A 104,568-nucleotide genomic window follows, 5' to 3' on the forward strand; every position below is an offset into this window, starting at 1 on the left:
TAAGTACCGACACTCCCAGGCCTACATTTTTTCCCAAGGATGTACCGAAAATAGCACTTTGGCTTTCCGGAGCGCCTTCTACCCCTGCCCATTGGCTTCGAAGGCCCAAGGCAAATTCCAGGCCGTCGTTACTACCGGCATAGGCAGGGTTCACTACGTTCATATTATAGCGATAGAACGAGTACTGCGGGTCTTGTTGGGCATAAAGGCCTAGGGCCGCCAGAAGCACGCTAAAGATTGTTATTACTATTGTTTTCATTTTTTTTGGCTTGATTAGGTTAATAGTTGATGAATATCCAACCTCTCAACGGAGCTTCGCCATTGCCGAGGTCGATTATGTAGAGATAAGATCCGGAGGGCAGTTTCTCGTTCTTATTCTTAAAGAAACCCTGCCAATCGTTTCGATAGCTCTTTTGGGCAAATACCTCGTGACCGTAACGGTTGTAGATCCTTACGACATTGTTCGGATAGTTTTCGATGCCGGGCACCATCCATGAATCGTTAAGACCATCGTTGTTGGGCGTGAAGGCCTCCGCCGGAACCAGTACCGGTTCACTATCCTGTGGAAAATAATCCTCACTGTCCGGAACCCCGTCATTGTCATCGTCGTCGTCCCTATTGTCGGGAATACCGTCATTGTCATTATCGGCCGGGGTGTCTATCGGGTCGGTACTATCAGTTCCCGACTCGTTTTCCTGTTCGTCAGTATACCCATCCCCATCGTCATCGGTATCGGCATTGTCACCGGTACCATCGCCGTCGGTATCTTTTTGCTCTGTTTCGTCCAGTGGAAAATCGTCCGAGCCGTCCACCACTCCATCATTATCGTCATCCTCGTCCACATTGTCCCCAAGACCATCACCATCGGTATCGACATCCTCTTCACCGTCGTTGTCATCGTCGGTATCCTCATTGTCACCAATGCCATCGCCATCAATATCGGAATACTCATTTGGGTTATGGGGCAGGTCGTCTACATCATCGGGATACCCATCGTTGTCATCATCCGTATCGGTATTGTCGCCAACTCCATCACCATCGGTATCGGTATCTTCGTCGGGATCTAACGGGAAGTCGTCCTCACTGTCCGGGGTTCCGTCACCGTCATCGTCTGTGTCTGCATTGTCCCCAGTTCCGTCACCATCGGAATCGGTATCCTCATTTGGATCTAAAGGGAAGTCGTCCTCACTGTCCGGGGTTCCGTCACCGTCATCATCCGTATCGGCATTGTCACCTGTACCGTCACCATCGGTATCCGTATCCTCAGAATCATCTTTTGGGAAGTCGTCCTCACTGTCCGGGGTTCCGTCACCGTCATCATCCATATCGGCATTGTCACCCGTACCATCACCGTCCGTATCAGTATCTTCGGAATCATCTTTTGGGAAGTCATCTTCGGAATCAGGAGTACCGTCGTTATCATCATCTTCGTCGGCATTGTCTCCGGTTCCGTCACCATCGGTATCAGTATCTTCGTTTGGATCTAATGGGAAGTCGTCCTCTGCATCGGGGGTTCCGTCACCGTCATCATCATTATCAGCATTGTCCCCGGTTCCGTCACCATCGGTATCGGTATCCTCGTTTGGATCTAATGGGAAGTCATCTTCGGAGTCCGGAGTACCGTCACCGTCATCGTCGGTATCGGCATTGTCCCCGGTTCCGTCACCATCTGTATCGGTGTCCTCGTTTGGATTTAATGGGAAGCCGTCCTCATCATCCGGAGTTCCGTCACCGTCATCGTCTGAATCATCATCATTCGGGATTCCATCACCATCGGTATCCTGCGCCGTATTAATAGCTGCAGAATGCGTTGAGCTACTTACGGCATCATCACCATCTTTAACTTTGAAAGTGAATGAGGTATAGTTATCTCCGTATTCACCGGCTGAAGGTGTAAAAACCAATAGGATTACATCATCTATCATATCATTTGCCTGAACGGCAATACCATTGTATTCCAAAGTACCGTTTGAGGGTAGGGTCATCACTTGGATACCATTAAATGTATCTCCTGGGTCTACATCCGTGTAGGTGAAATCACCCGTTTTAAAGGTATAGGAAGCATCCTGAATGGTTTCCAGTGTAATATCCCCACCATCCGGCGCATCGTTTACATTGGTAATGTTCAATGTGACCGTAACGGTTTCCGAAAAGGAAACGGCATCTTCAAAATTATAGGTAAAGCTATCCATTGCGGATTCATCTCCGTCGTGGACATAGGTGAAGGTACCATCGGAATTAAGCGTAAATGAGCTTGCATTTTCAGGTCCATCGATTAAATAATACACCAAATCATCGCCATCCACTTCAATATCGTTTGTGGAAAGGTCTCCGTTCAAAGTTCCATTTTCATCCATTGTGAAGCTGTCGGCCACTGCGATAGGGTCATCATCAATTGGGATAATGGATATTGTTATGGAAGCGGTAACCTTGGTGCCGTTAACATCCAGCTCATAGGTTACGCTATCGGTACCATTTTCGTTCTCATTTGGCGTATAGACAACTTGGTTGCTGCCATTTACGGTTGCATTACCTTTTGTTCCCTGTGCCGTAATGGTAACGGTAGGGGTATTGTTGGTATCGTAAACATCATTATAAAGTACATCGATGGGGTCGGAAACGGTATCCTCATCCAAAATCACCAAATCGTCTTCTGCACTTACAACCAAGGTTATGTCGTAAGGACCAAAGGTTGCTGTGCCCGTATTGCCGGCATTGTCCCTGACCTCGGCATGGATATACCAACCTGTACCTCCAGTGTTGAAAGATGTGGTCTTGGACTGGCTGTTGCTCCATGAACTCCAAGCTGAATTATTTGTTGCAGGTGGAGTTGCACTTTGCACTCTAACAAAGCGTTGCACATCAAAACCACTTCCTCCATTCTCATCGGAGAAAACCAACTGAATGTCATCATCCGTTTCCAAACTCCCGCTGGAGGGAGTAGCAGTGATTGTTGGTGCGATATCATCATCAATAATGGTGAGTGTACGATAAAATGGTTCTGACCAAACACCTGTATCTGTCTGTGTCCTTAAGCTTATTATATAGTCTGCGGTTACATTATTGTAGGATGAAAAATCGGTCATAGGTGTACCTGCATTATAAATCTCCGTGTTGGTTGCATTTCCATCGGAATCGTAAGTACGTTGGGTCACAATCCATTCTTGTGTGGATAAAGTCCTTCCGTAAGGGTCTACTGAATTATCCTCAATCGCAATCGTCATGTCGCCAGAGTAGGTATTCAATTGATCAGGTAATATGTTGAACTGTGCAATGGGCAAATCGGTTTCACCTCCAGAACCTGCAGTTTTTTCCACATAGATACTTGAAGGACTACTCCAAGTTCCTTGATGATCTTGAACTCTGAGCATTACAAGGTATTCTCCGTCAGCTACGCTATTTTTATCGAACTGGCCATTTACCCAGTCGTTGGTAGATGCCGCATCCACGGATTTCCACTTCCACTCTGATTGGGCAATACCATCATTCGCTCCGCCATCTAGATCGTAAGAGGTGTTGTTGATAAAACCAGTATCGGCACTATATGTAAAACTGGCCACTGGTTTTCTATGGAAATATAGCGTGGTCGGAGCTGTTGGCATATCTTCAAAAGTGAAGGTATATCGACCTGTTTTCTCGTAGTACTCCGGTACATCCTCCAAATAGAGTCCATCCCAAGATACCTTGCCCGTGTTGTTGTCAAAATGGGTCTCATCATGGGTGATTTTCCATCGCCCCGAAGGATAACTGGCATTTGCTGTGTTGGATTTTAACTGTGAAGGATCTACATCGATCTCAACCGAGGTTCCAGCAATAAAATATTCCCCGGCGGTTACTGTTCCGAATTGATATTGTTCATAAATGTAATGGGACATATCATCTATCCAGGTGGACCAGCTTCCAGCATCTCGGTTTACAAAGATACCTTGATCATTGTTCTGTTGAATGAACCTGTCAAATTGGGCTTGGTTGGCATTGGTTCCCCAGCCGATGTAGTGGATATCCTCGTTGATGGTTCGCATCAATATTTCCGAAAGATCTTTGTCGTTGTCAAAATCTGCCACTTCAAGGTCGTCCAAGTTTACGTTAAAACGTAGGGCACTGTTTCTCCACTGCGGTTCGCGCAATACATCTTTAAAGGCACGTAGTTCCAATTTTTCAATATTGATATCCTTGAAATAGGCATTTTGCTGTTCATGGACATAGAAACCATAGCTACCTGAGGAAAAGGTATTATCGGTAATATCGAAGGCTTCGATCCAATCCGTGCCAGCATCGCCTCCGCCACCTCTTCTGGAGATGGTGATATCATCACCGGACATTTCAATTTTAAAATCGATTTCCTGTCCATTATAGAAAGCCGAGAACATATCGGCCCTAGCGGCATCCCAGCCATAGGTTGCCGTACCTGTTCTTCCACTATTAGTGTTCACTGCCAAAATGGTAGTTACACCGTTTTCCCTTTTGAGAATGGCTTCCGCAGGGTAACCATCACCCGGAGCATAGTTCATTAAGTTACCACAGGCTGTATGGTTGTCGATGATATAGGCGTAGAAATTATTGTTATCCACTTTTTTAAAGATGAATCCAACCTCGGCGTGGGTGTAAGGTGCACCGGAAAGACCAAAGGTCGCTGAAATGGTACCATCGGAAACATCTCCTGTAGGATCATACATGGCAACACCGTAGTTGCCGGAGTTCCTTGCGACAGGATCGGCCAGTATTTGGTTGGTATTGGAATCAAAGGAGAAATAGGAACCCGAGTAAGTTCCACCACCTGCACTACCTAGGTAGTTGTGTGAGTTTGGTGGTTCTGCCCCGTTAAAATCCATAACATTCCAGCTGTTGAAAATATCACTGGCATCCGCTTGATCAGAGGAAATAGAGCTTCTTTGAAAAGCTTCAACACGTAGTTTACCCAAAGGGATTCCCTTGGCGTACATGGCTTGCTCAAGATCGGTCTCAAATGTCGATAAATCTAAATTGGCAGACCCCACAGTCACCATTACGTCTACATTTGGACCTTGTTGGACTGTCATATCTACAGTTTGGGCCTTGAGGTTACCAAAAATTAGCAAAAATATGGTGAATGTAATTGTGGTTTGTAGTATTTGCTTCATAGTAGGTTGTGCTATTTAAATATTGAACTGCTAATGGGTTGGTTCATTGTCTTATAATCAAAACTGAAATTGGAATCAAATACCGATGTACAGTTTGTAGCAGTTGCAATGTTGAAATAGGACATAGCACTGATCTGCTTTATTAATGCCAATCCGTCCGCATTAGATCCCAGATTGCAGTCATAAACCAAAAGTTGAATGTTTGTACCTTGATAGACACCTTCTAACATAGAAAGTTCAAATTCTTGGTCGATCCTTTCTGAATCATATGCGATTCCACCCAATTGCAGTGCATTATTGCTTGTGTCTGCAAACAAATGAATGGTTTTTACTGTTGTGTTGTCTTCAAGGAAATGGCGCACCGTTTTCCACGGATTTTCTGAATGCCCCACTTCAATTACAGTTGTGCTTTGAGGCAATTGCTCTAGAACGATTGATTTCTGTGTATACTCAGAATCAATGACCACGACCTCATCGGTCTGTGCCCATGATATGCTAAAGACCATACAGAAAAAGAGCAGTGAACTCATTAATTTTTTTTGGTTGCTTTTTGTTTTCATTTAAGAGAGGGTTTGGATATATATGTTATTTTTATAGTTGTGTTCAGATTTGGAAAAGGACAAAAAAATCCCTGGCCGTTTATGAACAGCTTTTTTCTGTGAGCAGCACAAGACCGATCAGCAGTGAATAAAATTTTAGATTAATCGCGGATTTGGGAAATATTGCAGTTCTATGTCATAGGTAGGGAAGGTTAAATATTTTTTGAAACTCTTTTTTCGGTTTCTTACAATTCAAATTTGAATTCTTTCATTTTAAAACTTGAACTTCCTACAAACGGAAGGTATTTCTTGCTTATTATAAAAAATCGCTCGCGAAATTGACAATAATCAATTGGAATTGATTCTCTACAAAACTTAAAAGTGCAATTAGTTGTTTATCTTTAATTTAAATAAAGAAGCACAAATGATTTTTTTTTATAAAAAACTTCGACCGATTCGGATTTTTAGGAAAACGCATCCATATACCCCTTATTACATAGCTAATAACGGGAACTTGACAAATATCAATTTTGAGTTATTTCCTAAATGAGAAGGAGAGTGGCTAATATAAGCCAGAAGTAGACTGAGAAATTACAACTGATGGATTATCAATAATTTAAAAATAAAATTTGCCAATTACTCTTAGGCAGAAGATATTTCGTCGATTCTCAAAAAAATTCAATTGGGACTATACTTACTTAACAAACGGCTTAAGGTTTCAGGTCTCATGGATAGAAATGATGCAAGATATTTTTTGGGAATTCGTTCGGTAATTTGATTCTTACTATGCTCTATGAAATAATTAAGACGGTTGGCAGCATTGGGAATTCTAGCCAAGTAGACCCGATGTTCTGAAAGCATATAATACTCCTCCAACATAATTCTACCTATATGGTTCATTTCAGGAAAATGGTTGACGCAATATTGATAGTCTTGGTATTCTAAGTAATCACAATAAGTATCCTCAATACTCTGTATATACTCGTTCGCTACTTTATTTCTAAAAAACCCTGTTATCGAGGTAAAGACTTCATTCTCGCTATCGATCCATGTGGTTATTTCTGAGTCTCCACTTTTGAAAAAGCCTCGTACCATACCCTCTTTTAGAAAATATAAACGATTACACTTCTCCCCTGCCCTACAAATTATTTCATTCCTTTTAAAATGGCAACTTTGAATTTTTGAACTCAAAAAAGTTTTTAAATCTTTCCCCATAGGATAAATAGAGTTAAGGAAAATGATTATATATAAATTTCTTTCAGAAATTGGCTCTGTAGTCATGCTATTTTAATGAAATAAATATTGGAAGAACTAATTTTAAAGTAAATTGATTATATGCAGATGCACTCTCATAAAGATTTTTAGAATTGTAAGAAATGTCTTAAATTAAATCTCAAGAAGTCAAGATAAAAAGATTTTATTAATTTACCCTTGGCAGCGAACTGCTAAAAATTAAATCTCAAAGGTGGATAAAATTTTAGTGTATTTGGCAGATGACGATTTTGATGACCGCGAGCTTTTCGTTGACGCCTTGTCAGAATTGCCATTGTCTACCGAAATACTACAATTTTCAAATGGTATAGAGTTGATGGATTGTTTATTTACCAATAAAACTTTACCACACATAATATTTTTGGACTTATTTATGCCATACATGGATGGTTTCGATTGTTTACTGGATATTCGAAATTTTACCAAGTTTAAGAATATTAAAATAGTCGTTTATTCATCGGTATTTCAAGAAAGAGAAGTGCGACAGTTAAGGGAAGATGGGGCAAATGGCTACATTCAAAAACCTAACTCATATATTGTCTTAAAGAATTTAATCTATAAAGCGATTCACTCCCTATCCTCCCAACCCAATGAATCCTCTCATTTCGAAATCTTAATCTAATACCATAAAAATGAGAAAGTATTTTTCTATTGGTACTGTCCACAACGTATTCAACTCATATATAAAAGATTTCAAATCTTATATATCTTCAAATCTTAGAAATCAACCTCCAATAACCTCTCCGCCATTTATGTGTAACACTTGGCCAGTCATGTAACTACTATCTTGCGATGCCAAATAAACATATGCTGGTCCTACTTCCGCTGGCTGACCGGGTCTGCCCAATGGCACATCTTTACCAAAATTGGCTAGTTGGTCGCCCTCAAAGGTTGCAGGTATCAAAGGAGTCCAAATTGGCCCTGGGGCTATCGCATTTACCCTTACATTTTTATCGGCCAAAGATGTTGATAGACTTCTGGTAAATGAAACTATCGCTCCTTTTGTACTGGCATAATCAATAAGATGTTCAGATCCGCGATAAGCTGTTACTGAAGTAGTATTAATAATTGAATCCCCGCTTTTCAAATGTTCGAGAACCGCTTGAGTCATATAAAAATAAGAATAGATGTTAGTCTCAAATGTGGTTTTCATATTGTCGATTGATATATTGCGCAAATCTTTTTCGGGAAATTGCATGGCAGCATTGTTGACCAAGATATTGATTGAACCAAAATGCTCCAACGTTTGTTGAATTGCTTGATTACAGAATTCTTTCCTTTTAATATCACCTTGAATCAAGAGACATTCTGTTCCTTCCTCTTCAATTTCTTGTTGTGTCGCATGCGCATCAGTATCTTCATTTAGATAAACGATTGCTACTTTCGCCCCCTCTCGCGCGAAATGTAGAGCAACACTTTTGCCTATACCGCTATCACCTCCAGTAATCAAGGCCACCTTATCCTTTAATTTTCCGCAACCCTTATAGTCTTCACGAATGGACACTGGTTGTGGATGCATTTGCTTCTCAACACCCGGTTGACTTGACTGATGTTCACTTTTTTCTATAGTTATATTCTCCATTGTACATAGTTTTAGATTTATTTAAAACTAATGTTAGTATTGAGCTTTGATTAACGCAATTATGTTATTTGTTGACGCTATATCATTGGTATTTGGAAAAAATGATTGAATCAAGACATTCCTCTATAGCATCAAAAATTGTAGCGTCCCTTTACGAAATTTGAAAGTTCTCAAATTATTACACAACATGGAAACTAGGGAAATTCGGTGGTTCAGTACGGAGCCATTTAACAAGATAGAGACCACTTTTAATCGACTTTTTGCAGGCTCCATAATTGAAGAACCTGAGAGATTAGATACTTATCTCTATACTTCATGCAATGAAGTGAATATTAAGATTCGTGATGGGCAATTGGATATTAAAAAACGGACATCAGAACCCAAATCGCGAATTAAAATAGGCTCTAACGGTGGATATGCAGAAAAATGGATAAAATGGTCTATTGATAACCCTTTACATGTCCGTCCATCCGAACATTGGTATGAAGTCCGTAAGCAAAGGAAATTGGTGTTCTTGGATGAGCACAATAAGATTATGTCCTATAAAGAAGATGATAGTAAGCCCATTGGGCTTCAGATAGAACTTACCAATTTATGTGTTGACGAAAAAACATTTCATTCAATTGCGTTGGAATGGACCAGTAAAGAATATAATCAAAATGACGAAATACTTGAAAATTTATTAAAGGATTCCGAATTGAAATTACTTCAGTCGATGGGCTATCCGGAATATTTATCCACCATAGTAAACAAACCTTTAGCCCTTCTAGAATTTTAATGTTCCCGTTTTTCAAGTCTCTCAATCATGGATTTCATTTCTGCAATTTCCTTTCGTTGAGCTTCAATAATGTCGTCCGCCAATCTTTTGACCTCCGGATCAGTAATATTAGCCCTTTCACTTGTCAATATGGCTATGGAATGATGTGGAATCATCGCTTTCATCCATTTAACATCATTAATCGGTTTTTGATAGCGCACTAGGTACGTTGCTAGCCCCATGATTAATAGGCTCAAACCTACAATTAGGCTATTCTTCCGACGAGAAGGATACATATCTCTCATAAAGAAATACATAATTAATGACATTCCGGAAACACCAATTATTGTCATGTACATGCGTGTCCAGCTAAAGAACACGTGGCTAAGTTCATAGGTATTGAAATACATCGTGACATACATAGATATTCCAGAGCACACGAGCATCATCAAAAAATTTAAATATTTATCTAACTTCATAGTACTTGTTTTATGTGGAAAGACAATAAATCTAGAGAAAACATAAAATTTTAAATGATTCAAAAAAGGTAGAGTTTAATTCAATTTGAAGACACTGCCTAAAAATGGGGTTGTTTACCTCTAAGGAAAGAAGCAACAATTAAATTAAAATTAATTATCATCTTGAAATATTCGAAAAGCTACCTTTACTGGCTACAGTAATTTTTCTAATTCCTCCAAAGAATCCTCAAGATTAGACTTTTCGAATAGCATAGGGCTAAAGACATCCCCCACATCAAGAATCCTTTGTTGTATATCATTTAAGGTAAAATATTGCGCACTGTCAATATGTCCCAATTCTTCCAACAGAAAAGGGGTCGAAATTGGCGCCTTCGGTAGTGGTCTAATAGAGTAGGTAGAAGCAACTGTTTGACCCCGCCTGTTCTGAAGATAATCCAAATAAATTTTCCCATTTCTCTTTTTGATGGTACGTTGCAAAGTAGTTAATTCAGGTAATCTCTTTTCAACAACTATACAAATCAGTTTAATAAAATCACGTACCTCCTCATAGCTATATTCCGCCCCCATTGGAATATACACATGAATTCCTTTAGAACCAGATAGTTTATAATATGATTTTAGTTGTAATTCATTCAATAACTCAGCCAAAACTTTAGTAACTATAATAATGTCGCTGAATGATTTGGTTACTGGAGGGTCTAAATCAATAATGGCATAATCGGGTTTTTCTAGACTATATTTTCTGGAATTCCAAGGATTTATCTCGATGCACCCTAAGTTAGCCATGTAAAGTAATGTCGCTGCATTTTGACAAAGCAGATAATTAATTTCCCTATCACTTGATTTCGAATAGATATTCAAGCTTCCAGCCCATTCGGGTAAGAAATCAACGTCCTTCTGATAAAAGCCTTCATTTTCAATTCCTTCGGGAAATCTATGTAAACTTTGAGGCCTATCCTTTAGGTATGGAATTATATAATCGGAGATACTTAAATAGTAATCTATTAGATGGTATTTACTTTTTTTGGATTCCTTCCAAAGTATTTTGTCCAAATTTGAAATAGGTACTTTGAATCCATCAACATCGACGTACTCTTTTATACTGCCTCCTCTTGGAATTGGTTCATCCCGATTTATTAAAGAGTTATCGTGATCAATTGAATCTATAACGGGCTCTTCCCAATTCACCACTCTTTTAAAGACGGGTTGTCTCAAAAGGTTGTTTTTTGTCTTTTCTCTGAAATTGACTTCGCAAACCAACTTGGGACGAAGCCAAATCACTTTTTTTCCCTTTAATTTTATGGAGCTTTTAAATGGCGAATTTAATGTTTCAAACGAAGACATAATTCTTTTCAAATCATATTTCAGATCACTTCCAAAGCCCACACCGCAATTACCTATGTAAATAAGATTTCCATTAGCCTCTTTTTTCCCAAGTATTATTGAACTAAATGTCTCTCCTTGATCAGCAACAACATACCCACATATGATAGCGTCAATACTGTTACTTAACTTAATTTTCAACCAGTTCTCCGATCTTGTGCCTATCGCATAGTGGGAGTAAATTTCCTTTGCGATTATACCCTCCATTCCTGATTTTTTAGCCATCTCCAACAATGTCGTACCCATACCTTCAATATGGTCGCAAAATCTGGTAATGGATAAGTCTTCTAATACATTTGGAATTAAACTTTTTCGATCCAATAAAGGCAGATTGAGCATACTATGACCATTTAAATAGATCATATCAAATACATAATATCTCAAGATACCGCCGGAATCAGGGTAGTTATGCAATTCTCCGAATTGAGAAATCCCTTGTTCATTTAGTATAACAACCTCCCCATCCAAAATTACATCGTTATCCAGAGATTTAAGCTCATCAACCAGAATCGGAAATTTGCTATTATAACTAACGCCATTTCTCGACTGCAACAAAACACCCTTATCGGAAATATGGGCTATTAATCTATAACCATCCCATTTTAATTCATAAATCCAGTTGGGGTCATTAAAAACCTTATCTCTAACAGTTGCTAGCATGGGAGAAAGAATTAATCCTGGCCTTAGATTCTTGGGATAAGTAAAGTTTTCCGTACCATCTGTAAAGGACTCGGCATCATATAAACCATTAACGGCAAATTCATCCTTTTTTTTAATCATAAGCCATTGTTCTTTTCCAGATTTCCATCCAGTTCGAACCAATGAATAATTTCCCTTAATATTTTGCCCATTAAAGAACAATTTTAAATTTCCTTGTTTAAGGGAAATTGAAATTTCAGAGACGTTGTTCATTCCATCTACCGTGTAGATTCCAAAATCCCAAATCTCCATTTCTCCAGCACCGTAATTCCCTTTGGGAATAGTACCCTCAAAATTCAGATACGAGACCGGATGGTCTTCCGTCCGCACCGCTAATCGTTTATCAGCAGGATTCAAAGAAGGACCTTTCGGAATGGCCCAACTCTTCAGAACACCGTCTATTTCTAACCTTAAATCATAGTGTAATTTTCTAGAAGAATGTCTTTGTATAACAAATCGATTATTACCGCCAATTGGGGAAATTTTACCAATGGGTTCCGAAGTTGTTGAAAATTCTCGTTTACTATTATATTCGTCTAAGCTCACAGTCTAGGATGCCTTTTTCTTTCTTTTTTCCAAACTAGCTTTAAGTTGTGCCATTAAGTCTTTGGCTTCAGTAGGCTTCGACTCAAAAGTTTCCCGTTTTATTTGAGAACCTTTAGCTTTCGATTCAATTATCTTTAAAAGTTGCTCATTATACACATCCTTAAACTTCTTAAAATCGAATTTCTCAGTATACTGTTCTATTAATGAATGTGCCATATCTAGCTCTTTCTTACTTACTTTTAATTGTGGTAAATCGAGTTCATCAGTATTTCTAATCTCATCTTCAAATCGGATTACATGAAGAACCAATGCATCTTTGTAATTACCAATTAGAGAGAGATGTTCCTTCTGCCTCATAACGAATGTTGCCACACCTAGCTTTTTCTTATCCTTCAATGCTTTCCTTAACAAGGCATATGCCTTCTCACCTCCTTTTTGAGGCTGAATAAAATATGGTTTTTTAAATAGGACATCTGCCACTTCATTTTCCAATACAAATTGCTCAATATCAATAGTTTTACTTTTTTTCATATTGGCATTCTCAAAATCTTCCTTTTCTAAAATAATGTACTTATCATTCTTCTTATATCCTTTGACAATATCTTTCCATTCGACTTCTTTACCAGTTTTCTCATTAATGCGTTTGTAACGAATACGAGAGCCATCATGGCTATCTAACATATCGAGCTCCAAGGCACGCTCTTCCGACCCCGAATAAAGCTTAATTGGTATGGTAACTAGACCAAAATTTATAGAGCCATTCCAAATTGATCTCATGGAAATTAGATTAAATGAAGAATTTAATTTTTTTATATATTAAAAAGTAGTGTTCACTATTAACTCTTAGTATTCGATTGAAATATAATTCTAAAATAACTCTGTAATGAATTCAAAAAGAGACAATTTTAATCCGGTCAAAATGACTAAGAAAACATTGAAAAGATGGAATAGTTTACCAACCCAAATACCACATGGGCACCGATCAGCTGCATATAAAACGTTGAAAGCTTAGTGCCCTTAGGTTTGCCATAAGAGCTTATCATGGCACACCACCCTACCACACCGATTAAACCTGCCAATAATCCAAAGATACCTCCCATTAATAACGTCTTTGGCAATGTATGGCATAGATATAAAAAATGAAGTCCGAGTGACATGAAAAAACCTATTAGAAAATGAATTAACCATCCCCTATAGTTATTATCATTTAGCGATGTATTCCCATCGTGGTTATTTGAAAAGAGCCGATTAAGAAGATGAGCTTCATTTAGCTTCAACTCCACTAAGAATTCAAGGAGTTGGCTATAAAGAGTCATAATAGCGGTACCAGTAATTGCCGCTAACAGAGTAACAGTCAATTCCATAAGATATTATGAATTTTACAAAACAAAAATAAAGATGTTGATAAAAGAGAATTATTTCTATTGAGAATTAAATTGATTTAGAAAATATCAAATTACTAAAAATTCTTCTTATGATTCATAGGGAATATTTTGCAAATGCTAGATAGGGCATTGGTAATTTAGCGTAATTAATAAACATGATTAGCAAAGTCAATATTTGTACGGATACGATTACCTAGCCAATTGCAAGCCTTTTACTTTTAGAAGAAAATTGTAATCATGGCCTTATTCAATAGTCCAAAAAAACAAAATCTGATAATTATGAGCATTATAGCCCTTATAATATTAATAATTATTTCAATGACCTTAATGTCTTAAACTGATGAGCACTACTAAAACTTTTTAGGATGACGGAAACCATCGGTATTATGGCAGGAATCTTCACAACCATTGCTGCGATTCCTCAAATTGTGCGGGCCATAAAAAATAGAGGAGTAAAAGATGTTTCGCCCTTCATGTTTATAATATTGATAATTGGTGTTAGCCTATGGACTTGGTATGGTTTTTTAAAGAATGACCTACCGATAATAATTACGAATGGAATAAGTACTTTATTTAATGCAATTATGCTCCTTTTAATTATTAAATATAGAGATATAAAGTAATTAAAATGACTCTAGTTCGGACCTATATAATTTAAATTCATTCAAGTGCTCCCAAATTTCATTTACTAGTATTAATAGACAGAGAATAACACTTTGGACAGCATGAATAGACTCTGTAAGTAAATGAAATAGGGACATGTTAATGGGAATTCAGCTAATGCGATATTGAAAAAATCATTGTGAAACTTCAACTATTTTTTTCGTCGTCGTTCATTGCCAAAGGGTGGTCTTGCATTCCGAGTCCAACGATTTTAATAATATTTACAACCGTATTTTTAAGCATGAGAACTACCACGATGAGTGCACCACTCAATATGGCACTTACACCTAATGTAATGTAGTAAATGATGGTAAACCACTCCGGCGGTATGCTATCTGACTCGGTTATAGGCAAATTAAAAATCAAAAAAGAAAGTAATGAAACAATAAATATTACCGTATCAAGCTGAGCAATTTGCATCACATGCAAATAATGATCCTTTTTTAGCTTTGAATTACTGGTAGAGCTAAGTCCCAATAAAGTTAAAAGTAAGGCCAGTATACTAGCCGAGGCCAGGACGATTGTATTGCATAATACATTAAGTCCTGAGAGAGAATTCTTGATTAAAACTTTTGCCTCATACCCGCTCAGCTTACCTAATAAAAAAGTTCCACTCAATAAGAATAATATTGCAAAGACTCCTCCCCATATAGCCTTCTTGGTTGATGTTGAAATATACATGACATTTTGATTTAAAGAGCGGTACTCCTAACCGTACCGCCCTTTCAACATAGTGATAATTAACAGCTTACTAAGATTATTTTATTCTAAAATCTATTTTTCTTTAAGAGTCCAAATACGACCTACTTTTGCGCCGAGATAATTTATTGTATTAGAATATAACAAAACCTTTTCTGGCAGGGTAACAGAATTTGCTAGTATTGGGTCATCCCCGTTTGGTATTTCACTCATGGTTTTCGCTATTGTTTAACATAATTCACTGTATTCATGCAACACTTCAAGAATATTTATATTCTTACGTAAGGTCAAAATTCGATTTTTTATTAAAATTGATAGAGCAATCGGGAGGTTAGGGCTTTCGATTAAAGCGATATAATTATCCAAATTTTCCAAGTAATAATTGAGGCAATCGGAGATTATTTTTTCAGATTGTTTGGCGTGATAAGTTTTATGGACCCTATCAGTACTTGGTATATTTAAGTAAAAATCTCTTCCCAAAAAGCTCTCGATAATTGCTTTAAGTTCTCTGTTGTGCAATTTTAATTCATTCAACGATTTTAGAAAAAATGACTTGATTTTCGAGGAACTGAGCTTCATGTAAGCATTATGAATCAACTGTTCTAAAATCGAATTACTAACGACCACAACTCGAATCTTATCCTTTAAATCTAAATCCATCGAAACGACAGTATTATAAAATCAAATTTACATTGCACCTCAATATCCGATTAATTCAAATAATCAGAAAATTATCTTTTAAGGTTTTACATGTTTCCTAGAAAAATGTTTTAGAACCATATCTTAAGTTAATTTTCTATATCAAGAGGAACGTTTGAAAAACGAAGAAACCGCTGCCTAGCGATCAATCAACTACAACTTTAAAGTTCATGTAAACTGGGTTAAGGCCCGATATTACTAAATAATTGATCAATTCAGTCTACGAAAAGTTCACTAAATAAGTTCTCTCCGTGATATGTTTAACACGTATCAACATCTAAATTCCTCTAAGTCCGTGGGGAAGACTTTGAGCCCTTTATTCTCAAGCTTTAACTCCAAATTTTGTCTTGACTCTGAATAGAAGATTTCATCATCTATATGTATTAGTTCATTCTCGAAGGAAATATTTACTTTAGAAACTTTACAAAAAGTCGAGAAAAGACTTAAATCAGAATTACTGGTACTTCCATTTAATAATTTTTTTAAATAATCAACAAAAAAACTCCGTTGATCAATGGTGATCATCAATAAATCTAAAAATCCATCCCTTGTATTTCCCTCGGAGGGAATTGGGATTTGGGGGCCCAAAAAATGAATATTCATCACTTCGACTAACATAAAGTTTCCTTGGAATGTACCTGAATCTGTCACTATATTTAATTGAACACCCTCAAACCTCCCGACTAAATCGATTATAGATTGAAGGGCATAGTTAATTTTGTCCTTAGTTGTATGAAATTTTTCTGGGGCATTCTGCATTTCTTGGATTAGATGCGGGAAGATCCCCAAACCCATACCTTCAAAAAAATTTAATTTTGTAGCATGTCCATTTATAATCCCAAAGTCAAAATTGGTATCATTCTTATTTCTCTCTTGCAACCTATTTAGCCTCAGCGAATGATATATATTGTTAGCGGTACCAAGTGGCAGTATTTCAATTTCGGGTCTCTTATCTTTTTCAATTTCAAGAATTCTGTTCATTACTTTCGTTACTGTACCATCACCGCCTGCTATGAAAAGTTTAATACCAGGTTTAGGAGAAAATTTTCTCCATGCATCCTCATCCTTTGTAGAGGTATAGGTTACCGAATAATCATAGGACGTCATTAGATTTATAATGAATTTTTTGTTGTGCAATCCACAGCCCGCAGTAGGATTGTGCACAATTTGAGCATACTTCATTTTGAGCTGTCATTATATGTTTTACCCTATAAATTTCAGTTTATTATGCTTTTAATACTACCTCATTTAAAACAAAAATTTCTCCTTTCAAGTCAATTTTATGGAAGCATAAGGTTTTAATATTATGTATTTTACAATTGCAAAAATTCGATATAATGAAAATATTAGTAACAAATGATGATGGAATCTACAGTCCAGGAATCTTCAGTCTTGCTCAGGTAGCTGCTGAATTTGGCGAGGTGTTGGTGATGGCTCCGGATGTGGAACAATCATCCATGGGACAGGCCATTACTTCTGGCCGACCCATTACTTATAAAAAATCTCCAATCCATTTTGAAGGTATTGAGGCTTACCGAGTCGCGGGCACACCAGCTGACTGTGTAGCTTTAGGCTTGCATTTATTCGAAAGTATAGATTTAGTACTTTCAGGAATAAACATTGGCGCCAACTTAGGAAATTCAGCATGGCATTCAGGAACTTTATCTGCAGCCCGGCAAGCAGTACTTTTTGGAGTAAGGGGCATAGCGTTAAGTGTTTCAGTAGGGAACGATGAACCTGATTTTACTCTTTTAGAACCATTCGTTAAAAAGGCATTGAATGAGGTGATTACCGAAGAACATAAGTTATTAAATATTAATTTTCCGCAGCACCCCACTGGGGATATAGATTGGACCTCTCAATCAGTGAGACAATATGACGGAAGAATTTTGGCCAACGAGAATCCTATGGGAAAGGAGCACTTTTGGTTTACTGTTGTGCCAATAGAACCGGAAGAAAGAGATTCAGACAGGTGGGCGGTAAAGCATGGAAAGACGAGTATTACGCCGATGGTCTTAAATTTGACAGATCAAAATTACTTAAATAAAAAGCATGTTAAGAATAGCTAATTACAGTGCCTTAATTATTTCCCGTCATCGATGCCGCCCTCTCTTCTAAGCCATGTATGGCCCACAACACCTTTTCATGTAACTCATTCATTGAGGTAGGTTTTGTTAGAAAATATGAAGCTCCAGAAGTTATGACTTCCTCTTTGTCTGTAAGATTGGAAGAGGTGGTTAAAATTACCACGGGTATATGCTTATAGGCTGAATTACTTTTTAGAATTTTCAAACAGGATTTACCGTCCATTTTGGGCATATTCAAGTCCATAAAAATGATGTCTGGAACTATTGTACTATTTGAGTCTAAAAGCTCTAATGCCTCTTTTCCGTTGTTGGCCGTATAACAGGCAGCAGAGGGGTCAATTACTTCCATAACCTCGCAGAAGAAATCAAGATCATCCATATCATCGTCTACTAATAAGTATTTTGAAAATATCCCCATCATCTAAAATTTAATTATTTATTGTAATTTAAGCATTTCGTCGATTAAAAAATACCGTTTATCGAACAATCTATAACAAATTTGAAATTATATTGATTATAGGTTTTACGATTTATGATACAAATAACTAATTGATTAAAGTTTCTATAAATTTTGACCAACTAATTATACAATTGTTATTTGCCTGCGGTAGAATTTTAAGTTTAGATAAATCTAATGAAGACATTGATGATGATTATGGCAGCTATTTAAGTTAATTGTATGACATTGGAGCTCTTCAGAAAAGACGAAATACTCGTATTATATAAGTTCCATTAAGGAAATCGGGAATTCTAAAGATCGTGGGTTGGAACATACTCAGGTATGGAATATAGCAGGCCTGGAAAGTACTAACACAAATAACCTAACAAGTTTCTAATACACGAAAATACTCCATATGATTAGAAGATTAATATACGATCTAAAAGATGCTAAAGAATATTAGTAATAATTATCAAGCAAAATTCTACTAGCGATTACTACTTATGTCTTCAATACGGCAGCAATTTATCCGGGATTATTTAGGGCAAAGTAGAGCGCACATATAACATGGTTAAGGAAAATTCGACATTTGAGGTAAAGCATATTCCCTCCCTATTGAAGGAGACCTATATTGCGTGGAACAATGATAATCCGTTCCGGTTAAGCGCCGTTGTTGCCTATTATGCAATTCTTTCATTACCCGCGCTCTTAGTAATAATTGTTAATTTAGTCGGAACATTTACAAGTCCCGAATCTATACAAGACATTTTGACTAGTGAATTCTCCGAAGCATTGGGAAAGGATTCGGCCGAGGCTATTCAAGTTATGTTAGATGAAACTGAAAATAAAAAAAGGAATCTTATATCAACTATCATTGGATTAGGTACCTTAATTTTCGGGGCCACTGGAATGTTTTACCAACTGCAAATCTCACTTAATGATATCTGGCAAGTAGAACCCGATCCTAAAGCAAAATGGTGGAAACTAGTTTTCGACCGCGCTCGAAGTTTTGCATTTATATTAGTTATTGGATTTCTCTTATTAATTAGCTTTGTTGCTACAGCTGCATTGTCGGCTCTCAACGATTATATAAAGTCGAGTTTTCCAGATATGGTGCTCACTCTTGCACAGTTATTTGATATTCTTTTCTCGCTTGGAATTATAAGTCTCCTCTTTGCACTAATGTTCAAATTTCTTCCAGACGCTAAGGTAGAATGGAAAACTGTTTGGATTGGAGCTTTCATCACATCTATTCTATTCTTACTTGGTAAGTTAATACTCGGATATTATTTTGGACAAGCAAATCCTGGCTCTACTTATGGAGCTGCTGGAACTATTGTGCTTATTTTATTGTGGGTTTCTTACTCCTGTTTAATATTACTCTTTGGTGCAAAATTTACTTTCGTTTATGCCAATCGTTATGGCCAAGGCATCAGGCCAATGCCTCTGGCCCGTAAAAAGGCCTAAGCAATCAATAAATTCATCATTTCGCATGGTTTAATTAAGCCAAAAGCTTAGTACTATGTTCTATGGCAATTGAACTATCTTTAAAATAGAGTGTTTCGACTCCCATCGTTTCTATGTTAGATAAAGTTTTAACTGAATTAACCTTAGGTTTCAACCCAGTTTGTCTTAGGTAAACGATAGATATGTTTAAAGGGAACAATTTAACTATGCGTTCATAAATATAGGGATCCTGTTGAGTGTCGTCGCCAATTAAAATAAACTTCAATTCAGGATAGAATTCAATAATGTGCTTAATTTTATGAAACTTATGATCATGGTTACCGCCTCCACTTCGCAGAAAATCTAATAATCCCGTTTTCAATTTTTTCAATTTAAACACGGCTTTTGGAAACTCATTCAAGTCGGTAAATTCATTGATAAAATTATATAAGTTCCATTCACTACTGGAAACATAAAAAAAAGCATTAGATCCCATATTTTTCTTTCTTCCAGCATTGCTTAAAATTCGATAATGTTGTAAAACATCCGTAAAAATTTTCCGCCTATGAATATTTTGAGTCAATAAGACGTAAATCTTTTTAAATAAGCTTCTCGTATGGGAAATCAAAAAAGTATCGTCAATATCTGAAATTAGACCGTATTCTCCTGGATAAGGTTTAATAAATTCTACTTTCTCGGTAATTATCTTTCCTTCTATTTCAGCCTGTAATTCTGCCAAGTGCCATCCGGCAGATAAATTATAAGAATAGGGTATAGAAAAACGGAAATAACCATCCTTCAAGGTTTTAGTCTGTACCTCGATGCCATTGAGTTTTAATACAATGGAATGATTGGAAAAAGGCTGTAATTTAAACATTTTAAAGATCTCGACAGCATGTCTAATCTTCCGTCCCTGAAAATCATATCCAATTTCCGGCCGACTGTATAGATGTCCAAATATTATTATTTCTTGCTCATTGGCATATCCTTTATACGTTTGCAAAACAATGGCCATGTTCGCCTATAATTTATGCTTAAATTTAAATGTAGGTAATAAAATTACTACCTAAAAATTCACATGAAGAAAGTTTTGATGATTGTCAATCCAATATCTGGAAATATTGACAAGTTTCCCATAATTAAACAAGTTCAACATTTACTTCATCAAAAGGTCGAATTATGCATATTTACAACCTCAGGTGATGGAGATATTAGATTGCTGGAATTAAGGATTCAAGAATTTGGACCTGACCGGCTTCTGGTCGTAGGTGGTGATGGAACAATTAAATTAGCTGCTGAAGCGGGATATAAAAAAATGATGGAAATAGGTATATTACCTATGGGTTCTGCAAACGGATTAGCAACCGATTTAGACATTCCTAAATCTTTAGAACAAGCTTTGCAAGTGGCATTAGGAAAGAATTTAATGGCAGTAGACGTCATTGAAATTGCAGATAGCATAGGATTACATATAAGCGACATCGGAATTAATGCTGAATTAATTGCAAACTTTAGTCAAAATAAGATTCGAGGACATTTTGGATATTTTTTAAATACCATACCAACCTTACTTCGAACTAAGGCACCATATAAATTCTCAGTCTCTGCAAATAATAAAACTCTCCATTTCAAAGCCATTATGGTGGCAATTGCTAACAGTAAAAAATTTGGCACCGGCACAATAATAAATCCAGAAGGAAAAATAAATGATGGAGAAATAGAAATCATAATATTTAAAAAACTAGATATTGTCAACATTTTAAAAACTATAGGTGGTGAGGTTAAACTCAATTCTGATTTTGTAGAAATTATAAAAACCAAAGAGGTCACCATTAAGGCAGAGAGACCGGTTGATTTTCAAATAGATGGCGAGCACTTTGGACAAACATCAAATATATATGCATGTGTGAAACCTGGAGCAATTAAAATTGCCATACCCTAGCTGGTAAATTGATTTCAGAAAACGGTTGAAAGGACTTACTTCCGATTTTTTTTGTACAGGCTCCATTCGAAAAATAAGGGAAGGAAATCTAAGGATCAACCAAAAGTTGTTTAATTAATTAGAGAATGAAGGAAATAATATAGTGGCAATTATAATTATCAAGATTATAGAAACAACTATTACGGTGATGAGTGGAAATCTCGATTTGGTAGATTCCGTAGTCTGATTTCTAACTCCAATGTCATCTCGTTGTTTTGTTTCCATTGGGGCACTTTCACTGGCTTTACTGCTACTCTCTTTCATTTTTCTCATGACTTTCCGAATTATTTTCTATTGGTATTTTAATTAATTGGTTGCCTATAGATGAGCTTTAAGATACTCTATTAAATTTTGCTAGGTTTGAGAAAGAATTACTATACACCCTTACGAACAGAATCTAATTATCGAAGCGGTAAAAAGAATGAATTCAAATCCTATTATAACCGCAATAAACAGTTTATATAATTTTGAGGCATGCATATTCTGGGGGAAACTCATAATAAATGTGGAATTCGATTATAGTTCAAGTGGAAAGAAAAGATTTGCCGGGAACTCTACGCAGAATTCCCAGCTTTAGCATGTTATACCTTTCTTCCAGTTAGCAAATTGTAGATTAACAGGATGACGGCTATGACCAAAATGGCATGGATTATACCCCCAACATCGGGAAACATTGTAAAGCCCAATAACCATGCAATCACCAATATGACAATAATAGTCCAGATAGCACTTTTCATAATTTAAGAAGTTTTATTGATTAGATTTGCAATGTAAATAGCAATCTAAGTAAGCGTTGCCGCAAATAATTTAATTACGGACTTGTTTGATTTTCTCTATCCCAACTGGTCACCCAATAAGATTTTCGATAGATTTCCCACATGATAAACAAGGTATTAATCAGTATGGGTCCAATAATTACACCTACAATTCCCAGCAGGGGAATACCGATAATAACACCAATTAGGGTCTGTAAGGGATGTATATTGTCATAACTTTTTAAGAAAAGTATTCTTATCAAATTATCAATCGTTGAAATTACCAATAGACCGTATAAAAGAGTTGTCCATGCCAAAATCTCTTTACCCGAACCGAGCAAGAGTAGGAATAGCGGTACGAAACCCAATGACGAACCTATAAAAGGAACAATAGAGGCAAAACCTATAATTACCGACCAAAAAAATACATCACCCACCCCTATAAACATCAATCCGATAAAAGCTACGATACTTTGAGCCAATGCCGTTATCGGTATGGCCCAAAAATTCGAACGAATCTTTTTACGTGCTGGAATCATCACTCTTTTAATGTCCGCTTCCGAAAACGGAAGATACTTTTCCAATAAGTCCGAGGCATCGGATTTGGTCAATAATAAATAGTATAGCGTAAGTACCATCAGCAGCATACCGACTAACGCTACCAATAGATTTGCCATTATCACTTCTAAGCTACTTTCAAAAAAATTAGTAATCATGTCTTGACCTAGGTGCCATTCGAAATCCTCATCGACATACTTCTGGATAAGAAATACCAGTTTATCAAGAGCCGAGGAAATCTGTACCATACCCTTAACGGCTTTATCCATTCGCGTCCACAACATTCCAAACAGAAAAATCGGTGGTATAATAATCGACATAGTGGTTAGTATTGTTAAAACCCCTGCCGCCAGTTTAGGACGAAGGCCAATTTCAATAAGAGGTTCCATTTTTTCTTCCAAAAGAATATAAAACACAAACGCCGCTAAACAACCTGATATGAACGGTACCAGATGCCATCCTATCAAGATTCCTCCCAAAATAATGAGAGAAAGAAGGAACAACTGTTTCAGATAGGAACTTTCGAGTATGGGCATGGCCGAAATAGATTCAGCCTAAATTAAATAAAGGAGTAATATTAGAGATGCTTTTTAGTTTTAAATAGTATTGGATTAGATATAATTGTCCCACTATTCTATTTCACAGTATCTTTCTGCTACCATTGGTTATAATATTAGCAATAAAAATGCAAAATTAGTTATAGACCACAATCTGCAGTGAGCAATAATATGATATATCCCTTTTTTCAAAAAGTTTACATACAGTTGGTAAGATAATCAGTCATTGTTCAAGAGGAAGCGGTCCTTCGGAAGAGGTTTAAAACTATTACTAGTAGCGATTTTTAAGGTCTTACCTAACAGCGCAGTTAACTTCCCAAAACTTGAGGGCTTTGAAATATATCCGTGAGCTCCATTCATATAGGCATTTTCAATATCCGCTTCAGAAGTAGAGGTGGAATAGATTGCGACAAAAATCTTATCAAGACCTAATGAGTTACGTAGTTTTTTCAAAACTTCGATTCCAGAAATAACAGGCATGTTAAGATCCAGAAAAATCAAAGTGCTCACCGATTGGTCCAACCTGTCAAGCTTTTTTAAGAAGTCACTACCGTCTTCACAGAGAAGAAGCTCGGCCTGCAATTTCAGAGCATCGAAGGCCTCTGCAAATAATTCGCGGTCATCCGGATCATCATCCACCAAAATTATTCTTTGTTTCGCATTCATTTCGCTGGAGTAAGATTAACCTTATTAATAGCCTTGCAAGATAGCTATAATATCCGGATAAATAGTTCTAAATAAAATTTGTCTACAATCATCTAACTTTTTATGAATCAAACATATGATATCAAATTGATTAAAATCATTATTCCATAGGCAAATAAAGGGTGAAAGAAGCTCCATTTCCAACTTTACTGGAGGCCACAATCGCACCATTATGAGCCAGAACGATTTTTTTTACAATGGCTAACCCTATACCGGTACCTCCATACTTCGTCTTGTGATGTGATCTTTGGAAAACCTCAAAAATTTTATTTTCCATTCCAGATGGAAAACCTATCCCATTATCGGTGACCTGAATTTTTGCGTAGCTCAAATTTCTATTCAATTCCAGTTTATTTATTTCTCTCGAACTACATTTAAAATACGATACTTGAATTTTGGGAATTTCATTTTCTTTAGAAAACTTGAGGGAGTTACCGATAAGGTTATCAAAAACTTGCCGTAACTGAAATGGCACCCCAATAACTATCGGCAGTCTGTCGTATTTTACCTCGGCCTTTTTTATATCAATATACTCGGATCTATCTTCAATAATTTGATTCAGAATAGTATTTAAATCTACGGCTTCAAACTTGAAACTATTGTCATCGGCTCTGGAGAAGGCCAGCAAATCATCAATCAACGAACGCATTCGCTTGGCTGATTCTGTAATTTTATGAAAATATCCCTTTCCTTTATCTGATAGACTATCACCCTCCCGTTCCATGATTCGAGAGGTGAACATTTGAATTTTCCGTAAAGGCTCCTGTAGATCGTGACTAGAGACATATGCAAATGATTCTAATTCATCATTTGCTTTCTCTAATTGCTTAATTGATTTTTCTAAATCTGCATTAGCCTTGTTTAATAAATGAGTTCGTTGTTCTACCTGATTCTCTAATTCTTTTGAAAAATGAATTAATTTCTGCCTGGCATAGTATTCGTTAGATACATCTGTAACGGTTATCATAACTCCGGAAACCGAGCCATCGATTTCCCTCAAAGGCAGATATACATAATTCACGTAAAAGGTATTCTGCTGACCATTGATATTTACTATAGCTTGTGAATTATAATCACGGGTCGACTTACCAGTTCTTATTACGTCTTTTAAAATCTCAATATATTTCTGGCCCTCTAATTCTGGAAATACATCAATTAATCTTTTTCCCGCAATTTCCTTCCATGCCTTACCCCAAAAGTGACTAAGCATTTTATTATTGGCCATTTCGATTCGTAAATCGCTACCTCGAAATATGGCTTTTGCCACAGGAGATTGTAATACTAAATTTTTAAACTGTGTTTCTTTTTCCTTTAAATCATTCTGAGCTACTACATAATCAGTGACCTCGTTAGTAATTAGCATTATTTCCAGTAAATCATCGGATTCTCCATTTATTGGATGTAAAATAAAATTGAAATAGGCCTGTTCAATTTTACCATTTCTTTTTACTGGCATTAAAAACTCCTTACCGCGAACCGATTCTCGACTTTTAAATAATTCATTAAAAAGTGGACTTACCCTCTCCTCAATACCTGGAAATAAGCTGTAAAGTTTTTTTCCAACTAACTGATGGGGTTTTTTATTTATAAAATTTAAGAAAGTCGGATTAGCCATTTCCACAACTAATTGGGGCCCTTTAAACATAGCTATCCCGGTAGGAGCATTCCGTACTATATTTTCGAATCTTTCCTTTTCAGTTTTAATTTGGAGATTGGCATACCTAAGTTGCTCAGCGGCTTTTTCTTGTTCTGTTACATCTTGAAGTATACCATTGAATCGATAGGCTTCACCTGCCTCATTAAACCAGGAACGACCCAAGGCCCTAACTATCTTAATTTCTTTGGTGGTCTTGTTCTCTATTGAATATACAACATCATATTTTCCATCATTTTCTCCATTTAAAGCTTTCTGGATCTTACTTTCGACACGTTGCCTGTCTTGTGGTAGAATAGCATTCAAGGCAATTGGCAAATCAATTTCCATCTTATTAGATATGCCAAACCAATCCTTAAGCCTTTTATTCCCTTGAAACTTATGGGTTTTTGGGTTATAATCCCAAGTGCCAAGCTCAGCGGCATCAACCGAAAATTTTAATAAATCTTCGCTCTCTTCTAACCTTTTCAGGTTAAGGACAGCATTCGTTGTTTCGGAGCAAGTGACGAGTACACCATTGATTTTTTCGTCGTCACCCATTAAGGCACTATAGCTAAAGGTCCAATAGACATTTTCTATTCTACCATTTCGATTTATTGGAATCAATTGATTTTCTCTAAAAATGGGGTTACCGGTAGATAGCACCTCTCTAATCATTGGCTCTATAGTATGCCAAATTTCCGGCCAGGCGTTCTTGGCTTTTTCACCGATAATTGAAGGATGTTTACCTTCTGTACCTAGACTTGGTCGATATGCATCATTATAGAAGCAGTATAAATCACTTTCCCACCATATAAATTTTGGAAATGCAGATTTAAGCATATTGCTTAAGGAAATCTTTAAAGACAAAGGCCAAGTTTCAGGTTTCCCCAATTTATGAGTAGTCCAGTCTTTGGCAGCTATTAGAGTAGCCATTTCTCCCCCACCTTGAAGAAATGATGGGAGCATATCATGTTCCGTATGTGTCATCACATTTCCCTAAATACAAATTCTAAATTTCCCTGACCTTTCCCATTTATATTTAAAACATTTGTTATGCATAACTCCAACATAGATTTTAGCTGTTGAAATGAAGATGGTTTTTGCAAATATTGATTTGCTCCGGATTCAGATAACCTTTTGGCAATGCTGTCCACAATTATTGTAGAATAAACAATTACAGGAATATCTAGCAACCTCTTTTCTCTGCGAATTCTTAGTAGACAATCTGCACCATTTAAAACCGGCATGTTGAAATCCATAAATATGAGATGCGGAATTGGATGACCAGCCCCTAAATATTCGAATAAATCCAAACCATTTGCGAATGTATCAATTTCAGTTTGGAATGGGAGTTCACTTATGGCATCCTCGAAAAGGTCACGATCATCTTCATCATCATCAATCAGGAAAATTTTATATCTCATTAATTATATAAGAATAGCATGGTCAAACGATTGTACAATTTATAAATTTCTTTAAAGAAGCAAAAAGTCATTTATATCATTCTCACGAGAGGATGAAGAAATCAAATATTAGATTAAAACTTTTAATAATCTAAAATCCACTACTCAAATACTAGTTAAGCAACTGGTAATTTTCTAGCAACTAGACCTTAAGATTCATCCGGGTTGAAATGAATGTATGCAAGCAGAACTAAGAATATCAAGCGGGAATTTCTTTTCCGAATAGCGCTTGATACGCATCAACTTTTTTTTAAACTTTAACAAAATGAGATGAAGCTATTATATTTCTAAATCTATTCAGATTCAAAAATTAGTTAAAATAATTCAGTCTGCGAGAGCTCAGGATAGTCTACCTTATTTGTAATCTCAGCAACATTACCCTTATATGCCTTACCTCTTAGTCTGTCCACCGTATAAGCTTCCATTTCCTCATCCGGGTAAGGTCCAATGAGCTCGCTTATCGCTTTTTCTGCCAATTCTTCATCGTATTCACCTAACCACTTATCTTGAAGTTCATCGGGTAAGATTAATGGCATTCGCGGTTCTTCAGAAGCCGCAGGATTATTGTGGATTTTTTCCATCATTTCATTGGCCGTGGTCGTTACTATGGTAAAGGTACTTTGGGTCTCTCCACTTTCTTCATCCGTCCATTCACGCCAAAGACCTGCCAATACCATGGGTTGACTACCTTTTCTAAAAATGAAATGCGGGTATGTATTGTTATTGAAATGTCTATGTTCATAAAACCCATCAATTGGAATAAGACACCTTCTACTTTTGGCGGAAGACTTAAAGGATTTTAAATCAAATATAGTTTCACCCCTGGCATTCAAAGTTTTGTTCCACGCCCCATACAACTGTTTTTTATTCTTGACCCAGTAAGGTGCCAACCCCCATTGTGAAATGGTCGGTTCATAGGGATTTTCATTGGTGTATATCAATAATCTGGGATGCTTGAAACCAGTTACATGGTAATAAGGAAAATCGGCGACCTCCTTTATTCGCTCCTTAATATCCTTGAGCACTTCTTTATTACCTTCTCTATTGGCCCTTTTGAGCTGTGTATCTAAATGGACCCGAACATCGTAGCACATAACCTAATTTGTTTACTACAAGATAATCATTAGCTTTTGATTTCCTTTCGTTTAGCAGATTTAAGCTTAAAAAAGTCTTCGTACTTGGGCTCATCCGAACTTCGGGGATCCGGTTTAAGATGCAATTTTTTAGTCCATATGACATCCATACTGAAGTGGCCAAATTCTTCCGTAATTTTTCCATAACACGCATATATGCCCCTACCTAGAATTTGATATTTTTCCACAACACCTGGAAAATGTACAGCATCAAAATAGTCTCCCTCTTGATCAATAAAGGTGCTTAAACGCATTCTTTTCCCTTGGCTAGTCGTATGAAATCGCGTGTTCACCACATTGCCATAAAGTAACATTTCCTTCCCTGAGAATCCCGCCATATCCTTCGCTAATGCTTCGGAAAGCAATTTTTCGGATATCAAATCGAAATAATCACACAAGGGAAAACCCAACAATTCCATTTCGTCATAGGCATCCTCCAGCCATCCTTGATTAAACGACGGCAATACAAATTTTCTATGGTCAGGCCTGAATAATTGGGGATGGGCCGAGCGCTTACCTAGCGCATTCAATTTAAAGGCAGCCTCCCAAAGCAATTCAGGTTTACTTTTTCCAGTAAATCGAAATGCGCCAATACGTACCAAAATAGTTAGCTGTTCTAAGCTCACGGTTACACGATCCACAAAATCATCCAAGGACTCGAACCTACCGTAAAGTTGACGTTCGGTCAGCAGTCTTTGAACTAATAAGGTTTCAAGATTTTTCAAATACCCAAAACCGAGATAAATATTCTTACCCTTGATACAATTGGCATGATCACTGTGATTGATACAGGGGGCGTGAATGATACCCCCACACATTCGGGCCTCATGAATATAGTGTTCGCTACTATAAAAACCGCCGCCGTTATTAAGTACGGCTACCATAAACTCCAATGGAAAATAATGTTTAAGGTAAAGACTCTGATAGCTCTCTACTGCATAACTAGCCGAATGCCCTTTAGCAAAAGCATAACCCGCAAAACTCGAAATCTGCTCCCAAACTTCATTGATGATTTCCTCTGAATAACCTCTTTCCATGCAATTGGAACGGAATTTTAACTCGACCGCTTGAAATTCTTCCCTAGAACGAAACTTTCCGCTCATCCCCCTCCGCAATACATCGGCCTCCCCAAGATCCAAACCGGCAAATTCATGGGCTACTTTCAGAACATCTTCTTGATAGACCATAACACCATACGTCTCAGGCATAATCTGAGCCAATATTGGATGCGCTTCTTTACGTCGTTCGGGTTCACGATGTCTGCGGATGAACTCCGTTTTCATCCCTGAGGAAGAAACTCCAGGACGGATGACCGAACTGGCCGCTACCAAACTCAAATAGTCCCTTACCTTTAGTTTTTTCATCAAACCTCGCATGGCCGGAGACTCTACATAATAGACTCCAATAGCTTTACCTTGCGCTAACAGGTTATTCAAATTATCGTCTTTCTTAAACTTCTCAATTTGAGAAATGTCGATTTCAGGTAAATCTGGCCGGTTTTCCTTTACGATTTCAATCGCCTCCTTAATTTTTGCTAGGCCTCGTTGTCCCAATATATCAAACTTAAATATTCCAGCATCTTCAGCAATGATCATATCGAATTGTACGGTAGGAAATCCTTTTGGGGGCAAATCGGTGGCCGAATAAAAGTGTATAGGCCTCTCAAGAATAAGAATTCCTGCAGAATGAACGCTTAAATGATTGGGCATGCCTTGTATGAGCGAACCATATTTTAATACCAAGCGATGTATTTCCTCCATTTTAGACCTATTAAAACTCCCATCACTTAATTGATCGATATCACTTTTGGGGAGTCCGAAAACTTTTCCCAACTCCCTAACGGTAGCCCGATATTTAAAGGTATTGTAGGTTGCCAAAAGAGCTGCATTAGGGTGTTTTTTGAATATATAGTCAGTGATATCATCACGATCTTTCCAGCTAAAATCGATATCAAAGTCAGGAGGTGATGCCCTAAATGGGTTAATGAATCGTTCAAAATATAGGTCCAACTCAATGGGGTCAACATCGGTAATGCCGATGATATAGGCTACAATACTATTGGCGCCACTCCCCCGCCCAACATGAAAATAGCCCTTATTTTTTGCATAGGTAATGATATCGTGATTGATTAAAAAATAGGAAACAAAATCCATCTCCTGAATGACCTTTAACTCCCTTTGGAGCCGTGCCCTTACTTGATTATTGGCATCAGGGTAACGCGAAGGCAAGCCCTCTTGGCATAGGTTCTTTAGGGTATTAAAATCGCTTTCTTTTGACTTTCCAAAAACCTGTAAGTTTTGGGACACTCTTTTGGCTCCAAACTGAAAGTCTATAGAACATTGCGATAATAGACGCCGTGTATTTTCCCAAATACCGGGTATATGGGCGTATGTGTTCGATAGCTCCTCTAAAGGTAACATCCGTTCAGAGGGTCGTCCTTCCTCCGTAGTTTGTAATTTGCTTAGTAAGGTATTATTATCAATGGCACGAAGAAGACGGTGGGCGTTGAAATCACGCTTATTGCGAAATGTCACAGGTTGTTGTACCACCCATTTTTCAAAGGCCTCGCGATAGGGAGAAAAAGGTAGTCTTCTCAGATTTTCAATGGATATGCCTATATATTCATAAGTACGAAAAGTTGTTTTTTGCAATAGCATCAACTGTTCAAAAGGGTAGATGATAAAAACGTTCTCGAATTCTGGGGCTACTTCGGGTAGTGGCTTTGATTGATGTGAGTGAATGGATAAAAATGAATTAAGTTCCCTAAACCCATCATTGTTTTTGGCTATGCCCAGATACAATTGTTTCGCCCCATTTCTAAAATCAATCCCGACCATGGGTCTGATACCAAACTCAGGCGCTTTTCGAATAAAATTTAGACAAGCCGAGGTGTTATTGATATCGGTCAATACCAGTTCCTTCAATCCACAACCTTTCCCTAACTGGAGCAGATCCAATTCGGAGAAGGTTCCAAAGCGCAAGGAATAATATGTATGACAGTTAAGGTACATCTCTTATTGCGTTCTATGTGCCAAAACCATAGGTGGTTCACCATTAAAGGCATTATAAAATCTACCTATGGACTTTGCTCCCATCGAGGAAGCTCTCATGACAGTCTTTTCTCCGAATCTTCTTCGGATATGGTCCATTGCCCCGTATAGGTTGAGCATTTCCTCGGTATCATCAAAAAGATTGATTTGGTAGTTACCGGAAACCAAATCGCTCATTCGCACCCCCACCAAGCGCAGTAGCAACCGTCTTTGGTACAATTGTTCAAAAAGCTCCAATACTTTCGGAATCAGAATATGATCCGCACTGGTATAGGGTATTTTAACCTGTTTGGTATAGGTATTGAAATCAGCGTATCTAATCTTAATGGAAATACAGGAGGTCAACTTATCCCCGTTTCGTAAGGCAAAGCCTAAATTCTCGGCCATGGCCGTTAAAGTCGTTCGCAGCTTGACCATGTCCGTTGTATTCCAAAAGGTTCTTTCCGTTGATATGGACTTTCGTTCGTGATACTGTATCAATGGGGGTCTATCCATCCCATTGGCCCGACGCCATATCACCTGACCATTTTTGCCAAAGGCGCTGATCATCATTTCCTCGGGCATATCCTGAATAGTCTTCACCTTAAAGACACCCATGTTTTTAAGGGACTGAAATGTTTTTTCGCCTATGGAAGGTATTTTATGTACCGAAAGGGGGGCCAGGAACGATTTCTCCAAACCAAATTCTATCTTCATTTGGTTATTGGGTTTCGCCTCGTTGGTAGCCACTTTTGAGGTTATCTTATTCGAGGATAAGCCAAAAGAAATAGGCAGCCCCGTCTCCTTCATGATTCTATGCCGGAGTTCTGTTGCATATTTATAACAACCAAAGAATTTATCCATTCCTGATAAATCGGCATAGAACTCATCTACACTGGCCTTTTCAAATAAAGGAACCTGTTCTTTTATGATATCGGTGACTTCTTGAGAGAATTTGGTATACGTACTGGCATTTCCACGGATGACATATGCCTCTGGACAAAGTTGCTTGGCCAATTTCATGGCCATACCTGACCGCACGCCAAACTTTCGTGTTTCATAGCTACAGGCCGAGACAACACCACGATTGCCTGTACCACCTACTAACACAGGCCGCTTCAAGAGTTTGGAGTCCAATCGCCTTTCACAGGACACAAAAAAAGTATCTAAATCGAGATGTAGAATATTGCTTTCCATAGGACCGACAAAATTAACTACAATTTGTAGTCGCTATTGCTTATATTTGTAGTATTATGAATTTCATTTCAAAGAACATCCGTCATTTAAGAGATTTAAAAGGACTTTCCCAGGAGCAGTTGGCCGAAGAATTGGGCATTACCCGATCAAATTTGGGCTCTAAGGAAGAGGGTCGCTCTCAGCCCAATCTAGATTTACTGATTTCGATTTCTAATTACTTTCGGATTCCTGTAGACATTCTTATCAAAAAGGATTTAACGAAGGCCAAGGATTTTTCATTTATCGAATTGGGCAATCAAAGGGTATTGTTTCCCATTATGGTAGATTCCGAAAATGAAGATTTGATTGAGGTTGTACCAGTGAAAACTTCTGCCGGTTACTTAGCAGGATATGATGATCCCGAATATATAGAGCAATTGGCCAAAATTAAACTTCCTTTTCTACCCACCGGCAAGCACAGGGCCTTTCCCATAAAGGGCGATTCCATGTTACCTATGAAAGATGGTGCCTTTGTTATAGGAAAATTTGTGGAGAACAGAAGCGATATTGTAGATGGCAAAACCTATATCCTACTTACCTTAAACAACGGAATGGTTTACAAAAGGGTGTACAACCGGATTCATATGAACAACACACTACAATTAGTTTCTGATAATAGCGCCTATGAACCTTATGAAGTAGCTATAGACGAAGTTTTGGAACTATGGGAATTCACTTGTAGTATCAATACGCAGGAATATTCAGCAGAAGAACTAAAACTTAGCAGCATTGTTCAAATGTTCAACAGCTTAGGCGTTGAATTGGAAGCTTTGAAAAAGATGATTGGTTGAGCACTTGTGATTTAGATTACTATATGTGTGAACACTCCACCAAGGGAGAATCTACCATTATAAATCATGTTTGGAGGGAGGAATGGATAGAAGGTATTTCATTTTCTTCCAGAAAAGAATAGCCGTCACATTGGTAGGTCGACTTAAGTCCGCCAACAGCATTAAGTTTCTCTTGAACTGTTCAAATTCAGGAAGTCCCATTTTATCCTCATCAATAGGATAATAGGCCATACCCCAATCCGGGAAGTTTCGTTCGTTGATATCGTCCTTGCTGAATAAACTGACTTTAGTATGCCGAGAATCCTTTTTGATATTCTCGTAAAGTTCTTTTACCTTATCTTCAGGACCCTCCAATATCTGTATAAATCTTTGGGAATAATACATAAGGCAGCCGGTAATTCCATTTTCAGAATTGAACTGTCGAGCCGTTTTTAAAATGTTTTCGATATCCTCATTTGTAATAGTGGGATTAGCCTGGGACTCGTAAGTAAGTGTAAACATGTAGCAGAATTTGGGCTAAAATTACCTACCTATATTTATAAGAGTAGCCACACATGAATAAAATTGCAGCATAATTCAAGCATTAAATTATTTGAATTTGCTATAAGAAGATTTTATACTTCAGAAAATATCAGAGGATAGCACTTAATATGGCATTCCCGGCGCTTCAATATAATCTTTTCAGTCAAGGAAAAAAACTTCCAAAATGCTACTTTTTTTTTGACTGTTTTTTATAATTAGCATTCCCTAATTTAAGAATGGCATCCAGGGTACCTAATAACCCTAGAGAAACATTGGGTTCTATTTTTTTCTTTTTTTTTCGGTGGATGCCTTTCTTCTTCATCTACACATAAATTTTCAGCTGAATGCCATATGAAAGAGATCTTGCAAGAATAATCCTTAGCATATCGAGGGGGTTATCCGATTTTTTCATAAATGTAAAAAATACTTTAGAAGTATTATTGCAAGCCAAAGTTAAAGTATGATTTTCGTAGAGTTATTCAAAAAATGAGGTGCTGAATTCAAATAAGAAAAGGCCAGATGAATCTGACCTTCCATTAATCAGCTAAAAGATAAAATCCTCATATTAGGTCCAAGCTCCCCAGCGAAACCTAATAAATGCTACTCTTTTAGATAATTACTCATGTCCACTAAATTCAAAAGGTCAGAATTAACCTGACCTTTTGTGTGGGGATAATTTATACCTAAACCAGCTAATCTTTAAAACTGCACAGAATTAAATCACTAAATGCTAGAAAGGTTATAATGAAACGCCTCCTAACCTGCATTATTTTATGATTATTATCCTTTCTTTTAATCCAACCTCTGTAAAATTTTACCATAAATTTCACTGAAAGTTTCAGTAATGGTAAATTAATAATTATAATTAATCAACTTTTAAGCTCTATATCAAGAGATTATACTTAAATTCAACTAGATAGATGTTGTAGTAAAATATCCGAATTGATGATCATAACATCCATCTGTTTTGCTAATTCAACATCTCCTTTCTCATAATCACTTCCGATAAAAAGTATATCCAAATTGATATTTATTTGATTTTGGAGAATGGCACCGCGTACCTTTAATTCTTCTTTCGTCCAAGGGTCAAAATTTCCTGATAAAAAAATCTTTTTTCCATTTAGATAATTGTCCCTCATCACCTTATAAGTATAGATTTAGTAAACAACCTGTGGTCTCGCATAATAAACTATTGCAATATCGCCAAACTATGTTTTATAATCCTGTACTTTAAGGAGCCTTTACCACGACATTGCTTTTGGGCTGTGATTCCAAACTAAAAATAGAGATAGATAAAACATACAATTTGCCTTATAATCAATTATTTATGATAATATTTTTGCCCATAGGACTTTATTTTACTCTTGGCTATTTTCATATCGCGTTGTAACCGAATCATCAATAATTTTCGGAAGTACCAGATAACCAAGAGGGACAACAATGAACTTCCTATAGCATACCACTCCAAATAATTATCATCTACAATCCTATGATCTTTAAAAACAAAATATAGTTGTAAAAAGTAGCAGTAAAATGGAATGATTAGAATGATATTGAACCAACGAATGGCCAATGCTGTCAGTAGCAATAAAGGAGAAATAGTTTGAGATATCAACCAGATATAAAAAGAGAAATCCATCCCTATGGCTTCAAATTTCTGTAACATTCCAAACTGAATATCAAAATGTAAAAAAACCTTGTCCAAATAGAGCACTAATCCGGACAAGGCAACTAATATATAACTAACTAAGGATGAAATTCTAATTATCCCCGGGTCGTTTCTTTCCTTTGGAAAGATCAACGCTTTCAATTTGATAACTTGGATTTTTCTGATCATCTATGACTCCTTCTTCAATACTATCTGCTGTACATGAAGAAAAAAGAATCATCAAAAAAATTGTAAAAATTAAATTTTTCATAATCTACTAATTTATGGTTAAAAACCTGAAAATTAGAGATTTTACTTATTCTTTTTCTAAGTATTGAAAAGGCTTTATTAAAAAGTTGTTCAAACAAAGTTATCATTACGAAGGACAAATGGTGCGAGAACAACCCCATAAATTCTGGGGTTTTTCTATGTCCAATGGAATTCTATTGGAAATGATTAAATGGAGTTTGCAATGTAATCATATTCATTACAATCATTATTGGTGGATGTAGAGGTGTGCTACCGAGTTCAAAAAACACTTGGCTAAAGGCTACCATTTCCTAATTGGAATAAATTAAATCTATCTTTCGGTTACCTTTCTCTTCCCTAATGGCAATAGAAATTTTCTCATTTGAATTGGGAACAAACTTATTCAATACCAAAACAAATCTACTGGCTTGCCCTGAAAATAATACGCGCGGAAGCTTGTGGCTATATTGTATCTCTTTCGTTAATTTTTGAAAAGAAGCGCTTTTCTTTTTATTACCATTTATAATCGATACCCTAATATCGTTAATTTCAAAAGGTATATTGGAATTATTTGAGAACTCACAAACGAGATAAACGTCTGGTCCATTGTAGACAATTTTCTCCAACTGTAACTTAATTCCATTCATTCGGTTAATAGCTATTGATTGTTGGGCCAAACTCAATAAATATTCTGATGCGCGACCATAGTAAGTAGCATCTAAAGGTCCTTTGTCGTTTACGTCTCCATTTTTAATTAATGGGGAAATTCCTTCCTCATGCCCAATTCTTTCATTCTCTGTAAAAAAGTAATTCAACAAAGTTAATTCTTTAGAGTACTTTAAGTAATAGGAATACACACTACCATCCTTTGTAACCACCAATAAATTACTCAGGGGGCCCGGAAATGATTGGAGTGTACCAAAATATTGTTCTCTTTCACGATTATAGGTGAAGATAAAGCGAGAATGGCCAGTAATAGCCTGACGGATTGGACTTGGAAAAAAGAGCGTAAGTATTTGGTTCTCATTAGCGTAAAGTGTATCTAGTTCTTTTTGGGCAAACCCCTTACTTATCCAAAAAAAGACCATTGACAATAAAATATAATTTTTCATAGAATGATTTTAGTCATTATCGAGAAGGACCCAATAAAAATTGATAGTTATCTAGGACAAGTACTTTAATAGCCCGATGGTTTCGTTGAAATACTTTCTTCAAACTGTTAACTGGCGGGACACCAGCAATATTAAAATCATCAACCATATCACCTATAATCTCATTGGTAACCTCCTCCTTTATTTGATTTTCAACATAAATTCCCTCACTTCCATCCTGAAAGTCATAGGCCTTTAATTCGACGGAGCGATGATTAATCTTATTTATATCAACTATGACTCTATTAGGCTTAAAACTTATGAAACCATAAATGGGTGTATTTTTCTCTACGATTTCGCCGTCAATAATTGCATCTTTGACCAAGCGCATTTTCAGACGATAGTTTTTTCGAATTTTTTGGTTACCGTCTACTCGAACTATAATTTTTTCAGTGTCGTTTGATAATCCCTTCTCAACAAGGATCCTGGGATTAGAGGAGAAAAACAGTTGATGTTCTAGACCCAATTCTTGACCCGCTACATTAATATCTTTCGAATTATTGTTAGATGGTGTATTTTGAATCATAGTATCGTTGTTCTTTCTCAACAAAATACTGGAATTGGTATCCGTTGCTATTTTTCTTTCACTTTGGAATAGGCTTTGGTTATAAATACTATCTATAAGGCGATGCTTCTCGTATTGTATGTAGTCTGGATTGATGTAGCCCTTTTCATCTACCATATGTTCCGGATATAATGAAGGAACATTTTTTATGCGAGGTTCTTTTAATTCCTCAATAGCTTCTAATTTAGATTCATATTGTTTCTGTTCATCGACTAATTTAGGAGTCAAAACTTCAGTTGAATTGCTCATCTCTTTACCTTCATTCTTAACGTTGCTATAATAATAACCCCCTATGAACAACAACACTGTTGCTAATCCTAAGTAGAAGACCACTCGTTTCTTGTCCAATCTCATCATAACCTTATCTTTTTAGTTTTCATGACTACCTAGAATTAAGTTCTTCAGTGTAATTTTTTTCTAGTTTCCTCAGGGATTTCTCAAAAAACTCGGTGATTAACAACCCATGGGTATTGTTGGGAAAGTTTCTATCTACATGTATCAGCTTACCTGAGGTAATCAATTCATAGGCATCTGTAACCTTACCTCGATTTATTTCCAATACTATTCGGGTCCTAAAGGAATAAGGTTCCTCCTTCAAATCAATTTGAGATTCTATTCGACTCGTTTTTTGAACTAAGGAATATTGTAACAATCGATTATAGAATCCTTCCGCCTTTTTTTGACGGTATAGCTCATCTACCGAACTATTCCCTAACCATAGTGCCTTTTCCAGTTTTTGTTGGTAATTAGAAGCGTCCAGACCGTAGAAATAATTATGGAACAACTGTAAATGTGCCAGTGCCTCCACCTCCAAATTCTCTTTTTGAGAAACCATTTTCAAGGGAATAACATTCCCCTCCGTATTCACTACAAAAGCCCTGTCCACAGTCTCCTTATGTAACTTCAGGACCATTAAAATGGAAAAGATGCAGGTCGAGGACGCTCCTATCACGCAAGACAGAACAATGAATCGATTCAGCTTGAGAATATTATAAATGTTCCTAAAAGGTGTCTTCATATTATGCCGAGAATAGTTTAAGGGTAAAAGAAATTGCTTTGCGGTAGAGCTTGAATTTTATCAACACTATAAAACCTATGGTTGCCACATCTATCAAGGGCGCAAAAAATGCACTTCCCCAATCTGTCCCAAAAAGACGATTCCAAAAATGTTGAGTCATCTCATTATATAAATGGTTGATAAATACGTTGACCAAAAAGAAGGCTGGGACTAACATGTAGACTCCGGCATACAGTTTAAAAAAATGGTAGGCCATATTCCGAAACTTCTCAAAAACAGCCATGCTGATGACCAAGGGGAAAAATGCCTGTAGAATACCTAAAAGGAAAAATCGCTCTGCAAGAAAAATGGGGTAGATAAAAAGATCCAATAGCCATAAAATGACTCCCCCTATGAAAGCTAACATTTTCAAACCATACAAGGGAGTGACCAAGGCTTCATATAGAATGGCCATCGCTTTTTTGGCGGCCTCCAACGCGCCTACTTCCTGTTCCAGGTCTACCTCTTGTAACTGTAAAGGAAGAAGCGCAGGGGCCGTATTCCTATATTGGCCTTCTATTGCCACTAGAATACCGTCAAAAGTTTCTAAAACTTGGGAGGAGAATAGGACTAAGATCACTACCACAAAATTCTTTAAAAGTTCCTGAGGTGTTAGACCCCACGTTTGACCTTCAACAGAAACCATCCCCTCATTATATTTTTTGATAATATTTACCAAAAAGAATAGAATGGCCAGGGCCTTCATTCCTGTCATGGTATATTGGGCAAAGTCACTATTCTTAATCGTTTGGAAAACCGTATCGACATATTCCAATCCCATCCCTACCCTCTTTTAATAATGTGCTAGGCGATTGTTAATTATATCCTGCATTCTACGGAAGGATATGATATCCCTATATCTTTGCGTTTTGGCCTCTATCTCTATCACCATTTCTTTGGATTCCAACTCTTTTTTCTTTAAAATAGCTGTTCGTTCTCCATCGGACATTTTCAGGTTATCACTGGATAGAATTTGATCAATATATTCCAATGAGGCTACCGAATTATCAATAATGTCATTAAAGGATTTGGTCACCCTTTCTACCTCATTGGCTTTGATATAAGGGGAATTTAAAATTTCACGTAAATCCTTTTGAACCAGTTCGTAAAGGCGTTGGTTATTATTGTATAGTTCTTTTACTGCATTCAATTGTTTGATGACATCATTAACTTTTTCTAAATTTTCTTTTTGCTGTTTTAGGAAACTAACCGTTTTCATCAAATTGGAAGTTTGTTTGCCAGATTCAACTAATTGCTTTACCAAACTGATAAAGTTGGTATTATCGTAAACCGGCATGCCTTGACTCCGTGCCTTTTCTGAATTTAGCATGGTCACAAGTATTAAAGACAGGATGACCAATGGCCTTTTTATTTGTTTTTTTTTAATCGTTTTCATAGGATCTATGTTGAATGTCAATAAACTCTCGTATTGCTGATTCCATACTATTGGATTTTTGATAGAGTTTCATAATGGCCTCACTTTCCTTTCCATCGGTTAAATAAGCAGCATATACTTCGGGCGGTACTTCCAAACGATAGATATTGCTCTGTTTACCTATTTTGATAAATATCTCGGTATACTTTCGTTCCCCTGTCAAATGGTTCCGAATGGATTTCAATTGATTCAAATCATGGTTGGAGAGATGAAGCCTATTTTTCAATTCATCGTAACCCTTTTCATTTCGAAGGCTATAGATTACTTGAGTATTTTCAAGAATACTTGCAGACGTAGAATTAACAGGTAATTGATTGATGGATTGTAATATGATACCAATAGCACCATTTTGTTTACGGATGGCTTGATAGTAAAATTCAACGCTTTCCAAAACGTTTCCCAACTTGAGTTGTTTGGCAAATTCATCAAACAAAATAATACCTCGTTCCGACCTATTCCTCCAAATGGTGCGTTGGATGGCAGATTTGATGAGCTTCAGCATTACGGACAATATTTCCTTATTATCCTTTACTTCATCCAACTCAAAAATGATAAGCCGTTTGTCCTCAATTTTATAGGTCTGATCTTGTTCTATATGAAACAAGTAACTATAGATGCCCCCATTAACATATTCCGATAGGATGTGTAAAAAATCATAAACGCTAAAATGCATTTCTTTTATCGCTAACAAATCAAGAAGTGTTGTTTTTCGTTCATCAACAAATTGATATAAAGAAGCCAGAGAGTGCCCAGTAAGTACATTTTCATAATAGAAGAGCAAGACTTTCTTCATGGCTACCTCTTGTGCTTTTGAAACCGTATTTTGCGCCAATAGTTCCATTACAAACACTGACAGGTCTTCCAACCGTTCTGGGGTAAGGTCTGCCTGACCGGAGATGTAAAATGGATTAATTCCTAAATTTTTACCCTGTTCATACCGAAGAATAATGTGCTGTTCGGGATAAAGTTTAGCGAATTTAGTATAGGAACCTCCCAAATCGATAATAACCAGTCGAACGTTTTGCTCAAAGTACTGCCTAAGTATATTGTTTGCCAAAAACGACTTTCCTTCCCCAGTCGGGGCAAAAATGGCAAAGTTACGTGCCTTAATTCGAACCTTATTTTCATCCCAAACATCCTTTAATACGGGTACATTATACTGCCGCTCATTGAAAATGATTCCCTGTGGATCGGATAGATAATTAGTATGGTTGATAAATAGACAAAGTGCATGTTTTAGATCGGTGACATAGAGGTCCTCATTCGAAAAATTAGAGGCGTGGCAGGGATACGAATTAAGAAAGTAGTGCTTGCGGTGCTCCCCCTTCGGATAATAAGGAACGATGTCTAACTCTTTCAACTCTGCCTTAATATTAGAAGCAATTCGTTTAAGTTCTTCGGACTCGGCATGCCAGAAGATGATGTTCAGATGTCCCCTGATTATTCGCGAGGTGTCATCTTCATTGATACGGTCCATGATGCGTTGAACTTTCTTAAGGACCACTTTATTTTGAGTTCCAAAATTGGAGCTTTTGGTTAATTCTTCTATTTTCTTCTCCAAAAGTTTACGCCATTTTTGTTTGTCATCCAGGTATAGGACCTGGTTAACCATATGGTTTTCTTTAATGTCTAATCCCAAGCCATCGATAAAACCTTGGTGGAAAGTAAATTCGTCGGAGGTGAATTTTTCGTTTGTTTTCGAACTCTGAACAGGTCCCCCAAAACAACCCTCATTGTTGATAACCATCATATCGAAGTAATGCTCTCCTATTTCAATGCTTTTCTTACCCAAAACTATATCGGTATCTAAATCATGATTAAAACCATTGAAATACTCATTAGTCATCCCCATAAATTGGGACGTACTCATAGGTTTCAATAGTAGTTTTCGACTATTGTTAATAAAGGAGATAACATCATTCACTGCAGTTACGAATTCAGCTACTTGGAGGTCCATTTTTCTGTGCAACCCTTTTTCTGATTTTTTGAAAGGATTCACATATTTTGATGCCTTTAGGGTCTTGTCCAATGGCAATGAAAAGTAGAGGTAACTTCTATGCCCTAAATACCTACGCCCTATAAAATAATTCCTTGTTGCCTTCTCTAAAAAGGATTTATTGGGAAGATTGGAACCCTCATAACCCAGATTTTGATAAATATCTTGTTTATGTACAACGGTTCCTGGGGGTAGAGTTTTCAATGCTTGAAACCAAGTACTGTGCAGTTCATCAAAGTCAGATTCCGATAGGGAATACACCTCCGGTAATTGGGCTTCATAACATAGTAAAACATTGCCATTACTAGCAAAAACCATATGGTCTTGGATATCCAATATGGGGTGAGAAGATTGGAGATTAATTTTCTTCATAGCTACTAAGACCTATTTTTTTATTACTGATGGTTGGAGGAAATGGTTCGTGTTGCAGCGTCAGATTCGGTCGACTTACTAAATAGATCAGAATAGCGTAGAACAGAATGTTCCAAAAAACCAAGGATAGGATAATAATGAAACCAAACGAAAATATGATGGCCAGGAGGGACCCTATTACCGAAATCATCATTAGAGCAAAAGAGGATATCGGTAATCCGAATATGAGCGCACTTTTACGGATGTTTCTATATATCTCAAACTTCTTCATGTTATACGACTATACCGATGAGATAAGTGAAAATACCTACTACAGCCCCAGCAATCAGTACAAAAATTAGTACACGGGTGATACCCTTTTTGAGATCAGCGTTCTCTCCAAAAAAATGTCCGGCATTGAATAAAAAACCAACTAGAAATATGACTCCCAAGATGATGGGGAAAATAGTTCGAATGGTATCGGATATTTCGTTTACCGAATCCTCAATACCTCCAATCTGTGCCAAAAGAGCATGAGAAATTAATAATGATAGCAATACGGAAAAGTGCAATTTTTTCATATCCAAAATACTTAAGAGATTAAGAATTATTGACACGCTAAAATTACCAAATTAGGATATTAAAATATTGATTATCAGTTATTTGTGAATAAAATTTTTTAAAGTGATAATTCTTTAAAAAAGTAGATAAATGACCTTAAATAAAATGATAAATCAGCCATGCATGTTGATAAGTGGTAATCTGAAATTTACAAATGGGAAGGTATTAGGGAAATTATCCTAATTGACCGGGTTTCAATATGACCGTGAAGCTAATTAAATTGAAAAGTTAGTTCTCTCCAAATATTGAATGGGCAAAGCAGTTTTTGACACAGAGGCCGCGAAGTGTATAGCGCCTATTTTAGGGAATATCAATTGCGAGAAATCAAAAGTAAATCATGCCGGCCCTACTACAGAAAAGCCATTAAACTACAGGTTTCAATCAATCGCATTAGCATTTGACTTATTTTCTCTTATCAGAAGTCTTTTTGTTAAAGGCTACTAAGTTAAAGAGTTCACGCATTCGAGACCGCACGCGGCTGCCATAACGTTCTTCCAGCTCTTTTGCGTTTAAGTTGGTAGTAGCGTGTGTTTTGTAGTTTTGATTGATAAAGAGCTCGTGGCGTGAAAGCAAAATTTCCCCTAACACATTACATTGCTGCCCAAAATGCACTCCCAGGGGCTCAATTCCTAAATCATCAAAACAATAGAGTCTTTGGTCTCCGTAATCCCCGATGATTTTATAACCTAGATGGTTGAAGGCAAAAACAATATTTCGGCTAGGGATGACCGCATACGACCGCTGATGTGGAACAATGTGCTTCAACAATTTCATCAGGCTGGTTTTACCGCAGCCTACGGGGCCGGATAGTAGTATTCCTTTCCTGATATCAATATCCAACTGATGACAACGTTCTTTATCTTGGATAAAATAGAGGCATAATTTGTAAAGTATATCCCGGTCTTCTTTATAAATTTTAAAATCTTTACCGAACATCAATTGCCCTTTAGCATTGAGGTAATCCAAGATTTTTTCAAAATCATATCTAATTTCTTTGCCTTTAAAAACCCCCAATTGGTATTGTTTAACACCTTCAGTAATGATATGTGGCGCATTGAAGTTCATAAAGGCTCATCATAATTTTTTTCATCAGAAATTTTCAAGTGGTCTCTATAGGGAACACTGGGATAGTTCTTGCCGTAGTTTTTATTTTCGTCAGATTCTGAATTCCTTAAATTCTTTTTTTGGACCTTGTTTTTATTAGTTTCTATAGTTTGTATTTGTTTTATTATAGGTACCACTACTTGTCCAGTACTTGTCCCATTTTTGGTACAGTCTTGGTCCACAGCTTGTTCAGTGCTTGTACCAAATTCGAACATCTTAATGCGACTGCCTTTAAATGGATTGTGTGATGGGTAATAATTTAAATACTTCCAATAATTAAGCTCTTTGATACAACGATGATAGGTGGATTTGGAACCGATTTTGGAAATAGCCATAACTTCTTCACGATTGATGTAAAATTCCTGTTTAAAAAAATTATGGTTCCAAAGCTGAAATAACGCAACATACAGGCTGATATGAGTCGCATTCAACCTCTTATCTTTTGAAAAATGCTCAAATACCGCATTCAGATGGGTGATGTAATTAATTTCCCCCAAAATAATTTAGATATGGTTGTGAATTTTGTTTCGTTCTAATACTTGCATTATTTCATGATACTCATAATAGAGTACCCCTCCAATTTTAGTATAAGGTAAAGTGCCGTTAATACGTAAGTTCTGCAAGGTCCCTGGGGATATACCCAATAATTGCCGTACCTCGTTCGACCGGATCCATTTTTTTTCCATTTTACCCTGATTTTGAAACAATTGTTTAATTTCTTCCAAGAGGTTCATTTTAAATTCATACAGATCATCAGTAGTAACAATTCTTTCTCCCATAACATTTGATTTTAATAAAGAGACCAAAGGCAAAATTCAATTCTGCCATGGTCTCTTTTGAGATTTGACTTTCGTTTGGTAAAGATGTAAAAGGATTTTAATAATCTTTCCCAAGATATGTCCCACCTTGGGGAAGATTATTGTTTCACTGCTAATCGCTCAAATGCCTTTATTCAGGACACGATTTATACTATGACACCCTCTGAAAAGAAACTTTAGTCATTTATGATTGGAATTTGTCAAAAGCCCAAGTTGGCACCCAACTTGGGGTAGCGATTCATTCATTCATCCAAGGAATCCATACGATGTTGAAGAGCATCGATCAATTTCTCTAAAAACCGTGTTCTAGTGGTTTTTCGTGATCGAATTTCAATAAAGGTGTGGTAATAGTTGCCAAGGTCAATATTATAAAAATGTTCAAAATGAGAAGCCATTTCCTTTATGTCTACGGTACCACCATTAATCGATTGACTGGCATGAAGGGCGTATATAAGTTCTATAAGATCTGTTTTACTTCCAGTCCAGAATAATTTTGATGGTTTTTCCATTGCAATGGATTTTTGAGTTTCAAGGTTAATATTTAAATCATCAATCTCCTTTTTAAGGTATACAATGAGCATATCGTATGCCATTATGGTGGAAACAGTACCGTCATGGCACGTAGAAAATTGATCATCAATTAAAAAATGAAATGATTCCAGAGGTAGTCTTAGATCGCGGTTTCCCCTTATAAAATACTGTTCGTCCAATGACATGGCACCCCGTCGGTAATAATTATAAAATTCTAAGTTATCATTGAAAAAGGCTTGAAGCTTATCAATTTGATTTTGAAGGTATTTGATTTGTGCCGCGTCATTACCCCGAGGTCTCTTGCTTTCTAAATTAAATAACTTCACATAATAAATTAGCTTACTAAAGATTTGAGGTTTGATATGCTTAAAGAAATAGATCTCATCCTCAGGGGTGGCAAAAGGCTTGCCAGCTATTTCCTTTTGAAGTTGCCGAATGCTTTTCTCTACCAATACAATGCCTTTTTCGGCCTTGAAAAGAACATCTCCCTTCCCTCCTTCCAAGGCGTCCAAATGCGACTCAAAGACCGATAGCAACTTTAGGTATTTCATCCATCAACTCTTATTTTGTCCTTCCATAAGACCTAAAAATTCCAATTTATAATTATCACGAGTCTGTAAAAAAGCATAGACTTCATGAACCTGTGCGCCCAATTTTCTTTTTTCAAAGGACGCTGTCATACCAAAATCAATTTTATCCAAGTTCAAGGCCATGGCTCGTTTGATAGTCTGATAGAGTAGTTGACGGTAAAGGTGATAACTGGTAATGTAGCGATAATCCATTCCAACAAAGGCAGGGATATAATTACCCAGCGTGTTGATATAACAGAACATCACGCCAATTAAGGGCATTCCTGATTCGCTTTTCAATCGTAGTATTATAAATTCCCAATTAGGGTTGGAAGCCATTTGGTCCAACATACTTATGGGCAATGGAAAAGTATTTAAACCTAAATTATTTTTTTGAACATTGAGATAGAGCTTATACAAATGTTCCCGCTCCTCCGAGTTGACGTTCTGTAAAATTTCAATTTGGAATTCCGCCTCATAGGGTAAAATCTCTTTTCGAAAATGCCTTCTGTTTCTGGGCGAGAGTTGAGCAATATGACTTTCTGCGGTAATTCCTAACGGTAATGGCAGCGAACAGGTATCTGGCATTCTTATCTTCATATACCCTTGGTTAAAAAGGAAGCTCTGAAGGCGATTTTCTTTGCTAAAATCACGAAAAACCACCATTTGGGCCCCTGTATCACCTTCCATTTTTTCTATAGCTAGAATAAATAAGTGCAAGGCCTTTTTATATAGCGGATGCTTTTCATTTAAAAAAATATGCTTTCCCTCTGTAAATAAGGATCCCATTGAAAGCACTTTTGATGTCATGTAATATGGATTTCCTTTTCTTTTTGCCTCCAATTCCTGGGACACATTTTCTGGTGAAAGCATATCATCCTTCCATAAAGAAATAGTCATAAAGGTTAGAAGAACAGGAATACCCTCGGAATCCTGAATGATGATATATTGAAACTGCCAATTGTTTTCTATCGCCGAGTTATTCTTAAAGTTTTTCTCAAGCCATAACAGCCCATCCCAATTAAACAAACCGTTCCTACCCAAATTGGAATCCCATAATTCTTTATCAACCTTCTCAATAGTTTGGTACACCTTTACAAGTAATTTGCTGTCATTTTTAAAGCTTGGATTCGATGAGGAATGGATTCCAAAGGCTCTTTTAATTCTATCGGTGGATGTGACCGTTTCTTGCAAAACCTTCGGATAATGATGCTCTAAAGCTTCGGCCAAGGCTTTGATATCATCGAGCTGGTTATGTCGAGATATAGTAATACGGATACCTGTATTTTTAACGGGAACGGCTGGAAACATTCCCAAGTTCGTATAAAAACCGTCGTCCATTAAACGTCGAACCAATTTATATCCCGTTTCAGGCGCACCCGTGCCCACATAGAAAACGGGAGAGTTATTGTCGTCAATAATCACTACTTCCCTTAACTTCAATAAATCATTAAAATACTGGATACGAGTACTTAGTTCCTCTTGTAATTGATAAATTTCCTTGGAAAGATGGATTTTGGACGAAGCAATGGCCGCCCCTACTGCTGAGGGTTCTAACTGAGCCGAAAAAGTTAAAGGTCCACCAAAAGTCTTAATTTTTTGATATAGCTTTTCGTTTGGACATATGAGTACCGCTCCACTTGCTCCAAAGGTTTTGCTCAATGTACCAAATACCAAAACTTGATCGGACAATTCCTTTAACTGATCCAAAACGTATCCTGTTCCGTTTTTTCCAATCCAGCTCATCCCATGTACATCATCAAAATATAAATGCAATTGGGGATATTTTTTTGCCAATTCCATTAATTGAACTACTGGGGCATAATCACCAAACATCGAATAAATGCCATCGGCCATATACCAAATTTTTCTCCGTTTTATATGAAATTTGATTCTGTCTTCCAACATTTGTAAATGATTATGCCTAATCATATCCAAAGCGACCCCTTGTGACTTCAGCAGTCGGCATGCTGACTGAACGCTCCAGTGAACCTGATGATCTAGAATGATTGCGTCGTTCGTACCGACAATGCTCGGAATGACCCCAAGATGTCCCAAAGTGCTATTTTTAGTTACCACTATGGGATACCCATACATTTGATTCAAATGGAATTCCAACTGCTCATATAAAGGATGGGAAATGTAGGATTTGGATAAGGGGAACTGGGTGCCATAATTATCAATGGCCGCCATAGCTGCAGACTTCAAACGCTCGTCTTGTTCTAAACCAAGATATCCGGTCGTTCCGAAATGCATGAGCGATTTTCCTTTTACGGAGATATGTCTTCCCGTAAAATGATCTCCTTCAGCGTATAGATGCAAGACCCCTTCTCGAGAAGCGTTCGTCATCAGGTCGTGTACGGTGTCTAAAAAGTTATTGTGTCTGATTTTTGCCATGATATGATATGATTTATCATAAAATGTACTTTGAATCGTAGGAATAATTAGATACCACATATATATTAATCCTTTTAACGTATGTTTTAATCCTTCTTACGTATAAATTTCCCTTATATGTAGGGCTTTAAAGGTCTAATCAAAATTTTCAATCATCATATTTTTGTAATTTCAACTTTGATTACCAGTTTTCTAACCATGATGCGAATTTTTTTTGAAAATGAATATGCTGTTTATAGTGTCGAGAAAAATATAGTCCATATTGCCTATAAGCCCGGTATAGCTATTAACCGAACAGCTGCAATTCAAATCGTAAAGGACAGGATTGCCTTTCAAGAGGAACAATCCTATCCCATTTTATGCGATATTCGACAGCTGAGAAAAATAGATAAGCCGGCTCGAGATTATCTTGCCTTGGAAGGTTCAACCTTGGTGAAGGCATTGGCATTTATGATTGATTCCCCAGTAACGGACGCCATGATTCAATTTTACATTCGCACCAACCATTCTTCTATTCCAACCGCATCTTTTTACCAAAAGGAAAAAGCCATTGGATTTCTACAGCGATTTCTTAGCTTCCTAGTGTTACTGGGATTGTTTATTATTTAGATAGATTACGAAAATGTCTTTAAACTAAAAAAATGTCACCATATAGATCGGATAAAAGATTACAGGAAATTCAGCATATGCTTATGGAAATGGCCAGCGGAAATTTCTTTTATAGAGTGAGAACTTCTAGCGCAAATGACAATGTGGAAGCCTTGTCCATTGTTCTAAATATGCTTGCAGAAGAAATACAGGAATCCTTTTATCATCAAGGTTTTGTAAATAATCAAAATACAACCACCCATCTAATTCAGATGAGCTTTTTGCTGGATCAATCCGGAAGAATACAGATGGTTAATCAAAAGGCTTGCAGTGTGCTATCAAGGTTATGCAATACCATGGTACAGAAACCATTTGAAGATCTTCTTTGCGATAAATCCAAAGAAATTTGGAAGAACAAATGGAAAACCTTTTGTAAACGCAAGGTCTATGATACGATTATGGAGCTTAGATTTATCACCCATGAGAACCTCACCATTCCAAATCGATGTTACGTAACTTCATTTGTAAATCCCGATTCGGGGGATTTGAGCGTCCTAGTTAACGTCATTCAAACTACAATGGGAAAAAATACTGGTTTGGATAAAAAAGACTACCAACTCCCATCGAAAGGAAGCATGAAAGAACCTAAAAAGTCAAAGGTTCGGTTGAGTTATGATGATATTAGAAAAATTAGACAAGGAAAGGATATGATTCTTAATAACCTTGAAATGGACCCTCCCCATTTGAAGGATTTGGCTCATCAATTAGGGACCAATGAATTCAAGTTAAAATATGGTTTTAAGGAACTATATGGCACTACAGTGCACAAATTTTTGGTAAGGGAGCGTCTTCGCAAAGCAAAGACGATGGTGCAATATACTCAGTTACCGTTCAAAACTATCGGTAAAATGGTAGGCTTCAAAAGTTTCCCACATTTCTCTTGGGCATTTAAGGAAAGGTATGGGGATTCCCCCCGCTATTACCGGGCAAAAATGAAAAGGGAGGAAGTTACATAATCCCTCAGGGCTACATAAATATCCTTTTCAAGTAAATCAGTCTTCCGAAATTCACCATATCAATCCAAAAGATATGGGCACTAAACAAATTTCCCGAAAAGTTCTCTTACTAATAAGAGCCTTCTTTATTTTTCTTTTCACCTATACGGCGGTCAGTAAATTTATTTATCTAATGGAATTTGAAGCTCAATTGGTGCGATTTCCCCTACTCGCTCCCTATAATCACTTCATCTCCATTACAATTCCAGCGATTGAATTAACCATAGCCTGTTTATGGCTGTTTAGAGCAACTACGTATTTAGCTATCTATTCTAGCTTGGTATTGCTCTCTATATATACGGTTTACATCCTTTATGTTTTAGAATTTAGTAACTCCATTCCCTGTTCTTGCGGGGGTATCATCTCATCTTTGAGTTGGAAAGGGCACCTCTTAATGAATATGGGTTTCATACTTCAGTTAATCCTTGGCCTTTACCTCCTGAAGGTTTTGAATAAAAATAGACATAATTATCGTACTACGTAGTAATAGGGGAAGCCGAAAACCTTCAAGAGTAGGCATCATTATTTAATACACAAATCCATGAAAAATCGTTTTTTAAAACCCGTTCTTCCGGCATTTGCCATTTTATTAGCTATGGGACTCGCATTTGCTGATGCATCTCCTACGGCAGATAGAGAAGCTTATTACAAACCTCTCAATCAAGACTGGCAGCCGATTATGGTTGAAGAAGCTTGCTATCAAGGGGGAGATAACCAATGCTCTTACTTAGGGCATCAGTTGTACTCTTCACCCAGTTTTTCAAGCACTGCGTTGAGTAAACCATAAGCATTTGCTAATTGTAATAGAAAGGTGCCCCTAACAAAGGCACCTTTCTTCGCTAATTCAAATCAACTGCATTGAATTTGACAAATCTCGCTAATTAGGTTTTAAATTAAAATTACAAGATCCTATTGAGTGTATGAAGACATTTGGCCCAATGGCCCATTCGAACGGCTTTGGGATATTGGCGCATGTTTTTCTTTATCAAAGTTCGTAAATCCATCAATTCTTGCCATAAAAGACCTTTGGAGTAATCAGAAGCAATAAAAAATTGGCTTTCCATATTCATAAAGTCCCCCTCTTGCTCCAATAATATTTTTATAATATCAATGTAGGTCTTTTGAATAGCATCTCGTCTTCTATTACCGAGATTTAAAGTTTTGCTTTCGTAAAATAATCCTTTCTGCAATTTGGTAAGGAAGGAATGAAGGAATCCTCCATTTCCGCTTACCTCTTCCAAATATTCCAACCGTTTGAATCGATGGGCCGCTAACATTTCAACTAATAATTTCTGTTGTTCCTGTAAAACAATATCTGGAAAGGTTGAATAACTTACCTTCCTTAGAAAATCAGGGCTTGTTAACCATTTCGGCGGGTCAAAGGCCCACTTTAATAAGAAATCAAGCGCCTTGATTTGCTCTTCCCAAGGAATGGGTTCATACATCTGACCTGGCTGGTTCAGAGCTTTGTAATGAATCGCATATCCTCCGATGAGGGTGGAAAGGTGCTGCATGTGTTGGTAATATAGTTTTAGAGTTTTCCCATATAGGCGATTTAATTGACTATTATCCTTTTGATTTGCACATATGCCAGGTAATAGAGATACTACCCGTTCCAAATTTTTAAGTGCGAGTTCGGTACTTTTTATGGGATTATCGGTTTCGACCACCTCATTAGAGGAGGTGGGCCCAATAACTTCCATTTGATTGTTATTGAATCGGTACCATGGAACCGAATCCTGCCAACGAATCATGCGTTCCAATACCTGTTTTTCTTCTTGAGCGGTAGTACCCCATGGAAATTCTTTATAGGCCCATTGAATTTGGTATTTATCCGTGGGGCCCACGTGTCGTAGCAACAAAGATGGAGAAATGCTATCCGATGGCTGCGGAATATTGGAGGTACGCGTATAGTTCATGACACTTGGAGTATGTCTCATGGTGCGCAACCATTCCTCATCGTTCATTTTTTCCCAAGGATATTGGTATTCCCCAAAATTAGCATCGATGAGACCAAATACATGTCCCGCCTCATGGGCTGCTATCACTTGAAACAATTCGCCAATCAATTCATCGGGAAAGGGCAATTTTCTTGCTCTTGCATCCAATGGAGCTGCCCGAATAAAATAGTTTTCCATGACGGTACGTGCAGAAGCTCCCATAAAAATATCACCCCGAAGGATTTCACCGGATCTTTCATCTATCAGGTGGCCAATGGTTCCCCCAAAATCTTTATTTTCAGAACCTCTTATATATTTCTTTGGATTCCAGTACACCACATTGGAATGGATGCTGTGTGCTTCCCAATCATTGAGGCTGTCCATTTCCTTGACCACGATGGCATCTTTAAAACCAGCCTGTTCGAAAGCCGGCAACCATTCTTCAATTCCCGCTTTTATATAAGGTCTCCACTGGGGCGGCACCTTCGGGGATATGAGAAACGAGATGGGTTTTTTGGGTACACTCCATTTTTGATTCTTAAATTTCTTTTCCAATCGCCACCTGGTAATGTTCGCCACTCCGTTTTGCAAATTAAATGGCGACCCCATTTTACTTTCGTAATAGAACCCCATTCGATAATCGTATCCCCTAGCCTTCATCGGTATACCTAATTTAATGAGGCCGAAATAGATAGGGATTGAAAGTTTAGATTTCCTTCGCACCATACCCCTGCGCGTTTTAATGATGACTTCATCATCAAAATTCTTGGCATCCAATAAAAGGGATAGACTTGGTACGGGGCTTCCAAAATCGACGCCATAATTGGGCCATTCAATTTCTTGATTTAGAAAGAAATCGGTAGCATTGATCCAATGAGCGTCCCGTTCGGCCCCTTCCTTTTCTATAGGAAACCTTGCTAGCAAAGTATCTTCGAGGTATAAGCCTTCTTTAATGGGAATCATAATTCCCGAGGTAGAGCGAATCGATTGGCGCATCAGCAGAATCTCATCGCGGTGTTTGACCCAGACCACCTGCATATAACCACGTCTCATATCGTCATAGCACGTTAACAACATGGGCGCATTAAAAAGGGTTTCTGGAATTTTGAGGTACAACTGGTTCCCTTTAATTCTAGAGCTGATAAAAGAAGTTTCTTGACCCAAATTATCCATGGACGGATTATCCGTTGGGATTATTAAAGGACTTTGTGGATATCCCCACATATAAATCCATAACAAGGCGATCCATACACTATATTTCATCTCAATTTCAATTTTGGGTTTAGAACTCTCCTAACTGTATTAATGAAAGGATCTTGAAGCCTAAGAATTAACATCAATATCCCGGATTTTGTGGTAATAAATTCGGATTGAGTTCCAGTTCATTCTCAGGTATGGGGAGTAGGAGATCGGTATTTTTCCAGTTTGCCTTGATGTCTCCCAATACCTCTTCAGCCTTTTCCATTCTCTTCAAGTCCAGCCACCTGTGCCCTTGTTCCGTAAATAGTTCCATACGTCTTTCATGTAGTATGGCCTCCAAAACATCTTCTTGCGAGTGGGCTATGAGGTTGGATAATCCGGCTCTACTACGAACAAGGTTCACATCCGCTAAAGCGCCTTCCAACTCTCCCATCCGTGCCTTTGCTTCCGAACGTATAAGTACTTGTTCCGTCGATCGGAACAATACCGAATATTCAAACGATTCCAAGGCATTAATTCCTGCCTTGTATTTATAGGGATAATAGAGTGTTACGGTTGAGTCTTGGTCCGAAATGCTACGGGTCCAATATATCAGTCGTTGGTCACCCGGCTCAAATGCATTCATAAAATCATTGGACAGTGCATAGGTCTGGCTAGGAACTGCCTGAATAATCAATTGTTGGGCCTCCCTGGTGTTCTTAGGAAAATCATTATCTGCCTTTAGTTGCCAAATAGTTTCTTTGGAATCTTTTAGAAATACCTTGTTCAAATCGGATTCCATTGGAAATAGGTTGATTAATTCGGAAGAAATAGTTACCGCCCTTTCCCAATTTCCAATCCTTAAATAGTGACGTGCCAATAAAGCCTTAACGGTATATTCATCGGGATAAATTTTTTCAGTTGACACTGGCTCCATACTATTTAAAAGAAGAATGGATCGTTCCAAATCCTCCATAATTTGATTGTTTATAGAGTTTTGGTTCGAACGTGCGACATTATTATTATCCAAATAATTAGTAGTTTGCACCAATGGAACATCTCCATATAGGTTTACCAACAGAGTATACAGATAGGCTCTTACAAATAAAGCTTCCCCTTCAAAGCGATTTTTTTCCATGGAGGAAAGTTCCGTTGATGCCCGAACGCCCTGCACGATGTCATTCGTTGCGTAAATCAGTTGAAAGGCTTGTGACCACCAATCAGAAACGATACCATTGATAGGAAGCACATTATGCTGATAGAATTGGAGGTAGTCCGCTCCGAAACCATAATAATCCAATTCATCGGTGTAGATACCCATTACGGTGGTCATACCGTAGGTGCCTGAAGTCATTCCGCCCTCTCGCAAATTGTAGTAAAGATTGGCCAAAGCGGATTCGACAGTTGCCGCATCTTGAAAAACCGTTTCTGATACCAAGGTATTTTTAGGGGCATCTATTTCTACAAAGTCGGTACAACAACACAAAGTGCAAATCATTCCGATAAGATGAACTTTTCGAAGTTGATGGTAGTATTTGGGTAATGAACCATGAAAAAGTTTTTCCAATGGGTATTTCAATAAAAAATATTTCATAACTGTTTTTTTGATTAAAAACTGATTTTAAAACCTAGGGTCATCTGTCTAAGAGGTGGAAGACGGGTACTCGCGGGTTGTTCCGGATCGGGGCCATCATAGTTAGTCCAAGTCCAGAGATTTTGCCCTTGGAGGTATACTTGAAAATCCAAATCCGAATGAGCCGAGGGTACTCTATAATTGAGAGAAATATTCCTTAAACGAACGTATGACGCATCTGAAATCGCAGCATCGCTATCCCGTTGTAAAGCCCCTAAATCTTGGCCCCCCGCCAACCCCCCGGCCGACTTTTGAATGGGGGCATTATCCCCTGTTTGCGTCCATCTATCGTAGAGTGATTCAGGCGTATTTCCCTTAAACCCAGGTGTAGCAACAAATCGCAATGTATTATAGGCCATTTGTTTCTTAAATTGAAACAACATGTCCATCGACCAACTTCCAAAACTGATGGAGTTTCCTAAGCCACCATAATAAGTGGGTGCCAAGTCCTCAATCCATTGCCTGTCCTCTGTGCTAGTAATATCCGTGTCCCCATTATAATCCTCAAAAGTATATTCACCAGTTTGAGGATCGACACCAAGGGAGTGGTACAACTTAGCGATGGTTAATGGTTCGCCAACGACGTATCTATTAGAGAAGGTAGATGTTTCCAATCCCTCAAAAGACACTAATTTATTTCTAGGTACCGTCAGATTGAATGTTGTTTTCCAGTTAAGCTTATTTGATTGAATATTGATTGTTCGCAAATCAAACTCCCAACCGGTATTCTCCACTTCAGCATCAAAATTACCTGTCAACTCAGAGAAACCGGTAGTGGCCGCCAAGGGAATACCGATTAATTGATTGGATGATTTATTTTTATAATAAGAAGTATTTATAAATATCCGATCCTTCAACCAACCCAGTTCTAGTGCTACTTCCATTTTTCTATTGGCTTCCCAACCAAATAGGGGATTAAAAACCCCTGTTGGTTCCAATAGACTAATATTGTTATAGTTATTTCCAGTTACGCTGTAGGTATCCAGAAATCGATAGTCACCAATGTTATCACTACCCGTCGTACCATAGCTAGCTCTAATTTTACCGAAGCTCAAGGCAGCGTTTTCTTTGAAGAATCCCTCATTCGAAAATATCCAAGCTGCACCCAATGCCCCAAAATTGCCAAACTGCCTACCCGGTCCAAACCGTGAAGAACCGTCCCTTCTTCCAGTTAGATTAATAATATATTTATCCATAAATTCTAGATGAACCCTACCGAACAAGGCATTGTATTTGTATTCTCCATCAGTATCTGAAAATATTTCAATGGTCTCTGCCGCGGTCAGGTTATTAATCAGGCCGTCATTGGGATAACCGAGCCCTCGTTGTACCAATTGATTTGAAACTTCCTCTTGGAAGGTAGTCCCCACTAGTACATCCAACTCCCAAAGGTCCCACCCTTTTTTGTAGTTCAATTGTGGCTCCACAATCCATGATGTCCGCCTCGCATTATTTATGGTATGATTGGAATAATTTTGGGGAGTTACCCCCAAACCAGGATTTCGGGCGGAACTGGGCATCGATCGATAGGAATCTAACCGGTAATCGGAAAAGCCAATGTTGGATTGAAACTTTAAGTTGGTCGTTAATTTATAGGATACCAATGTATTAGCAAACAAGGTGTTGATTTCTGCATTGTAGGTTTCATCTAGCGATGCCAAGGGATTGTCCCAAGTATTGTTTTCCCAATTAATATTGCCTTCCTCATCATAAATTTTTGGTGCATTAGGCTCCAAAGTATAGGCCTTCGTAGAAAAATCAACTGTCGGCATGGTGTTGTTTTCATTGGTATATCCCAAAGAAAGGTTGATGCTGAATCGACGATTTTCGGACTGATGATTGACATTGCTGCGTATGTTAGCCTTTTGGTATTTGGAATCCCCTGGAAAAACGGTTGTTTCGTTCTGAAAGGAACTACTAATTAGAAATTGGGTCAGGTCATTCCCTCCGGACAATGAGAGCTTATAATTGTTGCGAAACGCTGTTCCTCCAATAAGTTCTTCTTGCCAATTGGTATAGCGTTCATTCTCCCATAATTTCACATCGGGCCAGAAAAAATCATAATTAGGGTCATTGAGTAAATCTCCATACCCGTCATTGGCAATTCCTTCTCTTCGTACTTCCAAATATTGATTGGTATTCATTAAATCTAAAAAATGCGAAACTTGGCCCATGGTGGTGCTTACATGTGCTTCAACACGAGTTTTGCCCGACTGGCCCTTTTTGGTGGTAATCAAAACCACTCCATTCGCTCCACGTGAGCCGTATATGGCAGTGGCATCTCCATCCTTGAGTACTTCAATACTTTCTATATCGTTGGGGTCAATAGCGTTTAAAGGGCTAATACTACCTCCCATAATTTGACCAGATACCCTAGATGCCCCCAGTGATTGCGAATTGAAGGGAACGCCATCCACAATAAAGAGAGGGTCACTTACTCCATTTAAAAAATTCCTTCCACGAATTTCGATGTTAAAACCCCCGCCGGGAAGCCCTGTGGTCTGTACAATATTTACGCCGGCCACATGACCCTGCATGGCAGCCAATGGATTATTCACTGGCTGCTTGTCAAAAATATTTGCTTTTACCTTGGCAATGCTACCTGTGCTTTTTTTATCCGATATGGTATAGTAACCAGCATTAAGAACCACTTCTTCCAAAGCAGTAACATCCTCTTCCATTTGTATTGAAATTTCATCCCTGCCATTGATTTGAATAATTTGAGTTTTATACCCTACCATTGAAAAAATGAGGACATCGTCCGCATTGGCTTCAATTTGGTATGTTCCATCCAAATCGGAAATGGCTCCTTTGTACTTGGATTCCACCACAATGTTCACCCCGGCAAGGGGTACTCCCGTGTATTGGGTCACGGTGCCAGTTATGGTGGCCTGTGGTGGATCCAAGATTTTACCCGCCCTAAGTAGGAAAGACAAAAAGGGCATTGATAAGATATAGAGTATCAAGAGCAAAGGTGTTTTGCCCTTTGAATTCAGAAATTTTGTCATAATTATCAGTTTGATGGATTTATGTGTTGGTTTTAGATGACCCCATAAATTTCTTCAGTACAAACTCGGTCGATATGCACAACGCAGCGTATCAACATAAGGTTGTATCTTACATGGGGCCATAAGTGTTTGGACAATAAGTCCCCTGCCCAAAACGCCTAAGCCTCTGGGTTTGGAATATTATCAAGATTCCGACTGTGAAATTGTGTTTGGGCGGTTTCCCAAAAATGTAAACGTCAGTTACGGGTGATATGAATTGAAAAACCGAACATTTGCAGCGTGCAACCCATAACTAGTGTCAAAAAGAAATCAAATGGGGTTTTTAGGCTTTTTTCTAAAGAGGATATCAAACACCGAATGGGAAGTTCCGAATACGGGACAGGCACAGGGTGTAAATCCTACATAAAAAAGTTGCCAGATCATTTCCATTTTAAAAAGTTTAGCGATGTCCGAAAGATTAACAGAAATCAGTCACAAAGAGGAAAGTTAAAACCGATACCAAAAAGGCGTGGAACTCAACTTATCGGTTTGTGGTACTGGTATACCCTGCAACAATAAGAGAGCCCACGCCCGGGTCGTGAGCCTACTGCTTATTGTCTTGTTGCATAAAAATTACCAGTTTTCAAACCAAGACTCTAAGCGAAAGCTTCCAATAAGTTCTAATAGAAGAATCGCAAATTATGTATTTATTAAGCAATATAATAAAATACTTTATTCGATACAAATTTGTATCGAATAAATGCAGCGTATTTCTCAATTTTTACTAAATGAGGAAATACAGCGATTCAGAAATAGAATTAATCAATATTCAAATTGGCTGTTTACTAAGATTGGCACGACTAAGAAAGGGGCTTTCTCAACTTGACTTAGGGCATCAGATAGACTCAAATTCAACATTAATAGGAAGAATTGAAAGAGCGGAAGGGAAAACAGGCTGGGAAAAGATATATATGTTAAGTAAGCAATTAGGGATAAACTTTAATGAGCTATTTGAATTAAAGGACAAGGAAGCTTTAATAGCAATCGTAAAAGAATCATTAAGATATGAAGATAAACTTACACAAGAGAAAAAAAAATATTATACCCTTCTAATCACCAGAATAGAATTAAAGTATAAACAACTTCCCTAACGTTCAAATTAAATTTCCCGATACTCGATATCCATCTATAAATTTGCAAAAGTCTGGTTCAACTCTTTTAAAGAGGCGATTCCTATAATTAGTATTGCAATAATTTTGACAAACGGACTTAGTAAAATTTCAATGACCAATCCATTAAAAAATCCATGATAAACGTCTTTATGCAACCGTTTTTTAACATTAGAACTATTCCCTCTACTTGATTTTTCACATTTCTCAATGTCTATTTCACAAAAGTTCGTAGTATTGCCGACCTTCAAATGAGCTTTAAATCCAATTCAATTATTACGTTTCCATAATCCCCTAATTTAAATCATTGAAATACCTTAAACCCCAAAACTCGTTATTCATCATTACGGGCGGCCCTGGTGTAGGCAAAACCACCCTTTTGGAAGAAATCAAGCGTAATGATATGATTGTTATTCCCGAGATTGCTAGGGCGCTAATCAAAGAACAACAGGATATCGACGGTGATGCCCTCCCATGGAAAAACAAGAATAATTATTTCCAAAAAATGTTCAATCGGTCCATCCAAAATTTTGAAATGGTCTGCAGTGATTTAAGAAATGATGTCCCTGTCTTTTTCGATCGTGGTTTTTTGGATGCACTATGTTATGCAGCATTGGAAGGCCTAGCTATTAGTTCAGAAATGAAATCCTATGCTGAACATTGGCGTTATAATAACCAAGTCTTCCTATTGCCTCCTTGGAAAGAAATCTATGGAACCGATACGCAAAGACACCAAGAATGGAATGAAGCCGTCTTTACTTATAACAAAATGATTCAAACCTATAGAGGGTATGGTTATGAACTATTGGAGGTTCCCAAGGCAACCCCCGTCGAAAGGGCCGATTTTGTGCTAGAACATATCCCTTATTTGATGAAATGAAACCCTACGGTTTAAAAACTTTGGTGGAGCCTCTTCTCCCCATGGGACTAAAAATATGATGTTGGGTGGCGGTAAAAAAATCCTTAAAGATTTTGTTGATCTTATGATGTTCGCTAGCGCCACGAATGCCCAAAAGTGGATATAACCTAATAATGGCCTCTGTAAGATTTTGTACGGAATAGGTAGCTTTGCGATGAATTTCTGTTATGTAAGACTCTGAAATGTTTGTATCGTTTCCTATCCAACTTTCAATGGTATCCGCATCGGAGCGCATATCTTTATAAGCCTTGGTTAGGGTAGCTTTCAGTAACTTGAGCTGCTCAAGAGAACCTAGTATGATATGAGCCTCCTCTAAAAAGTGTTCTGCCAGGCCTAAATAATTGGCCCATAATGTCAAATCGGCAAAGACAGAAAAAGGAATTTTAAAAATAGGATTGGGATGATACACTTTATTGTATACAAAACTTTGGCTCCTTTCCACATATTGGGAATGAACCTGAAAGGAATGGGTGGCCGTGGCTCGTAGTCCCATTGTATTCCAATCCTTGATAATCTCTACTTGTTCCTTTTTCAATATAAAGGATTGTATTTTGGATTGTCCATCCTCGGTTCGTAATTCCTTACCATTCTCCAGTATCTTGGCGTTTAACGTAAAGTGGGTAAGGTAGGGTGCTCCGGTAGCATATTTCCATATCCCAGATATAAGGTATCCTCCTTCCCACCTTTCGGCCGTGCCACCTATAGCTCCGCTTCCTCCAAAAACGGGTAATGGACTTCCTAAAAAAATTTCATCAGCTTTCTCCTTTTCAAGGTTACCCACGAAATAGTTCGCCCCACTGCACAAGGTAACGGTCCATCCCAGGCTACCTTCCCATTTGGCCAAAGTGCGAAGAATTTCCAATCCATCACTCAAGGATGATTGCAATCCACCGTACTCCGTTGGCACCCAAAGGTTCCAAAGATTTTTATGGGCTATCCATTGGAGCAGTTTGGGGTGCAGCTCATCACCGCCCAACCATTCTTTACTAGGCTTTTGCATAGGTATCTTTCTTTTTCAGATGTAGGATTCGCTTCCACTTGAGATATCCCGAAACAGCCACCAAGAATAAGAAGGCGGTAAGGCTGGCATACACATATAATTCCTTATACAATAAAAGGGGAATGGAAATTAGGTTACTTAGATTTAAGTATATCCAATTCTCAATTTTTCGTTTGGCCATGAGCCACATACCTGCCCAGGCAAAGGCACAGACCATCGCGTCCCAATAGGGTACATCGGAGTCTGTATGTGCTCCAAGCCAATAAGCCATTAAGATGAAGCAACCTAATACAATCCCAAGCGCAATCCCTTGCTCTTTTCCATTAGCAATCGAAATTGGCGCTTCTTCTTTATGGCTTCCCTTTTTCCAAAAAAACCACCCATAAATACTCATGACCAGATAATAGAGGTTCAATAGCACATCGGCATATAATCGCGATTGGTAATGTACCCCGATGCTGATGATAATGGCTACCATACCAAATAGATAGTTGTGAATATTATTCTGTCGGGCCAAGAGCACTTGGGCAACACCAAAAACTGTCCCAACCCATTGCCAAAAAAGTAAATGTGCTATGAATTCCATTCCTATTTTCTAGTAAATATGATTACTATGGGGTACCCAGAATGGACCATAAGCCGACTGGCCTTTTCAATTCCCTACGCCAGCATGATCTGGATCAGGTGTGAAGTAGTGCACTTCCGGGTATCATCTCAGCCCTGTACAGGACACCCCATGTTCGGTAAAGGTAGTCAAACCAAAAGTTTCAGATGAGTAGAAGCCTATTCAAACAAGCGACTTGTGATGGCATCAACAATATTATATCCAATTGTTGCTACCCATCTATTGAAACATAGACCTCACCTCTCTATGAACTTTCAGATAATGAGCATCCAAATCTTTTTCGGAAATGGCAAGCGGCTTGGGTAAACCTCGACTTATATCCGGCTTGTAAAATCGCACCAATCGATCCTTACCATCGGCAAACACCACAAATTCGCCTTGTCTTAATCTAAAGAATACCTCTGCCCTACGTTTGGAAACCTCCCGCTCCCCTTCCGTAATGCGTCTTTCCAAACTCCAACCCGAACTTTTACTCACACTCCGAGTGGGTTTTTTAACTAGTTCAAAAAAGCGTTCGTAGTATCGCGCCGTATCCGGGTCGTTCACTTTGCCGAAAAACTGGTATGAAAGATTGGATAGTATGGCCTTGCTGGCCTTTTCACCGTACATCATGTCATTTTGGACCTTATCCTGAAGGACATACATACTGACAATATTATAACTTCTTAAGGTGGCCGGAATTCGATGCATATTCAACAACCTAAGGGTTGAAGCTTCCTCTAATAACATAAATGAAGGTTGCCTGTTTCGCTGGCTCATCTGTTTGGATATGGTGTGGGCGATGGTGGCGATTACTGGGGATAAGGAAGCGTCCTTCTGTGGATTATTGACCAATGCGACCACCGACAGGTTCTTTGGATGATTGATGTCCAATGGAAGCTCGTCAGCCGAGAGTACCAAAAAGATTTTCCGCGTGCTGATTTTTTTAATAGCATTGGCCAAAGTACTCATGACCCCTGCCGTTTGCCGTTCCGACCCCACCCCGCTTAAAAAGGCATCTGCCATGGCACGGGACGTTAAGTTATCTCGCAGAAACTTAATGAGGCTTTTAGTGCCCAACTGTTGATAAAGCGCCATTACATGGGGAAGGGTACAAAAATCGGGATAATCTGTTTTTAGCCGCCAAATAAGACCACTGATCAAACCCTCAGCAGCATCCTGAAAGAACCGAGAGGTGCTGTTCTCATTAGAGCCTTGTTTCTCCATGAGATTTTCTAGAAGTACACGTGATACCTCATGAACACTTTCCTCATCGGGCAAATAACGAGGAGCAATAGGATTGACTCGGTTATATATAGGTCCGAACGATACGATCCGAAAAGGCACCTTTTGGTCGTTCCATAGGGGGCTGGCCATTTCTGTGATTTCAAAATCCTTATAGTCGTGAATAATTCCTGCGAAGCCCTCCTTTCTAAAATGTTCCAAAAAACCGTAGATAACACTTTCGGTTTTACCACTACCGGCGGAAGCCATTACGGAAACCCCTCTTCGAATGTTGTCCAGAACCAAAGTGCGCCCCCTAACCCTAAGACGGACCACAAAGAGATTTGCCGATTTTTTGGAGGATGAATGATGGTCCACCAAAGCAAAAAGAAGAACATGTATCAATAAAATAGGTAATCCTGCTAAAAACATCCACTCCAAAAAGAAAGACCATTCCTTCACTATTCCTGCGCTAATCACAAGTAGGAGCCACCCAACCATACCAAGCAGAAAACCGTATTTTAAATATCGTATCAATGCTGAGGATAATGCAATGGCACACAAAAAAGTCCCTACTATTTTCAGAGTGATGATATTATCCATAATATTTAAATTCCTATAGATCCCGATTCCAAGGCTTTCCCCATACCCTTTTTCAATTGCATAAGAGCTTTATAGGCCATTTGCTTTTGATTGGTTGGGATTAATGGCACTTTGATCCCCGCTTTGAACAATAGGTGGCGTGCTACTTGCTTTTCACTTGTAGGCAGGCCCAATAGAGCCGAAAAAAACTGTTTGGGATTCTTATCCATCAGATTTCGAGCATGGTAGGTTTCCACAAAATTCCTGCGATAGCCAAACTGTTTATCAAAGGTCTTTTCCGCTGCCCTAAAAAATTGATCTCGATCAAACCCCTGTTTGATGGTCTCTCCATGCAATTTGGTTTCCGAAGCCCTAAATCTCGCTCCTGGAGACAAGCTGTGTTTATTGTGGATGTCCATTCGGCTTACAATGATATGGATGTGGCTTTGAGGCCCCTCCTTTTTCATACCGGATACTATCCGTTGACCATTCAGTTGGTGGGGGGCATCCTTCTCCAATACATTTATTTTTGCTTGTAATTGATTCCTGTTCCCTACCGCCTCTCCTCTATCTATAGCCCTAACTCGGTGCTTTAATTCCAAAATCTGTCGTGCATGCGCCTGATTTTCCCTTACTTCCCTATCCTTATCGGAAAACGTTCGCTCTCGCTCGATTTTGGCAAAGTAGAGTATGTCCTTATGGGATACCTCGTGGTCTCTATAAAATGCGGCTGCATATGCCTTCATCATTTCTTTGGTGTAAGCCCTCAATTTTTCAGGGTCATCCCCTAAATGCTTTAGTTCCCTTTGCGATGGGCTTACAACCAGTGAATAATACTTAGGATCCTTCCTTTTCAATTTGGCCGTATTGGCATCGATTTGTGAAATAACCTGTTCCGATTCAATCCGGTCTACCCCTTGATTAAAGTAAAGCTCCTCTAATTCGGGAGCCCTATCCACATTTTCCTTTTCCAGATAATCGACCAAGTCACGAACACTGCCGCGATAGTTTCCTCCCAACTGTTGTCTTGTTATAGCAATGTACATTCGAATTAATTTTCAAGTTTTGTTCTGTATTTATCAAGGGCTTCCGGATTGATTTCTAATTTCAGGTAGTCTTTGCCAAAGCGATTACGAAACATACGTACCTGATTCAGTACGTACTTGAAATCTTCCTTGAGTTCCTGATGCTTTTCCTCCAATCGATCCAATCGAATTTTAGGCACCATGACTTCCATTTCCAAATCCGGTTCCTTGGAATTCTCCGGTTCTGATAGTTGTTTTTCGATAAAATCAAATTCGTTTTCCCATTCTTCATTCTCATTTTCCAACTCCTGTTCGAAAAGCGCTTGGATCATGCCCATGGTAGGAAGTGTTTGTTCTTTTTCGATACTTCGCAGGATGGCAATCAAGGCATTGAAGCGGCGTTTCACTAAGTATTTTAGGCTCGCTATGGTTTCCCCCAGTCGTTCTTGGGGGGACAGCCCGTTATGTTCGAAAAATTCGACCATTGCCATCAGGGTCAATGATTGGGAAGTCCCTTGCGTTTTGCAAAACCTCCTATACTTTTTAGCAATCGACTTTTTGATGCTTAGGCAGGTAAATGCTTCTTTTTCGTATCCTCTATCCATTTTTCCATTAAAAATTCATTGGTTCTATGGGGCTCGTTCCCTTTTTCCATTAATAAACGGGCATCATCACGACCCTATCATATCTGGAAACCCCTCTACCATGGGGCTTCACATAAATCTATTGTTATAGAGCATGCGTTAGCGTGCTACCCTCTTGCTTCTCCTTTTTGCGCTGCAGCCCAAAAAGAATCGCACCCTGGGAGGTAGTCCCGAGGGCTTTTAAAAAAGAATGTAAAGTCAGTGAGGCCTTTGGAAAGTCAAATCATAGCGGCCTTACTATTTATTAAGACTGGTCCTTATATAAATTTATTGACTATCTCTAAAAAATGAAAATGCAGAATCTCTTTGAATAAGTAGAATTGGCAATAAATTTTAGGATGTGCCCATGAAAGGTAAATGGGAACGGTTAGAAGAACCTATAGATATGTAAAAAAGACGAATCTAAATCGTCTTTTAATGAACCCCTACTTTGATTGGGAGTTCTGGAGATGCCTTTTAATTTATAGAACTATTTATGATCCGTATTTTGTTCATTAATGATCTGCATGACCAAATGAAAATTATTTATAAGCCATCCCTTATGGGTCTAAACCCAAAGTTTTGGCTCCTGTAAAAAAAGGGTTGGTACACATGATTTTTGGTCATCCCTTACAATATGCCCTCATCCGCAAAATTTAAATAGGTACCATCGGGTGCCATTATGATATAGTCCAACACCTTTACGTCCAATAATTGGGCAACTTTCTTTATTTTTTCCGTCAATATTCAATCCCGTTCACTAGCCTTTAGAAAATCGGATGAATGATTATGGGACAGGATACCTACGGATAAGGTTTTGAGGGTGATGGCGAATAGGATTCGGTTGTCGACCAAGGTTCCAGTAATACTTCCGTACGATAAGGAATAGACACCTTTGACCTGTTAACTTCCGTATTCCTTACAAACAGAACAAGAATGAAAACTGCCTCTTTTTGCTCAATATTTCATCGATATGCCCGTGATGTTGAGTTTCCTAAAATATTCTCACTATCCCTTTTACAGTCTAGTTTTTAAGCAGTTAAATATTAGATGAAATTAGTTTTATCCTATTAAATGTAATAATTACACTATATTTGGTTATCATCACATAAACTATTAACAAATGAACTCAACTCTAAACAATTTCACTAAAGTTATCTTATTCATTGCGTTAGTATGCAATGCTCAAAATTCAGCATCTCAAGACGGTACGATTTACCCACTTGATGCTCCCGATGAACCAAATGCAATTTTACTGGGTACTGGTGGTGTCGACGACCAACCAGCATCGGAGTCTTGGTTTCGCCAATGGGGAGACCCCATGGCCAGAAATATTACTACAGCAACACTCACGCCTTTTCTACCTGAGCCTGAAAAAGCGAACGGTACTGCCGTCATTGTAGCACCGGGAGGTGGTTTTAGATGGCTGTCGTTGGGCAACGAAGGTTGGGAGGTAGCCGAGGCTTTGGCCAAACAGGGTATTGCTGCCTTTGTTCTAAAATATAGATTGCACCCGACCCCTCAATCACTAGATGAATTTACTGCTTGGATGAATAGGCCTAGAACAGCACCTTCAGAATCGAGCAATACTGAATCTGAGACTAATAGGCCAGTTACCCCTCAAAGAGACCTATCAAATCAACTTGAAGATGCCGAAGCTGCTTATAAAATGATTCTCAAGCGCGCCAAAGAATGGGGTGTCGACACTAACCGAATTGGAATGATCGGCTTTTCTGCCGGAGCAGGGCTTACCATACATTCAACCTTGAACTCGAAAATTATGAAATTGGCTTTCATCGGACCTATATACGGTGGTATGGGAGCTGTCGAAGTACCTAAGAACGCTCCTCCAATGTTCAATGTCATAGCTTCTGACGACTTTCTTTTCAAGGGACAATTTGGTGTAATCGATTCTTGGTTCAAGGCTGGTATTCCCGTTGAATTTCACCTATACCAAAATGGCGGACACGGTTTCGGACTCGGAAACCCAAATCGCACTAGTAACCGGTGGTTTGATGCATTTGTTCATTGGTTAGATGTCAATGAATTTTTTAAAAAATAAGAAATAGGTACATCATCAATACTATCCTAAATGACTTCGATTAAAAATAGAGGGCATTATAAATGGCGTATAATAAATATAGGGTTGCCACTGTCCTATCTTTATGGTGTTCATTTTTTTAATCGCATTAATAAACTATGTTTTCAAACAAGGGACTTCTTGCGAGACTATTTATTTTGTCCAAAATTTAAAATCTAAATTATATTATAAGATGAAAATACAAGCATATTTAGCTTTTAATGGTAATTGTCAGCAGGCATTAAATTATTATGCCAATCTATTTGGTGCAGAAGTCAAGAATCGTGAGACCTATGAAGATAAAAAAATGGATGTACCCGCTTCATACCGACAAAAATTGCAACATGCAGAGTTAAGTGGGAAGAATATTCATATCATGGCTTACGATGCAGCTCCTGATACACCTATTACCCATGGCAATCAAATTCACATGGCGATAGATGTTGAGAATAGCGAAAAAGCGAAGGAGGTTTTTTCAGAATTATCTAAAGGTGGTCAGATCCATCACAACTTTATGGAACGGGAATGGGGATATTTTGGTCGGTGTACAGACCAATTTGGAATTAATTGGATGGTCAATAGCAAAATATAATTACACTACGCTCATATAAGCTTATTGACGGAAAATTTAAATCTAACCTATTTAACAAAGTTTCCGTCAATGGCTTTAACTCTAATATAATGTTGTAAAGTAATTCTACAAAGGCTTTTATATAAACAACTTTTTATATAAAAGCCTTTGCAACGCATGTATATTTACAATTGCTTCAAATTCAAAGTTGATTTTAAAACTACTCCTACCCTTATGTTATCTAAATGGCTTTATATATAATGATAGGTTCTTAAAGGTCATTTCGGAGCTGGTAGCATCCTAATTGAAATAGGCATGCAAAGAATTTAACTAATCAATTTATTCTATTTTAGATCCTAAAGCAATGTGGACAATATTAATGTAGTTCCCCACCCTATATCGCACCAGTTGGAATTATAGAATTTTGCTTTTGCCCTTTGCCTTGAATTTATGACTGTCAGATACGGTTTTCCTAGAGTATGTTCTAACCCACGGCATCGGTCACTATTTTAGGTCGCACCTCCGAGCTATCAACGACCTTAGGAGCTATGGTTTACCAAGTCAAATTCCTTAGCGTTCGAGTCAATCTGTCTTATTTTAAGCTAATAGATTTACCATATTTAAACTACTAAATAAAAATGTTATGTCAGCACCATGGAAAGATAAGGTTAAGGGCAATTGGAACATTGCGAAAGGAAAAATTAAGCAGGAATGGGGGGAGCTCACCGATGACGACCTGGACTACCAAGAAGGTAAGGAGGACGAATTGATAGGTCGTATCCAAAAAAGGACGGGCGAGAGCAAAGAAAGAGTCAACGATTTTTTGGATAACCTGAAATATTAGAATAATAATCGGTTTGCCAGGCATCCAATATTGGATGCTTGGCAATTCCTTCCATCCCAATCCCCATAAACCATGACTAGTATCGAAACTTAGGTCAACCGCTCATTATTAGTTGAAGCCGTGAGGAGACTTTGCCTCGGTACTTATATACGGCAATAACTTTCCATATTCTATCCGGAACAATTTTTGGCTTTTTCTCACTTAAACACTTCAGTTAAATTTTGGCGCATTTCCTAAAAAAACCCAATAGCACATCCACCTATTTCTCTTCCTATAATTTTACTAGCAAGTTTTGAAGGATTTTGGAGTACATATCCACATTAAGATTATCCTGCGTCTTAAACTAATTTGAATTTTGACAATGGTTATTTAAAGGGCGTTTCTTTAGTAATTAAACTTATAGAATAAATCGGAACATTGAACAATTGTCCTTGGTCCGATGAGGAAAGATACTGACGATAGCAAATCGCGGACTTGGCCTTACGAGATGGATTTAAAACAGGGCTTTATTTTAAAACATTTGAGAATAGGATTGTAACAATCCATTCCATATTCGTTTTGCTATGATAACATGATGTACTCTTAGCTTAAAATGAGTAACCGGGAAATGGTAATCCTAATTTGATATTTCGTTCTCTTTAAGAATCATTTCTTTAAAATCTTCTAAGGCTATTCTCCAAAAATTAACCTCACGTACTTCCTTGATGTAAATTACTTTGCTATAGGTTCAATATTATTGTTTTTGACGACATACGCACCAAGTTCAATTTTATAACTTCAGCGCACTTAATACAAAAATAGTAGTATGAGAAATGTAAAATTAATTCATGCATTGGGAAATTGCATTAACCATTGCAATTATTGTGCGGACGCTTGTCTAGATGAGGAAAACATCGCTATGATGAACAATTGTATTAGAATCGATAGAGTATGTGCCGAAGTTTGTAGTTCACTTGCACAAATTCTAGCTACCTCTTATACGGACGTTCAGGGTCTTGTTGATTATTGTAAGACAATTTGCGAAGCGTGTGCCGATGAATGTTCGCGCCACGACCACCAACATTGCAAAGAATGTGCTAAAGCCTGTAGGGAATGTGCATTAGCTTGTGATGAGTTTTCCAAATAGTATCATAAGAGTTTGGAATTTACTTGTTCTTGAGGATGTCGATGTAATAGTAGATAGTAATTTGTACCGCGTAATGAGCTTTTGAACATCATTATATTTGAACTTTGCATCTATAGGTAGGCACCTATTAAAGTGCAGCTATTTACTAATATTCTAAAGCAACCCTCTTCTAATTTGTACATCTAATGGAAAAACAATAATGAGAGGAATACTAATATTGCTAGTCATTGCAACTGTTTGGTCCTCTTGTTCAAGTTCCAGCGAATCGGCCCATTTTGGATTGGCAATGTATTATGAGCTCACTTCCTTGAATTCTGGGATGTCCGGGGAAATATTGGATAAAGAAGAATTAGGTTTTCGAGAGTCTATCGAATTTTTCCCCGATAGTACCTTTATCAAGCGAAGAGTATATCCAGATAGCACTTCCACTGCTTTCGGTAAATATGACTCGGTAAATTCGGGTGGAAATGATTATCTTAAGTTGTACTATTCCGATGACACTTACCTTATCCAATCCTGTGGAAATTCCTTGGTGGAACACTTGAGTATTCTAAGCGAATCAGAAATGTACAATGGCGGATACTTACTCTGTGACGGACCAGGTTATTATTATACGCGAACTAAGAAATAGCTCAATTTTGAACTTTTCAATTGCCACACTTCGACATTCTGTTAATCCTTTATTTAACTTAGAAACTTTACCAAATCTCTGCCACCATACAGGACTCTTACTATCCGGACATATCCTTTAAATTTACGATAGAAAATTACATGAGAAATGTATGGAAAACTGAAAAGGCCTTCCTTAATTTCATTTCTACTCTTTCCGATATCCGGATTGTTGCCAATTGCCAAAAAATGGTCCTTCAGACCAATCAGGTATTCGATTGCCCGAGCAGTCCCAAAGCGATATTCACCATATTCGAATATATTCTCAATGTCACTATCCGCTTCTTGCGAAAGAACATAGCCAACTTTCACCCATTCTTTTTTGAAGCGATGATTTCATCCATTGTCCGGGAGCTTTCCGGGCCATCCCAACCTTTCTCAATTTCCCTTCTAAGATCATCAATAACCTTGTCCCTATAAATACTATGTAAACGTATTGCATCACGGATAACCTCACTATTGTTCTGGTATTCACCGGTAGCGACTTGCTTGGCAATGTATTCTTCCTGTTTTTTTGTGAAACTGATATTCATAACATAAACATTACTTCCTACAAAATTACACTATTTGTCCATATTTAGCAAATATGGATATTAATTGAATCCTTTTTATGAATTTTCCCCTAAGTTACGATTTATGAATAATCAATTTTAGAAAACAAGGAAGGCTAAATTCCATTCTATTATCAAAACCTATAAATTAAAAAGGCCTTGAATAAACAAGACCTTTCTCCACAAACCAATTAACGCTAAAATTAATGGTCAGTCTTCAATTCCAAGTAATCCGTTCTCTTAAACGTTTATTATACTAACTTTCACCATTAGCCGTTTTAATTTCAAATAGACTTAGATAAGGGTTAGTTTTCGAATACAGGAGCTGGAAATAGCCAACATAGAATAACTATACACAAAATGCCAATTAGCAATAAAGCAATTTCAAATTTCTTTTTCTTCATAATATTTTTTCATACATGAAAAGTTACAATAGGGATTCTATCGATAGGTCCCAACCTATTGACAAAAGATTTGGTTACTCCAAGCCTTCGTAATACACTTGGTTTTTCATCCAAAAAACAAAGTATGCTCTTCGTATGACCTGAGCCATATTCCTTAATTTTATCTAAAGAATTTATATTTCTGATTGACACCATTGATTGAGAAATCGTGCTTAATTTTGAATGAAGTGTTTTATGATTGATTTCTTGGTGCAGACTGATTTGGCAAGGTTGACCAATTTGTAAAATTTTAAATTCAAGCTTCATGTAGCCAAATAGAAAAAGCATATAATCCAATTCCTCTTGGGGAACAGGATTCATGAAATCCGAAACAAAGACGAATTTGTTTCTTCTACTAAGACTCATAGTCTCAGGAATTACCATAATCGGGCACCTTCTAATTTTATTAAGAATCGATGAGATTTGGTGGTCATAAGCTCTGTTTGCGCTATTCATGAATAAAACAATCAAATCCATTTCAAATTCCATAACATTTCTTTGGACCGCACCGAGAATATTAGAACATTCGGTGATTGGATGAAAGGTATGTTTTACATTGGAATGCTCTAACCTGTGCTCCAGAATCACGCTTCTTAGCTTATCCTCTGAAGTCTTTCTAGGCTTTTCGAAAAAACTATCGTCCTCCTGCAAAAAGCGCAAGGTTTCAAGCCCACTCATTCGGTAACTAAATGTGTCGAGTATATAGAACTTGCAATATTGGTTTTCGAACAGATTAGAAAGGTATCCTAAAACAAACTCTATTTCCATGTTCGAATAAGTTGGCACCAAAATTCGTTTTTCCATAATACCTTTTATTTGAGTTTTCTATACTTTTTTAGTTCGTCGAAGATCAGTGTCATTGCCGTCTTCTATTCAGCCAAGATTTCCTGAAAGAGTTTCCTACTGTTCTGATAAGCCCGAAGTATACCCACGTCATAAAGCTTTTTCCCATACTCCTTTTCCTTTTTAAGATCTATCTCAAATTGATATAACTTTCTAAGCACAAGGGTGTTCTTTCTTCTAAGACCTAAAAGAGACATTGAAATTTCTGATCTATTCAACAACGTTGTTTCTATTTCCATTAAACTATCCAGTTCCCGATTTATTTGTTCTAATTGGACAGTCCACCATTTTACATCGTAATAATCTCTTTCCAAGCAAAGTTCGGCGAACCAATATTCTTTTTGAGTTGGATTCATCTATCTATAAAATCCTAGTTCAACCAACCAAACTGTCCTTAAGGCGGTTGTAGAAATCTTCCTTTAAATTCCAATATTTCTCCAAATGGTATACATAACTTTTTCGGTACATTTCATGCTCCCTAATGAAAGCCATGTCGCAATGAAGATTATCACACTCGGATATTATTGACCTGTTATTACTGTACCCATTTAAAGCTTTCAGTATATTTTCGTTCTCTACCTCCTTTTTCTCAAATTTTTTGCCTACCTCAATAAAGCTTGACTTTTCTTTAAATTGTTGCACACAGATTTCAATAATTTTCGAGAGCTCTTTACGAATAAAATGTAGATTGGCAATCCAAGCTTTCAATTCCATTGAGTTGATTTTATGAATCAATTCTGTATCGCTCTCATACTGATATAAGTCTAAACCTTCACCTCTCATATTTTACTTTTGTTACAAAGGAAGGTCTAGAACCTTCGGAAGCGGTTGTTTCTTCACTTCACTAATGAAAATTTTTTTGGTGCCCCCTGGAAACTCCCATTCTACGGTACTACCTTCCGGATAGCCGAATAGTGCAGCACCGATCGGGGTAAGAACCGAAATCTTACCGAGTTCGAAATTTCTTTCCGAAGGTATGACCAATTGAATTTTTCGCTGCCAGCCATCAGAAGATTCGATCGTTACGAGACTATTGAACCTAATGACTCCCCTAGGCATATCCAATTCGTCCACTATAAGGGCCAATTGTAGTTCCGAGGATAATTTTTCCAAGGATTTTTTTACGGAATTGTCATTTGAGTATCCAGATAGGTTCAACAACCTTTTAAGAAACACATATTCCCTTTTTTCAACTATTAGATTGTTACTGTTCATCTTCCTTTTTCTATGGGAATATTCCCCGTTGCACATAAGCATTTTCAATTCTATTCAAGGCTATTCCATAAGCAGCCATTCTTAGTGAAATACCCTCAGATGTTGATAAATCGTAGACCTTCTCAAAGGAAGCGCTTATCTTCCTTTCCAATTTTTCCATCACTTCTTCCATATTCCAAAGTTCACCATTTCTATTCTGGAGCCATTCGTAATAACTGGCGATAACACCTCCTGAATTACAAAGAATATCGGGAATAATTTGAGTCCCTCTTGAAATCAATAATTTTTCTGCTGCATCTTCTGTTGGTCCGTTGGCTCCCTCGGCGATAAGGCTTGCCTTGATTTCAAATGCGTTTTCCTTAGTGATTTGGTTGCCTAGTGCGGCCGGTATACATATGTCACATTCAACAGAAAAAAAATCTTTGTCTTTTAAAGTTGATCCTCCACTAAAACCATTGATAACAGATTTGTTCTTTAAACAAAACTCGTGAAGTTCTTCCACTGAAATTCCACTATCATCATATAAGGTTTTAGAGGCATCTTGGACCGCCACCATTCTTGCCCCCATCCTCTCAAGAAAAACAGCAGCCCAATAACCCACATTACCAAAGCCTTGAACTATAAATCTTTTGTCCTTCAGGTCTTGCCCTTTTTTTTCAAGCAAAAGTTTTATTGTCAAGAACACACCGTACCCGGTGGCACGGTCCCTTCCCTCCAACCCTCCACTAGCTGAAGGTTTACCTGTAACAACGTGTTGGTTTGCCGAACGCTCGGCAGGAGGACGCATACTCATATAGGTATCCGCCATCCATGCCATTGTTTGGTCGTTTGTATTCATATCCGGGGCAGGTATATCATGGTCCGGACCTATATTGTCGGCTAAAGCGTACGTAAATCTTCTGGTTATGCGCTCCAATTCAGCGGGTGAATAAGCCGAGGGGTCTATTTGTATACCTCCCTTGGCACCACCGTAAGGAAGACCCGCCAAAGAGGTTTTCCATGTCATCCACATCGCAAGTGCCCTAGCAGCATCCAAGTCAACAGTCTTATGATACCGAAGCCCACCTTTATAAGGGCCTAATGAATTATTATGCTGTACCCTATATCCCGTAAAAACTTCAACTTCCCCATTATCCATCCTTACAGGAAATCTTACAACTAGCTCATTGTTCGAATGCGACAATATTTTTCTTACGTTACTGTTTATACCCAGAAAATCGGCAGCTTCGTTGAATTGCTTCATTACATTCCGCATCATGCCCTGCTGCACCTTACCATTTAAACCCCTTCGAATAATTTTCTTGACCTCGGACATACTGAATTAAATGTTAATTGGAAACGGTTTAAAATCTTGCGAAACTGGTTCTGCCGGAAATGGATCCAATTTTTGATCATGGTATTCACTACATTCCCAAACCCTATCCTTTTTTGCAGTCAGGACGCAATGGGAGAAAAATTTACAATAGGGACATATACTAAAAAACTCGCCTTTCATGCTTTTACAACTTTATAAACAACATGATGCAACTAGTATACCATGTGAAAGCAGATATTGATGCCATGTTCCCTAAGGCCAATGGGAATAAGGTGTAGACATGAGTATTGGAAAATTGAACGATTTATAGCCTGGTAACTATTTACCCGCCTGGGTAAAAAAAACTTGCCTATTGGGACGTGATTGTAGTTTGACGGATAGACAGAACCTTCCCAAATAACCTGAATACAATTTTTGAAGAATATATAAAATGTTAGTTTTTCATTGTTTCAGTTTTTCCCTTAGCGTCTTACGAGTAATGCCTAATATTTCCGCCGCCTTTGTTTTATTATTGCCATAATGCGCCAAAACCTTTCGTAAATACCTTGTCTCCTGTTCACGAAGTGGCAAAAAATCTTCGTCCGGAAAATCGATTGTATATTTTAAAGCATCTGGCAAATTCTCAGTTTCTACACGGCCATCACACATTATCACAGCTCTTTGGACAATGTTTTCCAGCTCTCGGATATTTCCTGGCCAATTATATCTTTTCATTATTTCAAGTGCCTCAGGGGATATCCCTATCAGACGGTCCTTATACTCGACACCATATTTGAACAGGAATTTTTCAACTAAACGAGGAATATCTATTTTTCGTTCCCTAAGCGGAGGAAGTTCTATGTCTACAACGGTAAGACGATAGTATAAATCTTCCCTAAAGGAACCCTTCTGAACCATTTCTTTAAGGTTGCCATTAGTTGCCGCAATAATTCTCAAATCTATTTTCTCCGATTTTCTTGAACCCACCTTAGTTACCTCCTTTTCTTGAAGTGCTCTGAGCAATCTCGTCTGTACAGCTAACGAGGAATTAGCTATCTCATCCAAAAAAAGAGTCCCACCGTCCGCGGCCTGAAAAAAACCGTCCCGTGCACCATCCGCACCCGTAAAAGCTCCCTTAACATAACCGAACAGCTCCGCCTCCAAAAGACTTTCCGGAATACCCCCGCAATTTACCGGCACAAATGCTTGTTGTTTATATTTTCCTGAATAATGAATGCTTCTGGCTATAAGCTCCTTTCCCGTTCCGCTCTCCCCGGTAATCAGTATAGTGGCTTTGTTGTCCTTAACCCTTTCAATAATTTGAAAAATCCTTCCAAGAGCATTTGATTTCCCTACTAAATCTTTAAAATCTCCGGCATTCGACTTGGACGGAATTTGTCTCCTATCCTTCTTGGTTAATGCCTCATTATTGCTTAACAACGATTTCTCAACTGAAGTTTTTAACTCTTCCTTAGTAAATGGTTTTGTAAGGTAGCCAACAGCTCCCGATTTAATGGCCTTCAAAGAGCCTTGCACGGAGGGATATCCCGTAATTATCAATCTGGGGACACCGGGATAATGTTCTGAAACAAATTTAATTAGTTCATAACCGTCTATTTTGGGCATCTTAAGGTCGGTAATAAGCAAATCTATTCGTGAATCCCTCAGAATGGATACGGCCTCCTTGACCGTAATGGCCCTGTATGTATGAAAATTCCAAGATGACAAATGTCTTTGAAGCATTTCAAGTATATGCAGGTCGTCATCCACTATAAGAATGTTCTCTTTTCTCAATTTCATATTACTTTGGAATTTGAACCTTAAAACAAGCGCCTTTGCCTTTGTTGTTTATTGCTTCAATATGACCTCGATGTGCAGATACAATTCCATGGACCACACTTAGTCCCAACCCGGAACCCTCGCCCGTGGGTTTAGTCGTAAAGAAAGGTTCAAAAATTTTTTCATGGGCATCTTTATTAATTCCAGATCCTTCATCGCTTACACTTATTAAAATAGACTCCTTATCTTCGTTGACCTCTATCGTGACCAATCCATTTTTTGGCGAAAAATATATGGCGTTCATAATTAAATTAAAAATGATTTGAGTCAACTGTATAATATCGACTTTCACAAAGATTTCATTTTTTTTGGTCGTGAAAAGGCATTTTATTTCTTCTTTTCTAAAGGTCGCATCCAATAGATCAATGGCCCCCTTGATATGTGGTATGATATCAACTTGCTTTTTTTCATGTGGCATTTCACAAGCAAAGAACATTAGCTTTTTAACGACCTCCCTAGTAAAAATCGAATTTTGAATTATCTTATCAATGTCGCCAGTATCCAAATTCAAGTTTTCCAAATCGGACTTCAGCAGCTCTGCAAAGCCAAGAATGTTAGCCAGAGGTGTATTCATCTCGTGGGCAATCCCCGCTGTTATTTCTCCTAATATTGTCAATCGGTCCGCCCTCTCCATTTGCCTCATCAAGGATCGTTCACTTTTTTGAATTTCCAACTTTTCCAAGAGATTACCAACTTTTAAGGCAATGTTATCCAATAATGGTTGTTCTTCCTTCAAGAACTCCTTATCTGGATTCTGTAGGCGAGCTTGCAATTTCCCTTCGATACGATTGAACACTTTGATATTGGAACTGATAGTTTCACCCATCTTTAATATGCCCGTAAAGACCTCCATCTTCGAAGTTCTTATCAAAATCTCTGTTTGTGATGGATAACGAAAGCCATTTTTCACACATTTAGCAATGGCCTGAAGTACTTCGAGCATTTGTTCCTCTGAGGCATTGACTATTATGGAAGAAACCTCATATAGACAAGTCAGTTCCTTTATTCTTTCATTTAAAGCTTCTTCGGTTGGGTTCATTGCTTATGTTTTTGAAATTCGTATTGCCCGCTATACAATACAGATCAGAGTTAAGTGAATGTTTCTGGAAATACAAAATAAAATCCTCTCGGAATCAACGGCCAAGACCTTAAGCTTCAGCTTTCCTATTTTTAGTTGTTGCCAATATGCAATAACCTACCATTGCGGAAAGTCCTGAACCTAATAAAATTCCTATTTTAGCCGAATTAAGATAAAGGGATGATTCAAAAGCCAGATTGGCTATAAAAAAAGCCATGGTAAAACCAATACCTGCCAAAAAGGAGACACCAAAAATTTGGCGTTGACCAATATCCCCTGGCACAACAAGCCATTTTAACTTTTCTGCAATGTATACTACAAGGCTAACCCCAAATCCCTTTCCCAACAAAAGTGCAAGGGTTATATTGATAGCAAGAACATAGTCTATTTCCCCCAAATCTTTAAGGCTTATACCTGCGTTGGCCAACGCAAATATAGGTACTATAAAGTAGGCTACCCATCCGTGTAGGTTATGTTCCAAACTTTGAAGGGGAGACCGAAACTTGACCATAAAATGTTCCATTCTGCCCAATTGATTTAATTGCCCACTTGATAGGACAGGTTTTGACAACACCCTAGCATCTTGTATATCTCTGTAAATTTCTTCAAAGTGGCCCATAAATGCGGGAGTCTTTATTGTTTGGCGCACTGGAACACAGAATGCCATCAAAATTCCTGCCAGCGTTGGATGAACACCGGCCTTTAAAAATAAAAACCAAACTACTATCCCCGAGAAAGTCAACAGAAATTTGGAGTAATAACCTTTATAGGCCAAGAAGTACAAAAGTCCTAAAATCAAAAAGGCGGTCAATAACATAGAAATTTGGATAGTCCCAGTATAAAACAACGCAATCACCATGACAGCCCCAAGATCGTCCACAATGGCAAAAGCGGTCAAGAATATTTTCAGGTTCATCGGAACCTTATTTCCAAGCATGTTCAAGATTGCCAAAGAGAACGCAATATCGGTCGCCATTGGGATACCCCAGGCCAACTCAGTTTCTGAATTTTGGTTGAAGGCCAAAAAAACACAAATCGGTACTAACATACCTCCAATAGCCCCGAACAAAGGAAAAGCAACTTTTCTTACCGAATTTAGTTCCCCGATCAGTACTTCTCTTTTAATTTCCAAGCCTATCAAAAAAAAGAAAATGGCCATGAGTCCATCATTGATCCATAAAAAAAGTGGCTTGGAAAATTCATATGTTTCAGTGATAATGCCCAAGCGAAACTTCCATAAATTAAAATAGCTTGCGGAGAAAGGAGAATTTGCCCAAAAAAGAGCGATAAGGGTAGCTAATATTAATAAAAGTCCACCTAAACTTTCAATTTTAATAAAGTTTTGAAAAGGTGAAAGAATTTTTTTCAACATAGAATTTAGTTGGAAGAAAAGAAATAATTTGCCCACGGACGGTATTGTAACCTGGACTTACCAATTAAAGAATGACTTTGTACAATTTCAAGGCCATTTATCATATATAGGAGTATATTTTCCTAATTTTCTAATTTTCAGTGAAATATAGTTTGCGTTTAAATTTGGAGATGGGTAGTTATTGCCCAAAGGGTAAGAATTACTCTCTGAACATACCATTGGATGTAGTTAGTTAGGAAATCACCGGGAACAGGGTATAGTTGTTTTACTCTAGTTAATTATATTTTTTCACCCGAGGAATTTCCTTTTATGCGTTGAAGTTTCGTTTTGGCCGGTCTAATGGCCCAATGTAATGTTTTAAGAAACCTTCCTTTAGAGGGATAGGTTCTGTTCGGGGTTAAATTATTAAAAAACAATGCAACAACAAACATTATGGATACCCCACTCAATACCGGAAAAAGAACGTACCAATAACCCAGAGAAGTTATTTTTTCTGAACCGATGACTGCAATTAATGCAGTCGCACCCCCAGGTGGGTGTAGGGTTTTTGAAATTTGCATGACCAAGATGGATATGGCCACGGACAAAGCTGCCGCCAACCATAAAATGTCACCTAAAAGAAGAGCTACACTTACACCGACAATTGCACTGAAAATATGTCCTCCCATCAAATTTCTGGGTTGGGCCAACGGGCTATGTATAGCTCCGTAAATCAGCACACCAGTGGCCCCAAAGGAACCGATCAGTAAAACATTATCGCCATGGGACAAATATTGCGATTGGACAAAACCGATGAGCCCAATTCCGCAAAAAGATCCCACAAATGACCAAAAAAGTTCCTTAGGCTCTAACAAAGTTTCTCGGTATACAATGTACCTTCCTATCCGATAACTTCTATTAAATACATTCTTCATACAGGATGGCAAAAATAGAAATCTCAGCCTCAACTCTAAAAAAATTCTATGATGTATCTAAGTATTTCGAAAGGGGTGGTAGATTCCATTTCTCATTTAAATCACCCTAATTAAGTTTATTGAGAGATATATTGATTAATGTTCTTAAGTTTGGGTTGTAGACCATAATCTGTTTTGGCGATAAAAATAGTGGTGAATTGAATTTTTTTATTCGGCAACTTGCTTACTTAAAGTAAATGAGCGAAGCTTTTCTAAATACAATATTCCTAAAATAGGCTGGTAATCTTCTCCATATTTTTTAATAGATTCCAAATTAGATGGAAATATTTCATTCTTCGCTCCATTTTCTCCAGAGGGATATGGTTAATAACGGTTTACTTTTTTTTATCCAAATCGATTTTATCATCTTTTAATGATTTCACAAAAGCAGAAAATAAAATGGTATTGATAATCCATTTTTTGAACTTTCCACTAAGTTACGATTTCTAAATAATCAATTGTAGAAAATGGGGAAGGCTACATTTTTAGGGAGGGCTACAGCAGGAATGGGGCATAGTGACGTTGCCATCGTTTTATTGAACTTTAATTTAATTACCCCTATTTAAAACACTTATCACCAAACGTTTTACCGTTTCCATTTCTTCGGGCTTACTGGAAGCAATGAATAGAGTTAAACTTGCCAAGGTTATCATTACTGATAATTACTTTGCCATTTTGAGAAACAAGCATACTGTTAGCGCTTAGGAATTTAAGAAAACATGCCGCTGCTATTCGCTTATTACCATCAACAAAGGAATGGTTTTTAGTAATCAGGTATAGCAAAGTGGCAGCTTTTTCTTCTATGGTTGGATAAAAATCCTCAATTCCGAAACCTTTTGTAATCTGTGCGATGGAGCTCTGAAAGTTTTTGTCCTTTTCCTTTCCAAAAACTTCAGAATCAAATTTAGTTGACATCTGTTGTATAAGTACTTGGTATTCCTCTATGCTAGGAAATATGGCTTCTTTTTTAGTTAGGCCTTTCTTGTCCAAGCTCTCGTGATCGTAGTCATCCAATAGTTCCAAACCCTGGGAAAACAGTTTCAGCCATTCATTACTTTCATGGTTTGACTTTTCTTCCATTGCCCTGCCCAATATCGAAATACCGTTTCTAAGTATTTGTATTTCCTCTTCCTTTTGGGCTAACCTGTTTTCATTGACAACATAACCCTTGACTAGATATTCTTTTAGCGTACGGGTAGCCCATATTCTAAATTGGGTTCCCTGTTTCGAATTTACTCGGTAGCCAACTGAAATTATTGCGTCTAAATTGTAGAATAAAACTTTACGTTTTACATGTCTATTACCTTCTTTCTGAACTACCGAGTATTTCTCGGTAGTTGCTTTTTTATCCAATTCCTTGGTGGTAAAGATATTTTTCAAATGTAGGCCAATGGTATCGGTATCTTTATCAAACAACTCCGCCATTTGTTTTTGATTTAACCAAATGGTGTCATTATCCAACCGAATTTCTATGCTTGGTTTATCATCGTATAAAATAATCTCCCCCCTATTCATCCTGTTTTAGGCTAAAGGTAAGAATCAAAAAAAGAACAAATTAACAATGCATTGCGATTAATGACCCTTTTAAGGATATTAAAATCACATTCTCTAAGCATTTAATCATTAATAATATTGTTCCTCATTAGGATTTTTACGTGACTACTTCCTTGGTTGGTTACTTAGTCGCTGACTTGTTCGGTTACTTGTTCGCTACTTGTTCGGTTTGTATTCTTGAGAATCGTTTTTTGAACTTTCTCAAAATTAGGAAGGCAGATGTAATAAATGTAAGACATCGAATAAAGCTACAATGTCTTAAAAATCAGTAAATACTATTATCAAATACAATTAGTTCTGATCCTAAATCCCGGTCTATGCTTAAGCTATCAACAACTGTATAAGATATTGAACCTTTCCTTCGTAATCTATTCGAAAACGAAAGTTCATCAAGAATTTTTAGCATGATGTCATAATTCTTTATCTCATTTCCATCTATCTGGTTGTTGGCCACGTAAAAATTTAATTTATCGATTAATTCTTGCTTTCTTTTTTCAAAATAAGATCTCTATATAAAAAGATCGTATGCCCTCTAAAGAGAAAAACCCTCCAAAAAGATGTCCGTTCAAAAATCATTTTATGAAATGGATTGTGGATTAAAGATTATCAATGGATGTATAATCGAATTTCTGTCCTCCTACGGAAACATCCGCCATCAACCCTTTCTTAGGTTTTGCAAAAACAATTACGCCGTCATCATAATTGGCATCTATCGAAGCCCCTTCGTGAAGTGCTACAGCTTTTGCTTCAGCGGAGAGCTCCAGCTCACCTTGCTTAAACTCGTTCAAAGCCTCCTCGGTCTCAAAAAAGATTACTTGGGTAATCGCTTGTCCTCCCGCTTGAAGTCCTACATCGACTTTCTTTAGGTCGGCCATTCCAACCACTTCACCGTTCTCATATACTACCCCATTGCCGGACGCTCCGCCGATAATCAAGCCACCTTCTCCAACATTGGGAAAAATTGCATATCCTGTTGAATTTTCAAAGTAACCATCTAGTTTATCATTATCGGTTTGCAGTATCACCTTAGCTTTTTCGGCATCTGCCATGACTTCTTGGTCTACCTTTTCTTGAGCATTCGTTGTGACGGTTAAAAACAGCGTAAAAGATAGGATGCACATATCTCTAAAATTTTTCATGGTATAAAATTTATATTATTAATAGATTAAATTTGGCTGCCATTTCTTAGCTGCCAAATGACTAAAGGCAAGTAAATAAAATCTGAATGTAAAAATTGTTTGGATTACAGGTTTTCTTTGCTCTATCACTGATACAACTAAACAACCATCGGCTAGAAGTTACCATTCTAGCCAGCATTGATTATCAGTTTTATGGCTGTTGTACGGGACTGGATTCTTATCAATATGTATTGGACGTATCCGTAGGATATTATTGATAGACTAATCTCACTTTTGAGTTGTGTTTTAATCGATTGGTATTATACCAGAAGGTGAATATGGAGAATGTACAAGAATTGCTAAATCTATAGGCAGTTTTTTTTCAAATCTGAGTGTACACCTTTTTATCCTTCTAATAAGGCCCTAAGATTACGCTCAAGAAGGATATCCAACAGTCAATTCTACCTATATAAATGGCCAATCATTAATAAGACGGGTGCCATAAATTGGCATTTACCAATCAGCTCAATTTCTTGATGAATTCAGCAATCTTAATCATTCTGTATCAAGTAATTTGCTCACATAGAACATGGGTATGGCGAAAAATAAACTTAGTAGATCCTTGAATTTTTATGACATTTTAATGTTCGGTGTTGGGGGGATTGTAGGTGCCGGAATATATGCAATCATTGGTCAGGCAGCAGGATTAAGTGGAAATATGCTCTGGTTAAGTTTTACCATTGCGGCAATTGTAGCATTGCTCACCGCCTTATCCTATGCAGAATTTGTAAGTCGTTTTCCCGATGCCGGAGGCAGCTTTGAATACATTAAACACGGTATAGGGGAAAAAACAGCCTTGGTCATGTCCATTTTTATGGCCTTCACCGGAATTATTGCACCCGCGGCCATCGCAATTAGTTTTGCTGAATACTTGAACAGACTCGTTGAAATTCCGCATTGGATCGCCATCATTGGGATTATAATACTCATGTCAATGTTCAATATTTTGGGTTCAAAGCAAAGCTCTTATTATAATACTATTGCCACGATAGTCACACTTTTAGGATTGGGGACAGTGGTCATATTCACTATACCGGACTGGAGCACCTTAGAACTTTTTAAGATGGGAGAAAGCGGTATAACGGGAGTCTTATCGGGGTCCGCACTCATATTTTTTAGCTATGTTGGTTTTGAAGATTTAGTAAAAATGGCCGAGGAAACAAAAAACCCAAAAAAGAATATGCCCAGAGGAGTTTTGATGAGCGGAATTATAGTACTCATCATATATGTCGCAATTGCCATTAGTAGCCTTAGCACCTTTAGTGCCATAGAATTGAGTGAAAAAGAGGGACCACTCGCTGCGGTCATAGAATCTCAATGGGGACAGATTGGTGGTATTATTTTAGTAGTTGTGGCACTATTTGCTACCAGTAAAACCATACTGAGCAATATTCTAGGTACCTCGCGACTTCTCTATGATGTCGCCCGCGACAGTGAAATCAAATGGTTAAAAAAGTTTACCACCTTGGAAGGCTTCGGGCAAAACACTCCTAATTACGCTATTGCCGCAATTGCGCTGACCACCATTGCTTTTGGGCTTATTGGTGATTTAAAAATAGTCGCATCGATCAGCAACATTTTCGTCTTTTCAGTTTTCGGGATGGTCAATATCTCTATGGTGAGATATAGAATGAAATATAAAGAGCAATCTGAGAAAGATATCTTTAAAATTCCATTGAATTATAACAATATCCCGATTCCAACCTTATTGGCCATAGCCAGTATTTTGGTTCTTTTCGGTTTCAATATTTATAATCTTTATCAAGGTAATACATAAATTAAATCCCGTAAGTTCCGTTACGGGTCAAATCTTGTTGTCCAGAAGACCAAAGGCGATATTGACCAGTACAACCGCTACAGTAAAAAAGATTAGATTCGTAACCATATAGAATGCCGCTATACAACCGGCAGCTGCACTACACCAAACGGTAGCGGCCGTAGTTAGACCTTTTACCGTATTTTTCCTTTTAAGGATAACGCCAGCACCTAAAAAGCCGATACCCGTTACTACCTGACCTAACACCCTTGTTACATCGATAAAATCCTTGCCCGTAAATTCAAGTGATAGAATTACAAATGCGCAGGCGCCCGCAGATACCAACGTATTCGTTTTAAGTCCGGCGTCTTTGCCTTTATATTCCCGTTCCATACCGATTAATAGCCCTGACAGAACGGAAAGTATTATTCTGAAAAGAAAAGCTGTATCAATAGACCAATCCGGTTCCATCAAGCGTGTTCCTAGAAATAGTGTATTTAATTCGATAAATATGGTCATGTCGCTAACAATAAGTTCTTATTAAATATTTAGTTTTTATGAGTCAAACACCAAGGCCACGCTATACCATCGAAATTGTTCGTTGGAAGCCAGCGGTTGACCAAGGGAATCTAAAAATATAATTAGGTTCATATAAATCTACGGTGCACGCTGATATGTATGGTTTTAATCGCTTTTTAAATAGAAAAAAAGGAACTGAAGAATTCAGTTCCTTTTTGATCGCATCAAGCTCTTCCTTGAAATAAAAGAAATGTACTTGACTCTAGTGGGACGTTGACATCTTAGCTTTTCTGACTATCGACCACAAAGGATATTTTTGCATTGACGCCGTAAGAGGCTATTGCATCGTTCTCAACTTTGGCATTCATCTCTTTAATATACACCGACTGGATATTCTTTACACTTTTCGCAGCTTCTTTGACCGCATTGGCAGCCGCATCATCAAAGGATTTTTCAGATGTCGCTAATACTTCGATTACTTTTACTATTTCCATTTGAAAATTAATTTTAAATTTAACATTTGGTCGCATCTCCGCAACCCTTATACTCTCAAATTTCAATAAAAATATTTGCGATGATCAACGTAAAACAGTGAATAATTATCTTTATTCCTTTCATTGACCATGCTCCTAAGTGCAACATAAGTATTTGGAAGCTTCCGCTTGTCAGAACTGCTCAGTTATTAAAAAATTCATGAAAAATAATGGGATTTACATCGTAACCGATTATTGTGTACCAAAAATGGATGAGATAGTCAAGGACTATCTGATCGTAAGGGGAGTACTGGATAGACCCATTCATAAAGAACCTCTATTGAACATGTTGTCCAAAGGGACCGGCGGAACACATTCCGTTCGGGTTTAATTTATGGTCGGACACGGGCCATTCCTACAACTTGGCCTTTGTTCCGTCCTGTCCTATTCTAACCGATCGTTCGATCGAACCGATTTTAATATATAATCCGGTATCATCTCATTGGGGGGCGTACTCTTTCCATATAGTTCATAGGAATTGTAATTACCTCCCCTGAATACGGTAACCATGTCCAATTCGGGCCATATATGATTTTCTGTCCTCCATTTCCTGAAGCCATATACGAATTGTACTGTTTTCCATCGACCACAAAATACTTGTGTTCCCACAAATAGCCATAATCCCCTTGTTCCATATCAAAGGTTTTGTCTATCCATGTTTCGGAATGATCTGCTTACCATTCCAACTACCTCCATCCTTGTACATTTTTGCCATCTTTATCAAATCTCTTGGGGTGATATACATTTGGCAAAATGTCGTACCGCTTGGAGGGTTAGGCTCAAAAGTCCATTTATAATCGGTTATTCCCATAGGACCAAAGAAATATTTCCTCGCAAAGTCCTCAATTTTTTCATGGGTCGCGATTTCCACCAGACGCCCCAATGTAAGTGCACAGCCCGAGCAATATGAGGAATGATCTCCGGACTTTGCCACCATGGGCAGATCGATGGTATGTTTTACCCAATCCTCACTTTCCATCATTGCCTTCTCGTTCCCCTTGCTTTCCGGGTCGTTGTTGGCACAGTCCATTCCATGCCGATAGGTCAAGAAATCTTCTATCGTAATTTCTTTCTTTCATCCATGTTTTGAAGATTTTGGTATTCTTTGGCAAAAAACGGTATTAGCTTCTCCTTTTCGTCCTTGATAAACCCTTTATCGATCGCTATCCCAAGTATTCCCTCGATCAATGGCTTGCTGGAGGACCTCAATTGGTGCGGAGTATCGGCATCATAGTCATAAAAGTATTCTTCAAAAATCAATTTATCGTTCTTTAGGACAAGGATGTTATGTACTTCAGGGAATTTGCCCTTTATGGTTTCCTTGACCATTTTAATGATCGGTTCCGTGTCCCTGATTTCCTCAATGAGGTCACCCGTCGCCAAGCCATCGTTTTTCTGTTCCGGCATTACGTAAGTGTAACTCTCCGGATTATGAAATAGGTCTCTTCGCGGGAACATTTCGACTTTCTTGAATTCTCTACTTAGAAGTTTGAAATTTCTACCTCCCGTTCTATAATTGACCACTCGGCCATCTTTACCCCTCCCAAAAACCACGGATTGGTTGCGGATGTTTACAAAACTATCTTCCTCGATTTGTCTCAGAGGGTATTTGGCATTGTCCAATATAGCATAGAGGTCGTATCAAATTCGGAAGCAACAAGATCCAAGGTCGTGTCCCCGATGTATTCGTAATGCCCTTCGAACTCCGTTAGTTCCCGATATTCGTTTTTTTCTTTTTGCGTTGAACACATGATGCGATCAATGCAATTAAAAGGACTCTTTTCATCAGTTAAATATTATATAAGGACGAACAATCGATCCGGACGTGACAATTTTATTTGGACAACAATCGATTTTACCCGACTATGTGGTGTTGGCTACGTTAATATAAAATGGATTTTTTTCTTATTCCATTTCAGCTTTCAGATAACGGTTGCGTATGAATCATATTATCTATACATCCTTAATGCGCGGAACTAAGTTAAGATAATTTGAAAGTGCCAAATTCAGTGATCCTTGCCGATCTTTTAAATGAAAAAATTAACCGTCTCTCCGCTATCGATTAAAAAAACTTGAAACTGCAAATTTTAAATATTCTGAAAATTCCCATCATTGATTGCAGATATCAGGGATATACCTCGTGAAAGTCAGGTTTAAACAATTTGCTTCGACAGATTTCTTTAATCAAATATAAAGTACTCTATGCCAAGCGGTACAATACGTTTTAGGAAACACAAGCTTATGAGGCTAAGATTTTTACGAATAACGTCAACTTCTACTTACATAAACCCTTAAATTTAGCTGTGGAAAGTATGCTCCTAATAGTAGTTATTGTAAACCTTCTTTCAACTCTACCTGCAAAAATTTCAACTCTACCTGCAAAAATATTGTCAAGCCATGAACGAAAAAATTAAGAAGAATTCCTTTTTAACAAACCAGATTCAGGTGTCACTTAAAATAAATGCTAAAAATCGCTCCCTTACGCTAGATTCCAGAACTAGTTTGTTGGACGCCTTGCGAGAACATTTAGAACTCAATGGCACCAAAAAAGGCTGTGACCACGGACAATGCGGTGCCTGTACAGTCATCATGAATGGTAAGCGACAGTTGTCCTGCCTCACTTTGGCAGCAACTTGCGAGGGAGCAAATGTACTCACCATAGAAGGGTTGGCGAAAAAAGATAAAATGCATCCCATGCAGGGGGCTTTCGTAAAGCACGATGGATTCCAATGTGGCTATTGTACGCCTGGTCAGATTTGTTCCGCTGTGGCCTTGCTACAAGAGGCCAAAGACGGTGATGCTAGCTACGTGACAGCGGATGTGAGAAATATTAGCAAAGAGTTGAAGCTTTCGGAAGAAGAGATAAGAGAACGCCTTTCTGGCAATATATGCCGTTGTGGGGCCTACAATAATATCGTACAAGCATTTAAGGAGGTGCACTCTGCTGATGATGAGATGCCAACTTGGAAATTTGCGACCAAAATGCAAATGAAAAGTGCTAAAAGAAAATAACAGCTACCCTATTGCAGGTACCACGACTGCATTTTTAAATGAAAAAATATGAGACCATTTACCTATACAGGAACAACGAACAGGAATGAGGCCCTAAAAGCATTTACAACAACTTCTCACTATCTGTCCGGTGGTACCAATTTGGTGGATTTAATGAAGGAGCACGTAGAGCAACCGGACCAATTGATTTATGTCAAAAATTTGCAATACAACGGCATCAGCAAAAATAAGGATGGTAGTTATACTATAGGTGCGATGCGAAGCAATGCAGATACTGCCAATCACAAAGACATTCGGTTATATTATCCACTTTTATCAATGGCAATGCTTTCTGCAGCAACCGCACAAATAAGGAATATGGCTACCAACGGTGGAAACTTATTGCAACGAACACGGTGTCCCTATTTTTTTGAAACATCCATGCCCTGCAACAAGCGCGAGCCAGAATCTGGTTGTGGTGCGCTAAACGGGGTGAATGATCAACACGCAATCTTCGGATATAGTGATAACTGTATTGCCACCCATCCATCGGACATGTGTGTGGCACTTGCGGCAATTGGAGCAACGGTAGAGGTACAAAAAGTAGATGGAGGTTCTAGAAAAATCGATTTGGAAGATTTTCATCGCTTACCCGGAGATAAGCCAGAAAAAGATTCCAATCTGGAACCAGGGGAACTGATTACACATATTCACTTGGCCAAACCCGAACTATCGAATCACTATGCCTACGTTAAAATTAGGGAACGTTCAAGTTATGCCTTCGCTTTGGTATCAGTTGCGGCAGGTTTTCAAATCGAGGATGAAAAAATTTCAAAAATTGGATTGGCAATGGGTGGCGTCGCCCATAAACCTTGGAAACTCATCGAAGCGGAAGAGTTTCTATTAGGTAAAAAACCAATTGAAAGCAATTTCGGAAAAGCGGCAGAACTTGCTATGAAAGATGCCAAGCCGTTCGAGGGTAATAGATACAAAGTTCCAATGGGAAAGAACGCCATTGTTAGAGCGCTTATGCAAGCGAATAACATAGGAGAGTAATTGCCAATGACACATGTCAAATCATTAGTATGAAAACAAAGAATGCAACGGGCGTCGGAAACGCCATAGATAGAGTCGAAGGTCATTTAAAAGTAACAGGAGAAGCAACGTATGCTTCGGAATTTAAAGTTGAAAACAAAGCATATGGCCAAGGCATAAATAGCACGATTGCCAAGGGAGAAATTATCGGTATCGATACCTCGGAAGCGGAAAAATTAAAAGGTGTTCTCAAAATCATAACCTACAAGAATGCTGAGAAATTAAAGACTTTTGATAAAGAACGGCCTGTATTGGCAACGGACAGCATTGCTCCCGTGTTACAAAGCAATAAAGTGCATTACTATGGGGAATACGTAGGATTCGTTGTGGCGGAAACTTTCGAGCAAGCACAATATGCGGCTTCCTTGGTCAAACTCAAATATAAGGAAGATGCTACGGCGCGATTCATATTAGGTCAGAACAAAGATAAAGCGTACAATCCCTCAGAAGAGTCCGATCATAAACGAGGCAATCTTAAGAAAGGATTTTCCGAGGCGGATGCGATAATAGAACAGACCTATAATACTCCTATCGAGCACCAACATCCAATGGAGCTGCATGCCACTATCTCCAGTTGGAACAATGGTAAAGTACTGGTATATGCAAGTCAGCAAATCGTGGAGGATGCAGTCATATCAATTTCAGGAACATTTCAAATTCCAAAAAAAGATGTGCGAGTTGTGGCCAAGTATGTGGGTGGCGGATTCGGTTCCAAACTGAATGTTGAACGGCACCTAATTATGGCCGTGATGGCATCAAAGATGGTTGGTAGGCCTGTTCAGGCTACGGTAACGCGCTCACAAATGTTCACCAACACAGGTTTGCGCCAATCGAATATACAAGTGGTTAAGCTCGGCGCTAAGAAGACAGGTGAACTTACGGGGTTACTACACGAAACTTTGGCATATACCTCTACTACACAGGAGTTTCAAGAACCTTGCGGTTCCATGTCAAAGATGATGTATAATGTTGCCAATGCTGCCGTCTCCGAGCGGTTGGTTCCTCTTAATTTGCAACAACCTTTTTCCATGCGGGCGCCCGGGGAAGCAACGGGAAGTTTTGCTTTGGAATGCGCCATGGATGAATTGGCGTGGAAACTGAAGATAGATCCCGTACAATTTCGTATAAAAAATGATACACAGGAGGATTTAAGCCAAGAGAAGCCATTCTCCTCCCGATTGCTGGTTGAATGCCTGACTATCGGTGCGGATGAATTCGGATGGAACAAACGTCAACAGAAACCAAGGGCGAATAAAAAAGGGAATTGGCTTATTGGATATGGGGTCAGTGCAGCGGCACGGGCGGCACCTTTTAATGAAACCCACGCCAAAGTATTATTGAACTTAACGAATGATACCGTTACCGCCACGCTACAAATGGATGCAACGGATATCGGCACGGGTAGCTACACTATTCTGGCACAAACGGTATCCGACTGTTTTAACGTTCCTTTGGAACAGGTAGTAGTAGAACTGGGCGATTCTGATTTTCCCATAACTCCAGGTTCAGGAGGTTCATGGGGTGCGGCATCCTATTGCAATGGTGCCAAATCTGCCTGTGACAACGCGATCGCGGGACTTAAAAAGAATCGGAATGTGCCCAAAGATGAAGACGTCTCAATAGCCGAATTGTTAAAGATGAATCAAATAACTTCATACGAATCGCAAAGCTTGGCAAAACCAGATTCCGAATTTGAAAAGCATTCCATTTTCTCATTTGGTGCTAATTTCACTGAGGTTTGGGTCGATAAGGATACTGCCATGTATAAGATTAAAAGGATGGTAAATGTGGGCTCTGCAGGTAAAATATTAAACCCAAAAACGGCTTATGGTCAAGTTATTGGCGGGCTTACTATGGGTGCTGGCATGGTCATCGCCGAGCAGACCAAGGTAGAGCCTAATTTCGGAAATTTCATAACGCGCTCCTTTGCGGATTATCATGTTCCGGTCAACTTGGACATGGCAAACGTTGATGTTATCTTCCTCCCCGAAGAGGATAAGATTGCCAACCAAATGGGCATAAAAGGTATTGGCGAACTAGGTATTACCTCCGTAGCGGCCTCCATTGCCAATGCCATATTCAATGCCACGGGAAAACGTATGCGCGACTTACCGATTACACCGGAGAAATTACTGATGGCTGAAGTCGAGGATGGGGTGACGGTCTAGGTGGTACTGCGATAGTTATCATATAACAACTATTTCTATTGAAAGCTTATGAAAATCTCTTCTCCAAAGAGTTGATATAAAATGGTCAATGCAGGAACTTCTTAGGACTGCTCTCCAAAACCAACAATTACTCTATTAAATCATCTTCATCCAAATACTGCGCCAACCATTTTTGTCGGAATAGCTGTAGCCTTAAAATCTAACATTTCCATTTTTTACAAAATTCCTTAAAAGTCAAGTAGACATCATGAAATAGCTTTTTAAATATCATGGCTAAGATTTTTGCAACTTCAATCATAATTCGAAAATTTTATCAGTAACAGCGCATAATCAACAAAACTGCTGTGCTTTCCATTGTGTCCTGCCTCCTCCCATTCGACAAAAACCCTAATTCCAAAAGGGCACTTGGGCGTTGGGTAGTTTCCCGGAGTACTTGAAAACTGGCATATTTAACACCAATTGTGAATTGCTCAGCCAAAAATATTCAGATAGGGCATCGTCCTGCTTTATAAAGTCTTCAATACCTTGAGCTGCTTTCCGAACAGCTTGATTGCAATGAATGGTGACAAACACATCGGCTCTTAGGGCCTTAGCAAGTTTGGTTGGATCACCCAAGGAAATAAGCGTGTCCGAGTATGGATAGAGATATATTTCCAATGAATCACTGAACAGTTCTCGGTTAAGCCGAACAACTTCCTTGGCAATATTTATAACCACGTCTTTTTTCTTTAGTCCTTTAATGCTAATCGCACCAGTATCAAAACCTCCATGTCCGGGATCTATGTTAACAATGGGTTTTTGATTTCTCTCCTGTCCAAACATGGACTGTAAACCAGAAAACAGTATCCAAACCAATACCTAATAAAAATTGTACTTCATTTGCTGAAAATCTTAAATGCGTGTTACACAATTTTCATCGATTTGAGGGATTGATTTAAAATCCTAGAAATTGTAACGTTCCCGACTGTGAATTTTTAGCCGATTTTATGCATTCCTTCCTTTTTATTTCAAATTCGTCAACACAATATATCAACCGCCCTCTTCGGGCACTAAAACGAATAGTGATGAAAAGAATAAACAAAGTACTCTGGTTGTTGCTGTTGGCAACGGCCCCTACTTATGCCCAAATTGATGGTAGTTTCTACTTCATACCCGATTTGTGTCAAACATTTCTTGAGGTACAATAGAACAATTCATTGGTCATCGCTTTTTAGAACTTTTCTCTAAGTTATAATTTCTGAATAATCAATTGTAGAAAATGGAGAAGGCTACAGTTTCAATTTTAGACTTATATTAATAGTATGGAAGAAAGGGAGTTTAAAAAAATAGCTGGCAATTTTTTAGCTGACAAAGGATTTGAGAAAAAACGTAATTTCTTTTATAAAAGGGATAACAATTTAGTTTACGTAATAGGCCTACAGAAATCAAAATACACAAATAGCTTTTATCTGAATGTCGGATATTTAATCAAGGAGCTTCACCCAAACGATGAATATCCAAAAGATGTGGATGGAGATGTTAGGACAAGATTTAGTTGGATACTTCCGTTTAGCAAAAAAGAAACAGACATTTTTGAATTAGAAGGTTTATCAGCGGATCAATCTAATATTATAGAAGAATTTGTATCCAACAATGTTGAACGGCTAATCGACTCGGTACAGTACAATGGGTTAGGATGGTTGTTAGAAAAAAATCCTACATTGCTTTATCAAACAACATTAAAAGCAAAAGAGTATTTACAATTAGAATAAAGAATTTAAGCCCGGCAGCGTTCGGGCTTTTTTTGTGTACCATTTTAGGTTACAAAAGTGCATTAGGGTGCACAGAAAAAAGTTGAGAAAATTTACAGAACAGCTACATTTTTTTGGAATCCTTTTTTTGAACTTTTAGATTTGAAACTATAGTTCAATTCTTCTTTTTACGCGCCAATCTGTAAAGTATTCCCAAATCTCTCGTTCTGTGGAGTCTTGTAAGGAGTCAACCCCAAATGCTTCTGCCAAGCTTTTCTTTTTCTTAGGTTTAGAATCCAAGTCATTGAATTCTTTCTCGGATTCTAAAGCAAGATTAATGTCATTCTTTAACTTGATATAGAAATTCTCCATTTCTGATTTGGTAGTCAATTCGGAAACTTTCTCCGACAGCGTTCTATTCGACTCTTTAAGAACATTTAAACTGGATCTTAAAAACCTATTATCTTTTTTTGCCTTTATTAAAGGGATGATGAAAGTAATTATGGTTACTACTATTGACAATATCCATAAGATCCACTGTGTTAATTCAGTCATAATATTCCTTTATCGAATTTGATTTCAAATCAGACCTGCTTATAAAAATCGTTTTTTTGAACTTTTGATTACCTCAGTTCTATGTTGTTAAACGTTTGTATTCACTTCACTTTCTATTAATGACTTAAATTTTTTCATTCCGTGTTCATAATTTTTGTTATGCCAATATCGACCGCCTGTTCCTGGATGACATACAAAATCATATTTTACTCTTAATTCCGATTTTGGAATTTTCCATCTTAATTCATCCCAAGATAGTTTTGATACAAAAATTACTAAATCTGGTTCGATAATATTAATAACTGCATTAATAGTTTGCGCTCCAATTTTATAATCAATTGGCTTACAGAATTTTTTTATCGAATCTCCAGTTTCTGGTGCTGGTCTTTGAAATCCATTCATAAAAGCTACGTTAGTCATAGCTCTAAATTCCTTAACATCCATAAAATCAGACATTCGAGTGTTCAGCTCTCTGAATATCATATGTCCATTAGGCTTCCAATCTCCACTCAAAATACCTCTTGTGTTTATCCAAGCAATTTCTTCTTTTGATAAATCTGTTTGTTTAGAATTATACCAATTTTCAGGATTTTGGCTTATAGTCGATTTTGGTGGTAAATAATGGCTTTCAGCAACCAACATTATTTTTCGTGAATTGTACTTTCCGTAATTCTCTCCAATAAAAGGACGCATTGAAGGAAACTTTTGATAATGTTCTATTTTATCAAGTTTAGTGTCAAAAAATTCTGTCGATTTGTTCATATTTTGTTGGTCTGGGCAAATCGCTTACCACAATTATATCCGTCATGTGATGGATATCTCTTTTGTATAAAACTACTAAATCTTAGACGGGCAGAAAATCCTTTTTTTGAACTTTATCCTAAGTTACGATTTCCAAATCATCATTTGTAGAAAATGGGGAAGGCTACAATCGATATATTTAACTTTTTTAGAATTAAGCCTAACCCATTCTTAGTTTTAACTTAAAGGCACCCTTCCTAAACTTCAATTTGGATATTTTAAGTACAAATATCCGCCCATTTGCTTTAATTTTTTATTATTTCTAAATGACTTATTACTTATCATGCGTGATTTGAATTCATTGATATCAATCAAGGTGACTATAGAATCTTTTCTTTCAAAACCATCGAACAACTCTATCAACGGGCCCTTTATTACACCGTTTATGGGTTTACTTTTGCGGTCGTAGATTGTGGAAAAGATAACGTTCGCTGTAATAAATGAACCGAGTGGCGTGGGGTGTAGGTTATCATCCCGATAGAGTTTCCAATTATTTTTAGCTTTCAAAATATCTGTCCATGTTTGACTGACAGGTGCAACTACCATACCTAGCTCCTTTGCAATCTTCATGTATGAATAATCCAAAATTTTACCATCGATTACCGGGGCATTTTTTCTTGGATACAATGATAGGATAACCGTCTTGGCACCCCGTTTTTCAATTATGGAATAAAATTCCCTTACGGCCATATAAAACGACTCACTTTCCTTTACTCTTCGGATGCCGTTCACGACATAATTCTCTCCCAAAGTGCTTTGTTCATTAAGAATTACGAAGTCCCAACTCCGTGAATCAAGGGTTTTTTCGACCAGTCCTTCATTTAAGTGATCCCGAAGTGTATAGCCACCAAAAGCAATCAGTTTTGTTCTTAATTCTTGTCCATTCTCGCGTGCTATGTGTTCCAGCATTTTGGGCATATTATTGTAATAAATACTGCTATTGCCTACTAAAAGTACATCTAGGGGCTTTTTATTATTTTGGTTACAGGCTATTGTAAGAGCCAGGGACAAAATCAAAAAAATAAAAGAGGCTTTATTACAAAATATGTGCATTCATGGTCATTTGTAGAGTGTGCCCTAAGTACTTCCTTTAGGAGCTTGGAGACTTAAATAGATTGTTTTAACTGATTAACAATGTTATGATACTAAATTATTTAATTAAGTTCTTATTATATGCAGTACTCAATTCACGTTAAAGTCGAAGCTTATTGATTCACCGTTTATATTGGTAACAACAATTTCATATTCTCCTTTCGCTAGGGCGAGATTAGTTTCGGATGTTTCGTTTTTCACCTCGATGCGGTCAATTGGTATTCCCCTGTCAATTTCTTCTCCTTTATTATAGGCAAGAATCATAACCGGAAGAGGGATTTTAATACCTTCAAGGTTCACATGTACCTGTTGGTTGCCGTTATCGAACAACCAGTCGGGTCGACCATCGATAAATTTCGTTTTAGGATGGAATACCGCCAAATCGGTCCATCTCTTTTTGACCTCATATTTGAACGGTTTTTTGCTTTGGTCGACTAGTATGGACGGTTCATCAATGTCCAAAGCGTTCAACATTGGATTATTATATTCCGGTTTACTTTTCTCGCTGAATTCGATTTGGTCGATCGTTAACGGGTCGATACCGGTATATTCCTTTAATCGGCCTGCCATGGCCTTCTCCCATCTTTCGTGATCTCCCTCGAATGCATGGTTGAAACCACAATGGATCAAAAATTTATCTTCAGGTCCTTTTTCGATTACCTTCTGGATGTTCTTTGCCTGTTCTATTTCTCTAGGTTTACCGTTGGAACCGTTGGTCTGTTCATATGGAAAAACGGTAAATCCAATCTTAAGGGCTCTACGGACTAAATCCCCAAATTGTGGGTCTTTTGTGTAATAGCCAGTTTTCTGAACCGGATATTTTCTTTTCATTAAATCCGTGTCTAGATATTCTCCGTTTCCCAATGTTTCAAATCCGATGTTTTTGTAGCCTATGTCGAATAGTTTTTGAAGTAGCGACTTTGTGAAAACGCGGTGCATTGAATTGTGGTGTGCTTCGTTGATGATTACCACTTTATGTGATTTTGCCTGTTCAACTATGAATTCTGTAGCGTTTATCGGCTGGTACATTGAATTGATAGAATCGGCCTGTTTCTCGTTGAACATTTCCTTCTCGGACATGTTCATTGCCAAATCCCAATGGATCAGTGCGTTGGTGTAGTCCGTGTTGTTTGCATAGGCCTGTGCAGACATTTGGTAGTTCCAAGAGCTACTATCTTTACCCAATTCATTCTTAATCTCCGAGCTGAATTTGTAAGGATTCTGAAAGTCAATTTCCTTATATACCCTGGGCTCTTTTTGACATGAGACAATCAATAATGCCACTAAAAAACTTTGAAAAACCTTCATACTGATATAAATCTATTGATGAGTATTTAAGAATCATATCAAATATAACTAAGTTTTTAGTTGTAACTATATATTTAGTTAAAAATATCTGGCTATTCTGCCTTGTTATCATAAGTCTATAAATGATATAGGCTGGTTAATCAGGAGTAAATTATGGGAAAACCTCAATACACTAAAATTTTTAGTGTTATATAATTTGCAAAGCTCTACACAAGATTTTAATATACCCAAAATTAGATTATAATATTGCATTTGTTGGGCCCTAGTGAGAATCCTTTATTTGAACTTTAGTAAACATCTCAATAGCAGTTGGCGCTCGATTCGAACCTATCATCTGAACATTTTTGCTATTTCTTCGGGATTTTTAATTTCATTTCTTTCTGACTCAACGATTTTGTTAAATTTCTACTTTCAAGAAAATGAATTATTGAGTCATGGTCAGCATCAATATTGATTATTGAAATAGAATTTGATGTCAATTTAAATAAATAATTCAGTAAGGAGCTTCCAATTAGCCTATTTCTCATGTCCTTCTTTACCGCAATTTGCAGAATCCGGTCATTAGAAGTATTAAGGACTGTATAACCACATAGTTCTTTTCCAATATGTGCGAGAAAGCAATAGGCATATTCTCCCAAATTTTCAATCGTTACCGAGGAATTCTGCCAAGTTGGTTCCATCTCCCCGATTTTACACAATTCCTCAAAGTTTGAATTTTGAAATCGTTCAATTTTTACTTCCTCATTTATTTTCATTACAAGAGGTTCTCCACTATAGCAATTTAACATCCTAATATGTCTAAACCCAATCTTTTCATATGATTTAATTGCCGGAATGTTATCTGAGATTACTTCCAATAAAACTTCATCAAACCCCTGTCTTTTAAATTCGGGCACTAAGATATCATACATTCTTTTTGTCAGGGCTTGCCCTCTTTCAATAGGATTCACTCCTGTTCCCGCATTGTAAGCTTTTTTTACTCCCTCTATCTTTCTTTCCCCATGTAGAACAAAGCCAATCATCTTTTGCCTCCTGAACGCCCCAATCGAAATTCCCTTATTAATGTCTTCAGCATTCATTTTGGCTTCAAGTTGTTCGAGGTTTAGCTTAAATGGGATGGAGTAGTCAGAAAATGACAGATTGAAACAGTCCAGAATTTGTTGGTTACTAATATTTGATAGTATTTTGAATTCAATCATTTCGATTTAACTGGGTTACCGAAAACGAACATCCATTAATCTCCCTCATTGGGCGTTGGATAAAAATTGGCATATGAAAATCTGTTTTTCTGAAGCGTCACTAAAAGGTTCTTCTTTAAAACTTCCAAACTTATGAACAATTTCAAGGCCCTTAAACTCCAAGTATGAATCCAATTCTTTTGGAAAAAAAAGTCTCATGTCCAAATTCTGAATCGAATCAAAATTACCATTTACATGATAATACCATTTTATACGGTTAATCTGGGTTTTACTTTCATACCGCATTGACTGCTTAATGAAAACTTCTCTTCCATCATCGGTGGTATATTCAGCGATTTGCTTTTGTTCTTTTTCACTCTCAACAATGTATTGAAGATTCGGATTAAAGCAATCCAGTAGAAACAGGCCGCCCTCCTTGAGATGATTTTTTACAACATCAAATGTTTTGAACAAATCCTCATTTTCGTATAAATGATGAATTGAATTAAAAGGGATCAAAATCAGGTCGTACTCTTTACCCAGGTCCAAAGTTCTAATGTCCGCTTGGATAAACTCAATTTCCAGTCCTGCCTCAGATGCTTTTCTTTTGGCTTGTTCAAGCATTGATGAAGTGAAATCCACTCCACAAATGTCGTATTCATCCCGCGCTATTGGAATAGTTAATCTACCGGTGCCACAACAAAGCTCAAGTACACGAGCATCCTTATCCTTTGGAAGCCACCGCCTGTAAAATTTAAGATCAGTCAGGTCAGTGTTCATACCATCGTAAATATTCGCGTCATAGATTAATTCCCCAACGTTATAATTACTTTTCATCTATGTCTTATAATATCGTTTATTTGAACTTTAATCTATCATTATTTTTGCTCATTTAAGAGCTTAATTATAATACCTATCTGCCCTAAGTGGTGAATATCGTGATGTAACATCCCATTTAATACAAATCGATATTCGTAATTACCTTGGAAGTCAGTATCATAGTATTTTGTATTTAGAAAATCATCTTCTTTGTCCTCTAGGAAATCAATTATTTCAATCAGACTCTTTCTGTATTCATCCAAAAGTGTTGGCCATCCAAGCTTGACCAAGTTCTCGTTCCCTAGCCAGTTTTCCCCCGCACCATCGGTAATCTTTCCGGAGCCAGTTCTAAGTTTAATCAATGTCTCTTTTCTCCAACATGTAAGGTGGGAGATTATCTCGGCAACGCTATGTAAATTGTCCAGTGGCCTTTTAAAAGGGTTTCCCTCTGTTATTTCTTCAAGCTTACGTTCATAGTTTTCTCCCATCCACAACTTTCGGTTCTGGACTTCGCACATTTGATTGATTAGTTCTCGTATTAAAACTCCCAATTGGTAATCATTTTTTTAGACTTTGACTTCGGGATTCGGCCACCAAAATGCAGGGTTTCGCCCTAGGCCGTTCTTGGGATTAAGCCCTTTTCGTTCAAGGAATCGATAAGATTCCTTAATTGCGAATGCATCCGTTCGACCGATGTCTCCTTGGTCAAAAAAGATGTCGCACCCATATCCAGAAGTTTCAGGCGTTCCTCCTCGGTAGATGAAGTGGTATAAATAACTACCGGGATCCTAGCGGTCAACCCGGCCTTATTAAGTTCCGCCAAGCATTCGGTCCCGTTCATGACGGGCATGTTCAAATCCAAGAATATCAATTTGGGGAGGGCCCCGGCAGATAGGTCCGTAAAATAGTCTATCAGTATCTTTCCGTTAGCAAACAGTTTCATCTCGATATCCGGATAGATTTCCTGCATCGCCTCCTCGAAAAACATTCTGTCATCTTCGTCGTCCTCTGCGTAGATCAGTGGGCTGATAATAGCATATTTGTTCATATCAAAATGGTTAGACGACATAAATATACCTCTTTTTTCCTTAATTTTAACGACATACGAATACGGCAGACCCTCTCCCTTTTTCCGCCCTGTTTTTTTTAAATATAAGAACTCTGATTTATCTTTTTTTGAACTTTCTAAAAGAGAAAAATATTGATCTATTGATTGTTTTGAAATCCAGCCGAGCACTTAAAGCAAGAACCTTTATAGCGATACATAGGGAAGTACAATCTCCATACTTACTTTTTCTGGACCGATGTTCTCCCTGCTAAACGATCCTCCATGGAGAGTTGTTATTTTCTCACAGAAAGCAAGATCCAAGCCTACACCTCGACGATCGCTACTTTCACTATTATTCCTTTTTACGGTATCTCGGTCACTTACTTGAGAATGTGTGATGATACATATTCGTAATTTTTTTCTATGGAACGTGTTTAGCACATTTTCGTTTGATTCAAACACCCGAGATGTTATTCTCAAGGTTTGTGCATGATCTGGACTGCTTATTCGGTTTACCAGCTCAAACAATTCCGTAAATAATAAATTTATCTTATTCTCGTCGCCATAGACCGATTCAACTTCCAGATCATAATAAAAACCATATGTAGATATGGAGCTCTTCGCCTTTGTTGATTCGATAATGCCCCTCAAATCAAAATGAGCCTTTCTTAACGGATAAAACTCAAGCTCACTATATTGTTGCAGACGTTTGGTCAATGAGTGTCCCTCAAATGCAATATCGATAATCCTATTCAAATTAAGGGCCAGTACTTCCCAACTGTATTTCCTTTTTGCTTCTGAGATGGTTTTGCTCGCGAAAAGCTGAATCTTTCGCAGGGGCTCCTGTAAATCGTGAGAAATCATTTTGTTCAGGATACGCAGCTCTTTATTAATGCTCCTTTCTTGACTTAGTTGGATCTCAAGGCTCTTTTGAACCTGCCCTAGCTCTTTTTGGGCCATCATCAACTCCTTATTTTTCAGCAGGGCGTTTTCCGCGGCATTTTTGGCCTCGATAAGTCCGCTCTCATAATCATTTCTCTTGTTTAGAAAAAGTCCGGTGAGAAAGATGTCATTGGCATCCATTGACATATTAAAGAGAAAGGGATGTTTGGTTCCGTCCTTTCCGATTAGGCTTAACACTATTTCATGTACCATATTCTTCTCGACCAGAATGGGATAGAAATGAGTTTTATAGAGGATTCTACTTCCCGGACTTAGAAGTGAATTGATGCTATTGTTTTTCAGCTCTTCTAAACCATAGCTTAATTTCCCAAGTATATATGGGTTGATATCGACTATTGATTCCTTGAGGGTCATACGGATTACCGCGCATGGCAACATATCAAAATCTGGCATTTTACGCTAGGAATTTTTCGGTCAAAAGTTCATTTTTAAGAACATCGATGGTCTCTTGCGGATGACTCAAATGGGGGCAATGGCCCGATGCATCCATGTTGACGATTTTACTGTTGGGCAAGTTATCCTTCACAAATTGACCTACTCTTTGGTTTGCTATATCATCCTCCGTACATTGTACTATCAGGCAAGGAATATCCACTTTGTTCAAGTCCTTTCTATTGTCCGAAAAAAATGTTACCCTGGCAAAATTCTTTGTAATGCTTTTGTCCATCGAGCAAAAGCTTTCCGCCAATTCCTCTGACAGGTGAGACTTTTCATGGTTTTTCATTACCACCGGTGCTAGATAGTTTGCCCATTCGATATAATTCGAATCAAGCATTTCCAGTAAATCTTCCAGTTCGCTTTTTTCGAACCCCCCATGATAATCACCCGTATTCAAATAGCAACTGGAAGGGCAGATCATTACCATCGACCGAAAAATTTTTGGCCTTTCGATATAGGCCAATACTCCGATCATCGAACTGACCGAATGACCAATAAATATGGCTTTTTCAATACTAAGTTCCTCACAAATTTCTATAATATCCTGGGCATACCCCGTTAATTTGCCATATCGATTTTCATCATAACACGTAATATCAGATCTGCCACATCCGACATAATCAAAGACCAACACCCTAAAATGCTTTTCCAGAAAAGGTAAGATATATCGCCACATTGCCTGATCACATCCGAAACCATGGGCAAGAATTATTGTTCGGTCACCATTACCGATCAATCGGACATTATTTCTGAGACTAATGGAAGACAACTTGCTGGATGTGATTAATAATTCGCAAGTTAAACAAATAAAATTACCATTTTAAGGTTCTAAGTTATCGTTTATATTGGACTTAGGTTTCGGGATTACACAACCCTTTTGGCAATCGTTTTATTGAACTTTAGAATAGATAGCAAAACCAATTAATAAGACGATGATCAAAATTGAAATGACTATCATCGGCTTTTTCTGTTCTTTTAAAATCTCTATGACTAAACTAAATATTTGTTCAAGCATCGTTTTTTTGAACTTTACCCTAAGTTACGATTTATGAATTATCAAATTTGAAAACAGCCTAAATACACCACATAAGTAAATCCAAACTATTCACTACTTGGTCGGTTACTTGGTCGCTCACTTAGTCGGTACTTGTTCGGTACTTGTTCGGTACTTGTTCGGTTACATGTTCTGGTAATTGTTCGGATAGTATTTTTGAAAATCGATTATTTAGACTTTAGATTTTTCAAGGCGCCATTTACCATAATTGCTCCTGAGAGAACAATAAATCCCAAAAGTATCGGAAGTCCATATCCCGACACCATGTATCTAAACATGGTTCTATTTTCAGTGACTGGTGTGCCCTTTATGACCATGATTAACAGTTTTGTTGCAAATAGCGCAACAATAAATATTAAAATATAACCTACAATCATTTGAATATAGCAGTAGAGTTTCATCGTTTTTTTGAACTTTTGTTGTTATCTGCCACACTTCGACAGGACGTTAACAATCCTTAATTACCATTGTTTTTGAAAGTGAATCGTGAAACTTGTAGCCTTTTCTTTCAAATAAAAATGTTAATGGGTCAAATGGTATAAGTCTGCAAAGAGTTCTGGTGAAAATTTGTTTGCCACTAGGTTTGTCTCCATTTTCATCCACTACTTTTGTTTTAGTTAAGAACTTGCCCAAAGTTTTCTGGAAGACGGATTCCATAAATGCATAATAGCCAAGAGAAAAGGCTAGACCTGTACGAAAAATTAATCTAAAAGAATCTTCTATATCCCCAAGAAAGTAAATCAAAGAAGAATTGAATATTGCAATTATTGAGATGTCCACAAGAAAATTCACAAAACGGTTTTTCTTATTTGCAGATAGGGAGCTGATTTTCTCCTTTAGTTCTTTTTCCACAATTGCTTTATCTCGGATTTTTTCAAATTTTGATGTGTTAATATTCCGTTTTTCGACTTCTACATCTGCAGCTTTGATTGCGATCGGATTATAGTTTACCCTCTCAACCGTTACAATAATTATCAATTCATCATCTGTCCTTTCGGACATTACTTCTGTAAATTCGTTTTCCATTAATTTGATGGTTAGGTCATGTTACTGCGTGGCCGATGATGAGCATGTTAAAAAAGATTAGGGCGATTTGAGACCCAACCCAGTTTTTACTTGATGGAGGTATCATCCATCATCGTTTATTTGAACTTTCAACTAAATTACTATTTCTGAATAATCGATTGTAGAAAATGGGGAAGGCTACATAGGACTTTTTCTTGACTGTGTTCTCTTTGGCCGTTTTCGGGATTGCCCAAAAGTTTTCTTGGGCCAATTTTCTTAAAATCCAATTATCCTTTTTTTTTGGGTGCCTTGCCGAAAATTAACGATATACCCAACCATCAATCGTGGAAAAGTGGTAGGCCGCACCATAGCTTAATTCTTAGGGATAGTTCTGTCCCTAGAGCGGGCGATCACTAAATATAAAGGAACAAACTGGCCAGATCCCTCTTATGAACCGGCCAGCTATATCCAAAACCAAGACTTCTATATTCTCAATCTCATGAATAACTCATGGGTACCCTTTTCAACACCGCCAACAGGTTTTTCCAAGGCGTTCTCATAAGCATACCCTACGTCAAATCCTCCACTGATATTGAACAAGAATAGACCGCTGATACTTTCGCTAAACCTGTAACCCGCGCCGATAGTGAAACGCTCTGCAAAACCCACCATACCGGTGAGCTCATAGGAAACCGGGGAAGCGGTAACAAAACGAAGCATATTG

Annotated in this window: 105 protein-coding genes and 1 pseudogene; 25 read left to right on the forward strand and 81 right to left on the reverse strand. The window is 37.8% G+C overall.

Going from position 1 to position 104,568, the window contains the following annotated elements; all coding sequences use genetic code 11:
* The 4 genes from IL356_RS19570 to IL356_RS19585 form a co-directional block, all read right to left on the reverse strand.
* Positions 1 to 259, reverse strand: a 259-nt coding sequence (locus IL356_RS19570) for a type IX secretion system membrane protein PorP/SprF (protein WP_192466564.1), incomplete at its 3' end; no start/stop codon positions are given.
* A 19-nt stretch (positions 260 to 278) separates the two neighbouring features.
* A complete protein-coding gene (locus tag IL356_RS19575) occupies positions 279 to 5,039 on the reverse strand; it encodes a T9SS type B sorting domain-containing protein (RefSeq protein ID WP_162987870.1) in 4,761 nt (1,586 codons plus the stop codon).
* 92 nt (positions 5,040 to 5,131) lie between these two features.
* The gene (locus IL356_RS19580) at positions 5,132 to 5,680 is read right to left on the reverse strand and encodes a DUF4347 domain-containing protein (RefSeq protein ID WP_121848592.1); all 549 of its coding nucleotides are present in this window, start codon (positions 5,678 to 5,680) and stop codon (positions 5,132 to 5,134) included.
* A gap of 657 nt (positions 5,681 to 6,337) precedes the next feature.
* Positions 6,338 to 6,940: a Crp/Fnr family transcriptional regulator gene (locus tag IL356_RS19585; protein ID WP_121848591.1), complete on the reverse strand. Its 603-nt coding sequence runs from the start codon at positions 6,938 to 6,940 to the stop codon at positions 6,338 to 6,340.
* A gap of 184 nt (positions 6,941 to 7,124) precedes the next feature.
* Here IL356_RS19585 and IL356_RS19590 point away from each other — a divergent pair, with 184 nt between their 5' ends.
* Positions 7,125 to 7,553 (forward strand): response regulator, encoded by a 429-nt coding sequence (locus IL356_RS19590; RefSeq protein ID WP_162987868.1) that lies wholly within the window; start codon positions 7,125 to 7,127, stop codon positions 7,551 to 7,553.
* A gap of 102 nt (positions 7,554 to 7,655) precedes the next feature.
* Here the strand turns inward: IL356_RS19590 and IL356_RS19595 are convergent, their stop codons facing one another.
* Positions 7,656 to 8,513: an SDR family oxidoreductase gene (locus IL356_RS19595; protein WP_121848589.1), complete on the reverse strand. Its 858-nt coding sequence runs from the start codon at positions 8,511 to 8,513 to the stop codon at positions 7,656 to 7,658.
* A 187-nt stretch (positions 8,514 to 8,700) separates the two neighbouring features.
* On the opposite strand from IL356_RS19595, the gene IL356_RS19600 reads away from it, so the two are divergent.
* The gene (locus IL356_RS19600) at positions 8,701 to 9,291 is read left to right on the forward strand and encodes a hypothetical protein (RefSeq protein WP_121848588.1); all 591 of its coding nucleotides are present in this window, start codon (positions 8,701 to 8,703) and stop codon (positions 9,289 to 9,291) included.
* On the opposite strand, the gene IL356_RS19605 is transcribed toward IL356_RS19600, so the two are convergent.
* From IL356_RS19605 to IL356_RS19620, 4 genes are all read right to left on the reverse strand, one after another.
* Positions 9,288 to 9,749: a DUF305 domain-containing protein gene (locus IL356_RS19605; protein WP_192466579.1), complete on the reverse strand. Its 462-nt coding sequence runs from the start codon at positions 9,747 to 9,749 to the stop codon at positions 9,288 to 9,290. The two genes, IL356_RS19600 and IL356_RS19605, sit on opposite strands and share 4 nt — an antisense overlap.
* Before the next feature lie 192 nt (positions 9,750 to 9,941).
* Positions 9,942 to 12,377, reverse strand: coding sequence for a DNA ligase D (gene ligD / locus IL356_RS19610; protein WP_121848587.1), 2,436 nt, complete (start codon positions 12,375 to 12,377; stop codon positions 9,942 to 9,944).
* 3 nt (positions 12,378 to 12,380) lie between these two features.
* Positions 12,381 to 13,154, reverse strand: a complete 774-nt coding sequence (gene ku / locus IL356_RS19615) for a non-homologous end joining protein Ku (RefSeq protein ID WP_121848586.1) — start codon at positions 13,152 to 13,154, stop codon at positions 12,381 to 12,383.
* Between the two features lie 146 nt (positions 13,155 to 13,300).
* Positions 13,301 to 13,534, reverse strand: coding sequence for a hypothetical protein (locus IL356_RS19620; protein WP_192466580.1), 234 nt, complete (start codon positions 13,532 to 13,534; stop codon positions 13,301 to 13,303).
* A gap of 593 nt (positions 13,535 to 14,127) precedes the next feature.
* Between IL356_RS19620 and IL356_RS19625 the strand changes: the two genes are divergently transcribed.
* On the forward strand, positions 14,128 to 14,385 hold the full coding sequence (locus IL356_RS19625; protein WP_121848584.1) for a SemiSWEET family sugar transporter: 258 nt from the start codon (positions 14,128 to 14,130) through the stop codon (positions 14,383 to 14,385).
* 187 nt (positions 14,386 to 14,572) lie between these two features.
* Here the strand turns inward: IL356_RS19625 and IL356_RS19630 are convergent, their stop codons facing one another.
* The 3 genes from IL356_RS19630 to IL356_RS19640 all read right to left on the reverse strand — a co-directional run bounded on the left by IL356_RS19630 (position 14,573) and on the right by IL356_RS19640 (position 17,005).
* Positions 14,573 to 15,106 carry a hypothetical protein gene (locus tag IL356_RS19630; RefSeq protein ID WP_121848583.1) on the reverse strand — a complete coding sequence of 178 codons (534 nt, stop codon included), beginning with the start codon at positions 15,104 to 15,106 and terminating at the stop codon, positions 14,573 to 14,575.
* Between the two features lie 246 nt (positions 15,107 to 15,352).
* A complete protein-coding gene (locus tag IL356_RS19635; RefSeq protein WP_121848582.1) occupies positions 15,353 to 15,784 on the reverse strand; it encodes a hypothetical protein in 432 nt (143 codons plus the stop codon).
* Between the two features lie 309 nt (positions 15,785 to 16,093).
* Positions 16,094 to 17,005, reverse strand: a complete 912-nt coding sequence (locus IL356_RS19640; protein ID WP_121848581.1) for a diacylglycerol/lipid kinase family protein — start codon at positions 17,003 to 17,005, stop codon at positions 16,094 to 16,096.
* 155 nt (positions 17,006 to 17,160) lie between these two features.
* Between IL356_RS19640 and surE the strand changes: the two genes are divergently transcribed.
* Positions 17,161 to 17,892, forward strand: a complete 732-nt coding sequence (gene surE, locus IL356_RS19645) for a 5'/3'-nucleotidase SurE (RefSeq protein WP_121848580.1) — start codon at positions 17,161 to 17,163, stop codon at positions 17,890 to 17,892.
* A gap of 10 nt (positions 17,893 to 17,902) precedes the next feature.
* Here the strand turns inward: surE and IL356_RS19650 are convergent, their stop codons facing one another.
* The gene (locus IL356_RS19650) at positions 17,903 to 18,331 is read right to left on the reverse strand and encodes a response regulator (RefSeq protein WP_121848579.1); all 429 of its coding nucleotides are present in this window, start codon (positions 18,329 to 18,331) and stop codon (positions 17,903 to 17,905) included.
* A gap of 585 nt (positions 18,332 to 18,916) precedes the next feature.
* On the opposite strand from IL356_RS19650, the gene IL356_RS19655 reads away from it, so the two are divergent.
* On the forward strand, positions 18,917 to 19,816 hold the full coding sequence (locus IL356_RS19655) for a YihY/virulence factor BrkB family protein (protein ID WP_121848578.1): 900 nt from the start codon (positions 18,917 to 18,919) through the stop codon (positions 19,814 to 19,816).
* A gap of 34 nt (positions 19,817 to 19,850) precedes the next feature.
* Here IL356_RS19655 and IL356_RS19660 read toward each other — a convergent pair whose 3' ends face one another.
* Positions 19,851 to 20,810, reverse strand: a complete 960-nt coding sequence (locus IL356_RS19660; RefSeq protein WP_121848577.1) for an App1 family protein — start codon at positions 20,808 to 20,810, stop codon at positions 19,851 to 19,853.
* A gap of 63 nt (positions 20,811 to 20,873) precedes the next feature.
* Here IL356_RS19660 and IL356_RS19665 point away from each other — a divergent pair, with 63 nt between their 5' ends.
* On the forward strand, positions 20,874 to 21,737 hold the full coding sequence (locus IL356_RS19665; protein WP_121848576.1) for a diacylglycerol/lipid kinase family protein: 864 nt from the start codon (positions 20,874 to 20,876) through the stop codon (positions 21,735 to 21,737).
* A 114-nt stretch (positions 21,738 to 21,851) separates the two neighbouring features.
* On the opposite strand, the gene IL356_RS19670 is transcribed toward IL356_RS19665, so the two are convergent.
* From IL356_RS19670 to IL356_RS19710, 9 genes are all read right to left on the reverse strand, one after another.
* Positions 21,852 to 22,049 (reverse strand): hypothetical protein, encoded by a 198-nt coding sequence (locus IL356_RS19670; RefSeq protein ID WP_162987867.1) that lies wholly within the window; start codon positions 22,047 to 22,049, stop codon positions 21,852 to 21,854.
* 308 nt (positions 22,050 to 22,357) lie between these two features.
* Positions 22,358 to 22,513 carry a lmo0937 family membrane protein gene (locus IL356_RS19675; RefSeq protein WP_121848575.1) on the reverse strand — a complete coding sequence of 52 codons (156 nt, stop codon included), beginning with the start codon at positions 22,511 to 22,513 and terminating at the stop codon, positions 22,358 to 22,360.
* 74 nt (positions 22,514 to 22,587) lie between these two features.
* Positions 22,588 to 23,625, reverse strand: coding sequence for an AI-2E family transporter (locus IL356_RS19680; RefSeq protein WP_121848574.1), 1,038 nt, complete (start codon positions 23,623 to 23,625; stop codon positions 22,588 to 22,590).
* Positions 23,626 to 23,865: 240 nt separating this feature from the next.
* Positions 23,866 to 24,312, reverse strand: coding sequence for a response regulator (locus IL356_RS19685; protein WP_121848573.1), 447 nt, complete (start codon positions 24,310 to 24,312; stop codon positions 23,866 to 23,868).
* A gap of 139 nt (positions 24,313 to 24,451) precedes the next feature.
* A complete protein-coding gene (locus tag IL356_RS19690; protein WP_162987866.1) occupies positions 24,452 to 26,953 on the reverse strand; it encodes a PAS domain-containing protein in 2,502 nt (833 codons plus the stop codon).
* 20 nt (positions 26,954 to 26,973) lie between these two features.
* Positions 26,974 to 27,411 (reverse strand): response regulator, encoded by a 438-nt coding sequence (locus tag IL356_RS19695; RefSeq protein WP_121848571.1) that lies wholly within the window; start codon positions 27,409 to 27,411, stop codon positions 26,974 to 26,976.
* Positions 27,412 to 27,764: 353 nt separating this feature from the next.
* Positions 27,765 to 28,544 (reverse strand): SOS response-associated peptidase, encoded by a 780-nt coding sequence (locus IL356_RS19700; protein WP_121848570.1) that lies wholly within the window; start codon positions 28,542 to 28,544, stop codon positions 27,765 to 27,767.
* Positions 28,545 to 28,573: 29 nt separating this feature from the next.
* A complete protein-coding gene (locus IL356_RS19705; protein ID WP_121848569.1) occupies positions 28,574 to 31,594 on the reverse strand; it encodes a DNA polymerase III subunit alpha in 3,021 nt (1,006 codons plus the stop codon).
* A gap of 3 nt (positions 31,595 to 31,597) precedes the next feature.
* On the reverse strand, positions 31,598 to 32,809 hold the full coding sequence (locus IL356_RS19710) for a DNA polymerase Y family protein (RefSeq protein WP_121848568.1): 1,212 nt from the start codon (positions 32,807 to 32,809) through the stop codon (positions 31,598 to 31,600).
* A gap of 56 nt (positions 32,810 to 32,865) precedes the next feature.
* Here IL356_RS19710 and IL356_RS19715 point away from each other — a divergent pair, with 56 nt between their 5' ends.
* Complete coding sequence (locus IL356_RS19715; protein ID WP_121848567.1) at positions 32,866 to 33,639, forward strand: XRE family transcriptional regulator; 774 nt, start codon at positions 32,866 to 32,868, stop codon at positions 33,637 to 33,639.
* Positions 33,640 to 33,696: 57 nt separating this feature from the next.
* Here the strand turns inward: IL356_RS19715 and IL356_RS19720 are convergent, their stop codons facing one another.
* The 17 genes from IL356_RS19720 to IL356_RS19795 all read right to left on the reverse strand — a co-directional run bounded on the left by IL356_RS19720 (position 33,697) and on the right by IL356_RS19795 (position 48,653).
* The gene (locus tag IL356_RS19720) at positions 33,697 to 34,140 is read right to left on the reverse strand and encodes a BLUF domain-containing protein (RefSeq protein ID WP_121848566.1); all 444 of its coding nucleotides are present in this window, start codon (positions 34,138 to 34,140) and stop codon (positions 33,697 to 33,699) included.
* 208 nt (positions 34,141 to 34,348) lie between these two features.
* On the reverse strand, positions 34,349 to 34,483 hold the full coding sequence (locus tag IL356_RS20265; RefSeq protein WP_262689318.1) for a hypothetical protein: 135 nt from the start codon (positions 34,481 to 34,483) through the stop codon (positions 34,349 to 34,351).
* A 586-nt stretch (positions 34,484 to 35,069) separates the two neighbouring features.
* The gene (locus tag IL356_RS19725) at positions 35,070 to 35,300 is read right to left on the reverse strand and encodes a BRCT domain-containing protein (protein ID WP_121848565.1); all 231 of its coding nucleotides are present in this window, start codon (positions 35,298 to 35,300) and stop codon (positions 35,070 to 35,072) included.
* A gap of 182 nt (positions 35,301 to 35,482) precedes the next feature.
* A complete protein-coding gene (locus IL356_RS19730) occupies positions 35,483 to 35,827 on the reverse strand; it encodes a hypothetical protein (protein ID WP_162987865.1) in 345 nt (114 codons plus the stop codon).
* 94 nt (positions 35,828 to 35,921) lie between these two features.
* Positions 35,922 to 36,080 carry a hypothetical protein gene (locus tag IL356_RS19735; RefSeq protein ID WP_162987864.1) on the reverse strand — a complete coding sequence of 53 codons (159 nt, stop codon included), beginning with the start codon at positions 36,078 to 36,080 and terminating at the stop codon, positions 35,922 to 35,924.
* 289 nt (positions 36,081 to 36,369) lie between these two features.
* Entirely contained in the window at positions 36,370 to 37,170 is an 801-nt protein-coding gene (locus IL356_RS19740; RefSeq protein ID WP_121848563.1) for a DUF4138 domain-containing protein, read from the reverse strand.
* 16 nt (positions 37,171 to 37,186) lie between these two features.
* Positions 37,187 to 38,131, reverse strand: coding sequence for a conjugative transposon protein TraM (traM, locus tag IL356_RS19745; RefSeq protein ID WP_121848562.1), 945 nt, complete (start codon positions 38,129 to 38,131; stop codon positions 37,187 to 37,189).
* 25 nt (positions 38,132 to 38,156) lie between these two features.
* A complete protein-coding gene (locus tag IL356_RS19750) occupies positions 38,157 to 38,792 on the reverse strand; it encodes a conjugal transfer protein TraK (RefSeq protein ID WP_121848561.1) in 636 nt (211 codons plus the stop codon).
* 1 nt (position 38,793) lies between these two features.
* A complete protein-coding gene (locus IL356_RS19755; protein ID WP_121848560.1) occupies positions 38,794 to 39,612 on the reverse strand; it encodes a hypothetical protein in 819 nt (272 codons plus the stop codon).
* 12 nt (positions 39,613 to 39,624) lie between these two features.
* Positions 39,625 to 40,227 carry a conjugal transfer protein gene (locus IL356_RS19760; RefSeq protein WP_121848559.1) on the reverse strand — a complete coding sequence of 201 codons (603 nt, stop codon included), beginning with the start codon at positions 40,225 to 40,227 and terminating at the stop codon, positions 39,625 to 39,627.
* Positions 40,214 to 42,634 (reverse strand): TraG family conjugative transposon ATPase, encoded by a 2,421-nt coding sequence (locus IL356_RS19765; protein WP_121848558.1) that lies wholly within the window; start codon positions 42,632 to 42,634, stop codon positions 40,214 to 40,216. Before IL356_RS19765 ends, IL356_RS19760 begins: the two co-directional genes overlap by 14 nt.
* Before the next feature lie 272 nt (positions 42,635 to 42,906).
* Positions 42,907 to 43,194, reverse strand: a complete 288-nt coding sequence (locus IL356_RS19770) for a hypothetical protein (RefSeq protein ID WP_121848556.1) — start codon at positions 43,192 to 43,194, stop codon at positions 42,907 to 42,909.
* A gap of 442 nt (positions 43,195 to 43,636) precedes the next feature.
* Complete coding sequence (locus IL356_RS19775; protein WP_121848555.1) at positions 43,637 to 44,299, reverse strand: P-loop NTPase family protein; 663 nt, start codon at positions 44,297 to 44,299, stop codon at positions 43,637 to 43,639.
* Positions 44,296 to 44,835, reverse strand: coding sequence for a hypothetical protein (locus IL356_RS19780; protein ID WP_121848554.1), 540 nt, complete (start codon positions 44,833 to 44,835; stop codon positions 44,296 to 44,298). The genes IL356_RS19775 and IL356_RS19780 overlap by 4 nt, the downstream gene beginning before the upstream one ends.
* A gap of 6 nt (positions 44,836 to 44,841) precedes the next feature.
* The gene (locus tag IL356_RS19785) at positions 44,842 to 45,117 is read right to left on the reverse strand and encodes a helix-turn-helix domain-containing protein (RefSeq protein ID WP_121848553.1); all 276 of its coding nucleotides are present in this window, start codon (positions 45,115 to 45,117) and stop codon (positions 44,842 to 44,844) included.
* A gap of 281 nt (positions 45,118 to 45,398) precedes the next feature.
* Positions 45,399 to 46,238 (reverse strand): RteC domain-containing protein, encoded by an 840-nt coding sequence (locus IL356_RS19790; RefSeq protein WP_121848552.1) that lies wholly within the window; start codon positions 46,236 to 46,238, stop codon positions 45,399 to 45,401.
* 3 nt (positions 46,239 to 46,241) lie between these two features.
* Positions 46,242 to 48,653 (reverse strand): aminotransferase class I/II-fold pyridoxal phosphate-dependent enzyme, encoded by a 2,412-nt coding sequence (locus tag IL356_RS19795; protein ID WP_121848551.1) that lies wholly within the window; start codon positions 48,651 to 48,653, stop codon positions 46,242 to 46,244.
* 198 nt (positions 48,654 to 48,851) lie between these two features.
* On the opposite strand from IL356_RS19795, the gene IL356_RS19800 reads away from it, so the two are divergent.
* From IL356_RS19800 to IL356_RS19815, 4 genes are all read left to right on the forward strand, one after another.
* Positions 48,852 to 49,262 carry a DUF7793 family protein gene (locus tag IL356_RS19800; RefSeq protein ID WP_121848550.1) on the forward strand — a complete coding sequence of 137 codons (411 nt, stop codon included), beginning with the start codon at positions 48,852 to 48,854 and terminating at the stop codon, positions 49,260 to 49,262.
* A gap of 32 nt (positions 49,263 to 49,294) precedes the next feature.
* A complete protein-coding gene (locus IL356_RS19805; protein ID WP_121848549.1) occupies positions 49,295 to 50,257 on the forward strand; it encodes a helix-turn-helix domain-containing protein in 963 nt (320 codons plus the stop codon).
* A 73-nt stretch (positions 50,258 to 50,330) separates the two neighbouring features.
* Positions 50,331 to 50,780, forward strand: a complete 450-nt coding sequence (locus IL356_RS20335) for a MauE/DoxX family redox-associated membrane protein (RefSeq protein WP_121848548.1) — start codon at positions 50,331 to 50,333, stop codon at positions 50,778 to 50,780.
* A gap of 57 nt (positions 50,781 to 50,837) precedes the next feature.
* On the forward strand, positions 50,838 to 51,083 hold the full coding sequence (locus IL356_RS19815; RefSeq protein ID WP_121848547.1) for a DUF6520 family protein: 246 nt from the start codon (positions 50,838 to 50,840) through the stop codon (positions 51,081 to 51,083).
* Positions 51,084 to 51,195: 112 nt separating this feature from the next.
* Here IL356_RS19815 and IL356_RS19820 read toward each other — a convergent pair whose 3' ends face one another.
* From IL356_RS19820 to IL356_RS19830, 3 genes are all read right to left on the reverse strand, one after another.
* Positions 51,196 to 53,499: a zinc-dependent metalloprotease gene (locus tag IL356_RS19820; protein WP_121848546.1), complete on the reverse strand. Its 2,304-nt coding sequence runs from the start codon at positions 53,497 to 53,499 to the stop codon at positions 51,196 to 51,198.
* 73 nt (positions 53,500 to 53,572) lie between these two features.
* On the reverse strand, positions 53,573 to 55,009 hold the full coding sequence (locus IL356_RS19825; protein ID WP_121848545.1) for a RagB/SusD family nutrient uptake outer membrane protein: 1,437 nt from the start codon (positions 55,007 to 55,009) through the stop codon (positions 53,573 to 53,575).
* 14 nt (positions 55,010 to 55,023) lie between these two features.
* Entirely contained in the window at positions 55,024 to 58,056 is a 3,033-nt protein-coding gene (locus tag IL356_RS19830; protein ID WP_121848544.1) for a SusC/RagA family TonB-linked outer membrane protein, read from the reverse strand.
* A gap of 767 nt (positions 58,057 to 58,823) precedes the next feature.
* Between IL356_RS19830 and IL356_RS19835 the strand changes: the two genes are divergently transcribed.
* Complete coding sequence (locus IL356_RS19835; RefSeq protein ID WP_121848542.1) at positions 58,824 to 59,186, forward strand: helix-turn-helix domain-containing protein; 363 nt, start codon at positions 58,824 to 58,826, stop codon at positions 59,184 to 59,186.
* 325 nt (positions 59,187 to 59,511) lie between these two features.
* Positions 59,512 to 60,084, forward strand: a complete 573-nt coding sequence (locus tag IL356_RS19840) for an AAA family ATPase (protein ID WP_121848540.1) — start codon at positions 59,512 to 59,514, stop codon at positions 60,082 to 60,084.
* 4 nt (positions 60,085 to 60,088) lie between these two features.
* On the opposite strand, the gene IL356_RS19845 is transcribed toward IL356_RS19840, so the two are convergent.
* The 6 genes and pseudogenes from IL356_RS19845 to IL356_RS20340 form a co-directional block, all read right to left on the reverse strand.
* On the reverse strand, positions 60,089 to 61,123 hold the full coding sequence (locus IL356_RS19845; protein WP_121848539.1) for an acyl-CoA dehydrogenase family protein: 1,035 nt from the start codon (positions 61,121 to 61,123) through the stop codon (positions 60,089 to 60,091).
* Positions 61,110 to 61,709, reverse strand: coding sequence for a nicotinamide riboside transporter PnuC (pnuC, locus tag IL356_RS19850; protein WP_121848538.1), 600 nt, complete (start codon positions 61,707 to 61,709; stop codon positions 61,110 to 61,112). The genes IL356_RS19845 and pnuC overlap by 14 nt, the downstream gene beginning before the upstream one ends.
* A 258-nt stretch (positions 61,710 to 61,967) precedes the next feature.
* Complete coding sequence (locus tag IL356_RS19855) at positions 61,968 to 63,554, reverse strand: type IV secretory system conjugative DNA transfer family protein (protein WP_121848537.1); 1,587 nt, start codon at positions 63,552 to 63,554, stop codon at positions 61,968 to 61,970.
* 5 nt (positions 63,555 to 63,559) lie between these two features.
* On the reverse strand, positions 63,560 to 64,579 hold the full coding sequence (gene mobB, locus IL356_RS19860; RefSeq protein ID WP_121848536.1) for a MobB family relaxase: 1,020 nt from the start codon (positions 64,577 to 64,579) through the stop codon (positions 63,560 to 63,562).
* Positions 64,580 to 64,584: 5 nt separating this feature from the next.
* The gene (locus tag IL356_RS19865; protein ID WP_121848535.1) at positions 64,585 to 65,163 is read right to left on the reverse strand and encodes a BfmA/BtgA family mobilization protein; all 579 of its coding nucleotides are present in this window, start codon (positions 65,161 to 65,163) and stop codon (positions 64,585 to 64,587) included.
* Between the two features lie 648 nt (positions 65,164 to 65,811).
* Positions 65,812 to 66,063 (reverse strand): annotated as a pseudogene (locus IL356_RS20340) (JAB domain-containing protein); the annotation flags it as partial.
* 241 nt (positions 66,064 to 66,304) lie between these two features.
* Here IL356_RS20340 and IL356_RS19875 point away from each other — a divergent pair.
* From IL356_RS19875 to IL356_RS19895, 5 genes are all read left to right on the forward strand, one after another.
* Positions 66,305 to 67,243, forward strand: a complete 939-nt coding sequence (locus IL356_RS19875; RefSeq protein WP_121848534.1) for an alpha/beta hydrolase — start codon at positions 66,305 to 66,307, stop codon at positions 67,241 to 67,243.
* A 211-nt stretch (positions 67,244 to 67,454) separates the two neighbouring features.
* Positions 67,455 to 67,853 carry a VOC family protein gene (locus IL356_RS19880; protein ID WP_121848533.1) on the forward strand — a complete coding sequence of 133 codons (399 nt, stop codon included), beginning with the start codon at positions 67,455 to 67,457 and terminating at the stop codon, positions 67,851 to 67,853.
* A gap of 622 nt (positions 67,854 to 68,475) precedes the next feature.
* A complete protein-coding gene (locus tag IL356_RS19885; protein WP_121848532.1) occupies positions 68,476 to 68,676 on the forward strand; it encodes a CsbD family protein in 201 nt (66 codons plus the stop codon).
* A gap of 901 nt (positions 68,677 to 69,577) precedes the next feature.
* Positions 69,578 to 69,802 (forward strand): four-helix bundle copper-binding protein, encoded by a 225-nt coding sequence (locus IL356_RS19890; protein ID WP_317173297.1) that lies wholly within the window; start codon positions 69,578 to 69,580, stop codon positions 69,800 to 69,802.
* A gap of 199 nt (positions 69,803 to 70,001) precedes the next feature.
* Positions 70,002 to 70,433 (forward strand): hypothetical protein, encoded by a 432-nt coding sequence (locus IL356_RS19895; RefSeq protein ID WP_121848530.1) that lies wholly within the window; start codon positions 70,002 to 70,004, stop codon positions 70,431 to 70,433.
* A 53-nt stretch (positions 70,434 to 70,486) separates the two neighbouring features.
* Here IL356_RS19895 and IL356_RS19900 read toward each other — a convergent pair whose 3' ends face one another.
* From IL356_RS19900 to IL356_RS19960, 13 genes are all read right to left on the reverse strand, one after another.
* On the reverse strand, positions 70,487 to 70,783 hold the full coding sequence (locus IL356_RS19900; protein WP_121848529.1) for a type II toxin-antitoxin system RelE/ParE family toxin: 297 nt from the start codon (positions 70,781 to 70,783) through the stop codon (positions 70,487 to 70,489).
* Positions 70,780 to 71,004, reverse strand: a complete 225-nt coding sequence (locus tag IL356_RS19905) for a type II toxin-antitoxin system ParD family antitoxin (RefSeq protein WP_121848528.1) — start codon at positions 71,002 to 71,004, stop codon at positions 70,780 to 70,782. The genes IL356_RS19900 and IL356_RS19905 overlap by 4 nt, the downstream gene beginning before the upstream one ends.
* A 431-nt stretch (positions 71,005 to 71,435) precedes the next feature.
* Positions 71,436 to 72,269, reverse strand: a complete 834-nt coding sequence (locus IL356_RS19910; protein WP_162987863.1) for a hypothetical protein — start codon at positions 72,267 to 72,269, stop codon at positions 71,436 to 71,438.
* Positions 72,270 to 72,334: 65 nt separating this feature from the next.
* Complete coding sequence (locus IL356_RS19915; RefSeq protein ID WP_121848526.1) at positions 72,335 to 72,664, reverse strand: hypothetical protein; 330 nt, start codon at positions 72,662 to 72,664, stop codon at positions 72,335 to 72,337.
* Between the two features lie 19 nt (positions 72,665 to 72,683).
* The gene (locus IL356_RS19920) at positions 72,684 to 73,091 is read right to left on the reverse strand and encodes a hypothetical protein (RefSeq protein WP_121848525.1); all 408 of its coding nucleotides are present in this window, start codon (positions 73,089 to 73,091) and stop codon (positions 72,684 to 72,686) included.
* Between the two features lie 12 nt (positions 73,092 to 73,103).
* Positions 73,104 to 73,523, reverse strand: coding sequence for a GreA/GreB family elongation factor (locus tag IL356_RS19925; RefSeq protein WP_121848524.1), 420 nt, complete (start codon positions 73,521 to 73,523; stop codon positions 73,104 to 73,106).
* Positions 73,524 to 73,533: 10 nt separating this feature from the next.
* Positions 73,534 to 74,838 carry a Glu/Leu/Phe/Val family dehydrogenase gene (locus IL356_RS19930; protein ID WP_121848523.1) on the reverse strand — a complete coding sequence of 435 codons (1,305 nt, stop codon included), beginning with the start codon at positions 74,836 to 74,838 and terminating at the stop codon, positions 73,534 to 73,536.
* A 441-nt stretch (positions 74,839 to 75,279) separates the two neighbouring features.
* Positions 75,280 to 76,617: a sigma-54-dependent transcriptional regulator gene (locus IL356_RS19935; protein ID WP_121848522.1), complete on the reverse strand. Its 1,338-nt coding sequence runs from the start codon at positions 76,615 to 76,617 to the stop codon at positions 75,280 to 75,282.
* A gap of 1 nt (position 76,618) precedes the next feature.
* On the reverse strand, positions 76,619 to 77,695 hold the full coding sequence (locus IL356_RS19940) for a sensor histidine kinase (protein ID WP_121848521.1): 1,077 nt from the start codon (positions 77,693 to 77,695) through the stop codon (positions 76,619 to 76,621).
* A 109-nt stretch (positions 77,696 to 77,804) separates the two neighbouring features.
* A complete protein-coding gene (nhaA, locus tag IL356_RS19945) occupies positions 77,805 to 79,106 on the reverse strand; it encodes a Na+/H+ antiporter NhaA (RefSeq protein ID WP_121848520.1) in 1,302 nt (433 codons plus the stop codon).
* A 278-nt stretch (positions 79,107 to 79,384) separates the two neighbouring features.
* Positions 79,385 to 80,020 (reverse strand): HPP family protein, encoded by a 636-nt coding sequence (locus IL356_RS19950; RefSeq protein WP_121848519.1) that lies wholly within the window; start codon positions 80,018 to 80,020, stop codon positions 79,385 to 79,387.
* Between the two features lie 648 nt (positions 80,021 to 80,668).
* Positions 80,669 to 81,484, reverse strand: coding sequence for a RhuM family protein (gene rhuM / locus IL356_RS19955; RefSeq protein ID WP_225621576.1), 816 nt, complete (start codon positions 81,482 to 81,484; stop codon positions 80,669 to 80,671).
* Between the two features lie 725 nt (positions 81,485 to 82,209).
* The gene (locus IL356_RS19960; RefSeq protein ID WP_121848517.1) at positions 82,210 to 82,752 is read right to left on the reverse strand and encodes a lipid-binding SYLF domain-containing protein; all 543 of its coding nucleotides are present in this window, start codon (positions 82,750 to 82,752) and stop codon (positions 82,210 to 82,212) included.
* Positions 82,753 to 83,326: 574 nt separating this feature from the next.
* Here IL356_RS19960 and IL356_RS19965 point away from each other — a divergent pair.
* A complete protein-coding gene (locus IL356_RS19965; protein WP_162987862.1) occupies positions 83,327 to 84,568 on the forward strand; it encodes an APC family permease in 1,242 nt (413 codons plus the stop codon).
* Between the two features lie 27 nt (positions 84,569 to 84,595).
* Here the strand turns inward: IL356_RS19965 and IL356_RS19970 are convergent, their stop codons facing one another.
* Both IL356_RS19970 and IL356_RS19975 read right to left on the reverse strand, forming a co-directional pair.
* Entirely contained in the window at positions 84,596 to 85,066 is a 471-nt protein-coding gene (locus IL356_RS19970; RefSeq protein ID WP_317125500.1) for an MgtC/SapB family protein, read from the reverse strand.
* A gap of 281 nt (positions 85,067 to 85,347) precedes the next feature.
* Entirely contained in the window at positions 85,348 to 85,560 is a 213-nt protein-coding gene (locus IL356_RS19975; protein WP_121850672.1) for a dodecin family protein, read from the reverse strand.
* A gap of 199 nt (positions 85,561 to 85,759) precedes the next feature.
* Between IL356_RS19975 and IL356_RS19980 the strand changes: the two genes are divergently transcribed.
* Positions 85,760 to 85,930 (forward strand): hypothetical protein, encoded by a 171-nt coding sequence (locus IL356_RS19980; RefSeq protein WP_162987861.1) that lies wholly within the window; start codon positions 85,760 to 85,762, stop codon positions 85,928 to 85,930.
* 103 nt (positions 85,931 to 86,033) lie between these two features.
* Here the strand turns inward: IL356_RS19980 and IL356_RS20195 are convergent, their stop codons facing one another.
* Genes IL356_RS20195 through IL356_RS20205 form a run of 3 tightly spaced genes read right to left on the reverse strand, consistent with a single transcriptional unit; the run spans position 86,034 to position 87,222 of the window.
* Complete coding sequence (locus IL356_RS20195; protein ID WP_225621577.1) at positions 86,034 to 86,234, reverse strand: hypothetical protein; 201 nt, start codon at positions 86,232 to 86,234, stop codon at positions 86,034 to 86,036.
* A 14-nt stretch (positions 86,235 to 86,248) separates the two neighbouring features.
* A complete protein-coding gene (locus IL356_RS20200) occupies positions 86,249 to 86,629 on the reverse strand; it encodes a serine hydrolase domain-containing protein (protein ID WP_240467938.1) in 381 nt (126 codons plus the stop codon).
* A gap of 26 nt (positions 86,630 to 86,655) precedes the next feature.
* Complete coding sequence (locus tag IL356_RS20205; RefSeq protein WP_225621579.1) at positions 86,656 to 87,222, reverse strand: hypothetical protein; 567 nt, start codon at positions 87,220 to 87,222, stop codon at positions 86,656 to 86,658.
* Positions 87,223 to 88,044: 822 nt separating this feature from the next.
* Between IL356_RS20205 and IL356_RS19990 the strand changes: the two genes are divergently transcribed.
* From IL356_RS19990 to IL356_RS20000, 3 genes are read left to right on the forward strand one after another with little or no spacing between them, the layout of a single operon-like run.
* Positions 88,045 to 88,611 carry a 2Fe-2S iron-sulfur cluster-binding protein gene (locus IL356_RS19990; protein WP_240467937.1) on the forward strand — a complete coding sequence of 189 codons (567 nt, stop codon included), beginning with the start codon at positions 88,045 to 88,047 and terminating at the stop codon, positions 88,609 to 88,611.
* 48 nt (positions 88,612 to 88,659) lie between these two features.
* Positions 88,660 to 89,646, forward strand: coding sequence for an FAD binding domain-containing protein (locus IL356_RS19995; RefSeq protein WP_121848514.1), 987 nt, complete (start codon positions 88,660 to 88,662; stop codon positions 89,644 to 89,646).
* A gap of 29 nt (positions 89,647 to 89,675) precedes the next feature.
* On the forward strand, positions 89,676 to 91,853 hold the full coding sequence (locus IL356_RS20000) for a xanthine dehydrogenase family protein molybdopterin-binding subunit (RefSeq protein ID WP_121848513.1): 2,178 nt from the start codon (positions 89,676 to 89,678) through the stop codon (positions 91,851 to 91,853).
* A gap of 387 nt (positions 91,854 to 92,240) precedes the next feature.
* Here the strand turns inward: IL356_RS20000 and IL356_RS20005 are convergent, their stop codons facing one another.
* Entirely contained in the window at positions 92,241 to 92,675 is a 435-nt protein-coding gene (locus IL356_RS20005; RefSeq protein ID WP_121848511.1) for an N-acetylmuramoyl-L-alanine amidase family protein, read from the reverse strand.
* A 242-nt stretch (positions 92,676 to 92,917) separates the two neighbouring features.
* Between IL356_RS20005 and IL356_RS20270 the strand changes: the two genes are divergently transcribed.
* Both IL356_RS20270 and IL356_RS20010 read left to right on the forward strand, forming a co-directional pair.
* A complete protein-coding gene (locus IL356_RS20270) occupies positions 92,918 to 93,040 on the forward strand; it encodes a hypothetical protein (RefSeq protein WP_262689298.1) in 123 nt (40 codons plus the stop codon).
* Between the two features lie 114 nt (positions 93,041 to 93,154).
* On the forward strand, positions 93,155 to 93,604 hold the full coding sequence (locus IL356_RS20010; protein ID WP_121848510.1) for a DUF4304 domain-containing protein: 450 nt from the start codon (positions 93,155 to 93,157) through the stop codon (positions 93,602 to 93,604).
* A 147-nt stretch (positions 93,605 to 93,751) separates the two neighbouring features.
* Here the strand turns inward: IL356_RS20010 and IL356_RS20015 are convergent, their stop codons facing one another.
* From IL356_RS20015 to IL356_RS20075, 13 genes are all read right to left on the reverse strand, one after another.
* Positions 93,752 to 94,138: a hypothetical protein gene (locus tag IL356_RS20015; protein ID WP_121848509.1), complete on the reverse strand. Its 387-nt coding sequence runs from the start codon at positions 94,136 to 94,138 to the stop codon at positions 93,752 to 93,754.
* A gap of 87 nt (positions 94,139 to 94,225) precedes the next feature.
* Positions 94,226 to 94,900, reverse strand: coding sequence for a hypothetical protein (locus IL356_RS20020; protein ID WP_121848508.1), 675 nt, complete (start codon positions 94,898 to 94,900; stop codon positions 94,226 to 94,228).
* 243 nt (positions 94,901 to 95,143) lie between these two features.
* Positions 95,144 to 95,848 (reverse strand): SGNH/GDSL hydrolase family protein, encoded by a 705-nt coding sequence (locus tag IL356_RS20025; RefSeq protein WP_162987859.1) that lies wholly within the window; start codon positions 95,846 to 95,848, stop codon positions 95,144 to 95,146.
* 273 nt (positions 95,849 to 96,121) lie between these two features.
* On the reverse strand, positions 96,122 to 97,339 hold the full coding sequence (locus tag IL356_RS20030) for a hypothetical protein (RefSeq protein ID WP_121848506.1): 1,218 nt from the start codon (positions 97,337 to 97,339) through the stop codon (positions 96,122 to 96,124).
* 347 nt (positions 97,340 to 97,686) lie between these two features.
* Positions 97,687 to 98,418, reverse strand: a complete 732-nt coding sequence (locus IL356_RS20035; RefSeq protein ID WP_240467936.1) for a GNAT family N-acetyltransferase — start codon at positions 98,416 to 98,418, stop codon at positions 97,687 to 97,689.
* Positions 98,419 to 98,583: 165 nt separating this feature from the next.
* The gene (locus tag IL356_RS20040) at positions 98,584 to 99,354 is read right to left on the reverse strand and encodes a class I SAM-dependent methyltransferase (RefSeq protein WP_121848504.1); all 771 of its coding nucleotides are present in this window, start codon (positions 99,352 to 99,354) and stop codon (positions 98,584 to 98,586) included.
* Positions 99,355 to 99,395: 41 nt separating this feature from the next.
* Positions 99,396 to 99,854 (reverse strand): DinB family protein, encoded by a 459-nt coding sequence (locus IL356_RS20045; RefSeq protein ID WP_121848503.1) that lies wholly within the window; start codon positions 99,852 to 99,854, stop codon positions 99,396 to 99,398.
* Between the two features lie 95 nt (positions 99,855 to 99,949).
* A complete protein-coding gene (locus IL356_RS20050; RefSeq protein ID WP_162987858.1) occupies positions 99,950 to 100,384 on the reverse strand; it encodes a response regulator in 435 nt (144 codons plus the stop codon).
* A 204-nt stretch (positions 100,385 to 100,588) separates the two neighbouring features.
* Positions 100,589 to 101,740, reverse strand: a complete 1,152-nt coding sequence (locus IL356_RS20055; protein WP_121848501.1) for a phytochrome family protein — start codon at positions 101,738 to 101,740, stop codon at positions 100,589 to 100,591.
* Between the two features lies 1 nt (position 101,741).
* A complete protein-coding gene (locus IL356_RS20060; protein WP_192466581.1) occupies positions 101,742 to 102,554 on the reverse strand; it encodes an alpha/beta fold hydrolase in 813 nt (270 codons plus the stop codon).
* A gap of 452 nt (positions 102,555 to 103,006) precedes the next feature.
* Positions 103,007 to 103,156 carry a hypothetical protein gene (locus IL356_RS20065; RefSeq protein ID WP_162987857.1) on the reverse strand — a complete coding sequence of 50 codons (150 nt, stop codon included), beginning with the start codon at positions 103,154 to 103,156 and terminating at the stop codon, positions 103,007 to 103,009.
* A 130-nt stretch (positions 103,157 to 103,286) separates the two neighbouring features.
* Positions 103,287 to 103,865 (reverse strand): RDD family protein, encoded by a 579-nt coding sequence (locus tag IL356_RS20070; RefSeq protein WP_121848499.1) that lies wholly within the window; start codon positions 103,863 to 103,865, stop codon positions 103,287 to 103,289.
* 462 nt (positions 103,866 to 104,327) lie between these two features.
* Positions 104,328 to 104,568 (reverse strand): type IX secretion system membrane protein PorP/SprF (locus IL356_RS20075; protein WP_192466582.1); only part of this gene is annotated, 241 nt, incomplete at its 5' end.

Origin of the sequence: Euzebyella marina (assembly GCF_014855515.1) — a bacterium.
Lineage (GTDB): Bacteria > Bacteroidota > Bacteroidia > Flavobacteriales > Flavobacteriaceae > Euzebyella > Euzebyella marina.

Coding starts and splice junctions, on each gene's coding strand:
- IL356_RS19575 (WP_162987870.1), bottom strand. CDS start 5,039: ATGACAGTCCAACAAGGTCCAAATGTAGACGTAATGGTGACTGTGGGG.
- IL356_RS19580 (WP_121848592.1), bottom strand. CDS start 5,680: ATGAAAACAAAAAGCAACCAAAAAAAATTAATGAGTTCACTGCTCTTT.
- IL356_RS19585 (WP_121848591.1), bottom strand. CDS start 6,940: ATGACTACAGAGCCAATTTCTGAAAGAAATTTATATATAATCATTTTC.
- IL356_RS19595 (WP_121848589.1), bottom strand. CDS start 8,513: ATGGAGAATATAACTATAGAAAAAAGTGAACATCAGTCAAGTCAACCG.
- IL356_RS19600 (WP_121848588.1), top strand. CDS start 8,701: ATGGAAACTAGGGAAATTCGGTGGTTCAGTACGGAGCCATTTAACAAG.
- IL356_RS19605 (WP_192466579.1), bottom strand. CDS start 9,749: ATGAAGTTAGATAAATATTTAAATTTTTTGATGATGCTCGTGTGCTCT.
- ku (WP_121848586.1), bottom strand. CDS start 13,154: ATGAGATCAATTTGGAATGGCTCTATAAATTTTGGTCTAGTTACCATA.
- IL356_RS19620 (WP_192466580.1), bottom strand. CDS start 13,534: ATGTCACTCGGACTTCATTTTTTATATCTATGCCATACATTGCCAAAG.
- IL356_RS19625 (WP_121848584.1), top strand. CDS start 14,128: ATGACGGAAACCATCGGTATTATGGCAGGAATCTTCACAACCATTGCT.
- IL356_RS19630 (WP_121848583.1), bottom strand. CDS start 15,106: ATGTATATTTCAACATCAACCAAGAAGGCTATATGGGGAGGAGTCTTT.
- IL356_RS19635 (WP_121848582.1), bottom strand. CDS start 15,784: ATGGATTTAGATTTAAAGGATAAGATTCGAGTTGTGGTCGTTAGTAAT.
- IL356_RS19640 (WP_121848581.1), bottom strand. CDS start 17,005: ATGAAGTATGCTCAAATTGTGCACAATCCTACTGCGGGCTGTGGATTG.
- surE (WP_121848580.1), top strand. CDS start 17,161: ATGAAAATATTAGTAACAAATGATGATGGAATCTACAGTCCAGGAATC.
- IL356_RS19650 (WP_121848579.1), bottom strand. CDS start 18,331: ATGATGGGGATATTTTCAAAATACTTATTAGTAGACGATGATATGGAT.
- IL356_RS19655 (WP_121848578.1), top strand. CDS start 18,917: ATGGTTAAGGAAAATTCGACATTTGAGGTAAAGCATATTCCCTCCCTA.
- IL356_RS19660 (WP_121848577.1), bottom strand. CDS start 20,810: ATGGCCATTGTTTTGCAAACGTATAAAGGATATGCCAATGAGCAAGAA.
- IL356_RS19665 (WP_121848576.1), top strand. CDS start 20,874: ATGAAGAAAGTTTTGATGATTGTCAATCCAATATCTGGAAATATTGAC.
- IL356_RS19670 (WP_162987867.1), bottom strand. CDS start 22,049: ATGAGAAAAATGAAAGAGAGTAGCAGTAAAGCCAGTGAAAGTGCCCCA.
- IL356_RS19675 (WP_121848575.1), bottom strand. CDS start 22,513: ATGAAAAGTGCTATCTGGACTATTATTGTCATATTGGTGATTGCATGG.
- IL356_RS19680 (WP_121848574.1), bottom strand. CDS start 23,625: ATGCCCATACTCGAAAGTTCCTATCTGAAACAGTTGTTCCTTCTTTCT.
- IL356_RS19685 (WP_121848573.1), bottom strand. CDS start 24,312: ATGAATGCGAAACAAAGAATAATTTTGGTGGATGATGATCCGGATGAC.
- IL356_RS19690 (WP_162987866.1), bottom strand. CDS start 26,953: ATGCTCCCATCATTTCTTCAAGGTGGGGGAGAAATGGCTACTCTAATA.
- IL356_RS19695 (WP_121848571.1), bottom strand. CDS start 27,411: ATGAGATATAAAATTTTCCTGATTGATGATGATGAAGATGATCGTGAC.
- IL356_RS19700 (WP_121848570.1), bottom strand. CDS start 28,544: ATGTGCTACGATGTTCGGGTCCATTTAGATACACAGCTCAAAAGGGCC.
- IL356_RS19705 (WP_121848569.1), bottom strand. CDS start 31,594: ATGTACCTTAACTGTCATACATATTATTCCTTGCGCTTTGGAACCTTC.
- IL356_RS19710 (WP_121848568.1), bottom strand. CDS start 32,809: ATGGAAAGCAATATTCTACATCTCGATTTAGATACTTTTTTTGTGTCC.
- IL356_RS19715 (WP_121848567.1), top strand. CDS start 32,866: ATGAATTTCATTTCAAAGAACATCCGTCATTTAAGAGATTTAAAAGGA.
- IL356_RS19720 (WP_121848566.1), bottom strand. CDS start 34,140: ATGTTTACACTTACTTACGAGTCCCAGGCTAATCCCACTATTACAAAT.
- IL356_RS20265 (WP_262689318.1), bottom strand. CDS start 34,483: ATGAAGAAGAAAGGCATCCACCGAAAAAAAAAGAAAAAAATAGAACCC.
- IL356_RS19725 (WP_121848565.1), bottom strand. CDS start 35,300: ATGAGGGACAATTATCTAAATGGAAAAAAGATTTTTTTATCAGGAAAT.
- IL356_RS19730 (WP_162987865.1), bottom strand. CDS start 35,827: ATGTTACAGAAATTTGAAGCCATAGGGATGGATTTCTCTTTTTATATC.
- IL356_RS19735 (WP_162987864.1), bottom strand. CDS start 36,080: ATGAAAAATTTAATTTTTACAATTTTTTTGATGATTCTTTTTTCTTCA.
- IL356_RS19740 (WP_121848563.1), bottom strand. CDS start 37,170: ATGAAAAATTATATTTTATTGTCAATGGTCTTTTTTTGGATAAGTAAG.
- traM (WP_121848562.1), bottom strand. CDS start 38,131: ATGATGAGATTGGACAAGAAACGAGTGGTCTTCTACTTAGGATTAGCA.
- IL356_RS19750 (WP_121848561.1), bottom strand. CDS start 38,792: ATGAAGACACCTTTTAGGAACATTTATAATATTCTCAAGCTGAATCGA.
- IL356_RS19755 (WP_121848560.1), bottom strand. CDS start 39,612: ATGGGATTGGAATATGTCGATACGGTTTTCCAAACGATTAAGAATAGT.
- IL356_RS19760 (WP_121848559.1), bottom strand. CDS start 40,227: ATGAAAACGATTAAAAAAAAACAAATAAAAAGGCCATTGGTCATCCTG.
- IL356_RS19765 (WP_121848558.1), bottom strand. CDS start 42,634: ATGAAGAAAATTAATCTCCAATCTTCTCACCCCATATTGGATATCCAA.
- IL356_RS19770 (WP_121848556.1), bottom strand. CDS start 43,194: ATGAAAAAATTGCACTTTTCCGTATTGCTATCATTATTAATTTCTCAT.
- IL356_RS19775 (WP_121848555.1), bottom strand. CDS start 44,299: ATGAACTTCAATGCGCCACATATCATTACTGAAGGTGTTAAACAATAC.
- IL356_RS19785 (WP_121848553.1), bottom strand. CDS start 45,117: ATGGGAGAAAGAATTGTTACTACTGATGATCTGTATGAATTTAAAATG.
- IL356_RS19790 (WP_121848552.1), bottom strand. CDS start 46,238: ATGAAATACCTAAAGTTGCTATCGGTCTTTGAGTCGCATTTGGACGCC.
- IL356_RS19795 (WP_121848551.1), bottom strand. CDS start 48,653: ATGGCAAAAATCAGACACAATAACTTTTTAGACACCGTACACGACCTG.
- IL356_RS19800 (WP_121848550.1), top strand. CDS start 48,852: ATGATGCGAATTTTTTTTGAAAATGAATATGCTGTTTATAGTGTCGAG.
- IL356_RS19805 (WP_121848549.1), top strand. CDS start 49,295: ATGTCACCATATAGATCGGATAAAAGATTACAGGAAATTCAGCATATG.
- IL356_RS20335 (WP_121848548.1), top strand. CDS start 50,331: ATGGGCACTAAACAAATTTCCCGAAAAGTTCTCTTACTAATAAGAGCC.
- IL356_RS19815 (WP_121848547.1), top strand. CDS start 50,838: ATGAAAAATCGTTTTTTAAAACCCGTTCTTCCGGCATTTGCCATTTTA.
- IL356_RS19820 (WP_121848546.1), bottom strand. CDS start 53,499: ATGAAATATAGTGTATGGATCGCCTTGTTATGGATTTATATGTGGGGA.
- IL356_RS19825 (WP_121848545.1), bottom strand. CDS start 55,009: ATGAAATATTTTTTATTGAAATACCCATTGGAAAAACTTTTTCATGGT.
- IL356_RS19830 (WP_121848544.1), bottom strand. CDS start 58,056: ATGACAAAATTTCTGAATTCAAAGGGCAAAACACCTTTGCTCTTGATA.
- IL356_RS19835 (WP_121848542.1), top strand. CDS start 58,824: ATGAGGAAATACAGCGATTCAGAAATAGAATTAATCAATATTCAAATT.
- IL356_RS19845 (WP_121848539.1), bottom strand. CDS start 61,123: ATGCAAAAGCCTAGTAAAGAATGGTTGGGCGGTGATGAGCTGCACCCC.
- pnuC (WP_121848538.1), bottom strand. CDS start 61,709: ATGGAATTCATAGCACATTTACTTTTTTGGCAATGGGTTGGGACAGTT.
- IL356_RS19855 (WP_121848537.1), bottom strand. CDS start 63,554: ATGGATAATATCATCACTCTGAAAATAGTAGGGACTTTTTTGTGTGCC.
- mobB (WP_121848536.1), bottom strand. CDS start 64,579: ATGTACATTGCTATAACAAGACAACAGTTGGGAGGAAACTATCGCGGC.
- IL356_RS19865 (WP_121848535.1), bottom strand. CDS start 65,163: ATGGATAGAGGATACGAAAAAGAAGCATTTACCTGCCTAAGCATCAAA.
- IL356_RS19875 (WP_121848534.1), top strand. CDS start 66,305: ATGAACTCAACTCTAAACAATTTCACTAAAGTTATCTTATTCATTGCG.
- IL356_RS19880 (WP_121848533.1), top strand. CDS start 67,455: ATGAAAATACAAGCATATTTAGCTTTTAATGGTAATTGTCAGCAGGCA.
- IL356_RS19885 (WP_121848532.1), top strand. CDS start 68,476: ATGTCAGCACCATGGAAAGATAAGGTTAAGGGCAATTGGAACATTGCG.
- IL356_RS19890 (WP_317173297.1), top strand. CDS start 69,578: ATGAACAATTGTATTAGAATCGATAGAGTATGTGCCGAAGTTTGTAGT.
- IL356_RS19895 (WP_121848530.1), top strand. CDS start 70,002: ATGAGAGGAATACTAATATTGCTAGTCATTGCAACTGTTTGGTCCTCT.
- IL356_RS19905 (WP_121848528.1), bottom strand. CDS start 71,004: ATGAATATCAGTTTCACAAAAAAACAGGAAGAATACATTGCCAAGCAA.
- IL356_RS19910 (WP_162987863.1), bottom strand. CDS start 72,269: ATGGAAAAACGAATTTTGGTGCCAACTTATTCGAACATGGAAATAGAG.
- IL356_RS19915 (WP_121848526.1), bottom strand. CDS start 72,664: ATGAATCCAACTCAAAAAGAATATTGGTTCGCCGAACTTTGCTTGGAA.
- IL356_RS19920 (WP_121848525.1), bottom strand. CDS start 73,091: ATGAGAGGTGAAGGTTTAGACTTATATCAGTATGAGAGCGATACAGAA.
- IL356_RS19925 (WP_121848524.1), bottom strand. CDS start 73,523: ATGAACAGTAACAATCTAATAGTTGAAAAAAGGGAATATGTGTTTCTT.
- IL356_RS19930 (WP_121848523.1), bottom strand. CDS start 74,838: ATGTCCGAGGTCAAGAAAATTATTCGAAGGGGTTTAAATGGTAAGGTG.
- IL356_RS19935 (WP_121848522.1), bottom strand. CDS start 76,617: ATGAAATTGAGAAAAGAGAACATTCTTATAGTGGATGACGACCTGCAT.
- IL356_RS19940 (WP_121848521.1), bottom strand. CDS start 77,695: ATGAACCCAACCGAAGAAGCTTTAAATGAAAGAATAAAGGAACTGACT.
- nhaA (WP_121848520.1), bottom strand. CDS start 79,106: ATGTTGAAAAAAATTCTTTCACCTTTTCAAAACTTTATTAAAATTGAA.
- IL356_RS19950 (WP_121848519.1), bottom strand. CDS start 80,020: ATGAAGAATGTATTTAATAGAAGTTATCGGATAGGAAGGTACATTGTA.
- rhuM (WP_225621576.1), bottom strand. CDS start 81,484: ATGGCGGAGTTGTTTGATAAAGATACCGATACCATTGGCCTACATTTG.
- IL356_RS19960 (WP_121848517.1), bottom strand. CDS start 82,752: ATGAAAAATTTTAGAGATATGTGCATCCTATCTTTTACGCTGTTTTTA.
- IL356_RS19965 (WP_162987862.1), top strand. CDS start 83,327: ATGGCGAAAAATAAACTTAGTAGATCCTTGAATTTTTATGACATTTTA.
- IL356_RS19970 (WP_317125500.1), bottom strand. CDS start 85,066: ATGACCATATTTATCGAATTAAATACACTATTTCTAGGAACACGCTTG.
- IL356_RS19975 (WP_121850672.1), bottom strand. CDS start 85,560: ATGGAAATAGTAAAAGTAATCGAAGTATTAGCGACATCTGAAAAATCC.
- IL356_RS19980 (WP_162987861.1), top strand. CDS start 85,760: ATGAAAAATAATGGGATTTACATCGTAACCGATTATTGTGTACCAAAA.
- IL356_RS20195 (WP_225621577.1), bottom strand. CDS start 86,234: ATGGAACAAGGGGATTATGGCTATTTGTGGGAACACAAGTATTTTGTG.
- IL356_RS20200 (WP_240467938.1), bottom strand. CDS start 86,629: ATGGACTGTGCCAACAACGACCCGGAAAGCAAGGGGAACGAGAAGGCA.
- IL356_RS19995 (WP_121848514.1), top strand. CDS start 88,660: ATGAGACCATTTACCTATACAGGAACAACGAACAGGAATGAGGCCCTA.
- IL356_RS20000 (WP_121848513.1), top strand. CDS start 89,676: ATGAAAACAAAGAATGCAACGGGCGTCGGAAACGCCATAGATAGAGTC.
- IL356_RS20005 (WP_121848511.1), bottom strand. CDS start 92,675: ATGTTTGGACAGGAGAGAAATCAAAAACCCATTGTTAACATAGATCCC.
- IL356_RS20270 (WP_262689298.1), top strand. CDS start 92,918: ATGAAAAGAATAAACAAAGTACTCTGGTTGTTGCTGTTGGCAACGGCC.
- IL356_RS20010 (WP_121848510.1), top strand. CDS start 93,155: ATGGAAGAAAGGGAGTTTAAAAAAATAGCTGGCAATTTTTTAGCTGAC.
- IL356_RS20015 (WP_121848509.1), bottom strand. CDS start 94,138: ATGACTGAATTAACACAGTGGATCTTATGGATATTGTCAATAGTAGTA.
- IL356_RS20020 (WP_121848508.1), bottom strand. CDS start 94,900: ATGAACAAATCGACAGAATTTTTTGACACTAAACTTGATAAAATAGAA.
- IL356_RS20025 (WP_162987859.1), bottom strand. CDS start 95,848: ATGCTGGAACACATAGCACGCGAGAATGGACAAGAATTAAGAACAAAA.
- IL356_RS20030 (WP_121848506.1), bottom strand. CDS start 97,339: ATGAAGGTTTTTCAAAGTTTTTTAGTGGCATTATTGATTGTCTCATGT.
- IL356_RS20035 (WP_240467936.1), bottom strand. CDS start 98,418: ATGAATGCTGAAGACATTAATAAGGGAATTTCGATTGGGGCGTTCAGG.
- IL356_RS20040 (WP_121848504.1), bottom strand. CDS start 99,354: ATGAAAAGTAATTATAACGTTGGGGAATTAATCTATGACGCGAATATT.
- IL356_RS20045 (WP_121848503.1), bottom strand. CDS start 99,854: ATGTGCGAAGTCCAGAACCGAAAGTTGTGGATGGGAGAAAACTATGAA.
- IL356_RS20050 (WP_162987858.1), bottom strand. CDS start 100,384: ATGAACAAATATGCTATTATCAGCCCACTGATCTACGCAGAGGACGAC.
- IL356_RS20055 (WP_121848501.1), bottom strand. CDS start 101,740: ATGCCAGATTTTGATATGTTGCCATGCGCGGTAATCCGTATGACCCTC.
- IL356_RS20065 (WP_162987857.1), bottom strand. CDS start 103,156: ATGGTCATAAAGGGCACACCAGTCACTGAAAATAGAACCATGTTTAGA.
- IL356_RS20070 (WP_121848499.1), bottom strand. CDS start 103,865: ATGGAAAACGAATTTACAGAAGTAATGTCCGAAAGGACAGATGATGAA.